Annotated in this window: 111 protein-coding genes and 4 pseudogenes (2 of these 115 cut by a window edge); 43 read left to right on the forward strand and 72 right to left on the reverse strand. The window is 30.8% G+C overall.

Translation table 11 applies throughout. The features are described 5' to 3' along the window. Positions 1-1693, forward strand: the 3' portion of a protein-coding gene (locus tag MOV42_RS00295; RefSeq protein WP_324171825.1) for a TonB-dependent receptor. The gene continues 299 nt to the left of window position 1, outside the view; 1693 of the gene's 1992 nt are visible here — the last part of the coding sequence; the start codon falls outside the window, past its left edge; the stop codon is at positions 1691-1693. 159 nt (positions 1694-1852) lie between these two features. Continuing rightward, positions 1853-2050, forward strand: a pseudogene (locus MOV42_RS00300) (IS256 family transposase); the annotation flags it as partial. A 97-nt stretch (positions 2051-2147) separates the two neighbouring features. On the opposite strand, the gene MOV42_RS00305 reads toward MOV42_RS00300, so the two are convergent. After that, positions 2148-3107, reverse strand: a complete 960-nt coding sequence (locus tag MOV42_RS00305) for an AraC family transcriptional regulator (protein ID WP_324171826.1) — start codon at positions 3105-3107, stop codon at positions 2148-2150. Between the two features lie 115 nt (positions 3108-3222). On the opposite strand from MOV42_RS00305, the gene MOV42_RS00310 reads away from it, so the two are divergent. Beyond that, the gene (locus tag MOV42_RS00310; RefSeq protein WP_324171827.1) at positions 3223-4518 is read left to right on the forward strand and encodes a TonB-dependent receptor; all 1296 of its coding nucleotides are present in this window, start codon (positions 3223-3225) and stop codon (positions 4516-4518) included. Positions 4519-4667: 149 nt separating this feature from the next. Here MOV42_RS00310 and MOV42_RS00315 read toward each other — a convergent pair whose 3' ends face one another. Continuing rightward, entirely contained in the window at positions 4668-5648 is a 981-nt protein-coding gene (locus MOV42_RS00315; protein WP_324170753.1) for an IS5 family transposase, read from the reverse strand. Between the two features lie 81 nt (positions 5649-5729). Here MOV42_RS00315 and MOV42_RS00320 point away from each other — a divergent pair, with 81 nt between their 5' ends. Further along, positions 5730-6446 (forward strand): TonB-dependent receptor, encoded by a 717-nt coding sequence (locus MOV42_RS00320; protein ID WP_324171828.1) that lies wholly within the window; start codon positions 5730-5732, stop codon positions 6444-6446. A gap of 74 nt (positions 6447-6520) precedes the next feature. After that, on the forward strand, positions 6521-7207 hold the full coding sequence (locus tag MOV42_RS00325; RefSeq protein WP_324171829.1) for an IS256 family transposase: 687 nt from the start codon (positions 6521-6523) through the stop codon (positions 7205-7207). 99 nt (positions 7208-7306) lie between these two features. Here MOV42_RS00325 and MOV42_RS00330 read toward each other — a convergent pair whose 3' ends face one another. Continuing rightward, complete coding sequence (locus MOV42_RS00330) at positions 7307-8266, reverse strand: AraC family transcriptional regulator (protein ID WP_324171830.1); 960 nt, start codon at positions 8264-8266, stop codon at positions 7307-7309. Between the two features lie 113 nt (positions 8267-8379). On the opposite strand from MOV42_RS00330, the gene MOV42_RS00335 reads away from it, so the two are divergent. Then, the gene (locus tag MOV42_RS00335; RefSeq protein WP_324171831.1) at positions 8380-10413 is read left to right on the forward strand and encodes a TonB-dependent receptor; all 2034 of its coding nucleotides are present in this window, start codon (positions 8380-8382) and stop codon (positions 10411-10413) included. Positions 10414-10464: 51 nt separating this feature from the next. On the opposite strand, the gene MOV42_RS00340 is transcribed toward MOV42_RS00335, so the two are convergent. Further along, on the reverse strand, positions 10465-11538 hold the full coding sequence (locus MOV42_RS00340) for an SO_0444 family Cu/Zn efflux transporter (protein WP_324171832.1): 1074 nt from the start codon (positions 11536-11538) through the stop codon (positions 10465-10467). A gap of 188 nt (positions 11539-11726) precedes the next feature. On the opposite strand from MOV42_RS00340, the gene MOV42_RS00345 reads away from it, so the two are divergent. After that, positions 11727-12026, forward strand: a complete 300-nt coding sequence (locus MOV42_RS00345) for a metal/formaldehyde-sensitive transcriptional repressor (RefSeq protein ID WP_324171833.1) — start codon at positions 11727-11729, stop codon at positions 12024-12026. 9 nt (positions 12027-12035) lie between these two features. Here the strand turns inward: MOV42_RS00345 and MOV42_RS00350 are convergent, their stop codons facing one another. Further along, the gene (locus tag MOV42_RS00350) at positions 12036-12992 is read right to left on the reverse strand and encodes an AraC family transcriptional regulator (protein WP_324171834.1); all 957 of its coding nucleotides are present in this window, start codon (positions 12990-12992) and stop codon (positions 12036-12038) included. Between the two features lie 113 nt (positions 12993-13105). Here MOV42_RS00350 and MOV42_RS00355 point away from each other — a divergent pair, with 113 nt between their 5' ends. After that, positions 13106-15118, forward strand: coding sequence for a TonB-dependent receptor (locus MOV42_RS00355; RefSeq protein ID WP_324171835.1), 2013 nt, complete (start codon positions 13106-13108; stop codon positions 15116-15118). Positions 15119-15142: 24 nt separating this feature from the next. Here MOV42_RS00355 and MOV42_RS00360 read toward each other — a convergent pair whose 3' ends face one another. Then, complete coding sequence (locus tag MOV42_RS00360) at positions 15143-16126, reverse strand: AraC family transcriptional regulator (protein WP_324171836.1); 984 nt, start codon at positions 16124-16126, stop codon at positions 15143-15145. 129 nt (positions 16127-16255) lie between these two features. On the opposite strand from MOV42_RS00360, the gene MOV42_RS00365 reads away from it, so the two are divergent. Next, complete coding sequence (locus MOV42_RS00365; RefSeq protein ID WP_324171837.1) at positions 16256-18334, forward strand: TonB-dependent receptor; 2079 nt, start codon at positions 16256-16258, stop codon at positions 18332-18334. 41 nt (positions 18335-18375) lie between these two features. Here MOV42_RS00365 and MOV42_RS00370 read toward each other — a convergent pair whose 3' ends face one another. Then, positions 18376-19332, reverse strand: coding sequence for an AraC family transcriptional regulator (locus tag MOV42_RS00370; protein ID WP_324171838.1), 957 nt, complete (start codon positions 19330-19332; stop codon positions 18376-18378). A gap of 113 nt (positions 19333-19445) precedes the next feature. On the opposite strand from MOV42_RS00370, the gene MOV42_RS00375 reads away from it, so the two are divergent. Beyond that, complete coding sequence (locus MOV42_RS00375) at positions 19446-21542, forward strand: TonB-dependent receptor (protein ID WP_324171839.1); 2097 nt, start codon at positions 19446-19448, stop codon at positions 21540-21542. A 15-nt stretch (positions 21543-21557) separates the two neighbouring features. Here the strand turns inward: MOV42_RS00375 and MOV42_RS00380 are convergent, their stop codons facing one another. After that, complete coding sequence (locus tag MOV42_RS00380; RefSeq protein WP_324171840.1) at positions 21558-22511, reverse strand: AraC family transcriptional regulator; 954 nt, start codon at positions 22509-22511, stop codon at positions 21558-21560. Positions 22512-22628: 117 nt separating this feature from the next. Between MOV42_RS00380 and MOV42_RS00385 the strand changes: the two genes are divergently transcribed. After that, a complete protein-coding gene (locus MOV42_RS00385) occupies positions 22629-24659 on the forward strand; it encodes a TonB-dependent receptor (protein WP_324171841.1) in 2031 nt (676 codons plus the stop codon). Between the two features lie 340 nt (positions 24660-24999). On the opposite strand, the gene MOV42_RS00390 is transcribed toward MOV42_RS00385, so the two are convergent. Next, positions 25000-25938 carry an AraC family transcriptional regulator gene (locus MOV42_RS00390; protein ID WP_324171842.1) on the reverse strand — a complete coding sequence of 313 codons (939 nt, stop codon included), beginning with the start codon at positions 25936-25938 and terminating at the stop codon, positions 25000-25002. A gap of 104 nt (positions 25939-26042) precedes the next feature. On the opposite strand from MOV42_RS00390, the gene MOV42_RS00395 reads away from it, so the two are divergent. From MOV42_RS00395 to MOV42_RS00425, 7 genes are all read left to right on the forward strand, one after another. Continuing rightward, positions 26043-28031 (forward strand): TonB-dependent receptor, encoded by a 1989-nt coding sequence (locus MOV42_RS00395; protein ID WP_324171843.1) that lies wholly within the window; start codon positions 26043-26045, stop codon positions 28029-28031. A gap of 287 nt (positions 28032-28318) precedes the next feature. Beyond that, positions 28319-30103, forward strand: a complete 1785-nt coding sequence (locus MOV42_RS00400) for an ABC transporter ATP-binding protein (protein ID WP_324171844.1) — start codon at positions 28319-28321, stop codon at positions 30101-30103. Continuing rightward, positions 30103-31863, forward strand: coding sequence for an ABC transporter ATP-binding protein (locus MOV42_RS00405; RefSeq protein WP_324171845.1), 1761 nt, complete (start codon positions 30103-30105; stop codon positions 31861-31863). The genes MOV42_RS00400 and MOV42_RS00405 overlap by 1 nt, the downstream gene beginning before the upstream one ends. 1 nt (position 31864) lies before the next feature. Then, on the forward strand, positions 31865-33076 hold the full coding sequence (locus MOV42_RS00410) for an MFS transporter (RefSeq protein ID WP_324171846.1): 1212 nt from the start codon (positions 31865-31867) through the stop codon (positions 33074-33076). A gap of 1 nt (position 33077) precedes the next feature. Next, the gene (locus MOV42_RS00415) at positions 33078-34247 is read left to right on the forward strand and encodes an MFS transporter (RefSeq protein ID WP_324171847.1); all 1170 of its coding nucleotides are present in this window, start codon (positions 33078-33080) and stop codon (positions 34245-34247) included. Next, a complete protein-coding gene (locus MOV42_RS00420; RefSeq protein WP_324171848.1) occupies positions 34240-34779 on the forward strand; it encodes a manganese efflux pump MntP family protein in 540 nt (179 codons plus the stop codon). The genes MOV42_RS00415 and MOV42_RS00420 overlap by 8 nt, the downstream gene beginning before the upstream one ends. A gap of 8 nt (positions 34780-34787) precedes the next feature. Continuing rightward, positions 34788-35138 carry a DUF3147 family protein gene (locus MOV42_RS00425; protein WP_324171849.1) on the forward strand — a complete coding sequence of 117 codons (351 nt, stop codon included), beginning with the start codon at positions 34788-34790 and terminating at the stop codon, positions 35136-35138. A 93-nt stretch (positions 35139-35231) separates the two neighbouring features. Here the strand turns inward: MOV42_RS00425 and MOV42_RS00430 are convergent, their stop codons facing one another. Continuing rightward, positions 35232-35675, reverse strand: coding sequence for an adenylyltransferase/cytidyltransferase family protein (locus MOV42_RS00430; protein WP_324171850.1), 444 nt, complete (start codon positions 35673-35675; stop codon positions 35232-35234). A gap of 119 nt (positions 35676-35794) precedes the next feature. Here MOV42_RS00430 and MOV42_RS00435 point away from each other — a divergent pair, with 119 nt between their 5' ends. Further along, complete coding sequence (locus MOV42_RS00435; RefSeq protein ID WP_324171851.1) at positions 35795-36454, forward strand: CDP-alcohol phosphatidyltransferase family protein; 660 nt, start codon at positions 35795-35797, stop codon at positions 36452-36454. Positions 36455-36546: 92 nt separating this feature from the next. On the opposite strand, the gene MOV42_RS00440 is transcribed toward MOV42_RS00435, so the two are convergent. Genes MOV42_RS00440 through MOV42_RS00460 form a run of 5 tightly spaced genes read right to left on the reverse strand, consistent with a single transcriptional unit; the run spans position 36547 to position 42546 of the window. Beyond that, on the reverse strand, positions 36547-36864 hold the full coding sequence (locus MOV42_RS00440) for a PepSY domain-containing protein (protein ID WP_324171852.1): 318 nt from the start codon (positions 36862-36864) through the stop codon (positions 36547-36549). Between the two features lie 2 nt (positions 36865-36866). Continuing rightward, positions 36867-39947 carry a CusA/CzcA family heavy metal efflux RND transporter gene (locus MOV42_RS00445; RefSeq protein WP_324171853.1) on the reverse strand — a complete coding sequence of 1027 codons (3081 nt, stop codon included), beginning with the start codon at positions 39945-39947 and terminating at the stop codon, positions 36867-36869. Between the two features lie 8 nt (positions 39948-39955). Beyond that, complete coding sequence (locus MOV42_RS00450) at positions 39956-41038, reverse strand: efflux RND transporter periplasmic adaptor subunit (protein WP_324171854.1); 1083 nt, start codon at positions 41036-41038, stop codon at positions 39956-39958. Then, positions 41031-42197 carry a TolC family protein gene (locus MOV42_RS00455; protein WP_324171855.1) on the reverse strand — a complete coding sequence of 389 codons (1167 nt, stop codon included), beginning with the start codon at positions 42195-42197 and terminating at the stop codon, positions 41031-41033. Before MOV42_RS00455 ends, MOV42_RS00450 begins: the two co-directional genes overlap by 8 nt. 43 nt (positions 42198-42240) lie before the next feature. Beyond that, complete coding sequence (locus tag MOV42_RS00460) at positions 42241-42546, reverse strand: hypothetical protein (RefSeq protein ID WP_324171856.1); 306 nt, start codon at positions 42544-42546, stop codon at positions 42241-42243. 67 nt (positions 42547-42613) lie between these two features. On the opposite strand from MOV42_RS00460, the gene MOV42_RS00465 reads away from it, so the two are divergent. Then, positions 42614-42808, forward strand: coding sequence for a hypothetical protein (locus tag MOV42_RS00465; protein ID WP_324171857.1), 195 nt, complete (start codon positions 42614-42616; stop codon positions 42806-42808). Positions 42809-42886: 78 nt separating this feature from the next. Beyond that, positions 42887-43351, forward strand: a complete 465-nt coding sequence (locus tag MOV42_RS00470) for a hypothetical protein (protein WP_324171858.1) — start codon at positions 42887-42889, stop codon at positions 43349-43351. 2 nt (positions 43352-43353) lie between these two features. On the opposite strand, the gene MOV42_RS00475 is transcribed toward MOV42_RS00470, so the two are convergent. The 6 genes and pseudogenes from MOV42_RS00475 to MOV42_RS00495 form a co-directional block, all read right to left on the reverse strand. After that, the gene (locus MOV42_RS00475; RefSeq protein WP_324171859.1) at positions 43354-45279 is read right to left on the reverse strand and encodes a LapD/MoxY N-terminal periplasmic domain-containing protein; all 1926 of its coding nucleotides are present in this window, start codon (positions 45277-45279) and stop codon (positions 43354-43356) included. Further along, positions 45276-45920, reverse strand: a complete 645-nt coding sequence (locus MOV42_RS00480; protein ID WP_324171860.1) for a transglutaminase-like cysteine peptidase — start codon at positions 45918-45920, stop codon at positions 45276-45278. The genes MOV42_RS00475 and MOV42_RS00480 overlap by 4 nt, the downstream gene beginning before the upstream one ends. Before the next feature lie 14 nt (positions 45921-45934). Then, entirely contained in the window at positions 45935-47434 is a 1500-nt protein-coding gene (locus tag MOV42_RS00485) for a B12-binding domain-containing radical SAM protein (protein WP_324171861.1), read from the reverse strand. 171 nt (positions 47435-47605) lie between these two features. Beyond that, a complete protein-coding gene (locus MOV42_RS13955) occupies positions 47606-47971 on the reverse strand; it encodes a CZB domain-containing protein (protein ID WP_416385461.1) in 366 nt (121 codons plus the stop codon). A gap of 99 nt (positions 47972-48070) precedes the next feature. Further along, positions 48071-49045 (reverse strand): annotated as a pseudogene (locus tag MOV42_RS00490) (methyl-accepting chemotaxis protein); the annotation flags it as partial. Beyond that, a complete protein-coding gene (locus MOV42_RS00495) occupies positions 49017-49502 on the reverse strand; it encodes a PAS domain-containing protein (protein ID WP_324171863.1) in 486 nt (161 codons plus the stop codon). The gene MOV42_RS00495 and the pseudogene MOV42_RS00490, both read right to left, overlap by 29 nt. Positions 49503-49583: 81 nt before the next feature. Between MOV42_RS00495 and MOV42_RS00500 the strand changes: the two genes are divergently transcribed. After that, positions 49584-50690 (forward strand): MFS transporter, encoded by a 1107-nt coding sequence (locus MOV42_RS00500; RefSeq protein ID WP_324171864.1) that lies wholly within the window; start codon positions 49584-49586, stop codon positions 50688-50690. Here the strand turns inward: MOV42_RS00500 and MOV42_RS00505 are convergent. From MOV42_RS00505 to MOV42_RS00515, 3 genes are read right to left on the reverse strand one after another with little or no spacing between them, the layout of a single operon-like run. Then, positions 50687-51553, reverse strand: coding sequence for a DUF481 domain-containing protein (locus MOV42_RS00505; RefSeq protein WP_324171865.1), 867 nt, complete (start codon positions 51551-51553; stop codon positions 50687-50689). The two genes, MOV42_RS00500 and MOV42_RS00505, sit on opposite strands and share 4 nt — an antisense overlap. A 2-nt stretch (positions 51554-51555) precedes the next feature. Further along, on the reverse strand, positions 51556-52374 hold the full coding sequence (locus MOV42_RS00510) for a mechanosensitive ion channel family protein (RefSeq protein ID WP_324171866.1): 819 nt from the start codon (positions 52372-52374) through the stop codon (positions 51556-51558). Between the two features lie 15 nt (positions 52375-52389). Next, complete coding sequence (locus MOV42_RS00515; protein WP_324171867.1) at positions 52390-52704, reverse strand: DUF309 domain-containing protein; 315 nt, start codon at positions 52702-52704, stop codon at positions 52390-52392. Positions 52705-52795: 91 nt separating this feature from the next. On the opposite strand from MOV42_RS00515, the gene MOV42_RS00520 reads away from it, so the two are divergent. Continuing rightward, positions 52796-55588: an SUV3 C-terminal domain-containing protein gene (locus MOV42_RS00520; RefSeq protein WP_324171868.1), complete on the forward strand. Its 2793-nt coding sequence runs from the start codon at positions 52796-52798 to the stop codon at positions 55586-55588. On the opposite strand, the gene MOV42_RS00525 is transcribed toward MOV42_RS00520, so the two are convergent. The 7 genes and pseudogenes from MOV42_RS00525 to MOV42_RS00550 form a co-directional block, all read right to left on the reverse strand. Beyond that, positions 55585-57174: a methyl-accepting chemotaxis protein gene (locus MOV42_RS00525; protein ID WP_324171869.1), complete on the reverse strand. Its 1590-nt coding sequence runs from the start codon at positions 57172-57174 to the stop codon at positions 55585-55587. The two genes, MOV42_RS00520 and MOV42_RS00525, sit on opposite strands and share 4 nt — an antisense overlap. Positions 57175-57229: 55 nt before the next feature. Beyond that, positions 57230-57682, reverse strand: coding sequence for a CZB domain-containing protein (locus MOV42_RS13960; RefSeq protein WP_416385462.1), 453 nt, complete (start codon positions 57680-57682; stop codon positions 57230-57232). After that, a pseudogene (locus MOV42_RS13965) lies at positions 57659-58348 on the reverse strand (methyl-accepting chemotaxis protein); the annotation flags it as partial. The pseudogene MOV42_RS13965 and the gene MOV42_RS13960, both read right to left, overlap by 24 nt. Before the next feature lie 77 nt (positions 58349-58425). Further along, a complete protein-coding gene (locus tag MOV42_RS00535; RefSeq protein ID WP_324171871.1) occupies positions 58426-58560 on the reverse strand; it encodes a hypothetical protein in 135 nt (44 codons plus the stop codon). Positions 58561-58565: 5 nt separating this feature from the next. After that, positions 58566-59267, reverse strand: a complete 702-nt coding sequence (gene cbiB, locus MOV42_RS00540; RefSeq protein ID WP_324171872.1) for an adenosylcobinamide-phosphate synthase CbiB — start codon at positions 59265-59267, stop codon at positions 58566-58568. After that, the gene (locus MOV42_RS00545; protein ID WP_324171873.1) at positions 59260-60645 is read right to left on the reverse strand and encodes a cobyric acid synthase; all 1386 of its coding nucleotides are present in this window, start codon (positions 60643-60645) and stop codon (positions 59260-59262) included. The genes cbiB and MOV42_RS00545 overlap by 8 nt, the downstream gene beginning before the upstream one ends. After that, the gene (locus MOV42_RS00550) at positions 60646-61626 is read right to left on the reverse strand and encodes a virulence RhuM family protein (protein ID WP_324171874.1); all 981 of its coding nucleotides are present in this window, start codon (positions 61624-61626) and stop codon (positions 60646-60648) included. 130 nt (positions 61627-61756) lie between these two features. Here MOV42_RS00550 and MOV42_RS00555 point away from each other — a divergent pair, with 130 nt between their 5' ends. Further along, on the forward strand, positions 61757-62716 hold the full coding sequence (locus MOV42_RS00555; protein ID WP_324171875.1) for a hypothetical protein: 960 nt from the start codon (positions 61757-61759) through the stop codon (positions 62714-62716). A gap of 6 nt (positions 62717-62722) precedes the next feature. Here the strand turns inward: MOV42_RS00555 and MOV42_RS00560 are convergent, their stop codons facing one another. The 18 genes from MOV42_RS00560 to MOV42_RS00645 form a co-directional block, all read right to left on the reverse strand. Next, a complete protein-coding gene (locus MOV42_RS00560; protein ID WP_324171876.1) occupies positions 62723-63718 on the reverse strand; it encodes an aminotransferase class I/II-fold pyridoxal phosphate-dependent enzyme in 996 nt (331 codons plus the stop codon). After that, on the reverse strand, positions 63715-64509 hold the full coding sequence (locus tag MOV42_RS00565) for a phosphotransferase (RefSeq protein ID WP_324171877.1): 795 nt from the start codon (positions 64507-64509) through the stop codon (positions 63715-63717). The genes MOV42_RS00560 and MOV42_RS00565 overlap by 4 nt, the downstream gene beginning before the upstream one ends. Positions 64510-64512: 3 nt before the next feature. Beyond that, the gene (locus tag MOV42_RS00570) at positions 64513-65499 is read right to left on the reverse strand and encodes an iron ABC transporter permease (RefSeq protein ID WP_324171878.1); all 987 of its coding nucleotides are present in this window, start codon (positions 65497-65499) and stop codon (positions 64513-64515) included. Continuing rightward, positions 65474-66199: an ABC transporter ATP-binding protein gene (locus MOV42_RS00575; protein ID WP_324171879.1), complete on the reverse strand. Its 726-nt coding sequence runs from the start codon at positions 66197-66199 to the stop codon at positions 65474-65476. Before MOV42_RS00575 ends, MOV42_RS00570 begins: the two co-directional genes overlap by 26 nt. Beyond that, positions 66199-66615, reverse strand: a complete 417-nt coding sequence (locus MOV42_RS00580) for a GNAT family N-acetyltransferase (protein ID WP_324171880.1) — start codon at positions 66613-66615, stop codon at positions 66199-66201. The genes MOV42_RS00575 and MOV42_RS00580 overlap by 1 nt, the downstream gene beginning before the upstream one ends. A gap of 97 nt (positions 66616-66712) precedes the next feature. Then, positions 66713-67006 carry a DUF1778 domain-containing protein gene (locus MOV42_RS00585; protein ID WP_324171881.1) on the reverse strand — a complete coding sequence of 98 codons (294 nt, stop codon included), beginning with the start codon at positions 67004-67006 and terminating at the stop codon, positions 66713-66715. A gap of 42 nt (positions 67007-67048) precedes the next feature. Further along, entirely contained in the window at positions 67049-69355 is a 2307-nt protein-coding gene (gene hsdR / locus MOV42_RS00590) for an EcoAI/FtnUII family type I restriction enzme subunit R (RefSeq protein WP_324171882.1), read from the reverse strand. Beyond that, on the reverse strand, positions 69348-70196 hold the full coding sequence (locus tag MOV42_RS00595) for a Bro-N domain-containing protein (RefSeq protein WP_324171883.1): 849 nt from the start codon (positions 70194-70196) through the stop codon (positions 69348-69350). Before MOV42_RS00595 ends, hsdR begins: the two co-directional genes overlap by 8 nt. Further along, complete coding sequence (locus MOV42_RS00600; RefSeq protein ID WP_324171884.1) at positions 70193-71416, reverse strand: restriction endonuclease subunit S; 1224 nt, start codon at positions 71414-71416, stop codon at positions 70193-70195. The genes MOV42_RS00595 and MOV42_RS00600 overlap by 4 nt, the downstream gene beginning before the upstream one ends. After that, the gene (locus tag MOV42_RS00605; RefSeq protein ID WP_324171885.1) at positions 71406-72239 is read right to left on the reverse strand and encodes a BRO family protein; all 834 of its coding nucleotides are present in this window, start codon (positions 72237-72239) and stop codon (positions 71406-71408) included. Before MOV42_RS00605 ends, MOV42_RS00600 begins: the two co-directional genes overlap by 11 nt. After that, the gene (locus MOV42_RS00610) at positions 72236-73687 is read right to left on the reverse strand and encodes an N-6 DNA methylase (RefSeq protein ID WP_324171886.1); all 1452 of its coding nucleotides are present in this window, start codon (positions 73685-73687) and stop codon (positions 72236-72238) included. The genes MOV42_RS00605 and MOV42_RS00610 overlap by 4 nt, the downstream gene beginning before the upstream one ends. Before the next feature lie 3 nt (positions 73688-73690). Then, positions 73691-74257, reverse strand: coding sequence for a histidine phosphatase family protein (locus tag MOV42_RS00615; protein WP_324171887.1), 567 nt, complete (start codon positions 74255-74257; stop codon positions 73691-73693). After that, positions 74254-74976 carry an adenosylcobinamide-GDP ribazoletransferase gene (locus tag MOV42_RS00620; RefSeq protein WP_324171888.1) on the reverse strand — a complete coding sequence of 241 codons (723 nt, stop codon included), beginning with the start codon at positions 74974-74976 and terminating at the stop codon, positions 74254-74256. The genes MOV42_RS00615 and MOV42_RS00620 overlap by 4 nt, the downstream gene beginning before the upstream one ends. Further along, a complete protein-coding gene (locus MOV42_RS00625; RefSeq protein WP_324171889.1) occupies positions 74973-75467 on the reverse strand; it encodes a bifunctional adenosylcobinamide kinase/adenosylcobinamide-phosphate guanylyltransferase in 495 nt (164 codons plus the stop codon). The genes MOV42_RS00620 and MOV42_RS00625 overlap by 4 nt, the downstream gene beginning before the upstream one ends. A gap of 5 nt (positions 75468-75472) precedes the next feature. Beyond that, the gene (locus tag MOV42_RS00630) at positions 75473-76528 is read right to left on the reverse strand and encodes a nicotinate-nucleotide--dimethylbenzimidazole phosphoribosyltransferase (RefSeq protein ID WP_324171890.1); all 1056 of its coding nucleotides are present in this window, start codon (positions 76526-76528) and stop codon (positions 75473-75475) included. Further along, complete coding sequence (locus MOV42_RS00635) at positions 76529-77380, reverse strand: helical backbone metal receptor (RefSeq protein WP_324171891.1); 852 nt, start codon at positions 77378-77380, stop codon at positions 76529-76531. It abuts the gene before it with no gap. A gap of 11 nt (positions 77381-77391) precedes the next feature. Next, on the reverse strand, positions 77392-79305 hold the full coding sequence (locus MOV42_RS00640; RefSeq protein ID WP_324171892.1) for a TonB-dependent receptor plug domain-containing protein: 1914 nt from the start codon (positions 79303-79305) through the stop codon (positions 77392-77394). A 109-nt stretch (positions 79306-79414) separates the two neighbouring features. After that, on the reverse strand, positions 79415-79567 hold the full coding sequence (locus MOV42_RS00645) for a hypothetical protein (RefSeq protein WP_324171893.1): 153 nt from the start codon (positions 79565-79567) through the stop codon (positions 79415-79417). A 58-nt stretch (positions 79568-79625) separates the two neighbouring features. Here MOV42_RS00645 and MOV42_RS00650 point away from each other — a divergent pair, with 58 nt between their 5' ends. From MOV42_RS00650 to MOV42_RS00685, 8 genes are all read left to right on the forward strand, one after another. Then, a complete protein-coding gene (locus MOV42_RS00650) occupies positions 79626-80954 on the forward strand; it encodes an NFACT family protein (protein ID WP_324171894.1) in 1329 nt (442 codons plus the stop codon). 15 nt (positions 80955-80969) lie between these two features. Continuing rightward, positions 80970-81275: a hypothetical protein gene (locus MOV42_RS00655; protein WP_324171895.1), complete on the forward strand. Its 306-nt coding sequence runs from the start codon at positions 80970-80972 to the stop codon at positions 81273-81275. Positions 81276-81321: 46 nt separating this feature from the next. Then, the gene (locus MOV42_RS00660) at positions 81322-82086 is read left to right on the forward strand and encodes a phosphatidate cytidylyltransferase (protein ID WP_324171896.1); all 765 of its coding nucleotides are present in this window, start codon (positions 81322-81324) and stop codon (positions 82084-82086) included. Beyond that, positions 82087-83154: a 1-deoxy-D-xylulose-5-phosphate reductoisomerase gene (gene dxr, locus MOV42_RS00665; protein ID WP_324171897.1), complete on the forward strand. Its 1068-nt coding sequence runs from the start codon at positions 82087-82089 to the stop codon at positions 83152-83154. A 2-nt stretch (positions 83155-83156) separates the two neighbouring features. Next, positions 83157-84158 carry a HAMP domain-containing sensor histidine kinase gene (locus tag MOV42_RS00670; protein WP_324171898.1) on the forward strand — a complete coding sequence of 334 codons (1002 nt, stop codon included), beginning with the start codon at positions 83157-83159 and terminating at the stop codon, positions 84156-84158. Further along, complete coding sequence (gene tsaD, locus MOV42_RS00675) at positions 84148-85125, forward strand: tRNA (adenosine(37)-N6)-threonylcarbamoyltransferase complex transferase subunit TsaD (RefSeq protein WP_324171899.1); 978 nt, start codon at positions 84148-84150, stop codon at positions 85123-85125. Before MOV42_RS00670 ends, tsaD begins: the two co-directional genes overlap by 11 nt. Positions 85126-85269: 144 nt before the next feature. Beyond that, entirely contained in the window at positions 85270-85785 is a 516-nt protein-coding gene (gene tpx, locus MOV42_RS00680; protein WP_324171900.1) for a thiol peroxidase, read from the forward strand. Positions 85786-85938: 153 nt separating this feature from the next. Then, positions 85939-86700, forward strand: coding sequence for a TIGR04219 family outer membrane beta-barrel protein (locus tag MOV42_RS00685; RefSeq protein ID WP_324171901.1), 762 nt, complete (start codon positions 85939-85941; stop codon positions 86698-86700). A 32-nt stretch (positions 86701-86732) separates the two neighbouring features. On the opposite strand, the gene MOV42_RS00690 is transcribed toward MOV42_RS00685, so the two are convergent. The 6 genes and pseudogenes from MOV42_RS00690 to MOV42_RS00715 form a co-directional block, all read right to left on the reverse strand. Then, positions 86733-87542: a UDP-N-acetylmuramate dehydrogenase gene (locus MOV42_RS00690; RefSeq protein WP_324171902.1), complete on the reverse strand. Its 810-nt coding sequence runs from the start codon at positions 87540-87542 to the stop codon at positions 86733-86735. After that, positions 87542-87808, reverse strand: coding sequence for a flagellar biosynthesis protein FliQ (gene fliQ, locus MOV42_RS00695; RefSeq protein ID WP_324171903.1), 267 nt, complete (start codon positions 87806-87808; stop codon positions 87542-87544). The genes MOV42_RS00690 and fliQ overlap by 1 nt, the downstream gene beginning before the upstream one ends. 3 nt (positions 87809-87811) lie before the next feature. Then, complete coding sequence (locus MOV42_RS00700; RefSeq protein ID WP_324171904.1) at positions 87812-88675, reverse strand: menaquinone biosynthesis family protein; 864 nt, start codon at positions 88673-88675, stop codon at positions 87812-87814. A gap of 58 nt (positions 88676-88733) precedes the next feature. Next, positions 88734-89375 carry a M48 family metallopeptidase gene (locus MOV42_RS00705; RefSeq protein WP_324171905.1) on the reverse strand — a complete coding sequence of 214 codons (642 nt, stop codon included), beginning with the start codon at positions 89373-89375 and terminating at the stop codon, positions 88734-88736. A gap of 140 nt (positions 89376-89515) precedes the next feature. Continuing rightward, entirely contained in the window at positions 89516-89959 is a 444-nt protein-coding gene (locus MOV42_RS00710) for a YbjQ family protein (RefSeq protein WP_324171906.1), read from the reverse strand. Then, a pseudogene (locus MOV42_RS00715) lies at positions 89959-90147 on the reverse strand (YbjQ family protein); the annotation flags it as partial. The gene MOV42_RS00710 and the pseudogene MOV42_RS00715, both read right to left, overlap by 1 nt. A gap of 148 nt (positions 90148-90295) precedes the next feature. Between MOV42_RS00715 and recA the strand changes: the two are divergent. The 4 genes from recA to MOV42_RS00735 all read left to right on the forward strand — a co-directional run bounded on the left by recA (position 90296) and on the right by MOV42_RS00735 (position 93633). Then, positions 90296-91333, forward strand: coding sequence for a recombinase RecA (recA, locus tag MOV42_RS00720; RefSeq protein ID WP_324171907.1), 1038 nt, complete (start codon positions 90296-90298; stop codon positions 91331-91333). Positions 91334-91406: 73 nt separating this feature from the next. After that, positions 91407-92672 carry a phosphopyruvate hydratase gene (gene eno, locus MOV42_RS00725; RefSeq protein WP_324171908.1) on the forward strand — a complete coding sequence of 422 codons (1266 nt, stop codon included), beginning with the start codon at positions 91407-91409 and terminating at the stop codon, positions 92670-92672. Between the two features lie 8 nt (positions 92673-92680). Continuing rightward, a complete protein-coding gene (locus MOV42_RS00730) occupies positions 92681-92959 on the forward strand; it encodes a hypothetical protein (protein WP_324171909.1) in 279 nt (92 codons plus the stop codon). Positions 92960-92997: 38 nt separating this feature from the next. Beyond that, a complete protein-coding gene (locus MOV42_RS00735) occupies positions 92998-93633 on the forward strand; it encodes an AMIN domain-containing protein (protein WP_324171910.1) in 636 nt (211 codons plus the stop codon). 34 nt (positions 93634-93667) lie between these two features. Here MOV42_RS00735 and MOV42_RS00740 read toward each other — a convergent pair whose 3' ends face one another. Both MOV42_RS00740 and MOV42_RS00745 read right to left on the reverse strand, forming a co-directional pair. After that, positions 93668-95365 carry a DUF4105 domain-containing protein gene (locus tag MOV42_RS00740; protein ID WP_324171911.1) on the reverse strand — a complete coding sequence of 566 codons (1698 nt, stop codon included), beginning with the start codon at positions 95363-95365 and terminating at the stop codon, positions 93668-93670. 204 nt (positions 95366-95569) lie between these two features. After that, a complete protein-coding gene (locus MOV42_RS00745) occupies positions 95570-96016 on the reverse strand; it encodes a DUF3015 family protein (RefSeq protein WP_324171912.1) in 447 nt (148 codons plus the stop codon). A 135-nt stretch (positions 96017-96151) separates the two neighbouring features. Between MOV42_RS00745 and mgtE the strand changes: the two genes are divergently transcribed. Together mgtE and MOV42_RS00755 are read left to right on the forward strand one after the other, a co-directional pair. Continuing rightward, positions 96152-97480: a magnesium transporter gene (gene mgtE / locus MOV42_RS00750; RefSeq protein WP_324171913.1), complete on the forward strand. Its 1329-nt coding sequence runs from the start codon at positions 96152-96154 to the stop codon at positions 97478-97480. A gap of 14 nt (positions 97481-97494) precedes the next feature. Next, positions 97495-98535 carry a CNNM domain-containing protein gene (locus MOV42_RS00755; protein WP_324171914.1) on the forward strand — a complete coding sequence of 347 codons (1041 nt, stop codon included), beginning with the start codon at positions 97495-97497 and terminating at the stop codon, positions 98533-98535. Between the two features lie 179 nt (positions 98536-98714). Here MOV42_RS00755 and MOV42_RS00760 read toward each other — a convergent pair whose 3' ends face one another. Next, a complete protein-coding gene (locus tag MOV42_RS00760; RefSeq protein ID WP_324171915.1) occupies positions 98715-99890 on the reverse strand; it encodes an NAD(P)/FAD-dependent oxidoreductase in 1176 nt (391 codons plus the stop codon). A gap of 55 nt (positions 99891-99945) precedes the next feature. Further along, complete coding sequence (locus tag MOV42_RS00765) at positions 99946-100809, reverse strand: DMT family transporter (protein ID WP_324171916.1); 864 nt, start codon at positions 100807-100809, stop codon at positions 99946-99948. Between the two features lie 19 nt (positions 100810-100828). Between MOV42_RS00765 and MOV42_RS00770 the strand changes: the two genes are divergently transcribed. From MOV42_RS00770 to MOV42_RS00785, 4 genes are read left to right on the forward strand one after another with little or no spacing between them, the layout of a single operon-like run. Then, positions 100829-101260, forward strand: coding sequence for a hypothetical protein (locus tag MOV42_RS00770; protein WP_324171917.1), 432 nt, complete (start codon positions 100829-100831; stop codon positions 101258-101260). Continuing rightward, entirely contained in the window at positions 101257-102480 is a 1224-nt protein-coding gene (locus tag MOV42_RS00775) for a dicarboxylate/amino acid:cation symporter (RefSeq protein ID WP_324171918.1), read from the forward strand. The genes MOV42_RS00770 and MOV42_RS00775 overlap by 4 nt, the downstream gene beginning before the upstream one ends. A 10-nt stretch (positions 102481-102490) precedes the next feature. Next, positions 102491-103192, forward strand: a complete 702-nt coding sequence (locus tag MOV42_RS00780) for a tetratricopeptide repeat protein (protein WP_324171919.1) — start codon at positions 102491-102493, stop codon at positions 103190-103192. 52 nt (positions 103193-103244) lie between these two features. Continuing rightward, positions 103245-104363 (forward strand): multiheme c-type cytochrome, encoded by a 1119-nt coding sequence (locus MOV42_RS00785; protein ID WP_324171920.1) that lies wholly within the window; start codon positions 103245-103247, stop codon positions 104361-104363. On the opposite strand, the gene MOV42_RS00790 is transcribed toward MOV42_RS00785, so the two are convergent. From MOV42_RS00790 to MOV42_RS00845, 12 genes are all read right to left on the reverse strand, one after another. Then, positions 104353-105051 (reverse strand): response regulator transcription factor, encoded by a 699-nt coding sequence (locus tag MOV42_RS00790; RefSeq protein WP_324171921.1) that lies wholly within the window; start codon positions 105049-105051, stop codon positions 104353-104355. The two genes, MOV42_RS00785 and MOV42_RS00790, sit on opposite strands and share 11 nt — an antisense overlap. Further along, on the reverse strand, positions 105041-106555 hold the full coding sequence (locus MOV42_RS00795; RefSeq protein ID WP_324171922.1) for an ATP-binding protein: 1515 nt from the start codon (positions 106553-106555) through the stop codon (positions 105041-105043). Before MOV42_RS00795 ends, MOV42_RS00790 begins: the two co-directional genes overlap by 11 nt. Next, a complete protein-coding gene (gene cobA / locus MOV42_RS00800) occupies positions 106548-107288 on the reverse strand; it encodes a uroporphyrinogen-III C-methyltransferase (protein ID WP_324171923.1) in 741 nt (246 codons plus the stop codon). The genes MOV42_RS00795 and cobA overlap by 8 nt, the downstream gene beginning before the upstream one ends. Further along, the gene (locus MOV42_RS00805) at positions 107288-108418 is read right to left on the reverse strand and encodes a cytochrome D1 domain-containing protein (RefSeq protein WP_324171924.1); all 1131 of its coding nucleotides are present in this window, start codon (positions 108416-108418) and stop codon (positions 107288-107290) included. The genes cobA and MOV42_RS00805 overlap by 1 nt, the downstream gene beginning before the upstream one ends. A gap of 5 nt (positions 108419-108423) precedes the next feature. Then, positions 108424-109545, reverse strand: coding sequence for a radical SAM/SPASM domain-containing protein (locus MOV42_RS00810; protein WP_324171925.1), 1122 nt, complete (start codon positions 109543-109545; stop codon positions 108424-108426). Then, a complete protein-coding gene (locus MOV42_RS00815) occupies positions 109545-109850 on the reverse strand; it encodes a cytochrome c (protein ID WP_324171926.1) in 306 nt (101 codons plus the stop codon). The genes MOV42_RS00810 and MOV42_RS00815 overlap by 1 nt, the downstream gene beginning before the upstream one ends. A gap of 173 nt (positions 109851-110023) precedes the next feature. Continuing rightward, positions 110024-111664, reverse strand: a complete 1641-nt coding sequence (locus MOV42_RS00820) for a cytochrome D1 domain-containing protein (RefSeq protein WP_324171927.1) — start codon at positions 111662-111664, stop codon at positions 110024-110026. 60 nt (positions 111665-111724) lie between these two features. Next, positions 111725-111877 carry a hypothetical protein gene (locus MOV42_RS00825; RefSeq protein ID WP_321779406.1) on the reverse strand — a complete coding sequence of 51 codons (153 nt, stop codon included), beginning with the start codon at positions 111875-111877 and terminating at the stop codon, positions 111725-111727. Between the two features lie 10 nt (positions 111878-111887). Next, a complete protein-coding gene (locus MOV42_RS00830; RefSeq protein WP_324171928.1) occupies positions 111888-113321 on the reverse strand; it encodes a cbb3-type cytochrome c oxidase subunit I in 1434 nt (477 codons plus the stop codon). Continuing rightward, positions 113311-113793, reverse strand: a complete 483-nt coding sequence (locus MOV42_RS00835; RefSeq protein WP_324171929.1) for a cytochrome c — start codon at positions 113791-113793, stop codon at positions 113311-113313. The genes MOV42_RS00830 and MOV42_RS00835 overlap by 11 nt, the downstream gene beginning before the upstream one ends. A 249-nt stretch (positions 113794-114042) precedes the next feature. Then, complete coding sequence (locus MOV42_RS00840) at positions 114043-114369, reverse strand: hypothetical protein (protein WP_324171930.1); 327 nt, start codon at positions 114367-114369, stop codon at positions 114043-114045. Between the two features lie 159 nt (positions 114370-114528). Next, positions 114529-114717: a hypothetical protein gene (locus tag MOV42_RS00845; RefSeq protein ID WP_324171931.1), complete on the reverse strand. Its 189-nt coding sequence runs from the start codon at positions 114715-114717 to the stop codon at positions 114529-114531. A gap of 138 nt (positions 114718-114855) precedes the next feature. Between MOV42_RS00845 and MOV42_RS00850 the strand changes: the two genes are divergently transcribed. Next, positions 114856-115170, forward strand: coding sequence for a hypothetical protein (locus MOV42_RS00850; protein ID WP_324171932.1), 315 nt, complete (start codon positions 114856-114858; stop codon positions 115168-115170). A 1-nt stretch (position 115171) separates the two neighbouring features. Here MOV42_RS00850 and MOV42_RS00855 read toward each other — a convergent pair whose 3' ends face one another. Further along, on the reverse strand, positions 115172-115343 hold the end of the coding sequence (locus MOV42_RS00855; protein ID WP_324171933.1) for a thioredoxin family protein. 218 nt of this gene lie beyond the right edge of the window; 172 of the gene's 390 nt are visible here — the last part of the coding sequence; the start codon falls outside the window, past its right edge — the gene reads right to left on this strand; the stop codon is at positions 115172-115174.

The following is a 115343-nucleotide window of genomic DNA, read 5'->3' on the forward strand; positions in this document are numbered from 1 at the left end:
TTCAAGTTCAGTTAGCATCTACATTGATGGAATTCCTTTTAGCAGTAGCACAGCTAATGATATGCTTTTAAACAATGTTAAAAGGGTAGAAGTATTAAGAGGACCACAAGGAACACTTTATGGTAAAAATGCAGAAGCTGGTGTAATTAATATTATTACTAATAAACCAAATAATGAGTTTAACAGTGAAATAGGCATAGAGCTTGGACAAGATAATAAAAAAGAATATCTAGCAAGTGTTAGTGGTCCGATTATAAAAGATAAGTTTTATGTTGGTCTTGATATAAAACATTATGAAAAAGATGGTTTTCTTTATAACTCAAATTTAAAAAGAATTGAAAATGATAGAGAAAATAATTTTGCAAAACTTTATCTGCGGATGACTCCAACTGATAATTTGGATGTTAGTTTGATATCTACAATTTTAAAAAGAAATGATGGAACAATTTCTCAAAATAATCTAGGAGTTGTTGATAATAGAGTCACTACTAGTGATTTAATTGGCTATATAAAGAATGTTACAAAAACAGCTGCTTTAAAAGTAGAGTATACTTTTGATAAATATAAGTTAGAATCAGTTACTTCCTACAAAAAATATATTGATAAAAGATTAGGAGACTTTGACTTTACGGCAGGAGTTCCATATACTTTTCATAGTAAACTTGATATACCTTTAACAGACTTATCTCAAGAATTAAAGTTAAGCTATGTAGATGATAGAATTACTTGGATCACTGGTTTATTTGCAGATAAAAGTAAGACTGAGGGTGGTTATGTTCTTGATTCCACTATCCCTAATAAAACTGGTACTTATTTAAGTACCTCGGATGATGATTCTCTTGGAATATTTGCACATGTTGATTATAAATTAACAGATAAACTTTCTGTTTTAGGAGGAATCAGATATGATAAAAGTAACAAAAAGTTTGATAATAAAAAAACTAATATTAAGTTAAGTAACTCTTTTAGTGCAGTATCCCCAAAATTTTCTTTACAATACCAAATAAATCAAGATAAAATGGTTTATGTAACTATTTCAAAAGGTTATAAAAGTGGAGGATTCTATCAATTTGCACCTACTGATAAAATATCTTTTGATGATGAAACTATTTGGAGTTATGAAATAGGCTCAAAGAACTCTTTTTTAGATAATAAGTTAGTATTCAATTTCTCTTTATATTATATGGACATTAAAGATATGCAAGTTATGACGGCAATTGATAATGCAAGTAGTTATATATCAAATGCAGGAGTTGCAAGTTCAAAAGGTATTGAACTGGAATTAAACTATAATATAATTGATGATATTACTCTATTTTCATCTTTTGGATATAACAAAACTATTTTTGGAGAATTCAAGGATTACTTCGGTCAATATAAAGGAAATTATAATCCTTATGCTCCAAAATATAACTATAGTTTGGCAGTACAGTATAGAAATATAAATGGATATTACGCAAGAGCAGATTTAAATGGAGTAGGAGATATGTATTTAAATAGATCTAATAGTCTAAAACAAGATGCATATGAGCTTGTAAACTTAAAACTTGGTTATGAATCAGAGGATTACGATATTTATTTATATGGGAAAAATATATTTAATAAAAAGCATGACACCGAAGGTCTTTATGATTATTATACAGTTGTTTCAGAGCCAAGAGAGGTTGGTATACAGTTAAGTTATAGATTTTAATAAAATAAACTAGAAAGTATTAGGGACTGTTCAAAAATCTGTGTCAATCGGGTAAAATAACAAATACCCAAGGAAACACAGATGAAGATAGAAATAGATGTAGAGCAATTTGCTCGTGATATCGAGGTACCCCTCGAAGGTAGAAGACCGGTAAAAGTATCAGTGCATCGCCAGTTTCGAAGTTTGACTAAAACAAAAGGTGGCTTTCCTAACGATAATAGCTTACTAGAACTACTATTTATGGGTATTCAAAATGCCTCAAAAAAATGGACAATACCTGTAATAAACTGGAGCTTAACTATCTCTCAACTTGCAATTCACTTTGAAGGGCGTTTGGATAAAGCTTTAAACTTATGATACAATTTTAGGAATTACTAGATGCTGACACAGATTATTGAACACTACCGTCGAATGTAATCTTTTTTGTCGCTCGGCTTAGGGATTCATTATAGCATTAATAATAATACTTCCTATTCTTCATAATATCCTTAGGTAATATTTTAAATTTTTTAGTAAAAGCAACTGTGAAATTTGCATTATATTTATATCCTACTTTATTTGCTATCTCCCCAATACTCATATCAGAATCTATTAAAAGTTTTTTTGCTAAGTCTAGTCTATGTTCTATCAAAAGATTGTAAGGCGTGATATTGAATATTTTTTTAAATCCTGATTTTAACTTAAAATCATTTATTCGTACAAGTTTTGCTAACTCTACGATACTAGGAGGATTTTGTATATTTTGCATCAAAATTTCTTTTGCTTTTTTTATGGCATTTATATCATATTCATCAAGTTTTAGATTTGATATATTTAAGGACGAGTTTATTTTTGGATATAAATTTTTAAATTCTAAGAAAAGAAGTTCTAATATTTTTGAGTGTACATACATATCATTTAAATTATTAACAAACGATGATGAAAAAATATCATTTAGTAAAAGTTGAGTATGGAAAGATGTTTTTTTACTACTTAATAATTCATGGCAAATGTTATTTTCTAAAGAGTTTAGAAGTTTGTCTTTTCCATTTGATTCTGGTAGGTTTTTTTTGATAAAGTCTTTTTTAAGGACTAGCCCTATCATATCGATTTTTCCTTTTTGTATGGTTGTTTTACTAATTTCATTTTTCGTTAGTATTATATTTGTATCATTTGTATTATTTTTCAATTTAAAATCAGATATTTGACTGCTGTGTTCACTATGACCTTGTAAGTTGAAGCTAAACATAATGCCATCAACTGAAAAATTTGAATCCATTGAAGTATCATCTTTTAATTCCAAATCAATTTTTACTAAAGATATGTTTTTATCTATTATTTGTTGGTTTACTGTTCCTTCAATTTTAGTTTTTGAATGCAATACACTCTTTGTCTTATTTTCATTAAATTTATGATTTATCTCTTTATAGGACATAAAATACTCCCTTTTTACTTAAAATTACTACTTATATACATAAAATAGCATTGATTTTGATAATTGCTATTAAGTATAATCTACTTCGAATTAATTCTTAATTAAAAGGGAAAATATGAAAAAAAGAAAAATAGTTTTATCATTTATAATATCATTTATTTTAGTAAACAATTCTTTTGCAAATGATATGAAAAGTCTAGATACAGTAACCGTAACAGCACAAAAGATGGAGGAAAATATACAAGATGTACCTGTTTCACTTACAGTTTTTGATGAGTTTGCTATCGAAGATAGAAATATAAAATCTGTTAAAGATATAGCACAATATACACCTAATTTTACTATATTTAATCCAGGTGACTGGGGAACTGTAGCACCTTCTATTCGAGGTCTTTATTCTGATGTTGCGATGACTTCATCAACTGTAAGTATGTATATAGATGGTGTTCCTACTCAAAGTACTATGGGTTACGATGCTGTTTTAGAAGATATAGAAAGAATCGAAGTTTTAAAAGGTCCACAAGGTACTTTATATGGTAAAAATGCAGAAGCTGGAGCTATTAATATCATCACTAAAAAACCTAACAATGAAACAAAAGGAAAAATAGGTTTAGAGTTTGGAAGTGATAATAAAAAAGCATACACATTTAATGCTAGTGGTGCAATCATAAAAGATAAGTTTTATGTAGGAGTATCTGGTAAATTATACGAGAAAGATGGATATATGACAAATAAATATCTTAATACCGACCATAATAATAGAAAAAGTAAATATGGTAAAGTAAATTTAAGATATACCCCTACAGACAACCTTGATATATCTTTTATATCTTCAAAACATAAAAGAGATGATGGAGCATTATCAGTAAACAAAGCAACAGCACAAAATCTAAAAGAGGTAAATAATGATGTGTCAGATTTTGCAAAATTAGAATCAACAGCACACTCTTTAAAGATAGATTATAATTTTGGACAATATAACTTATCTTCAGTAACAGCTTATAAAAAAGACCATGATTTGAGATTTGCTGATTATGATTATAGTACTGTAAAAAGTTACCATAGTCTCATGGATGTAACTTATGAGAATTTATCACAAGAAGTAAAATTAAACTCACAAACAGATACTTTAACTTGGTTAGCAGGAATATATGCAGATAAGAGTGAGTCTAAAGGTGGAACAACAGTAGATTCTATTTATCCATCGATGAGAGCCAGAGGTAATCAAAATACTACAGAGGATAGTTCATTGGGGCTTTTTAGCCATGCAAACTATAAAATAAATGATAAATTATCTATATTAGGAGGGTTACGATATGATATAGATGAAAAGAGTTTAACAGACAAAAAAACAAATACAAAACTAGATATGTCTTATAGTGAAATATCTCCTAAGTTAGCTTTTAATTGAACCCTCTGAACAAGCCAGATGATTCTTCTTTATACTAATATTCTATCATTTTAAAAATTCTCTTTCAATTTTGAAGTGAGTTTCTGTCTTGTTTTTCTATATTTCTACTATTTATTAGCATGTTAGAACCTTATTTTGTTCCTTTTGTATCAGTTCCTAGCCCTTACCAGTGCAGGTGTCCGTCTCAGATTATAACAAGCAGCCAACATAAAAAAGTGTTGTTGATTTTTCTCTATTCCCCGATATCTGGTTTTTCTGAAGTTCATATGTTGTTTTATAAATGCGAATGGTAATTCCACGAGACATCTTATCTTTGAGAATCTTGTATTATTTCTTGATTGTTTAGGTCTTAGTTTCGATTGACCTCTTACTCGTCTTTCAACTATACCAGCAAAAATACCTTTTGCTCTTAGTGCCACTTTTCTTGCCTTTTGCATATAGCCGCTATCTGCGAATATTGCTTTATTTTCATCTTCTGTCAGCTTATCAAACTGTGTACTATCGTGTGTTGATGCAGTTGTAGCTATTACTTTTTTGATGATACCGTTTGTATCAGTTGCTATATGCATCTTTAATCCATGATGTTTACGACCTCTTTTTGAAGTATAGGTTGCATCAGAATCATGGGCTTTATTTGAAATAACTTTACCCTTGTCATCTTTTTTTCTCTTTGGTTCGCTTGAGTGGATGAGAGTAGCGTCTATAAGAGTTCCCTCATTGAGTATAAGTCTTTTAGATTCCATCATCTTTTTTACTTCTTCAAATATATCACCAAGTATCTCTTCTTTGATAAGCTTGTTTCTAAATTTACAAATAGTTGTTTCATCTGGAATAGTATCTTCATCTCTTATATCAAGAAACTTTCTGAAGCTTATACGGTCATGTATAAGCTCTTCGGTCATTGGGTCTGACAATCCATACCAGTTTTGTAAAAAAAGTGAGCCTACTAATATCTTTGATGGAATAGATGGTCTTCCTGTCTTACCTTTGTTGGGTTTGTATACATTTTTCTCTATAAGTATCTTCTCAATAGCTTCAAATGGAATAATCTCTTTCATCTCATTTAAAAACTTCATACTCTTCTTACCACCTTGGTATTTCATGGCATGGTCAAAAAAACTTAGTTGCATATTTATCCCTCAAACTTGGCTTCTTAGTATATTTATTTTAGCTAATTATTGGTTTGAGGGAGGTTAAGTTAAATTGCTTGATTGTTCAGAGGGTTCAATTATAAATTCGATAAGAATATTATGACATACATTACTGTAGCAAAAGGTTATAAAAGTGGTGGTTTTTATATGTTTGCACCTGCTGGAAAACAGTCTTATGATAAAGAAACTTTATGGAACTATGAAATTGGTTTAAAAAGTCAATTTTTAGATAATACCTTAACTTTTAACACCTCCTTATATTACATGAATATATCAGATATGCAAGTTTTAACAGCAATAAATAATCAAGAAGGGTATATCTCAAATGCTGCAACAGCAACTTCAAAAGGGTTTGAACTAGAAGCGAACTATAAAGCAACAGATGAAATAAGTCTGTTTTCAGCTTTTGGGTACAACAGAACAACTTATGACACATTTAGTGATGTAAGTGGAGATTATAAAGGAAACTATGCTTCTTTCGCACCAATATATAACTACAGTATAGGTGCTCAATACAGAGCTACTCAAGGGTACTATGCAAGAGCTGACTTAAGTGGCTACGGAAAAATGTATATTGATAAAGCAAATAAATACGAACAAAAAGCTTATGAAATTGTAAATGCAAAAATAGGTTACGAGCAAACAAATTATGAGATATATCTGTACGCAAAAAATTTATTTGATAAAACACATAATATTGAGGGATACTATAATGACTCATATACTTATCTTTCAGACCCTAGAGAGATAGGCGTGCAGTTGGCTTATAGGTTTTAATCAATGAATCCCTAGGAAGTATAAATCTAACTGTGTAAACCTTAAAAATTAGATTCATTTGATAAACTAATCAAGTGAATTATTTAAAGGATTTACATAAGTTTAATCAACCACGAAGAGTTAAAAAACAATTAGCATCAGGAGAGATAACTTCTCTAGATGATATTGCAAATGAGTTTAAAAATATACTCAAAGAAGTGATACAAATTGCATCCCAAGAAGAGCTAACTCCGCTGTTGACAGCAATAAAAGCCGTTTATCCTAAAGCTGAGATACAAAGATGTATTGTTCATCAAATCAGGAGCTCCCTGAAGTTCGTATCTTGGAAAGATAGAAAGGCAGTTGCTAAAGATCTTAAGTCTGTGTATTCATCCATAAATGAAGAAGATGCTCAATTAGCACTTACAGATTTTAACGATATTTGGGGTAAAAGATATCCTAACATTACTGTTTCTTGGACAAATCACTGGGCTGAACTCTCAACTTTTTTCAAATATCCAGATTCAGTTAGAAAACTAATTTACACTACAAATCCAATAGAATCTATAAATGCAACAATAAAAAGAAAGACTAAATCTAAAGGTTCATTTCCTACTGTAGAATCTGCTTATAAGCTAATGTATCTCGCTACACAAGAGCAACAAAACAAATGGAATATGTCGAGTGTCAGAAATTGGTTTGAGATTTATACCCAAAGGGCAGAACCTCCTCAACTTAGTATATTTTTCAGTGAAATTATGTCAAAATATACTAAGTATTAATGGATAAGAGGTGGGTTTACACAGTTTATTTTACAGTCTCGAATAAATAATTCTAGAGAGTGTGAATTTAAGTTACCACTCCAATATCTATTCTTTTATTTAGTAGTAATACTTTCTACTTTTCATCAAATCACTAGCTTTTATTCCAAACCTCTTAGAAAAAGCAGTGCTAAAATTTTGGGTATGCTTATATCCTATATATTGTGCAATTTCATTTATATTCATATGCTCATTTAAAAGAAGTTTTTTCGCTATATCCAATCTATGATTTAATAAAAAGTTATAAGGAGTGATGCCAAATATCTCTTTAAATCCTTTTTTTAATTTAAATTCATTTAAAGCAACTAATTTTGAGAGTTTTACTATGCTTGGTGGATTTTGCATGTTTTGTAGTAAAATTTCTTTTGCCTTTTTAATTGCATTTATATCAAATTCATCTAGTTTAAAAGTGTTTATATTTAGAGTCGTATCATTTTGTATAAATAAATCATTGAGTTCTAAATACACTAATTCTAAGACTTTTGACTGGATTAAAATATTCTTAAGTTGTCCATCAAAAGGTGATATGAACAAATCATTTAACAATAGTTTTTTTTGAAAATCTATCTTTTTTTTTGAAAGTAATTTAGTGCAAACATCTTTTTCTAAATCATTAAGCAGTTCATCTTTGATTTTTCCATCTGGCATATTTTTGATTAAAAAATCTTTTTTTATCACTAAAGAAATTTTATTTAAAATTCCTTTCATAGATAAGCCCTCACTTATATCATCTTTTGATATAAGCATATTTGAATAATTTTCTTCTAAATTCAGTTTATAATCAGTGATATAGCTCTTATGTTTACTCATACCTTTTAAATTATATCCTAGTATTATTCCATTTATATGTGTATTTGAAGTCAGTTTTATATTATCTTTTATATTAAGATTTGCTTTTATAGTGTAGATACTATTTTCTATAGTATGTTCTTCTATACAACCTTCCATTTCCCCATCTGAAAATGTCATACTATTTGGAACATAGTTATCGAAACCATAAGTTTGTTCGTTAAAAGACATAAAAATTCCTTTTGCAAGAGTATAAATTCCTTTTTTAAGATTATCAGTATTGATTTTGATAATTGTTATTTAGTATACTATAAACTAAATAAACTTCAAATTAAAGGTATAAAATGAAATATAAAATAACACTATCACTTATAACTGCGGTATGTTTATCAAATAATATCTATGCAAAAGATGTACAAAAACTAGATATAGTAACGGTAACAGCTCAAAAAGTAGAAGAAAATGCACAGCGTGTCCCTATATCGTTAACTGTATTTGATGAGTTTGCAATAGAAGATAAAAAAATTGAAACTATTGAAGATATAGCTCAATACACTCCAAATCTAATGATGTTTTCTTATGGTAGAAGTGATGCTATCTCTCCATCACTTAGAGGAGTGAGTTCAAATATCGTAAATCAAGATGTAACAGTTGGAGTTTATATAGATGGTGTACCTATGTTTGATGGTTGGTCTTTAAATGAAACTTTAAACGATATACAAAGAATAGAAGTACTAAAAGGACCACAAGGCACACTCTATGGTAAAAATACAGAAACAGGGGTAATCAATATTATTACAAAACAACCAAATAATGAAACTATATTAAAGTCAACTTTAGAGCTAGGAAATGACAACAAAAGACAAATAAAATTAAATGCAAGCGGTGCAATCATAAAAGATAAACTGTATGGAGGAGTATCAGTAAATCACTATGAAAAAGATGGTTTTTTAAAAGATAAAGTTACAGGTAAAATCTTGGATGATAGACAAAGAGACTCAGGGAAAATAAACCTAAGATATACGCCAACAGATAAACTAGATATTTCGTTTATAAACTCTATTATGAAACTTAATGATGGAGGTGCAAGATGGGGAATGGCAAATCAAACAAGAAATGATATATCAAGTGATGTAGAGAGTTACAATAAGTCTAAAATAATAAATAGTTCCTTGAAAATAAAATACGATATTTCAAATTATAGTTTTTTAGAATCTGTTACAACAAGAAGGTTTTTTCACAATGCTTCACTTGGCGATTGGGATTTTACAAATGATCCAAACAAAAAATATCACTTGACTCTTGATAGTGAAACGACATCTTATTCTCAGGAGTTAAGATACAATCATAATCTTATAAATGATAGATTAAATTTACTTTTAGGTGTTTATACAGATACTGTAGATGAAGATAAATCTCTTTTATTTGAAACTATTCCAGCTTATGGTGGGACTTTACTTAGTCTTTCTACTTTTAATAATAGATCATTAGGAATTTTTGCCCATGCAAAATATGCTCTTACTAATAAATTAAAAGTTTTAGGAGGGATAAGATTTGATAAGGATACAAAAAAGTATAAAGATAGTTCAATATCAATAGATGAAAGCAAAGATTATACAGCTACTTCTCCTAAACTAGGACTGGAATATCAAATAGATAAAGATATTATGACTTTTTTAACCATCTCAAAAGGATATAGAGCAGGAGGATTTAATGAAGCATTAAATACAAGTAAAGATGATATTTTTTATGATAAAGAATCTTTAACATCTTATGAAATAGGAATAAAAAGTTTACTTTTTAACAATAGACTTCTTTTTAATGCAAATATATACTATATGGATATAAAAGATATGCAGGTTACAGAAGTAATATCTCCAAGACTTGAAATAGTAACAAATGCAGGAGAAGCACACTCTCAAGGTTTTGAAATAGAAACACAATATCAGATAAATGATAGTTTAGAAATATTTGCAAATATAGGATATAACATCACTATATTTGACAAATACACAGACAATACTTTTGATATGATGGGAAATCCAATGGGGACAGTAGATTACAAAGGTAAAATCAACCCTTTTGCTCCCAAATATAACTATAGTATCGGTGCTCAGTATAGAGATGCTAGTGGATATTATGCAAGAGTAGATATAAATGGCTATGGGAAAATGTATTTTGATAAAGCAAATGAATATGAAAGAAAAGCTTATACACTAGTAAATACAAAGATAGGTTATGAGCATAATAATTTTGACATTTATTTTTATGCAAAAAATTTATTTGATAAAAAATATGATTCTAAAGGGTTTAATAAATTTTATACTATTTATTCTGATCCTAGAGAAATTGGGGTACAGTTGGTTTATAGGTTTTAATAATCTCGATAAAACTCTAAATCTATTTTAGGGTTTTATCAAATAATATTTCTAATGCTCGTGACTATGATCATGTTTTGGTTTTAAAAATGTATATAGCATCAAAGTAAACATAGTAACTGTACTTACAGTATCAAGCAAAGAAAACTCATTTGCATGACTATGTATATCAAATACTTCTAAATTATAAAAGAAATTATCAAAAACATATCCAAAAAATATACTTAAAACTGAAATAACACCTAAATATATAAAGAGTGATTTTTCTCCAAACATGGAAGCTACCACACCCATAGTCACAGAATTTGTAGCAGGTCCTGCACTTAAAAATACAAATACAGCTCCACTACTCATACCACTTAGTAAAAAGGCTGCAGCAATTGGTAAGGATGCTGTTGCACAAACATACAAAGGTAGACTTATAACTAGAATAGCAATATATGTTAAGAACTGATATTCAAAGAGTGGTTGTAAAAGTTCTTTTGGTAGTAAACTTGTGAAAATACCACCGATTATTAGTCCTATAAAAAGTCCTACATATATATCTTTAAAGAGTACATTAAAAGCATAGTTAAAACTCTCTTTTATACTAAATCTTGAATTTTTTGCATGAGTATCTCCGCTACAACAACTTGTTTCACAAGTATTTTCATCGCTAACTTCACTAGGTTTGTCTACAGAAAAAGTTATAGCTTTTTCTTTTTTTTCATCTTGTTTATCTACATAGTTTTGAAAAATACCTGTAACTATAGCAATAATAATAGCTGTAACAACTCTATAAATAGTGAAAATCCAACCAAAAAAACTGTAAGTAGCCATAATAGAATCAGCACCAGTAATAGGAGTAGCTATTAAAAAACTCTGAACAGCACCTTTACTAGCACCTTCTTTTTGTAAAGATTTGGCAAGAGGAATAACACTACACGAACACACAGGCATAGGTATACCAAATATCGTAGCTTTTATAACTGAACTTATTTTATTTGCTCCTAGTTGCGAACTTATAAAATCATCAGGTATTAGTTGCTTTAATACACCAGCGATTAAAAGACCTATCAAAATATAAAAACTCATTGCATCTGATAAAATCATTATATTGTCAAATATCTTTAATAATATTTCCATTGTTTTCTCCTTAATATACTATAGGGGGGTATAGTATATTATAGAAACTTTAAATCTGCTTAGTCTCAATAAATATAATTTTTTAATCCTTTAAGAATAAAAGATACTCCCTTTATAATAAATCTTGTGTTTATTAAGAAGGTATACTATATACTATACCCCTATATAGTATAATAAAAGGAATCAAAATGGCATATTGTTGTGATGTAGAGAGAAAAAAACTTCAAAATAGAATAAACAGAATTGCAGGGCAAGTAAACTCTTTAAAAAATAAGTTTGCAGATGATGAGTTTAACTTAGATACAGATCCTTATGAAACATTAAGACAACTTACAGCTATCAAAGGTGCTGTAAATGGAATGATAACATCGTATGTAGAACATTATGCAAAAGGTCATATGATAGAAAAAATCAAAAATGGAAATAGTGCAGAAAGCGAAGCCCAAATTGATAATTTATTAGAGATTATAAAGGTGTTTGGTAAATAGATAAATATTTTAGAAACAATACTTCCGATTTTTCATCAAATCCTTAGGTAAAACTCCAAATTTATGAGAAAAAGCTGTACTAAAACTTTGAGTAAATTTATATCCTATATGATGTGAAATTTCATTTATATTCATATCTCCATCAGTTAAAAGTTTTTTTGCATATTCCAATTTATAATTTATAAGTAAGTTGTATGGTGTTATGCCATACAACTGTTTAAAGCCTTTTTTTAGTTTAAAATCGTTTAGTTTTACTAACCTTGAAAGTTCTATTATGCTTGGTGGATTTTGCATATTTTGTATTAAAATATCTTTCGCTTGTTTTATTGCATTTATATCATATTCATCTAATTTTAGAGTATTTATTTTTGATATATTTTGATTTTCAAAAAGTTCTTGAAATTCTAAAAATACTATTTCTAAAACTTTTGACTGTATAAATATATTATTTAATTCACCTTCAAAAGGAGATAAAAATATTTGATTTAAAAGTAGTCGTGTTTGATAGTTTGTTTTTTTGCTAGATAATACCTCATGACAAATATCTTTTTGAAGTGAATTTAATAATTTATCTTTAATTTTACTATTAGGTATATTTTGTGATAAAAAATCGTTTTTTATCACTAGACTAATTTTGTTTACTTTCTCTTTTTGTGCTATAGATTCTGTGATACCATCTTTCATAAGTTGAATATCTGTCATATTATCGGAGGTTGTTAATTTAAGATCAGATATTTTACTTTTGCATTTTATATTCCCTTTTATATTAAAATCCAATATTATTCCATCAATTTTAGCGTTTGATTCTACGATAATATTTTCTTTAAATGCTATATCTGCTTTTACTAAGAAGATACCTTTAATTATCTTTTTTTCTATTATAGAACCTGTAATTTTACCATTAGAAAAAGTCATTACATCTGTTTGATTGTTGCTAAATTCAAAAGACTTATCATTAAAAGACATAAAAACTCCATCTATCTTAATATAAATTACTTATAACAAACTTTTAGTATTGATTTTGATAATTATTATTTAGTATACTATAAACTTATTAAAATTAAAATTAAAGGCGAAAAATGAACAAACAAAATAAAATAGTTTTATCACTAGTAACGGCGTTTATTTTATCAAATAATATTTATGCAAAAGATACTAAAAGCTTTGATACTATAACAGTAACAGCACAAAAAACAGAAGAGAATATACAAAATATTCCTTTATCTATTACTGTATTTGATGAGTATTCTATAGCAGATAAGAATATAAAAACTATCAAAGATATAGCAGCATATACACCAAATTTAGTGTTTTTTGATGGTGGTGGTGTAGGTGTACCAAATCCAACAATAAGAGGGATATCCTCTAATACAAATTTTTCATCTAGTGCCACTATGTTTGTAGATGGTATTCCAGTTACTAGTAGATTTGGATATAAAGAAGTTTTAGAAGATATACAAAGAATAGAAGTATTAAAAGGACCTCAAGGTACGCTTTATGGAAAAGATACTCATGCAGGGGTCATAAATGTTATTACAAACAAACCTACAAATGAAACAAAAGGTAAAATAGGACTTGAATTTGGAAGTGACAATAAGAAAGAATACTCTTTTGGCATAAGTGGAGCTATTGTAAAAGACAAATTTTTTATAGGAATTAGCGGAAGACATTATGAAAAAGATGGATTTATTAAAAATACTAATCCAACAGGTAGCACCGATACAAGAAAAGATAATTTTGGAAAATTATATCTAAGATACACTCCAACAGATAATCTTGAAATTTCATTTATAACTTCTATGTATAAACAAGATGATGGTAGAAAAAAAGACAATGTAGTAAATAATGATACAAGAATAGTTTCTACAAATCTAAAAGAATTTAATAAATCAGAAACTCTATCAAATGCTTTAAAAGTAAAATACAGTATTGGTGACTACACACTAGAATCAATAACTGCCTCAAGACAATACAATGATAAAGCAGCTTGTGATACTGACTATAGTCCAGGTGTATTTTTTGAAATACCAAAAAAAGATGGTGAGTTTAAAAAGATATCACAAGAGTTTAAACTAAGTAAAATAAAAGATAATTATAATTTTGTAAGTGGTGTTTATTTTGATAAAGAAACAAATAACTTAATTGCAAATGCAAATATGTATATTCCTCTAGCAAATCAAACTTTTTATAATATGCCTTATATAAATACAAATGAAGATGGAAAATCAATTGGTATATTTGCCCACTTAAATTATAAATTAAATAATAAATTATCAATCATAGGTGGACTTAGATATGACAAAGATGAAAAGATTTTCAAAGACAAACTAAACGGAGATGATTTAAGTAATGAGTATGGTTCATTATCTCCAAAATTGGCTTTTGAATATAATATTAATAGTTCTTCAATGATATATATTACTGTTGCTAAAGGTTATAAATCTGGTGGTTACCATTCTTTTGCACCTGTAGGATATAATAAAAAATACGATAAAGAAGAACTGATATCTTATGAAATAGGTTCTAAAAATATACTACTAGATAACAAACTTACCTTTAATACAGCAATTTATTATATGGATATCAGTGATATGCAAGTATATAATGACATTAATGCTCAAGGACAATCATATATATCAAATGCTGCAAAAGCATCTTCAAAAGGTATTGAGTTTGACCTTAATTACCAAGCAAGTACGAATATAAATGTATTTGCTGCTATGGGATACAATATAACAAAACTAGAAGACTACAGCGATAGTCAGGGTAATTATTCAGGAAATTATAATCCTCATGCTCCAAAATACAATTATAATTTAGGTGCAAAATATAGAGATGGCAGTGGGTATTTTGGAAAATTTGATATAACTGGATATGGAAAAACATATCTTGATAAAGCCAATAAATATTCAAAAGATGCTTATAATTTAGTAAATACAAAAATAGGATATGAAACTGAAAGTTATGATTTATACTTTTATGCCAATAATTTATTTGATAAAATACATAACGCAAATGGAGAAATAAATGGGCAAGTAGTAACTTATTCTGAACCTAGAGAAATTGGGATTCAGCTGGCTTATAGATTTTAAATTAAGATAAATTTAGAGGAAGTATTAGTAATAATAATATTTCCGATTTTTCATTAAATCTTTAGGTAGTATTCCAAACCTTTGTGCAAAAACTTTTGAGAAACTATGGATATATTTATATCCAATTTTATTTGATACCTCAGTTACATTCATATCACCTATCTGTAAAAGATGTTTAGCTTGTTGCATTCTATATTCATGTAAATATTTATAAGGTGTGGTATCAAAAAGTTTTTTAAATCCTATTTTCAATTTAAACTCATTTAGTTTTACCATTTTTGATAGTTCTATTATGCTAGGTGGATTTTGGATATTATTTAATAAAATATCTTTTGCTAAATAGAGTGCATTTATATCATAATCATCAAATTTAATTTTTCTATTTGTTTGTACAAATTTGTTTGAAAATAAATCATTAAATTCAGTATACAAAATTTCTAAAGTTTTGGAATGTATAAAAATTTTTTCTAAACTTCCTGTAAAATTTGAAAGAAAAATATCATTGGCTATAATGGCGGTTTTATGATTCATTTTTTTATTTTTAAGGAGTAGATTACAATTTTTATTTTCAAGAGATTTAAATATCTTTTCTGTTGTTTTATTTAGAGGTATATTTTGTTTAAGGAACTCTTTTTTTACAATAATATTTATACTTTGTATTGATGAGTCTTTTTTAAAATCTTCTATACCTTCTTCTCTATTTATCAAACCTATAGTTGTAAAGTTATCTTTTGATTCTATATTATAATCTGTAATTAAACTTTTATATTTATGATTTGACTTAAAATTAAAGGTTAATAAAAGACCACCTATATCTGAATTTGTTTGTATTTTTGTATCTTGATTTATAATAATATTATTTTTCATTAAAAATATATCGTCTTGTAATTTGGTTTCTAAAATAGTATTACTCTTATCACTATTTGGAAGTTCAAAGGTATGAGTATGATTAGAGTTTTTATTTTCATACAAAAGCTTATTTAGGTGATGATACTCATTTTTTGACATGATAATCCTTTATTCGTTTAAAAAGATACTCCACTCTTTTGTTTAGCATTGATTTTAATAATTATTATTAAGTATACTTGAAATTATTTAAAAATCAATTAAATAATTTTATTTTATAAGGAAAAAATCATGAAAAAGAAAATAAGTGCATCTCTTGTAGTGAGTTTGGCACTATGTTTATCGGTTGGGCATAGTCTTTTTGCCCAAGATTTAGAAGAGGTGGTTTCAAATCTTGACACCATAACAGTAACAGCAGATAAAAGAGAGGTAGATATACAAAAAATACCTACAAGTTTGACGGTATATTCATGTACTCAGCTTGAAGATTTCAATATCAAAACAGCCGAAGAGTTATTTAGTGTATTACCAAATATTCATTTAGTAAAAGCAGGACCAGCGGCTGATATAGCATCTAGTATTTCTATTAGAGGTATAAGTCAGTTTATGGCAGGTTCTCCCTCTTTTGGTTTTTATATTGATGATGTGTATTATAATGAGTATGATTCAAATCTATTTGATATCCAAAGAATTGAGTTATTAAGAGGACCGCAAGGGACACTTTATGGTCGTAATACTATTGGTGGTGTTTTAAATATTATAACAAAAAAGCCTGACAATGAATGGACTGGTAAAGTAGGAATAGGATATGGGAATTATAATACTTCACAACTTGAAGCTAGTGTTTCTGGTCCTATTATTAAAGATAAGTTACTTCTTCGTTTATCTGCTCAATATGAAAAATCTGATGGCTTTGTAACGAATAAATATAATGGAGATGATAAAATAAATAGCCCAGAAAATATTGATAGTCGTTTATCTCTTAGATATTTACCAACTGGTAGTCTTATGTTTGATTTAGGAGTAGATGCTCTTAGGTATAAAAGTGGCTATGCTGATTATGTACTTTTATCTAAAATAAATTCAAATCCACATGAGGTAGATGTAGATTATGCAGGAAATTCACTAAAAGAAGCCTACGGTGCAAATTTACGAATTCAATATGATGCAAAAGATACAAAACTTATATCAGTTACAGCAGTAAGACAAGATAACAATAAACTAGACCATGATATGGATTTTACTACGGTTGATGGTCAAAGACAATTATATCAAAGAGACTATTTTACTTTAAGTGAAGAGTTGCGTTTAGTTTCTGATAATAACACCCCTTTAGAATGGCTTGTTGGAGCTTATGCTTTAAAAGAGGTACAAGATCATAATCTTGTGTATACATTAGGAAATGATTGGGGTAGTCCTTCTTTTCCTGCTGGACAATATCCAATTACTGGTAAGACCAATACTATAGGTTTGGCTTTATTTGGAGAGTTAAGTTATACCACTATAAATAAATTTAAATTTACTACGGGTATGCGTTATGACAGAGAAAAGCAAGATTTTTACTATGATGCTCTACTAGCAGGAGGAGCAAAAGGGAATACTTCGGCAACATTTAAGGCAATATTACCAAAATTTTCTGCTAGTTTTGTAGGGGATGATAAACATATGCCATATTTGACAATCTCAAAAGGGTACAAAAGTGGTGGTTTTAATCTTCAAAATAATCAAGGTGAAAAATATGATCCTGAATATACATGGAATTATGAGCTTGGTTTAAAATTAAATTGGCTCGATAACCGTCTCTCTTTAAATACTGCTATTTATCATATTGATTGGCAAGATTTACAAGTAAATGCGTCTAATGGAATCGATTTTCTTACAACAAATGCAGGAAAAGCTACAAGCCAGGGAATAGAGTTTGAACTAAATGCAAAACCAAAAGACAATATTGAGATTGTTGCTTCATTTGCATATACAAAATCTAAATATGATGAGTATTATGTAAAAGCAACATCATCTACTGCTTCTTCTAATTTTTCAAATAAATATCTCCCTTTTGTTCCAAATTATACCTCTCATTTAGGAATGACTTATAAATTTATAAATGGATTTTATGTAAATGCTGATTATACCTATACTGGTCATGTTTATATGAATAATACAAATACATTAAAAGAAGATAGTTTTTCTTTGGTAAATGCAAAAGTTGGATTTAAACAAAAAAACTTTGAAGTAAGTATCTGGACAAAAAATTTACTTGATAAAAAATATGCAACTGTTTATACAGATTTTACCGATTCAGGAGGTGGTTTATGGGCTAGAGCTGGTGCTCCTATGACTTTTGGTATACAAACAAAATATAAATTTTAAATCAAATATATAATAGTTTGGGCTATATACCTAAACTATTACTAATAATACTTCCGACTTTTCATTAAATCTTTAGGCAAGACTTTAAACTTTTTAGAAAAAGCAGTACTAAAATTTGCAGTAAATTTATATCCTATATGTTGTGAAATTTCATTTATATTCATATCAGCATCTAAAAGTAATGTTCTAGCTAAAGTTAGTCTATAATCTATAAGAAGATTGTGAGGAGTAGTCCCAAATACTATTTTAAATCCTGACTTTAATTTAAAATCATTTATCGCTACCATTTTAGCAAGTTGCATTATACTTGGTGGATTTTGCATATTTTGTATTAAAATTTCTTTTGCTTTTTTTATAGATTCTATGTCTTGAATACTTAGTTTTAATTTTTTTGTATCTAAAAAACTATTTTGATTTATAAATAACTCTTTAAATTCAAGATAAACTAACTCTAAAACTTTTGATTGAACAAACATATCATTTAATACACCATCAAAAGGGGAATTATTTATATCATTTAATAATAATTGTGTCTGATAGTTCGTTGTTTTATGAGATAATAATTCATTGCAAATATCTTTTTGAAGTGAATTTAATAGTTTATCTTTTATCCTACCATTAGGTATATTTTGAGCTAAAAAATCTTTTTTCAGTATAATATCAATTATACTTATTTCTCCTTTTTTTATTGATGTTTTACTATTTTCATCTTTTGATAATATGATATTTGTAATATTATTTGATGTTTTTATATTTAAATTTGATATATTGCTTTTAAAATCACTTTGACCTTTGAGATTAAAACTCAATACCATTCCATCTATTGTAACACTTGAATCAGATAAGGTATCATCTTGAGATGTTATATTTGTTTTGAGTAAAAATAAATTTTTATTTATCTCTTTTTCCATAATCGTGCCAGATATTTTTTCTTTCATAAATATCATACTATTTGTTTTATCATCGTTAAATTTATACGACATATTATTTAGTGACATAAAAAACTCCATTTTTACAAATAAAAACTACATCTATCAAAGTTTTTCTATTGATTTTGATAATTGATATTGAGTATACTATAAAAGATTAAATTGTAAATTAAAGGGAAAAAATGAAAAAACAGAACAAAATAGTTTTGTCTTTAGCTACGGCACTTATTTTGACAAATAGTGTTTATGCACAAGAGACAACAAATCTAGGTGCAATAACTGTAACGGCAAATAAAGTTGAGGAAAATATAAAAAGTATTCCTCAAAGTATAACGGTGATAAGTGATGTAGAGATAGAACAAAAAGGGATAAAAAGTGTAAAAGATTTAATCAAAGAGATTCCAAATCTTACATCATCTTCTTTCTATTCTGAAACTGTAAATTTTAGAGGTATAAACACCTCCCATTTTACAAATACTAATCCAGTTGTTATTTATATAGATGGGATACCTTATAGTGATATATATGGATTTGATAAAGCAATATCAAATGTTTTAAGAGTTGAAATACTAAGAGGTCCACAAGGTGCAATTTATGGAAAAGATTCTATTGGCGGAGTGATAAATATAGTTACAAAAGAACCAACAAATCAACCAGAGGGTAGTATATCAGCTCAATATGGTACAGATAATTTTCAAGAAACTTCACTAGAATTTTATACACCAATAATAGCTAATAAACTATTTCTAGGATTTAATGGAATCATATCAAAAAGTGATGGATATGCAAAAAATAGCCATCCAAACCAAAGAGATAATGCAAATGAAAATGAAAAACACTTAGCAAATATAAAATTAATATATAACGCAACAGATAATCTTAGTATAAAATTTAGTGCAACTAATGATAAAGACACAAGATATGGGATAGAAGGAGGAATAACTTCTTCCACTAATATCAATGATTTTAAAAGAGAAGATTTTAAAAATGTATCTTATGATGAAGATATATACGCAAAAATCAAATCAAATGCACAAGCTTTAAATATAACTTATGATTTTGATGATATGACATTTACTTCTTTAACAACACATAAGAAATTGGATACAGATATAAATGCTGGATTTGATTATTCAAATAATAGTTTATATGACAATCTATCAGGATTTGAAGAACAAAGAACAAAAAATATATCTCAAGAATTTAGACTATCAAAGAGTAGTGATGGTGTTAGATGGTTGGCTGGATTGTATTATGAAACAAACAAACAAAGCAATGATAAATATGGTGGAACATTCCCAGCTTTTATGATGGGGAATCCATTTGGTACAGGAGTAAATGTACAGTTGAATGCAGTATCTCAAACAGACAGTACAACCCTAGCTACATTTGGACAAGTTGTTATTCCTTTTTCAAATGCCTATGAACTAACTCTTGGAGGAAGGTATCAACAAATCAAAAAAAAGATTGATTTAGATTATTTTATGTTACCTGCAAATACTACAGGTGCAAAAATGTACTCTTTAAATGAAAACAATACTTGGAATACTTTTTTACCTAAAGTTGCCCTCTCTTACAAGGTCAATAATGATTTAACTTCTTATTTTAGTGTAGCAAAAGGATATCTTCCAGGTGGATATAATAAATTTGCTGATAGTGGGGAAGAATCGCAAAATATGTTTGATGCACAAAAATCAATAAATTATGAGTTGGGTATAAGAGGAGATTTATTAGATAAGCAACTTTATATGGCACTAAGTGTTTTTTATATGGATATAAAAGATATACATGTTTTTACTTGGGATATGCAAACAGGGGCTAATTCTGTTTCAAATGCAGGAGAGGCTTCTTCAAAAGGCTTAGAAGTAGAATTAAACTATACTATAAATGATGATTTTAGAGTTGATAGTTCGCTTGGAATCATAGAGGCCAAGTATGACAAATACAAAGGAAAAGATGGCAATAAAATAGAGATGACCCCTTCTCATACCGCAAATATAGGATTGTCTTATTCAAATATCAATGGAATATATGGAAGATTTGATGTAAAAAATCAAGGAAAAATGTACTTTGATGATGCAAATACTATGAAAGAAGATTCATATACTACAGCAAATATAAAAGCTGGATATTTATTGGATGATTGGGATATATATGCTTATGTAAAAAATATAACAGATAAGAGCTATATCACAACAGCAACACAAATGCCTACAGGAAAAGTATTGACATTTGGTGAGGGTAGATTTGTAGGTGTTGGTGCTAGATATAGTTTTTAGTGTTTTAAATTTTTATCAGTAATAATACTTCCGAGTTTTCATTATACTTGTCGGTGTTATTCCATATTTTTTTATAAAAGCAGCACTAAAGCTAGCAGTGTATTTATAGCCTATATCTTGGGCTATTTCGCCTATACTTAGATGAGACTCAATTAATAGTTTTTTTGCATATTCTAATCTATAGTTTAAAAGAAGATTATAAGGTGTAATTTTAAAAATTTCTTTAAATCCTATCTTTAGTTTAAAATCGTTGATTCTAACCATCTTAGCAAGTTGAAGTATGCTTGGGGGATTTTTCATATTTTGTATCAATATATCTTTGGCTTTTTTAATCGCTTCTATATCATAATCATCTAGTTTTATGTTATTTACAATACTTTTTTTGTCATTAGACAAGCTAGTAAATTCAAGAAAAAGGAGTTCTAAAACTTTTGATTGTAGAGAAATATTATTAAGTGGTTCATCAAAAGAGAGTTTATAGATATCATTTAAAATAAGATTCATATATGGATCAGTTTTTTTATGAAACATAAGTTTATCGCAAGATTCTTTTTCAAGAGATGATAAAAACAAATCTTTTATCATATTATCATTTATATTCTTTTCAATAAACTCTTTTTTGACAACAATACCTATTTTATTTGAAATTCCTTTGGAAACAGAAGATATATTATGTTCATTGTTTACAATTGACATATTTGATTCATTGGCAGAAAGTCTTAAATGATGCCCTGAATTGATATTTTTATGTTCACTGTATCCAAAAAGATTATATCCTAGCATCAGACCATTTACATTTGTCGAAGATTCAATTTTGAATTCTTCTTTTACTTCAAGCTTTGATTTTATGATAAATATTTCATTATTCATATTGTGTTCAAGGATAGAACAATCCATATTATTATTTGAAAACTTCATAGTACTAGAATTATTTTCACTAAAATTATACTCCATATCGTTAAAAGACATTTAAAACTCCCTATATATATTCAAAAAATACTTTTATCAATACATCTATGTTGATTTTGATAATTGTTATTGAGTATACTCTAAACTAATTAAATTTTAAATAAAAAGGGTTTATAAATGAATAAAATAGCTTTAAGTTTAGCGGCATCTTTATTACTTACTTCAACAATAGAAGCAAAAGAATTAAGAAAATTAGACACAGTAACAGTAACAGCACAAAAAGTAGAAGAAAATCCTAAAAATGTACCTATTGCAATGAGTATTTTTGATGAATACTCTATAGAAGATAAAAAAATTGACAATATTCAAGATTTGACAAATTATGTTCCTGGATTTTATCTCTTTAATACTTCTGATAATGGTACAGCTGCTCCATCAATGAGAGGGGTTTATTCAGATTTTAGAACTGGGTCTCCTTCTGTTGCTATGTATATAGATGGTATACCTACATTAACGACAACAGGTTATAATACTTATTTGAATGATATTGAAAGAATTGAAGTTTTAAAAGGTCCACAAAGTACTCTTTATGGAAAAAATGCAGAAGCTGGAGTAATAAATATTATTACTAGACAACCTAATAATGAAACTAAAGGTAAATTAGATATTGAACTAGGTGAAGATAATAAGAAACAATTAGGATTGAGTGTCAGTGGAGCAGTTATAGAAGATAAACTATTTATAGGTTTAGCAGGTCAGTATTATGAAAAAGATGGTTTTATAAAAAACACTTATCTTGATAAAGATGTAAATGATAAAAAGCACTATTCAGGACGATTAAATTTAAGATACTTAGTAAATGATGATTTGGAACTTTCGTTAGTTGCGAATAAAGAAATAAGAAGAGATGGGGGAGGAAATTCTTCAACTGTACGGAATCCTAATCCTCATAATATTGCTCTTGATTTAGATGAAACAAATAAAATGGATACTGATTCTATAGGATTTAAAATTAATTATAATATTGATGAAAGTAGCAGTATTGAGGCAGTAACTGCTTACAAAAAAACTTCCCTTACTATGATAGAAGATTTTGACAAAACAGCAGATCCAAGTTATAAGCAACATGCTTTTTTCCCAATAGATAATAAAACTATATCTCAAGAGATAAGATATAATTTAAAAGAAGATAACTATAGCTTACTTCTAGGACTTTATGCAGATAAAAGTAGCGATAGAACACTTAATGAATTTGATACTGCTGGAGGTTTATTTATATATGGAAACCAAAAAGTTGATGGTACAAGCTTAGGTATTTTTACTCATCTGAATTATAAAATTTCAGATAATTTCTCAATACTTGCTGGACTTAGGTATGATAAAGATACAAAAAATTTAGACAATAGAGTTACTTTTGCAAAAGAAGAAAAGTCTTTTACTGAAATTTCACCAAAACTTGCTTTAAAATATAAAGTTACCAAGGATAGCCTTATTTATGCAACTATAGCAAAAGGATATAAACCAGGAGGGTATTATATTTTTGCTCCACAAGGTCAAGAGTATTATGATCAAGAGACACTTATAAGTTATGAATTTGGGTTAAAAAGTTCATTTTTTGAGAATAGATTAAATATAAATACTGCGTTATACTTTATTAGCATATCGGATAAACAAATTGTTGTACCTCTTAGTAATATAGCAAATTATATTAAAAATGCTAAAAGTGCAACTTCAAAAGGATTTGAGCTTGACCTAAGCTATATGATGAATGAATCTTTCAGTATAAACTCCTCTTTTTCTTATAATAAAGCAACGTTTGATGACTTTAAATATACAAGTTTAATCTTTGACAATCAATATAATGTAATAGGTACACAAAATGTAGATAATAGTGGAAAATATATGCCAAATACTCCAAAATACACTTATTCTTTAGGTACACAGTATAGAGGAAATAATGGGATATATGCAAATATAAACTTAAATGGATTTGGAGATTTCTATATAGATGATAGCAATACATATAAAAGAAAAGCTTACATACTTGTTAATGCAAAAATAGGTTATGAAACTAAAGACTATGATATTTATCTTTATGGTAAAAATATTTTTGATAAAGATTATAGTACACAAGAACATTATAATGCAGGTTTTATTCACCTATCAAAACCAAGAGAGATAGGTATTCAGTTGGCTTATAGATTCTAAAGTTGATGACTTAGACCAAGTGTCAACAGCGGAGTTAAAATAGGCAGTATGAAAGCTGCCAAAAAAGTAGTTTTTAGAGTCTTAATATCAGGTTAAAGCATAAATTGAACATTTTTATACGGTTACTATATTTTTGAGTAAGGATTTGAAAAATCTTTAATTTAGCGTTGACAAGTTCAACACATATACGAACTGATGCTTCTATTTTATTCTTTAATTGTTCATATTTACTCATACAAACTTTACAGCATTTTTAGTGTCTGTTTTTTATAGTTTTGCAAGAAGTCTATTTAGTAAATTATAAGAAAAAATTATTTTACACTCTCAAGACTCCCTTTCATCAATAATAGTATTTTCTACTTTTCATTAAATCTTTTGGGCGTACTCCAAATTTTTGTAAAAAAACTTTTGAAAAATTGTGTACAAATTTATACCCTATTTTATTTGCTATTTCGCTTACATTCATCTCACTTGTTTCTAAAAGGTGTTTTGCCTTTAGCATTCTATGTTCATGTATCATTTTGTATGGACTTGTATTGAAAATATTTTTAAATCCAATTTTTAATTTAAAATCATTTAATGCAACTGATCTTGAAAGTTCTTTTATGCTTGGAGGATTTTGAATATTATTTAACATAATTTCTTTAGCTTTATGAATTGCTTCTATATCGTAAGAACTGAATTTTACTTTTCCAATATTTTTTGGAGTATTGGATTCTAATTGTAAATGATTAAATTCATTTAAAAATATTTCTAAAACTTTTGATTGAAGAAATATTTTATTTAAACCTCCGCTATATTGTGAATTAAAAATTTCATTTGCAATTATTTGATTTTGTATACTTGTATTGGATGTTTTTATATTTTTAGCATTTTCATTTTTTTCAAAAAAACTTAATATTTTTTCATATATATCTATATCTAAAAAATTCTTTCTTAAAAATTCTTTTTTGAATATGATATGTAGATTTTGCAAATGTGTACCAGCTTTTATTTCATTAATGCCTTCTTCTGTTTGCATAAGATTTATTGAAGTCATATTTTTGTTTATATCTAAATTAAAATTACTTAGATGACTTTTATGTTTAACTGAACCATTTAGATTAATAGTAATCAATAATCCATCTACTTTTGAAAGTACATTTATATCTCTTGATTCTGTAAATTTAATATTACTTTTTATTAAATAAATATTATCATCAATATTAAATTCTTGAATACTATTATTCAATTCTAATATTTTTTCACTATTTATTACATTATAATTATTACAAGACATAAAATACCTCCTTAATTTATAAAAATACTAATGACAGCTATTTACTCTTTCATTTTAATATTAATTATCATTATAATAAAATAAATATAAATTAAGGATTAATTATGAAAATAGTAAACAAGTTAACTTTATCAACCATAGTTTCGATGTTGGTTTATAGTAACATCTATGCAAATGATATTAAAACTTTGGATAAATTAACAGTAACAGCACAAAAAAAGGCAGAAAACATCCAAGAAGTACCTATATCTATGACACTCCTAGATGAGATAAGTATAGTAGATAACAATATAGAACTTGTAGAAGATATAGCGGCATACACTCCAAATCTAATGTTTTTTTCTTATGGTTCCGATTCTCAGATTAGCCCATCGCTTAGGGGAATATTTTCAGATATGGAGGCTAAAACTGTTCCTATGGCTATATATATTGATGGTGTTCCCATTTTAGATGGGTGGGCTATGAATGAAGAACTTAATAATATAGAAAGAATAGAAGTCCTAAAAGGTCCCCAAGGTACACTATATGGGAAAAATGCTGAAACAGGGGTGATGAATATTCACACTAAACAACCATCAAATATTACACAAGGATCCATAAGTCTTGAAGTGGGAAGTGATAATAAAAGAAAAATAAATTTAAATGTATCAGGTGCCTTGATAGAAAATAAACTATTAATTGGAATATCTGCATCTCATTATGAAAAAGATGGATTTTTAAAAGATAAAAATACTGGGAAAACAATAGATGATAGAAAAAGAAATTCAGTTAGAGTAAATATTATATATAAACCTACTGATAATTTAGAGATATCATTTATAAACTCTATTTTAAAATATGATGATGGTTCTGTTAAAATGAGTTATGTAACACAAGGAAAAAATGATATTTCCCAAAATTTTAAAGGTTACAATAAATCACAAATTGTAAATAATGCTTTAAAAATAAAATATACAATATCTGATAGATCATATATAGAATCAATCACCACTAGAAGAAGTTTTAATTTAAAAGATGGTGATGACTGGGATTTTACAAATAATCCTGTACCTCAATATCATATGATTAGAGATACAAATACTAAATCTTATTCAGAAGAAATTAAATATATAGATAGTTTTTTAAACAATAAATTAGATTTTTTAGCTGGTATTTATATGGATGAAAAAGATGAAAATTTTGATTTTGCTTGGTCTGGCTATCCTATCGAACGAGATTTTAATGATAAGTCACTTGGGTTGTTTACGCATATCAAATATCAAATATCAAATAATTTATCTATTCTAACAGGAATAAGATACGATAAAGAGAATAAAGAATTTACAGATAAGAACAGAAATATAAAAGAAGATAGTACCTATAGTGAGATTTCACCTAAAGTTTCACTTGAATATAACTTTGAAAATAATAAAATGGCTTATTTTACTATAGCAAAAGGTTATCGTGCGGGTGGATTTAATCATAATGCACCAATAGGACATGCAAATTTAATATTTGAAAAAGAAACATTGTGGAATTATGAAGCAGGATATAAAAGTGTAATGTTAGATGATAAATTGACATTTAATACATCAATTTATTATATGGATATAAAAAATATGCAAGTCACATCAGCAATTTCACCTGCCGAAGAATATGTATCAAATGCAGGAGAAGCACATTCGCAAGGTTTAGAGTTGGAAGTAAATTATCAAATAAATGATGAATTAAATATATTTTCATCTTTAGGAGTCAATGAAACTAAATTTGATAAATTTAAAGATTTTAATGGTAATTATAAAGGAAAGACTAATCCATTTGCACCTAAATATAATTATTATATAGGAGCTAAATATAGAGCAAATGCTGGTTATTATGCAAGTGCCAATTTAAACGGCTATGGTAAAATGTACTTCGATAAAGAAAATAAGTATGAGAAAAAAGCATATACACTTGTAAATACAAAAGTAGGATACGAAACAAAAAAGTTTGATATATACATGTATGCAAAAAATTTATTTGATAAAAATCATGACTCTGTTGGTTATCATGATTCATATACAATTTATTCTGAAGAAAGAGAAATAGGCATCCAAGTTACTTATAGGTTTTAAAATTCCATTCCCATATAATTTTTTTTGAGTAGAGTAATTTTATCCCTCTACTCAAAATATTTCAGATATTTTTTATAATAGACTTCTTGCATAACCCATTATTTAACAACGAAACCTCTATAAAAGTTTACTAAACAAAATCTTTTTCGTCTTATAATTATTTATAAATTATGAATAGCAATTTTTAATCCCTTTAAAATAAAAGATAATCCCTTTATAATAAATAAGATATTGATAAAGATTCTTAATATCTATATAATATCTTATTACATTAATTTAGGATAGATATGGAAAAAAAACATAAACAAAAAACAGGTCTATGGGCTATTTTAGTCCCTGTAAATTTTGAGATACGCATAGCGATATTACTCTCTGCTATTGGTGCTATTAGTTTAATAGCTAGTTTGACTCTTCTTTCTTTTACTTTATCTAATATTTTAGAGGAAACTCCTATAAAAATATTTGATATAGAATTTGACCTTTTCAATACTATCATTGCACTTGCTATTATTACAGTCATTGCTTTTGTCACGAGGCTGAGTGCTTTTATTGTTTCTCATCTTGGTGCTTTTAGATTGGAGCAAATTTTAAGAACAGATTTGTCTTTTCATCTTTCAAAAGTGCCTTTAGGATATATAATCACTACAGGTTCTGGTGCTTTAAAAAAAGTGATGCAAGAAGATGTAGCAGCACTTCATGCTTTTGTAGCAGATAGTGTTCCTATGATTGCTAAAAGTATTGTTGCGCCTATAACAACTTTAATCATTTTATTTGTTGTTGATTATCGTTTGGCACTTGCTGGTATTTTTGTTTTAGTTATTGGGGCAAGTATTATGTCAATGGCGATGAAAGATTCCCAAGAATATAGAATTAAATATGAGAAAAGTCAAACAGATATAAACAAAGCCGTTGTAGAATTTGCTCAAGCTATGCCGGTTGTGAGAACATTTGATGATGGAAGTGAATCTTTTAAAAAATATAATGATTCTTTATTTTCTTATAGAAAAAACTTAAATGCTTGGATGGCAAAAACTAACAAAAGTGCTAAATTTGGTACTATTTTACTTACTCCTTTAACAACTTTACTAGCTATTTTATTAACTGGAATCTATCTTCTAAATAATGGCTCATTGGAGTTGTCTTCTTTAATTTTAGCACTCTTTTTAAGTACAGGCATGGCAGATGCTCTTATGCCTGTTATGTGGCTAAGTAATTTTATTAAAAAATCACAAGCTTCAGCTTTAAGAATACAAGAGATTATGGATACAGAAGAGTTGCCATTAGCAATAAGCAATAAAACACCAGATGATATATCTATTCATTTTGAAAATGTATCTTTTTCTTATGATAAAACAGATAAAAAGGCTTTGGAAAATATAAGTTTTGTAGTTCCATCTAAAAGTACAACCGCTATAGTAGGACCAAGTGGAGCTGGAAAAAGTACAGTAGCTAAACTAATCCCTAGATTTTGGGATGTAACGCAAGGAAGTATAAAAATAGGAGATACAGATATAAGAGAGATTTCAAACGATACACTTATGGATATAGTTTCTTTTGTATTTCAAGATACTTTTCTTTTTGCTGATAGTATTTTTAACAATATAAAAATGGCAAATCCAAATGCAAGTGATGAAGATGTAGTAAATGCAGCAAAATCAGCACAAATACATGATTTTATACTTTCACTTCCAAATGGCTACGATACAAAAGCAGGTGAACGAGGTGCAAACCTTTCAGGCGGACAAAAACAAAGAATTACAATAGCTAGAACTATTTTAAGAGATAATCCTATCATCATATTAGATGAAGCGACAGCTTTTGCAGACCCAGAAAATGAAGAAGAGATTATCAAAGCTTTAGCAAATCTTATGAAAGATAAAACAGTTATCGTTATTGCTCATAGACTTTCAACTATCAAAGATGTAGATCAAATCATTGTTATAGATGAAGGTAAGATAAAAGAAATTGGAAAACATCAAGAACTTTTAGATAATAAACAAGTTTATTTCAATCTTTGGAGCAATTATGAAAAAGCACAAGAGTGGAACTTAGAAACAAAGGAGGCATTATAATGAGTCAAGAAGTATCTTCATTTGCACAAAGTTACAAGACAACAATAGAGATTGCTAATAATAAAGCAAGCGCTTTAAAAAAAAGTTATTTATTATATATATTGTCATATATCACTAGAGGTTTAGGATTTGCTTTCTTTTTCCCATTATTGTCAGTTATGTTTAGTGAAAAATTTATTCTAAATGATGCATTTTTTTGGTTTGGGGCTATAGTGATTTCTACTGTAGTATCACTTATTTTTCATTGGTTGGCTTTAGAGTTTAACTATTCTACTGATTTAACAGATGTTACACATAATTTAAGAGTAAAACTAGGTAATAAAATCAAAACTATGCCACTTCAACGATTAAATAAATATCGTACAGGAGAACTTAACTCAATTTTGGCTACAAATGTAGACCAATCAGTTCTGCATATGGGTATAGTTGCAGGTATGGGGCTAGAAGCACTTATCGTACCTATTGTTATAGTTTTAGCAACATTTTTTATCAATGTAAAAATGGCTTTTGCTATGCTTCTTGCATTTCCTTTAGCTGTTCCTATTTACAAATGGAGTCGTGGCAAAATAAAAGTTGAAAAAATAGAAAATGTAAAAGCACATTCTACACTAGAAGCTGATACCATTGAGTATCTACAAGGATTACCAGTATTACGATCGATTAATCAAGTAGGAGTTAATGCCAAAAATTTACAAAAATCTATAGCAAAAGCACGAGAAGTACAAAAAAAAGGAACTTTAGGTGCAACTTTACCGATGGTTGTTATGATTACACTAATAGAGTTTGTATTTTTGATGGTATTGTCTTTGGGTGCTTTATGGATAGCAGATGCTAGTATAAGTATAGCTACACTTGTAGCATTGTTGGTTGTATTGGGAAGATTATCTGAACCTTTAGCAAATTTTTTAGCGATTGCTAGTGTACTAGATACTATGGAGATAGGATTTAAACATATTTTAGGGGTCTTGCGTCAAAAAGATTTAAAAATAAATGAACCTATTTTAACACCTAAAACATTTGATATAAAATTTAATGCGGTTGATTTCAACTATTTAGATTATGATAATAAAGCTATGGATAATGTTTCATTTCATATCAAAGCCAACTCTTTAACTGCAATAGTAGGACCAAGTGGTTCAGGAAAAACAACTATCACAAAACTTATCATGAGATATGATGACCCTAGTTGTGGAAATGTAGAAATAGGTGGAGTTGATATAAAAAATATGACACAAGTTGGGCTTATGTCTTATATATCTGTAGTATTTCAAGATGTATATCTTTTTGATGATACTATTTTAAACAATATCCGTATGGGAAAACCAAGTGCCAGTGATGAAGAGGTACAAATAGCAGCACAAAAAGCATATTGTCATGAGTTTATCACAAGACTACCTCATGGATATGAAACGACTGTAGGAGAAATCGGTGGAAATTTAAGTGGTGGAGAAAAACAAAGAATCTCAATAGCGAGAGCAATTTTAAAAGATGCTCCAATTGTTATATTAGATGAACCAACATCAGCATTAGACACACAAAGTGAAGTAGCAGTTCAAAATGCTTTAGATGAACTAATACAAGATAAAACAGTTATCGTAATAGCACATAGACTTTCTACAATTTCACACGCAAATACAATTTTAGTTATGCAAGATGGAACTATAACAGAGCAAGGAAGTCATAAAGAATTAATAGATAAAAAAGGAAAATATTATGATATGTTCCAAGCTCAACAAAGAATAAAACAGTGGAACCTATAATATGACACAAAAATTAACTAAACAGCATATAGCTTTACTTTTTAGTTTATACATTACGCAATTTGTAGGATTTGCATTTATAACAGAATCGTTAATTGCTATTTTGAGACAAAATGGAACATCATTAGAAAATTTAGGTTTTATATATATGTTGGGTTTATTTTTTGTTTTTAGATTTTTATGGGCTCCTTTTGTAGATAAAATAAAGTTTAAAAGATTGGGTCATTATCGTGGTTGGATTATAATCTTTCAAACTTTTATGGTTTTTGTTTTAATAGCTGTATCATTTTTTGATATATTGACAAATTTTAAAATTATAATTGCATTGAGTGTATTATTCGCATTTTTTGCAGCTTCTCAAGATATAGCTTTAGATGCACTTGTATTTAAAACAGTTCATAAAGATCAAAGGTCTGTAGGTGGTGCTTTAAAAACGGCAGGTGGACTTGTAGGTGGTATATTAGGTGGTGGAGTAGCTTTGATTATTTACTCTTATGTAGGTTGGGAACAGACTATACAAATACTAGCCTTTACAACTTCTATCTCTTTAATCCAACTCTACTTTTATAAAGAACCTTCATCGCAAAATGAAGAAATAGAAGATAAAATAAACTTTAAACAATACATAGATTTTTGGAAACCCTCAGGAAGAAAGAAGTGGTTATTATTATTATTTCTTTATCCTATTACAATTAGTTCTGCTTATGGATTATTAAATCCTATGTTGGTAGATGCAGGGTGGACACTTGATAAAATTGGTTTTGCAGTTCATATTGTAGGATATGGTATAGGACTCATAGCTTCTTTTAGTACATCTTGGGTTATTAATAAATTTGGTAAAAAAATAGTTTTAGTTATATCTGCACTAGGGCAAAGTATAGGAATGCTATTATTACTTTTTATTATAAATGGATATAGTGACAACTTGAGTGTTATGTTAATAGTTGGTTTCATTTTTATGTTTTATATGCCCTCTGCTGTTGTCATGATAACAATAATTATGGATCAAGTATCTTCAAAATCTCCAGCCTCACAGTTTGCAATCCAACATAGTGTTTATATGTTTTCAGGAGTATTATTCGCAGGTTTTGCTATATCTTTATCTGGTGTGTTTGGTTATTCAAGTGTAATAATTGTTTGTTCAATTATTGGATTATTTGCTGTATATTTATCTACCACTATAGATGATAGCATAATACAAGGGGAGTCTTAAAATGAAAGAAATAAAAATTTTAATGCTTGTAAATGTCTTGTGCGTATCAGCAATGATGGCATTTTTAGCAGTAGTTGGCCCAATAATCAGAGCTTTAAATATGCAAGAGTGGCATGCAGGACTGACTGTATCAGTAGGTGGTATTTTATGGGTTTTACTCTCAAGATATTGGGGTAAAAAAAGTGATATAGTTGGTAGAAAACCTATATTACTTATTGGTGTTGCAGGTGTTGCTATATCGTATCTGATAATGGCGATTTTTATTGATTTTGCTGTTGTCACTCCACCTCTTGTAATAATATCTTTAGTAGTGTTAGTATTAACGCGTGGTGCAATAGGTGCTTTTTTCTCAGCGATTACCCCAGTATCAAATGCACTTATTGCAGATCATATTGAAGAATCAAAACGAACTGCTTATATATCAAAACTAGCAGCATCAAGTGGTATCGCTATGGTTTTTGCTCCTAGTATTGGTGGTGCCTTGGCTTCTTATGGTTTGTCAGTTCCATTATACACCTTTGCTGTTTTACCACTTTTAGGTGCTGTTATACTGTACTTTTATCTACCTAGTGAAAAAGTTGTAGTAAAAAAAGACATGCCAGTACCAAAACTTTTTGATATAAGATTAAGACTTCCTATGATTACTGCATTTATTACGATGTTTGGAGTTGTTACAGCTCAAGTTTGTTTAGGATTTTTTGTAATAGATAAGCTTAATGTAGATTTAATTGAAGGTGCAAAGATCACAGGATTTGTACTTTCTTGTATAGGTGTAGCATTTATAGTAGCACAAATTATCATCTCAAAAGTTGATATAAATCCATACAATTTATTGAAGTTTGGTTCACTTGTAGGTTTGCTAGGATATATTATAGTAGTTATGATGACTTCTCAACTAATCTTAACTATTGGTTTTAGTATCACTGCCTTTGGTATGGGTATGCTTTTTCCTGCTTTTCAAGCCTTGGCTGTAAATCTTGTAACCAAACACGAGCAAGGAGCATCATCTGGAACAGTATCAGCAGCACAAGGTATGGGTATTGTTGTAGCTCCTATAGTAAGTACTGCAGTTTATCAGATAAATCCTATTGCGCCATTTATATTGACAGCTTTAGCGTTTGGACTTTTATTTATAATATCATTTCAACATATAAAGAAGCTAAATGCTTGAGGTTTTAATCTTAGCCCTAGCCCTTAGCATGGATGCTTTTGCAGTATCCATAGGACTAGGTGTTAAAAATAAAAAAGATATAAAAGTACTGGCTTTAAAAGCTGGTATATTTTTTGGTATATTTCAAGCTATTATGCCACTTATCGGTTATCTAGGTGGGGTGGGATTAAAAGAGTATATTGGTGAATATGATTCTATTATTGCTTTTGTATTATTAATGATTATTGGACTTAAGATGATATATGAAGCCTTTGGTAAAAATACAGAAGATACACTCACAATCATCTCAAATAAAGTTTTATTAACTCTAGCAATAGCCACAAGTATAGATGCGATGGCTGCTGGATTTACACTACATTTATTTAATCTAAATCCAATCATTAGTTTAATACTCATTGGAATAACTACTTTTATTTTTAGTATCTTAGGTGTTTATATAGGTTCTAAAGGTGGAGGAAAATATGAAAGTAAAGCCGAGATTTTTGGTGGTATTATACTGATACTTATTGGTTTTAAAATTTTGATTTTTTAGGAATAGTTATGGGTTATTATATATTAAAAATATTAATAAGTGCTATTTTAATAGTGATTATTTCAGAAGTATCAAAAAGAAATTCACTATTTGCAGGGATAGTAGCATCTTTACCTCTTGTATCTATTTTGGCTATGATTTGGCTTTATATAGATACTAAAGATGTAGCAAAAGTAAGTGAACTCTCATCTTCAATTTTTTGGTTTGTGATACCATCTTTAGCATTATTTATATCTTTACCAATATTTTTAAAATATGGTTTTAGTTTTTATAGTAGCTTGTTTTTTTCTTCTTTTATTACTATTGGTTGTTATTATTTGATGATTTTAGTTTTGGATTACTTTAGGATAAATATGTAAAGAAATACTTTTTTAAGGGGTACCTCGAAAGCTTTATCCAAGGAATTGATTTGAAATTTTATAAGTGTTGCGCTTTAAACTTAAATTGGTGTTTTATACAATAGTATGTGCCATATATTTACCTTTATGGGATTGAGCGATGACATTTTGTTTTATCTTTGAAGATGAAGTTTGTGGATTATAGCTAACTTGAACAATCTTTTTCCCTTTTGATTTTAAGTATTTTTCTACTGCAATATTATGAGCTTTATCTCCCCAATCCTCTCCAACTACAAAAATATCAGCATCTACCTCTTTACAATTAGTTACATACTCAAGTTTATCATAAGATACAACATCATCTACACATTTTAAAGCCTTAAGCATTCTCATTCGTTGCTCTAAAGGAATAACAGGTACATTTATTTTATATGAAGCTACTACTTCATCAGAAGCTACCCCAACAACAAATTTATCTCCCAATGTTTTACAATATTCTAAGAGGTCTAAATGACCAATATGTAACAAGTCAAAAGTGCCTACTGTATATACAGTCATGATTTAATTTCCTTAGTCAAAAGTATTTTAGATATAATAGCGTTTTTATACTAAAACTATCGTTATATTCAAATGAACAATACCAACGAAAACACCTAAATTACTTACTAGGACTTACAATGTCAGCAGAAAATCACACACATAAAGAATTGCAACAACCCACTATTTTATCTTATGTAAAAGATATACCAAATCTTTTATCACTTTTAGGATTAGCCTGTACGGTATTAGCTATCTATTTCAGTATCACTGGTATTTATGGGGCAGCAATGATTGGTATGGTTTGGGCAGTTGCTTTTGATTGGGCTGATGGCTTAGTCGCAAGAAGATTAAAAGGAAGAACAGCTACAGATGCAAAATTCGGAGGGCAACTTGATGTTGTTATAGATATTGTAAGTTATGGAGTTACCCCTGCTATTTTACTTTTAAGTTATGGAAAATTCGAGCCAATATTTTTAGTTGGAGCATTTATAATGATGACTGCCGCAGCAATAAGGTTAAGTTATTTTAGTACATACGGCTTGGCTGGAGGAACAAAATATACTGGACTTGCTCTTGATAACAATAGTTTGATTTTAGTCTCTGTATTTTTACTAGAGGGCTTTGTGAGCAATGAGACTTTTACAATTATTTTATATATGAGCGGAGTTGGACTTGCAATACTGAATGTATCAGAGATTAAAACACCAAAACTTTCAGGAAATCCTAGAAATGTTTGGCTTTTAGCTATATATACTTTAGGAATAACAGCTATTTATAGTTTAAATCTTTTAAGTTAATAAAATTACTTTTATTATTTAAAACAACTTGTAGATTTATCGGTTATGAAGATTGACACCCATACTAAAGTATGGGCATGTGTTTGGTACTATTATTTGGACTCTTTTTTCATTATAGTGCCGTCTATGGCATTTACTTGAACCTTGTAATCTTTAGTTGTAGCCTTATAAATAAGAAAGTCACCTAAGTGTATAAGTTGAATTTTTTCTACCTCTTGAGTAGTTGCCTTCTTAACTATTTTACGAGCTTCTTTATCTTTGATATTGCTAAGCTTCTTCTTTTTTTGCTCAGTTTTTATTTTAAGATTTGGGTTTTTGTTGTATCCGTGAATAGAGCTATGCTCCATTGGTGTCATAGCTTGAGAAGCAAACGCAAAGATTGGAGCTAGTAGTAATGGTAAATATTTCATGATTAATCCTTTTGATTAGTAGTGTTAGTTGTATGCTCTTTTTTGTAAAAAAGCAGATATGTTGAAGGTAGTATAAGTAATGTTAAAATTGTTGAACTTATAATCCCACCTGTTATAACTATGGATAAAGGGTATTGTATTTCACTTCCTACACCACTGGCATAAAGAAGAGGAAGAATCCCAAACAAAGTTGTAAATGCTGTCATAAGAACTGGTCTAAGTCTAAGTAAAGCAGCATCTTTTACTAAAACCTTTAGGTCTACATTTGGAAACTTAAGGTGTAGTTCATCAATAAAGCTGACTAAAACTATACCGTTTAAAATAGCTATGGCAAAGATGGCTAAAAAACCGATGATTGCTGAGATTGAGAGATAGATGCCACTCACAAAAAGAGCAATAATTCCACCGATGAAACCAAAAGGTACATTTATAAGAATCAATATTGCTTTTGAAATAGAGTTAAATGCAGTATATAAAATTAATATTACTAACAACATAGTTGCAGGAATAATAATAGAAAGTTTATCAGTTGCCTCTTGCATATTTTTAAAATCACCAGCCCAGCCAATATAATAGCCAGAAGGCATAGTTACTTTTTTTTCTATAAGAGCATTAGCTTCTTTTACAAATGAAGCCACATCACGACCTTCAACTTCCATAGATAGAACCATATAACGACTTAAATTTTCACGCTTTATAAATGAAGCGCCATGTTTAAGTGTTATCTTGCATATTTGCTCAAGCGAAACTAAATTTCCATTAACTGAGCGAAGACTTAGATTTTTAAGTGACTCTATATCTTTTTTTGCATCTTTGATTTTAGCAACAATAGGAAATCTTCTAATGCCTTCTATCTTCTGAGTTACTTGCTCTTCACCGATTCCATTTCTGATGATTTGCATAACTTCGTTAACCTTAATTCCATAACGAGCTAGAGCTAAGTAATCAGGTTCTATGTTGATTTGTGCTTGACCTAGTTGTGTTTCAACTTCAGCACGCTCTAAACCATCAACATCACTAATAGTAGCAATGATGGATTTTGATATTGCATCTAGAGTTTTTTGATTTTCACCATATATCTTTATGGCTAATTCGGCTTTTACACCCTCAAGTAGTTCTTCAATTCTCATAGCGATTGGCTGAGTTGGAACAAAAACTATATGTTCAAAAGTGTGTTCCAAGTCTTCATTCATTCTGTTAGTTAAAGCAGGTAAGTCTTCTATGTTATCTTTAAGTGTTAGTAAAACTTCCATGTAGTTGGCTTGAGCAGTTTCACCTTTTTCACTCCTTCCAATCATAGATAAAACTGAACTAACTTCATTTGGATAGTTTTTAAGTATATGCTTCTCAATTTGGGCAGCATTTTCAACAGACTGAGTAAGAGCTGTCCCAGGGATAGCTATAACTCTGTACATGATTGACTCTTCATTTAGCTCTGGCATAAATTCACGACCTACAAACGAGAGTAAAACAGCTAAACTAACAAACAAAATACTAACACTTATAAGAAGCTTTTTTGCGTTAGAAAGTGAGTAAATTAAAAGAGGTGAATATGCTTTTTTTATTTTGTTCATTAAAAAGTTAGAACTAGAACCACTTGGACGAAGTAATAAAAACGATAAAACAGGGACTAAAACAAGTGCTACTAAAAGTGAACCAAGCATTACAAAAACAATGTTTAGTGCCATTGGAGAGTAGAGTTTTCCTGCAAGTCCATCCAAGGATAGTAAAGGAATAAAAATAGCTATGATTATTAAAACAGCAAAGGTTACTGGAGTTGCTACCTCTTTTGCAGATGAAGCAATAACCTCTAGCTTATTCGCATCTTTTTCATCATGGAGTTTCCTAAAGGTATTTTCTACTATAACAATCGTCCCATCCACTATCATGCCAACAGCTATGGCCAAGCCACTAAGACTCATTAAATTAGCAGATAAATTATAATAATCCATAAGTAAAAAAGCAACAAGCAGAGATATAGGAAGGGAAATAATTACAATAAAAGCGGAACGAAGTTCAAACAAAAAAATAAATAGAACAATAGCAACTAAAACTACACCAGTTAAAAGTGCAGAGGTCATTGTATCTACTGCTTTACGAGTTATTTCTGTTCTATCATAAATAGCTTTTATGCTAACACCATCTGGGAGGGTTGAGTTTATTGTTGGTATTTTCTTTTTAATATGCTCAACAACTTTAGCAGCATTTGTTGCAGTTCTTTGAAGAACCATGCCAATTACTGCTTCTTTTGCGTCTATGCTAACCGCTCCAAAACGAGGAGCAAAACCTGTTTGAATATCTGCAACATCACCAATAGTTACAGCCTGTCCTTTGCTAGATTTTATAACTGTATTTCTAATATCGTCTAGTGTTTTGTATAGACCATTTCCACGAATCAGATATTGTTCAGAATTAAATTCTAAGTATTGACCACCTGCTGCTTGGTTTGCACTACGAAGAGCATCTATGATATTAGCGTAAGTAATACCGATATTTTGGAGTTTAGTAGTATCAACAAGTACATCATACTGCTTCTCTTCTCCACCCCAACCAACAACTTCTTCCACCCCTGAGACACTTTTTAAAAGAGGGGTAACAACATAATCTTGCATCTCGCGTAATTGGCTTAATGTATATTCCCCTGTTGTATCCTCTAGTTTATACCAAAAAACTTGACCTAGACCTGTTGTGTTTGGTCCAAGTTGTGGGGAACCCCAACCATTAGGAATATCAACACTTTCAAGTCTCTCATTTACAAGTTGACGCAAAAAATATATGTCCATATCATCTTGAAAAAAGACAGATACATAAGATAAACCAAAAAAAGAGTTTGAGCTTATCATCTTAACTCCAGCCATTCCAGAAAGGGCTGACTCTATAGGGTAAGTAATAAGTTTTTCAATATCTTCAGCTGAATTGCCAGGACTTTCTGTATAAATAACTACCTGTTTTGGTGTGATATCAGGGAAGGCATCTATTGGTATTTCATTGTAAGCTTTGTAACCAAAAGCACTAAGGACTAAGAAAAAAGTAAGCACTAAAAATCTGTACTTTAGAGATGTGTCTATGAGTTTATTTAACATGTTACCTCCTAGTGACCGTGTCCACCAAGAGAAGACTTTAGAAGTAAAGATTTTACATAGTAACTTTTAGCACTAACATATTCTTCATCTAATTTTAAACCTTCAATGGCTGTATATTTTTCATCTTGAGTTATTATTTTTACAACTCTAACTTCATACTCCGCTTCTTCATCTTCATGTTCTTTTGCTTCTTCATGTTCATCGTGTTTCTCTGGAGTGAAAACAACCCATTCATTATTAAAAAAAGATAAAGCAGTCGTTTTAACAGCTACATGTTTTTTACTCTCACTAAAGTACAAAGTAGCATCTGTATATGCATTGATATAAAGCTTTATGTTGGGTGCATCTATGCTCGAAAGGATTACTATGCGTTGAGTCTTTTCATCTACTTTTGGAAGAATTTGAGTTACATAAGAGATGATAGTATCATCACCATTTTGAATAACTATCTTTTGAGAAACCTTTACCTTAGATGCATACTTTAAAGGTAGATATGATTTTAAATAAAAAGCTTGCTCTTTGACTAAAGAGATTATGGGGGTATCTTCTTTTACGCTTGAGTGCAGAGGTTGGAGTATAGATGCCACGATACCATTACTATGTGCGTAAATCATAAAGTTTGATGTTGCTTTATTGAGCTTATCTGTATTTATACCCAATGTTTGAAGTTGAGATTTCAATGCTGTTGATTTGGATAAAAGTTCATTGTTTTTAATGCTTTGAGCATTGATATTTACAAGTGAAGTCATACCTTTTTCATATAAATTTTTTTGAGCAGTATAGTTTTTTTCTTGAGCAACCAATTGCTTTTGTAAAGAGATAAATTCTGCTGTCATTTTGGATAACAGGATAGACTTTATAAGAACTACCTTTTGTCCTTTTTTTACCTTTTGTCCAGCTTTTACAAAATACTTTTGTACTTGTCCACCAACTTGACTCATAATAGATTGAGAAGCATTTGAAAGTTGAATGATTTGCCCATTTAGCTTTATTGATTTTGAAAAAGCCTTAGATATTGTATGTTCTAATGGTATTTCATTGGAGAATAAGTTAAGGACAAGTAGTGTTGAAAGTAAAAAAAGTTTAATCATTATATGCTCCTGTGATATAGTTGTGCCAAATGGCATTTTCATTTAAAGAGGTTTCAATATCGATAAGACTTTCCTCTGTTTTAATAAGCTTATTTTGTATATATTGAAGCTCAAGTAGGTTTACATTAGCTATTTTATAGCCTTGTTCAAACATCTTTAACACTTGAAGTTGAAGTTTTAAAGTGTTTTGATGCTGCTTTTTTAGAGAGTTTAGTAAAACATCTGTTTTATCAAGTTTACTTAACTGTATTTGCAATCTTTTAGTTTTGTTTTGTGCTAAAAGAGAGAATTTCTCTGATTCAAGTTTTGCAATACGCTTTTCTTGAGATTTTGTGTCAAATATAGCTAGAGGTATAGATGCCCCAATCCGAAATATATCTTGGTCAGGCTCATTTTCATACTCCCCAACCAAGTCAATAAATTCTAATTTATTTGAGTTTACCTGCGAGAGAGCAAGAGATTCATTTTGCTGTTGCTTATAATATAACAAGTCAGGATTATTTGAATTTCTTTTTTTTTCTTTTGAGAAGTTGTGGGTAAAATCTATCTCAACTTCTTTAGTACTACCTGCATAATCTAACAAAGAAAAGTAGTTGTTTGTAGCTTCAAGTTTTGTTGTTTGTATCTTTGTTTTTGTCATCTCATGGCTTATGTTTGCTTGGAGTAACTCTCCTTTAGAGATAGTTCCTGCTTTATAGCGTTCTTTTGATATATTATGAATGCGCTTACCTATTTTTAACTCTTCATCTCCAAGTAAAAGATATTTCTTATTATTTGCATAAGTGTTATAAAGCAAAGAAAGATTACAGGTGAATTCTGCATGATTGAGAGTTTTTTTTGTGTTAGCGCTTTGAATCATAGCATCTGAGAGTTTAGTTTTATCGTTGCCAACGCCCCATAATCTTAATGGTTGAGTATAGCTAATTCTATATCCATTATCATCATCGCCATTTTTTGGAGAAAATTTTGAATACTCCACATCGATAGATGGGTTTTCATATCTTGTTAAAGCATCACCTTGTTGCTTTGCCTGAAGTCTGCTTAAATCCGAAGATTTTAAGTAGGTTGAATTTTTTATAGCCTCTTTTAAAAACTCATCAAAACTTTGTCCAAGTAGTGATAAATTTAAAAGAATAATGGCTGATAATATTTTTATCATTTATTTATCCTAAATTATTTTATATCTTAGTATGAAATTTAGGTTAGCAGATAGGGGGTTTTAAAAAATTTTCGCTTGGATGATAGAAGTAAAGTTTAGTATTTGAAGATACTTTTAGAGTTGGGGTATAGTTTATTTTTAGAAAAAAAGTATCTGTTAAGATGTAAGAAGTATGAAAATCACAGTGAAAATCACAATTCTTTTTTAACTCTTCATGAAGATCATGTGAAAACTCAACAATATACTCAACCGTATCAGAATTTGGCTTATCTTTTATGATAAAGCCATGCGAGATTGAAAAACCAAGCACTAATAGCAGTAGTATGTTTATAAGTTTCATTTTTTTCATTAATGCAATTGTAGCTAAAAATGCTACAATAAACTGTTTAATATTTGTAATTTAAGGAGTCTTGTTAATGGGTTGGACATGTCAGCATGATTATAAAGGCGAGTGTAAGCTTGTAAAGAAATTTTGTGTCCCTGGTATGAAAGGATGTACATTAAAAAGTAGTGAATACATCTTTAGCACGGGAAGTTATGAAGATGATAAAGAGGCAGTTGAGAGAAAAAGTCAAGAGATAGATTTTGCTACTCTTGCAAAAAGTAACTGAGTAATTTTTAGTATTTAAAGTCAAACCTAGTTTTTATTGATATAATATAAATAAAATTAAGTGAAAAAGGTTAGAGTTGTGGAGATAACATTACTTATAAAAACAGTTATGGGCTTAATTGTACTTTTGGCTATTTTGATGTTTTTGTTGTTTGTACCATCAACTAAAAAAAGTAAAGAAAAAGCACAAAAGAAGAATACCTCATTTACTTCAGGTTCACCAGTAGTTAAAACAGAAAGTACAAATACAAGTTTAGAATATTTAAGAAGTATTATAAAAAAGAAAAAATCAACAACAGCTGAGTTAAAAAATGCTTTAGAGCTTATTATAAAACATCATGGTATTGTCCATGAGAAATTAGGTGAAAGAGCGCATCCAGATTTTGATATATACATGGATATTTTATTTACAATATGTAGACATCCAAATACTAATAAAGATATCCTCTTAACTTTTGACCGCTCTCTAGCAAAACTAAATCCTGCGTATAAAAAAGAGATAAACGAAGCTATGACAAAAGGCTTAACCTCACGAAGAGTTTAAGCCTATTTCATATCAATCATCTCTGTAGCTTTACCTTGAATGATGTGAATATCTCTTTCTTGAAGTTGCTTTAAAGTGTCCATATCCATGACCCCTGTTGCAATTAGCGATATACCAACTGTATCTGTAATGAGTCTAAATGCCGATAGTGCTTGTTCGCTTTGACTCAAAAAGTAACCTGGTTCACCTTTTATATAGATAGGTCTTAAATCTTGAAGGTAATGATAATCAACACTCTCACCAATAAACTCAAATATACCCATTTCTATATCATACTTTTCAAAAAGAGCTTTGTATCGTTTAACCTCTTTGTTGTTTTGTCTAACTAGTTTATCTGGCATCTCTATGATGAGTTTAAAGCCAAGAGTTTTAGCAAAAGCTTCAAAAAGTTTATTCATTTCTTCATAGGTATCGCTTAATTCTAAATAATCAAAGGGAAGTCTAAGAGAACAAGTTTTACCTCTTAATCTTGCATCTGGAGTTTTAAACATCATATTTAAAATATTTTTATAGATTTTATTGCCTAATCCTGCTTGATTTGCTGGTGCCATAAATTGTCCAAAATAATAAGTTGTATCTTTATCTATATTTAGAGTTAAACTAAGCGTATTATGGTTTATTTTTTTAGTTCTAGCATTGATTGTTTTGTAAGAGACAAAATTAAAACTATTGTTCTGCATAGCTTCATTTATAATCTTTCTCCAAGCTTCTTTACCCATAACTTCGACTGTATCTTCAGCTTTTTGAAGATGAATTTTTGCATCTTTAAATTTTGCTTGTGCTAGTGCATTGTCTGAGTGTGAGAGAAGTTGGCCTATATTCTCTTTGTAGTTATATTTATAAAGACCAAGAGCAAGATAAACATCATCTATATCTAACTCTAAAGATAGTATTCGTTCCCTTGTTACCTTAGATATATTTTCTGCCATATTAATAGCTTCAAGAGCTAAGCAATCGGGAAGTAAAATGGAAAATTCCGTACCATTCATTCTAGCAACAATAGAGTTTTTGTAGTTGCTAGCATGTGAGTTAAATATATTTGAAATCTCAACAAAAAGCTTATCAACATCACGATGACCTATCTGCTCATTTGCGTGAACAACCCCATTAAAAGCTATCATTATATTTATACCACCACGAGAAGTTGCATCTATTTTAAGATATTCTGGGAGTTTATCTATAAAATATTTACGATTTCTAAGTTTTGTTGTTTTATCTATATATTCAAGCTCTTTTTGGCGTTTTAGCTCTTCATTTCCTTTGTCAAACATAGCCTTTACTTTTGATACCATGTTGTTCATACCAAGGACAACATCTTTGAACTCCTTTGTGTAAGGGATAGTAGCTTGAATAATAAATTCATTTCTTATAACAGCTTCTGCTTGTTTTTGAACTTCTTTTAAAGGTTTTAAAATAGCAGCGAGAAGTAAGTTTAAGATAACCAAACCAACAAAAGCGATAATACTAAAAGAGATTATAAGATTTTTTAAAATAGTATATAGTTGTTTATAAGCATAAGTTTCATTACTTTGAATATTTAACATCCCCACTTGACTCCATCCAGCAGAAACATTAGCAGATGCAACTGGTACATCTATGCTAACAATATTTAAAAACCAAGCTGGAATATCAGATAAATCACTCTCAATGCTTCTATCGTAAACTAAAACATTATCAACATCAACAAGAGAAATATAACGATAGTTACCGCTGTCAAAGTTTGCATTTATCATAGTAGACATCATGGAAATATCCCCATTCGCACTTCCAAGAGAAAGGCTTAGGGAGGTTGCTGTATTTTTAGCATCTTCATATAGTCTATCTTGTGCAGATTCATTCGCACTTTGAAAGTTTAGTGTTAAAACCGTTGTTAAAACTATGAGTAAAAATATGGATAGCAGTATCGCTATTTGTTTAAAGAGTGTCATATTTTTTTCCTTTTCATGTTGAGTTTTAGTTCATCCCATTTTTTATGGGCTTTTTTACTTTTTACTTTTTTACCTTTTCCCGTTTTACTAGCTCTGTAAAGACTTTCTCCATTGAAGTTATAAATAGGAGTCAAATCTTTTCTCTTAGAAGCAGGGAAAATCTTATGGTTGTAATTATCTAAAATAAGAGGCTCACTTCTAGGTGTTTTAAAGTATGTAAGAACCATGTGAGCCTCTTTAAACCTAATAGAGCGTACATAAGTGAAAAAAAGTTTTTTAGAGCTAATACCAAGATATCTAAGTGCAAAATATTTACTAATGACATAATCTTCACAATCACCCATATCCTTACCCAAGAACTCCCATGGAGTTGCCCAGTAGTCTTTTTTTCTATACACCTTCATGTCAGATTTATATCTAACTTCATTATAAAATTTATTTACAGCATTTAATTTGGCTAAATCACTTTTCCCCTTAACGGAGTTTAGAGTTTTTTGAAGATAAAAAAATCTTTTTTTAGCAAATACCTTATATTTTTTAGCTATTTTATTTAAGAGAGGTTTCTCTACATAGGGTTTGTCTGCAAATGACGTAGATACAAACACTAATGATAAAAATATAAAAACTTTTAAGATATTCATAAGGCAATTATATCTTAAAGTTGTCTCTTGTTAAAACCAGCACTTCCCATTTTTGCTTTTACATTAAACTCTTGCGAAAAAGGCTTTAAGTAGCTTGGGATTGCTCTTCCTTTTAGCTTCATCATATCTTCAAGCATCTCTTGTGCCACATTCTCTTGGTTTAAGCCTTTAGCATCTACTAAATATTTAAACAAAAGTTCTCCCAATCTCTGAAGTGATATTTTGTATGTTGAATCCGTCTGCTTATACATCCAGATGCTAAAAGTGTAAAAACTCTCATAAACACTGTTTTCTTGCCAAAGTAGTTTTATGCTTCTTTTAAAATTACCACTATTGTAGGTTAAATCCCAAAATCTTGAAAATCTTTTCATAATTTGAATATCTTTAAATGATAATCTTGAATTTTTTAATATATCATAAGGAGGTATATCGCTATAAACCATCTCAAACTCTATATCATGTCGATTTATTTGAGTTCCAGATAGTTTTTTTAAGATGCCTATTTGAATTTCACAACTACTTAAGCTTACTAGTTCATCAAGATTTTCCCCAAAACTCTCTAAACTCTCATCAGGAAGACCAACTATCAAGTCTAGATGCATGTGAGCTTTTGTTTCATGCTCCAAAAAGCTTATATTTTCTTTGATTTTATCAAGTTTTAATTCTCTTGAAATATTATTTGCAATTTGTGGGTTTAGTGTCTGTATGCCTATCTCCAGTTGTAAAGCCCCATCTTCAAATCGTTTTATTTTTTCTTTTATTGAAGAAGGAAAATGGTCAGGTATAACTTCAAAATGCGCAAAGTAAGGGGGTTCTTTTTCTAAAAAGAAGTCTAAGATTTTATTAGCTGTTTTAATGTTGAGGTTAAAAGTTCTATCTATAAACTTAAAATTTCTAGCACCTCTACTCCAAAGTATTTCAAACTCATTTAAAACTTCATCTAAATCAAAAGCTCTAACTCTCTCATCCATTGAAGATAGACAAAACTCACAGGAAAATGGACAGCCTCTTGATACTTCAACATAGATATAGCGGTTTTTTATATCAGAATCTGTGTAGTATTGATAAGGTAAGTTTATATTTTTTAACGAAGGTAGGCTCATCTTCATAATTTTGTTGGCTGGTGGAGTTTTATCTTTTATTTTTTTACATAGTTCATAAAAAGCGATATCTCCTTCACCTTGAATAATGAAGTCTGCTATATCAAAATTTACTCTAAATGGTTCATGTGTAACTTCTGGTCCACCTAAAATTATGGTAGTTCTCGGAGATATTTTTTTTAATATATGTATAAGTTCAAAAATTTCTTTAGCATTCCAAATATAAACACCGATGCCAATAATATCAGGAGAGTTAAAAAGAAGTTTTTCTGCAACAGATTGTAATGCATCGTTGATACTAAATTCTAATATGTTAGCATCTGCTTGTAGTTCTTTTAAGTTTGCATATAAATATCTAAGGGCAATAGATGTATGCGTAAATCTTGAATTTAAGGTAGTTAAAATTATTTTCATAGATGAAGTTTAACATAAAGTTACATGCTTAAGAGTAGAATAGACTAAGTAAAAAGGGGAAGTGACCTAGTCTATTTAAATTTTTTAGGAGTTTTATTCTCTCTCGTGAAAGGGAAAAAACACAATTGAGATTTAAAAGTATATGTTCTTTAAGTAAATACTAAGTAAATATTACTTACAGTTTTGTGTATATTCTTCGAGCATCTCATCAAGTTTTATAAATAGCTCACTAGATGCTTCTTCCATTGCAGATAAGTTAAGATATATTTTATCTGGATTGTCATGCTTTAGTACATTTTTTCCTTCTACATAAGGTAAGTTTTTAAATACTGCTTCATGGACTTTTGCATGTGGCGCGTCCATTCCTTCAAAGGCTTTTGTGTGTCCAAAACGCTCTTGTCCAGCACCTAAGTACCATTTACCCATACGACATGATTTATGGTCAACAAAAACTTTATTTGTTTCAGTGTTTAAGACAGCTGAGTAAGCATTTGATTTAAATAGAATATGGTCAACTTTAACAAGAGTTGTAAACATTCTATTTTGTACATGAATAGCTGTTTGGGATGCGTTTATCGCAAGATTATTTAGTTCTTTAAATGTTTCTTCAAACTCAATTATAACCTTACTAGAATTTTGAGCTATTTCAGAGATGCTATCAGAATTTGTTCTCATATCATTTGTTTCTTGTTGAAGAGTTGATATATTAATTTCTATTTCATTTGTAGCTTTTTGTGTGCGTTCTGCAAGTTTACGAACTTCATCGGCAACAACAGCAAAGCCACGACCATGTTCACCAGCACGAGCCGCTTCTATGGCAGCATTAAGTGCTAGTAAATTTGTTTGGTCTGCTATATCTTTTATGAGATTTACTACATCAGAGATTTCGCTTGATCTTTGTTCAAGAGAAATTATGCCTTCATGTGAAGATGCAATAGAATCAACTAGGGTATTTAATTTTTCGCCAAGCTCAACAACACTATCTAAGCTATTGGCAGATTTTTGTGCTGTTTCTTGTGAAACTTCTGCTATGTTTGCTGACTCTTCTTGTGATCCAATGATATCTGTTTGTATAATTTGTAAGCCTGAACCAATACCACCACCTAAATTTGCAAGTCTGTCGATTAGTTTTCCTTTGATTATTGTTTCATAACCAGCTGCGATAGAAGATATTGTTTCATTTAAATCAAGAGCAGCTTTACGAAAAGTACCATGCAAACCAGAAGAGTAAGTTCGTCTATAAGTTTTACCAATAGCGGCAGAATTTATAGTAGCTTCAGTATCTTTCATAAAAGCCTCAAGTTGGTCTAGCGTATCATTGATAGCCCAAGCACGAGCAGATATAGAAGAGTTGTCATCTGGTATGTTTGTGATGCGATCCTCAAGGATTCCCTGCTCCATATTTTGAAGCACTCTACGCATAGAAGCAAGTAAAATGTCATCAGCAGAACTACTCTTTTTTTTAGGAATTAAGATAGATGCTACTAAAACTGCTAGAATTATTCCTGTTAGAGTAAAATTACTACCAATTAAACTGTAAATGCCAATACCAAAAAGCGCAATAAATAGTAAAATAGTTCCGTTATTCCTGAATAGATATGATAAGTTCATCGTAATCAACTCCTTTTTCTGCCAATATATCTGTTAATATTTTAAATGAAGCATCCACTCCATCACTTTTTTCAACTTCAAGCATCTTTTTATAGAGGGGAATGATAATCTCTAAAGCTTTAGGATTTGGTTTTCGTCTAACAGAGTAATAACCAAGAATGTTACCTTTAGCGTCTAAAGATGGAGTGACATTTGCGTAAACCCAGTAAGCATTGCCATTTTTAGTTTTATTTATTACAAAAGCAAAAACTTCTTCTTTGGTTCTTATTGTGTCCCATAAGTATTTTAAAACAGCCTTTGGCATATCTGGATGGCGGATAATATTGTGAGGTTGTCCTAAAAGTTCAGCCTCTGAATATTCTGCCATTTCCATAAAAATTTTGTTTGTATATGTTATGCGACCTTTAAGGTCAGTTTTAGAAACGATAAAATCATCTTCTCGCATCACTTTTAACATGAAAGTCCCCCTAAAATTTAATAATGATAAGTATATCATATAAAATCTATAAGAATATTCCATAAGTTGGTATAATGCGATATGTCTATACTTCTATCTATATTTTACTTTTTTTATTTTGCAATTATTGGTGTTTATATAATATTTATGCCTAAAGTTTTGGCATTAAGTGGCTACTCAGCTAGTGAAATAGGCATCATTTTTGCGGCAGGACCACTTGTTAGATTTATACTTCCTTTTTTCTTTACAAGGGGTTTAAAGCTTGATTTTAAAACTTTTAAAATTGCTCTTGGTTTTATGTTTTTTAGCAGTATCTCTTTTTATTTTTCACTTGATAATTTCTATAAAATTCTTTTCTCAAATATTGGACTTGGCATAGGTTTAAGCATAGTATTGCCATTTATAGAGCTTATCTCTTTGAGTATTATTGGCAAAGAAAGATATGGAAAAATTCGTCTTTTTGGTTCAGTTGGTTTTGTTCTTGTAGCTCTTGTTTTAGTAAAATTTTTAAGTAGTGCAGAGATAGCATTAAATTATCTTGTGGTTTTAACTTTTTTAACTGTTGTTTTTGCTTTTATGATAGGGAAAAATACAGATGCTAAAGAGAGAAAAATACAAGAAGTAAAAAATGATATTAGCTTATTTAAAGACTACAAACTATGGGTAGGACTTACTCTTATGCAGGTAAGTTTTGGAGCATTCTATAACTTTTTTACAATCTATGAAACTGATTATGGTATTAGTTTAGATATGACTATCTATCTCTGGAGTTTTGGGGTTGTAGTTGAAATAGTTATGCTTTTTTTTCAAGGACGATTTTTAAGAGGAAATCTACTTTTTATTTTACAGTTCACAACTTTCATAACTTCCATAAGATGGTTTTTACTTTTTTTGTTCCCTCAAAACCTAACTATTTTGTTTTTTTCTCAAACCCTGCACGCTTTTAGTTTTGCACTTTTTCATTCTGCTGCAATTAGCTATTTGTATCATCTATATAAACATAAATCATTAGCACAACAGTTTTTTTCAGGAGTCACTTATGGTTTAGGCGGTTTTATTGGAGCTTTATATGCTGGGTATATCTACGAACTATACCCAACATATTTGTTTTTAAGTGCAAGTTTTATTGCACTTATGGCATCTGTGTTTCTTTATCTTTTTTCTAGGAAAAATAAAATTATTTCTTAATAATCTATTACCAAGTTAGCTGTAAAAGTAGTATCTGTATTTTTCTTTCCTGTTGGAGGAGAGTTCACATAGTCAGCTTTATAGCTTATACTAGCAGAAAACATATCTGAAATTTTACTAGATAGTGCAGTTTTTGAATATGCAAAATAAACACTAGAGTCTTTAAACTCTGCTCTATAAGTCAACTCTTGATAAAAGCTTAAGTTTGTTAAGACCTGCCAAGTATAAACACCTTTTGCTCTATATGAGCCATATTTATTAATCATACCTCTTGTTGTGTTGGTAGTAGCGATGTTATTTGCATTTGGATATGTTATGACATTTCCACTTGCATCATAGTTTGTATCTTCTACATTATCTTCTGAGTAAAGTAAACTTCCCCCTAAGTTAAGGTTATGAGCATCTGTTTTGATAGCAAGATATTTTATCCCCGGACCTGTGTATGCTTGATAATCAAAACCAGAAAATTTATCTTGTTTATATCCAATGAGGTAAGTTCCTGAAAGTCTATCTGTAAAAGAGTATCCATATCCTAGTTCAGTAAAAAATTTGTTTTTACTTTCTATATTATTATCTTGGGCATATTGACCATCAAATAAAATGCTAAGTAGATGTTTATCCCAACCCTTTTTAGCTTTAACCTCAAGAATAAAAGTTTTTGTTTTAGTATTTCCATCTGTTTTTATAAAACCTAATTCCGTGTGTGTCATAAGCTTTTCATTTGGTGGAAGTTTAGCTTCTAATTCTTTTACTTTGTCATTTGCTGTTTTTGCCTCGGCTTTTGCAACACTTATATCATCTTGTAGTTGATTTGCCATTATTAATGAATTAACAACTAGCAGACTTAAAACTATTTTTTTCAAATTTAACCTTCTATTTTATTTGTGTGAATATCCATTTGAGGATATGGAATTGAGATTCCTTTTTCATCAAATGTAAGTTTTACTTTTTCTAACATTTCGAAATATACATCCCAATAGTCTTCCGTGTTAACCCATGCACGAAATACAAAGTTTACACTGCTGTCTCCAAGTTCACTAACCGCCACAAAAGGTGTTGGTTCACTTAAAATTCTACTGTCATCAATCATAATTTGCATTAAAGTTTCTTTTGCAAGTTTTAGGTCATCACCATAACCGATGCCAAATACATGATCAACTCTTCTTTGTGTTTTGTTAGAGTAGTTTATAATATTTCCACCAACGATAGAAGAGTTAGGCACTATAATAGTTCGATTATCTAATGGTGCTATGATAGTTGAGAAAAGATTTACATCTTCAACCGTACCAGTAGCTCCTCCAGCTTCAACAAAATCACCAACCTTAAAAGGACGAAAGATGATGATAAGAACAGCCGCCCCAATATTTGCCAAAGAGCCTTGAAGTGCTAAACCGATAGCCAAACCAGCTGCACCAAAAACAGCGATAAAAGAGGTTGTATTGACCCCAAGTGCATTTAAAGAAGCTATAACTACCATAATTAGCAGCAAGAAATATATTAAACTTTCACTAAATTCTATAAGCGTTTGATCTATATTTGCTTTTTGCATTAATCTTTTGCTTAAAGATGTGAGCTTTTTAACTGCCCACTTTCCTATAATAAAGATTAATAAAGCTGCAATAATTTTGAGTCCATATTGACTAACATACATAATAATCATATCTGTGTATTTTGAGATTTCCATCTTGCTTCCTGAGTTTTAATAAGTTGAATTATAACAAAAATTATCGAGATATTTAGATATCTCTTGATACCTATGTAGATAAGAAGAATTTACTTGACAAAGAAGTTGTCTATATTTTAAATAGTTTTTCCAAACTTTTTGACTTGCTTTTTCTTTACCTCTTTTTTTTAACTCTAAGCTAACAGCAGCATTTATAAAACCTTTTAAGAGTTTTATTTCATTGTCATCTTCAAAGCGTCGTGGAAACCAAATGAATTCAAGTACCTCGTGAGCATCATAGTATCGCTCTTCATTAAGACACTTGACAAAATCATCCAAATGCTTATTCAATTCTTTCTCGCATAGTTGTTAAAATCAAACATACTTTATTCTAATGTTTTTTATATTAAAAAGAACTGATTAATTTTAGATACAATTTCACATGGCAAAGAAAAATAAAAAAAGTTCTAAAATAAATCAAAAAATTAGACAGTATTTTGATGATGACCCCTTTGATGTAGGGATTCTACGAGTTAGTTCTCAAACACTTAGTGAGATGTTCGCATCTCTAGGTATCTATGACATAGAACATAATAATGAAGTTCTAGTTAAAACTGCAAGAATGCTATGGAGCGAAGCAGATAGTAGTTTTCGAGGGGAAATTTTAAACTTTTTTGCGAATAATGGGGAGTTTTATAAATCAGACAAACCAAAAGTAATTAATCTTGAGAGAAATGATAAAATAGACCTTTTTTTACAAGAACTAGATGCGAGTGTTGATGAGGCAATTCTTTTAAGAGATGCTTTTAGTGAAATAAGAAGTAAAAAAATTACTATAATTAAGATGGAGTCAAAGCTTCGCCACATAAGATTTGAGCAAAAACGCTTAGGACTTCAAAAGAAGTTAGATGGATTTTTTAACATAGATGATAGTTTTGAGTTCAATGCGTCTATTCACTATGTTTTATATACTCAAAGTTTTCATAAAATTCTTACACTTTGCACAAAACCATATGATGACATATATATCCAAGAAACAGATGATGAAAGCATAGTTGCTAAAATACAAGAAGATAAAAATAATGTAATTAAGACTAAACAAGAGAGTGTTAACTCATTTATAAAAAATCTGCCTACTAAGCATCTATACTTAACACAAAAAGAGATAGTCTCTTCTCTTCGTACTTCCCCTCCAAAAACAAAAACGCAATTTCCTATATTAAAAGAGTCTATACTGCACTCCATTATAGGGACTCACTTAGATATTTTAAATTTAGAATTGCATGATGAAGAACTTTTAATAAGCATTGAGCATAGTTGTTTACTTCCATTATCTACAATAACACATAGTTATATTTTAGAGATTCACATAGAATTAGATTCTATTTTGGAAGATATTTGGCAAGAAAATAAACTTGATTTTACTTCTGTTATCCAAGATGCGAGCAAGCACCAAGAAGAAGATTTTTTATATGCTTTATCTCAGATGATAGCTGAGTGTGAAAATTATGCAACTCTCTTGCATCTAAGTAAAGAACAACTTCATCAAAAAATCTACCCTCTAATGTTGGAGAGATTGGGAACAACTCTAAATCTTAACTCTAAAATAATCAGAAAAACTATAAGAGCATTCGTAAGAGATACACATGATGAGATTATAAAAAAACAGACTCAAGCACTATTAGCTAGAACAATTAGGGATTTTAAAAATTTATTTCCAATCGCAAGAGAGATGAGACGAAAGCTAACTCTTCACATAGGACCAACCAATAGTGGCAAAACTTATGAAGCGATGAAAAGATTAAAACAAGCAGATACAGGTTATTACCTTGCACCTTTAAGACTTTTAGCACTAGAAGGTTATGAAAATTTAAAAGCAACTAGTATAGAAGTTTCACTTATTACAGGAGAAGAGCAACTTTTAAACGAAGATGCTACTCATATAAGTTCAACTATAGAGATGCTAAATTTTGATGTTGATGTTGATGTTTGTGTTATAGATGAAGTTCAGATGATTGATGACCGTGATAGAGGTTGGGCTTGGGCAAATGCTATTATTGGTGCTCCTGCAAAAGAGATTATTATGACTGGTTCCCCAAATGTTAAAGAAGCTATTATTGCTTTGGCGGATTATTTGGGAGAAGAGTTGGAGATAGTGGAGTTCCAAAGAAAAAATCCGTTAACTCTTTTAGAAATTCCAACAAGTCATAAAGATGTAGAAGAAGCGACAGCAATTATAGCCTTTAGTAGAAAAGATGTTTTGAGATTAAAACAAGAGTTCTCACGGGATTTTAGCGTTAGTGTTGTTTATGGTAATCTTTCTCCTGAAGTTAGGCGAGAGGAGGCTAGACGCTTTAGAGAAAAAGAAACCCAAATATTAATAGCTACAGATGCTATAGCTATGGGGATGAACTTACCTATAAAAACTATTCTTTTTTCAAAAGCTGAAAAATTTGATGGTGTGAGTCAGAGAAAACTTTTAGTTTCAGAAGTTTTACAAATCTCTGGTCGTGCTGGTCGTTATGGTTTAAATGAAGAAGGTTTTGTAGGAGCCTTAAGTGTAGACGCCTTACGGGTAGTTAAGAAAAATTTTTTTAAAGATGCAAAAGAAATTTCTATACCTTTTAAGGTTATGGCAAATTTAGAACATATAAAGTTGGTTTCAAATATTTTAGAAGAAAACTCACTTTATGAGATTTTAAAATTTTTCGTTGAAAATATGGAGTTTAATGGTCCTTTTCATGCTTCAAATTTAGATGACATGCTTGAAGCGGCTAAAATTGTTGATGAGTTTGACCTAGATATAGCGACAAAGTATCATCTTTCTTGCGCTCCTTTGACTTTAAAATCTCCATATATTGTGGCAGCTTTTGAGAGTTATATCTTATCACTTGAAAAAGAACTGCCTGTTGGGTATGTTATGCCATCTTTAGTTGGGGAGTTTGCCACAACAACAGATGAGTTACTAAGAGCAGAAGATATGGTAAAAGAAATTTCTCTTTATCTTTGGCTAAGTTATAGATTTAATGATTATTTTTTAGATGAGCAAAAAGCACGAAGATCAAGAGGTATTCTAAACTCTTATATAGAAAATTCTCTACAACAGAGCCATTTTGTACAAAGATGTAGAATCTGTACAGCAGCACTTCCAACAAATTCTAAGTACTCTATTTGTCAGTCATGTTTTAAGAAGAACTATACTCGTAAAGGGTTTAAAAAGCCAAGAAGGTCTTAGCTTTTAAACTCATCAATAGTTGATTGTAATGAGTTGGCAATACCAACAAGTTTTATTAAATCACTTTCAATACTCACAATACCTGTATTGTTCGCAGTAGAAATAACATCTATTTTAGAAATATCTTCAATAATAATTTTAACATTTGAAGATATTTCAATAGTATCTTCTGCTGATTTATTAGCAACTTTTGTTGAACTATCAATAGCATCTGATGTGACAGTGATCTTATTTTCAACTTCATTAGAGATAGTAATTAAATTTTCAATATTATTAGTATTTTCATGCATCTTGTCACTTACATCATTTATAGACTGAACAATTATACTAACACTTGTATCTATTTCAGTAAGACTCTTTTGTGTTCTTTCAGCAAGTTTCCTAACCTCATCGGCAACAACAGCAAAACCTCGTCCATGCTCACCCGCACGGGCAGCTTCTATGGCAGCATTTAATGCAAGAAGGTTAGTTTGTTCTGCTATATCTTTTATAACAGTTAAAACATCTTTAACGCTATCGGCGTCATTTTTTAAACTAAGAAGTTCAGTTGACAATTCATTTTCTATTTCTACAAAAGAGTTAACTTCTCCACTTAGTTGATTTAAAGAAACTTTTGCACTTCCTAGTTCGTCATTAGCATTTTGAATATTTTTTTGAGTTTCTTTTGAGGCTTCCATATTATCTTCTAAAAGTGTTTGTATAGTTAAACTCTTTTCATTTGTTCTTGCAACTATCTCTCTTTCTTGCGCAGTACTCTCTCGTATAACATGACTTGACTGTTCTATCTCAGTTGCAATAGATGAGTTTTGTAAACCTAAAGATTTTACCTCATTAATAGTACCTTGAATCATTTGGATAAAGTTATTTACTTCTATCGCTGCATCACCAAATTCATTTCCTTTATGAAACTCAAGTCTTTTTGTTAAGTCTTTATCTCCTCCAACAAGCTCTGAAATACGGTGTTTAAGAGTAGAAAGAGGTGTAAATATTTCTTTTGTAAAAAAGACACTGGCTCCAATAGCAAAGAAAAAAGCACCAATTATTAAAAATATAATAAGAGTAGTTTGTGTAGATGCTATCTCTTCATCGTTTTGATTTAAAGAGATTACTAGGTCCATCGCACCTAAAATATAACCTTCTTTAACATTATAGTGGCAAGACAGACATTTTGCTTCTGCAGCCATAGGTCGAATCATTCGTATAGTATGATTTCCATTTTTATTTGTTTCTATGATTTTTGTTGTTTTTGAGTTTATAACCTCAACAAGAAGTGCATCTGTTGTGAAAGCTTCATCTGGAGAGTAGACCTCTATAATAGCCTTTGACTTTGCTATCGCAAGACTTTCTATACCGTCTATCTTTTTAGCAGCTTTAAAAGCATCTTGGACTATTGCAGGGTCACCCATCATCATGCTACCTGTCATAGTTTGAAAGATTGACTCGCTAAGCATTTTAAGTGATTTTTGAGTGGTGTGTTCTGATAGTTGTTGCAGAGTTGCTGATAGGTAGTAAGTAATACCAACAAGACCTACGATACTTAATGATATTACAGATGTAATTACTTTAGCTTTAACTGTCTTAAACATGCAAAACTCCTATTAATAATTTAATCGAAGAGTATATCACAAATATGATATAAATTTATTTTTTATGACGAGTGCCTTTTTCTTCTTCTATTAATTTACTTAAGATTGAGATAACTTCAGAAGAAGCTTTTTCGGCATTATTGAAATAAGTCATAATATTTTGAGCGTCTTGTGCGCATGTTCCATTTTCAACACACTCAACAGCTTTTTTGATATTTTCATGTACTTCTTTATGCGGTGTTTGCATTTTAGAAAAGCTTGCGCAAGTACCAAATTTTTCTTTCCCTAAACCTTCAAAGTACCATTTTCCCAAACGACATTCATTGTCGTTTGGAAAATGTCCTTTAACCTCTTCAGAAAATACTGTTTTATATCCATTTGCTTTAAAAATTAGGTGGTCAAGTTTACTCAGAACTGCAAAAGTAGAGTAAGTTACATCTGTTGTTTCTTCTTGAATTTTTGAAGAGTTCATTTGTAGTTTTTGCATTCTGTTTTCAAATTCTATCATTTGTTCGTTTGATTTATTTGATAATTTTTCCATATGTGAAGAGTGTTCATGAACTTCTTGAGTATTTTGTTTTAAAGATGATACTGAGATTTCTACCTCAGAAGTTGCTTTTTGCGTTCTTTCTGCTAGTTTTCTAACTTCATCAGCAACAACAGCAAAACCTCGTCCATGCTCACCCGCACGAGCAGCTTCTATGGCAGCATTTAATGCAAGAAGGTTTGTTTGATCTGAAATATCTTTAATAAGATCAATAACATCTGAGATGCTCTCAACATTGTTGTTAAGAGTTTCTACTTGCTCAAATGTAGCATTGATATGTTCAAGTAAAGATTGAAGAGTTTGAACTAAATTTGAAATATCTGAACTGCTTGTATCTATAAAACCTTCATTGGTATGATTTAAAATATTAATATCGTCTAAAGCGTTTAAGTTAGTATTTAAATCATTTTGAAGTACTGTAAGGTCTGTATCACAAGCATTTGTTAAACCTTTTGTAAGATCTCTTATCAAATCATTCATGGTAGCATCTTCATTATTTGTGTTGCTTTGATTTGTTAAGTTCCTATTTTCTATTATAGAAGCATCTAAAGAATTTTGTAGTTCTAAAATTTTTTCATCTTTGGCTCTTAATTCAGCCTGATATTTGTCGCAGTTTCCAAAAAACATTATTTTACCACCTTGTATTTAAATTATATTTTGAAGTATTGTATTATAAAATAACTTGATATACAATATTTATAACTTTAAAGTATAGACAAAGCTCTTTTTACATCATCTTCTGTTATATCTTGTCTTCCATGACCAAAATTTGTTTTTTTCTTTAATTTACCAAAATAGTAGGTGTCACCACCTAGTTTAATCCCTAAACTAAGAGCCATAGCCGTTATAGGGTGACCAGCATTTGGTGAGTCATGCTTTTTGCCATCTTTATAAAAGGCAAAGACATCTTTTTTTTAGCGACAATCATTATTAATACAGCAGTTAGTCTTGATGGAATGTAGTTGGTAATGTCGTCTAAGTATGCTGCTATTTTTCCATATTTTTCATATTTCATATTTCTGTATCCAACCATGGAGTCCATTGTATTTATAGCCTTATAAATCACAATCCCATCTAAACCAAAAAGAAGTAGATAAAAAAGAGGTGCTATAACTCCATCACTTAAATTTTCAGCGTAAGTTTCAATAGATGCTTTATATATATCACTTTCGCTCATATTTTGTGTATCTCTACTAACTAACATAGAAATGCTTTTCTTTTTGTTTGTACTAACTAAGATTTCTAGGACTGAATCATGTAACATTTTATGTGCTATAAACATAGATGCTAAAATAGATGTAAATCCAATATTTAGAACTATGTTCAAGTTATTTAAAAATGTGCTAATACTTATGGATACAAAACTAACGCAACAAATAACAAATAGAACAAGTAATAAACCTCTAAGTACGCTGTCTTTGTAAAATTTATGTTCAAAAAAACTAATAATAGAGCCAATAATTATGACAGGATGTTTTATAAAACGAAATTCTCCAAAGCGTTTATCAATTAGGTAAGCAAGAAAAGCTATAAAAATATTAATCATATAACTTATTTAAAATAGCATCTATATCTACATATTCATTTATATGAGCTGCAAACTCTTTTATGGCTTTTTGTTTTTGTTTTTTAAAATTATAACCTTTATAGTTTTGGTTTATTTCTTTAAAAAATTTAGCTCGTATTTCATCAGAGTCAAAAAGTCCATGAACAAAAGTAGCATAAAGATTTTTTTTACTTTTAAAAAGTTTTTTTGTAACCCCATTGTGAATCTCATATCCATCAACCTTGCAATCAAATAACTGATAGCTTCCTTTTTTTACAATTTTTTTCTTTTTAAAAGTTACTCTACCTTTTAAACGACCAAGCCCATCAATCTTTTTTTCAGATGATTCTATTTGATTGGGGTCTAAAATCTTTTTAAACATCATCTCATAACCGCCACAGATAGCTACTACTTTTTGTTTTTTGTTTTTTAAAATCTTTTCAAAACCATTGTTGATAAGCCAAAGTAAATCATCAACAACTCTCTTACTTCCTGGTAAAACAAGCATATCACAAGATGAAACCTCACTAACAGATGAGATAAAAGAGAGTTCTATCTCTTCGTCTAAAACTAAAGGCTCAAAATCTGTAAAATTACTAATATGAGGAAGTCTTATAACACCAACTTTTATGATGGCTTTTTTTGTATCTTGAACATAGTTCATAATTGACTCACTATCTTCAAACCCAAGGTTAAAAGGTTTAAATGGCACAACTCCAAAAACAGGAATTTTAAATCTTTTTTCTATGATTTTTACGCCTTTATCAAATAGACTCATATCTCCTTGAAATTTGTTTACAATTACACCTATGACATTTTTTCTAAGTTTTTTTGGTAAAAGATTATAAACACCATATATAGATGCAAAAACTCCACCTCTTTGAATATCAGCAACTAAGATGATTTTTGTTTTAAATTCTTCAGCTACATAAATATTTGAGAGGTCTTTATCCATGAGGTTTAATTCAACTGGACTACCAGCTCCTTCAGCAACTATGCACTCATACTTTTTTTGTAAATTTTTAAAAGCTTTTTTGACATGAGGTTGCAAAGTTTTTATATCTTGGTAGTAAGACCAAACATCTTTATCTCCAACACTTTTCCCATTTACAATTATATGAGCTTTTGATTTTCCACCTGACTTTAAAAGAACTGGATTCATATCTGTTGTAGTTTTAAGTCCTATGGATTCGGCTGCAAAATATTGCGGGATTGCTATCTCTCCACCGCTATCACAAACTTGTGAGTTGTTAGAAACATTTTGAGCCTTAAAGGGAGCGACACTAACTCCTCTGTTGTGAAAAAGATATGTTATAGCAAAGCTAAGAGTTGATTTTCCAGCATCACTGCTTGTTCCGAATATACTTAGAGAGTTCATTTATTTTAACTTTTTAGAAGTTGTGTCAATAGTTTTAATGAAGTCCTTTTCTATGTTTGAAAGGGAATTCTTAGTTTGTTCTTTATACTTTTCATATTCTATGGTTGCTTCTTTCATAGCTTGGTTATGGCTTATAGTTCCTGCGTGAGTTAGTATATCTTTTCCAGTCATTTTCAAAAAGTCATCAATTTTCTCCAACCAATCTTTCATATACATTGGTACTTGATTCATTGCTTGTATCTCTGCAACCTCTAAGTAAGCTGTAACCATGCGGTTAAGTATGTTTAACTCATTTTCATTTAAATAATTTTTTGCTGTCTCTATTTCTTTTTTTAGAGGTTTATCACCTTTAAAAGATACAAGACCCATATTTTCTTTTGAGCTATTTGCTCTTTGGTAAAGTATCTCAGCAGCTGTATTGCCATGTGCAGCCCAGTGCATTTTATTTTGAATAGTTTGAAAAAATAGTATAGATGCTTCATCTTTTGCATCATAGTCTATGCTTGTTGAGTAGATATCAAGAACTTTTCTCCAAAATATTTTCTCACTACTTCGTATATCTCTAATGCGAGATAGTAGCTCTTCAAAGTAAGTCCCACCACCTGCTTCTTTTAGGAGTTCATCATTCATAGTAAAACCTTTTACTATGTACTCTTTAAGTCTTGTGGTAGCCCATTGACGGAACTTAGTACCTTGTGGAGAACGAACTCTATATCCAACTGAAATTATCAAGTCTAGATTGTAAAAATTTGTTGGTTTAGTAGAAAAATCGGAATTTCCGATTTTTCTCAAACTTGATTCTTTTTCAAGTTCTTCGTCTCTGTATATATTTAAAATATGTTCGTTGATAGTCGAGCGACTTTTTTGAAATAGTTCACTCATTTGATATATTGTAAGCCAAACAGTTTCATTTTCTAACCGAGTTTGAATTTTGGTTTGTCCATCTTCACTTTGGTATATTAGTATGTTTGAGTTACTCATTCTTTAATAGCCTTATCTTTAGTTAGTTTTGCATTGTTTTTTCATATATTTTATTGTATCTTTTTTTAAATTAAGTGTCATCTCAATTTTATTCATCTCATTAGTCTATAATCATAAAAAGGAATCAAAAATGAAACTGCTACTTTTCCTAGCCATAATATTTACATTATCCTCATGCACAACCAAAATAAAAGTAAATAAAGAAAAGTCGGATGATAGGAGCAGTTTTTCAGAGGTTTGGAAACAGGTGGAGTCTGATCCTTTAGCAAAACTGCCTCATGGAAGTGTTTCATATTTTAAACTCTTTACATTTAAAGAAGACATTATTCTTCAAGATGCACACAGAACGCTAAATGACCATGCAGATATTTTACCAGCTTTTGAGAAACTTGCTCATCCAAACGGCATCTGCTTTAGAGGCATCTGGGAAATAGAAAAAGAAAATATATATAGCGGTTACTTTAAACAAAATAGCAAGGCTCTCATTATTGCAAGAGCATCTACCGCAACTTCAGATACTTTAAGAGGAAGTAACAGAGCATTTGGATTTGCTGGAAAACTCTTTGCCTCTACAGATGCAAATGAGGTAAATAACGAGAATAGTGCAAACTTTTTTCTCATAGACGACTTGGGAGGAACAGATGCTAAGCATTATAAAGATGTAGCCATGAGTAATGAACCAAATGTAAGTATGAACTTTTCAATGGTAAAAAACCTTCTTTATGCTCTAAAAGTATCTAGTGCTTTTAAAGAAGCAGATACAAATCCTGGCATCAGACAACTATATGAAATATCTCAACTCGGAGAGAAAGCGAGCAAAAATATCGTTACTCCAAAATGGATGAAGATAGAAGCAGCTGATGACAAAAGAGTAGATGCTAAAGATTTCCGCGATGAGCTGAAAATCCAAAAAAATGAAAAATTAGTTTTCAATATCTTTGTAGCAAACAAAATGACAGGTACTAACAAAGGGTGGCAAAACATAGGAACTATAACACTATACAAATCAATAGTGTCTGCATCGTGTGACCAAAGACTGCACTTCCATCATCCAAAATGGCGTTGGGATTTAAACTACGGAGATAAATAACAAAACCTAAAAACTATTCAAAGCCTCTGTTAGTTTGTTGTGAGCGTTAGTGGTTTTAACTGCGAAGCGTAGATGCTCACTTGTTAAAAAATCAAAACTTTCACAAGGTCGTATAAGTATTTTATGATGGAGCAGATGCTCAAATATCTCTTTTGATTTTTTTGATTTTACCAGTATAAAATTTGTATCACTTTTGTAGATTTTATCAAAAAGTTTTGAGCTTTGTAAAATGTCAAAAAGTTCTTTTTTTTGCTTTTTATGAAGCTTTTTAGATTTACGCTCAAACTTCTTATCCATAAGCCTTAAAGTCAAAAACTCAGAGTCAAAAGATGAAATATTCCAAATAGGAATTTCTAGTTGTTCAATATTTCGTTTTTGTGAAAAAATAGCACCTATTCTTACTCCAGCACAAGCATAAAACTTAGAAAATGATTGGATTATATATAGTTTTTTGTAATTATTTATTTGATTTCTCAAAGAATGAAGGTTTTGGAATTCTAAAAATGATTCATCTAAAATAATCGTACATTTTTGCCTCTTCCAAAGGGCAAAAAGCCTAGTTAAGTCATAGTAAGTTGCATCTGGAGTTGATGGATTGACAAACACTACAACAGAGCCTTTCTTTGGCTTTTTATAGAGGTTTTTAAAACGGTTTATTTTTATAACTTTTGCCCTTTTACTAATTGCCTTTTCATACTCACCATATAGCGGAGCGTAGAGGTAGATTCTCTTGGCATCTAAGGATTGTAAAAGAGAATGTATAGCAGTTGTAACACCATTATAAAGAGCGACTTGATTCTTTTTTATTTTGTATTTTTTAGTGATTGTTCTTCTTAGATGCGGGTAAGAGGTGTTAGCATATTTAACTATCATGTTATCAGTTAGTGTTAGGTTTATTTTTTTAGTATAAAGATTTATGTTTGAAGAAAAGTCTATTATCTCATCTGCTTTACACTTTAGTTTATTAGCATATTTATATATGTTAGCACCATGTTTCATCATAACAACTCTTTTGCTTTGTTAGTATTTTTGTATTCATAAACTCTCTTTAGAGCAAAAAAATGAGAGGCATTTTTCATATTTTTTATGAGTATATTTTTATCTATTTTTTTGATTGTTCGTTGATTATATGTTTTTAAAAATATATTTATAGCGTAGTTGTTATCTTGTTTTATGTCAAAACCGATAAGCCCAACTGCCGCGTCAAAAATAAAAGAGCCACAGGAAGAATCTATAAAATCAAAAACTCCGATTTTTCTTCCATCAAAAACAGTATTGTCTTTAAAAATATCTCCATGAATTATGCCATCATTTTTAGGAGTAAAATCTTTTAAAAATTCAAACTTTTTATAGTAAAAGAAATAGTTATTTTTTGCATAGTCTAAAGCTTCTTTTATTTCATTTTTGAAAGTATTTTCTATATTGCATCTGTTTTTTGAACTTATGAGATGCATCTTTGCAAAAAATCTTGCAAGTTCTTGAAGATGATAGGCTTTTATATTCTTTGGCTCATCCCCTTTTAATCTTTCATAAAGATACCACTCATCTTTTTTATCAAGCATTAGCGGAACATTTAATCCAGATGCTTTTAAAGTTTTTAGTAGTTTAGCATCTAGCGTTATCTTTTGTAAAATATCTCTTTCGTATTTTTTTAAAATATATGAATCATTTTTGGTATGAACTATGTAAGTCGTGTCGATGATACCTGAGGTTGTTGGAGTAAGTTTAACAAAGTCATAAGATTCAAAAAGTTTGTTTATGGCATCTAGGCTAATTTTACTCTTTACGCCCATATGCTAGATGCTCTTACTTTTGTTTATAATAAGATATATGAAAAATGGGCCGCCAATAAGAGCCGTCACTATGCCAATAGGAAGTTCACTTTGAGTTTGTAAAGTGCGCGTAATTGTGTCACAAAAAACAAGAAAAAAACCACCAAACAAAGCTGTCTTAGCGATGCGATTGTTAACAGTTACTGGGTATAGTTTTGTAACTATATGCGGGACTATTAGCCCCACAAAACCGATAGGCCCACTAATGCTTACAAGCGTTCCAATAGCAAAAGAAGAAACTATAAGTAAAATCAATGTAATTTTTTTACTGTTTACTCCACGGAGTTTTGCACTTTCATCAGAGATGCTAAGAAGTTGGAGTTCATAACGAAAAAGATAAATAACGAAAAAAAGTATAAGTGAAATTATACCAATGGTGATAGGGTACGTCCAACCAATAACACTAAGTGAACCCATAGTAAAACGAAGTAATATATCATTTTGCATAGTGTTTCCAAGGTAAAACAAAATCATCAAAGCAGAAGTGTAAAAAAGTGAAAGAGTGATGCCTAAAAGTAAGAGTGATTCATAGTGAGAGTTTTGCAAATACTTTGCAAGAGTGATAAGTAAAAGTATAGTAAACATCGCACCTAAAAAACCAAAGATGCTAATAGTGGCGATACCAAAAGCTAAACTTCCAAGACCTAGTTTTATAGCGATTCCAGCACCCAAAACAGCACCACTTGAGATGCCTAGAGTATATGGAGTCATAAGAGCATTTCTAAAAAGTGTTTGAAATAGCAAACCGCTTAAAGCTAAGATGACTCCTGCAAAAAAAGCAAATAAAACTCTTGGAATTCTAAGATTAAAAAATATGGAATTATCTAAGGTACCATTTATAAAAACTTCACTAACCTTTAAATCAAATGCACCTAAAAAAGGAGATATTATAAGAATAAGCAAAAGAAAAAACCAAATAAAATACCTACTCATAACTAACCGCCAAGTCATTAAAGTCAACCTCATAAAGTTCTTTTAAATTTTCTTGATTAAAAAAATCTTTTTTATAGTATATGGCTTTTGAATCTTTGATAAATAAAGTATCTGAGTCTATAAATGAGGCTAGATGCAAATCATGCGTGATGAGAATAACTTGATGATAATCTTTTAAACCTTTGATATGTTGAGCGATAATTTTAGAGTTCTTAGGGTCTAAATTTGCAGTTGGTTCATCAAAGATGATAATTTTACTTTGTTGAGTTAAGGCACAAGCGATTAAAACAAGTTGAGATTCCCCTGAGCTAAGAGAGTTTATAGTATGGTCTTTTAGATGAGAAATATTTAAAAATTTTAAAGTTTCTTTTGTGATTGTTTTATCTTTGTCTGAGTAGTCAAAAAAGTTTTCTTTATGTGCAAAACGACTAAGAAGTACAAACTCTTCAACACTAATATAAGCATCATAAACTTCAAGTTTTGCAGGAATATATGAGATAAGTTTTGCTCTCTCTTTTAAAGACAACTCTTTGATGTCTTTATCATCAATACTCACACTACCCTCATACTTTATGAGATTACAAAGTGCTTTAGCCAAGGTACTTTTCCCAGAACCATTTGCCCCAAGAATACTTAGATGACTCTCAATATTTAAAGATATATCTGTAAGTATAGTTTTATTGTCATATTTGACACTTAGAGAGTCGAGACTAATCATTAACATATAGCATCTCTGATGGTATCAGTGGATATAAACATAGGCATTATATTAGTATCTTTATCAGGTGAGTTTATAGCTTCAAAGCCAAGTTTTTTATACCATCCATGTTTTTTATCTTCAGCATCTAAGTAAAGTCCTTTAGCTCCGACTTCCTCAGAAGCTCTTAAAACGAGCTTAAAACAATGCTTTAAGAGTTTAGAACCATAACCTCTGTTCGCATATTTTTTATCTACTCCAAGCATTATTATCCTAAAAACAGGTACCGAACTTGGTGAAGATTTTAGAGGTATCTCAAAAGTAGATTTTTGAATGCTAAAAGTTGTTATTGTATAAAAACCGATAAATCTTTCTTGGTTATTTAAATCAAGTAAAATATAAGCAGCTGAATAGTCATTTTCAACTTGTTTTTTCATAGATTTTTTTACAAATCTATTTATGAGATCGTGGTTACAATCAAATTGTTTCAACCCATTGTAGGTTTTAGCAAAATCAAATCTTTCGATTATTACATTATCGCTCATTTAAATCATCTAGCTTCATTAAGTTATTCAACTCTCTAGTAGCTTTTGGAGGATGATTAATTATGTTCATAAATTTTTTATACCCATTATTGTTTAACGATAGTGATTCAGATTGTTGTATAACTTCTCTTGCTTTTTGAGTAGCAGCTGAGATGATAAAAGCTGATAAGTCCATTCCTTCTAGCGTTGAAGCTACCTTTAGCATCTCTTTTAACCCAGAGTTTATTTTAGTGTCAAAACGAGAATCCTTGCTAAATCCAATATCTATGTGTGCTGTTTGCATAATCTATCCTTTACGGTTATTGTACGGTTATTATATCATATTTTACGCTATTCTTTGTTTATATAGATGCTGTTGAAATTCTATAAATAATGAGCTTATATTTGCAACATCTCCTAAAATAGCTTTTGCATCTTCTAGTGATTGGTATTTACTTTCTAGTAAAATGGGAAGTTTATCTTGTGAAAGTTCTTCTACACCACTTTGGATATACTTTGATAAAACAAATTCTATAAATTCAGCTTGTTCTTTATTAAGAAGAGCAAATATACTTTTTTTAGCTTCATTTACTCTGTCTTGTCTTGAAATCGGTTTTATATCACTATCAAACACATACTTTAAGACATCAAAAATATCACTGTTATGGGCATCTATGAGCTTTTTAAGAGTGTTTAACTCATCTGCTCCGAAACCTGCTTCATTTAGTTTTTCTAAAAGTACTTTTCTAGTTAATGGCTTACTCCAAATAGTTCTTAGTTCTTCTTCATTTTTAAAAAACTTTGGTAACTCTCCAAAAAGATTTTGCAAAAATTCTTCACTAGAGATTGGCTTTCCATCAGCACCCCAAAAAGAGGTAGAGAGCATATGCTGTATCTCTCTCTCTTTTCCATCGCTTAGTTTTACTTTGATTTTTTTAGGTTTTGGATTTGGCTCTTTTGGCTCACTTGGAGTTTTTGGCTCATTTGGCGAAGTGATTGGCTCTGGTTCTAAAGGTTCTCCATCCCACTCTGGGTCTGAGAACCTTTGATACGCATCTACAAAATCATAAATCGTAAAAAACTCTTTTCCATCAAACAGCCTAGTTCCACGACCAATTATCTGTTTAAACTCTATGATTTGTTTTACTGGACGCATAAGAACAATATTACGAATGTTTCTAGCATCTACACCTGTAGAGAGTTTTTGAGATGTTGTTAATATGGTAGGAATTAGTTTTTCATTATCTTGAAACTCTCGTAAAAATTGTTCGCCTATTTCGCCATCATTGGCAGTAACTCGGACACAATATGATGCATCTGTACTTGTTTTTTTATATTGGTTTACTAAGTCACGGACAGCGGCTGCGTGTTCTTGAGTGGCACAAAAGATGATAGTTTTGTCATTTTCATTTGCCGCGTCCATAAAGATTTTAACTCTTTTTTCTTCTCTTTGTTTTATCTCTATAATCTTGTTGAAATCTTCCTCTTTGTAAAGTTTCCCTTCTTCTATTTCACCTTCTATAATATTATCATCATTGGTATATAAGTAATCATCAAGAGTTGTTTTGATTCGTTTTACTTTAAAAGGTGTTAAAAAACCATCATTTATGCCATCTTTTAAAGAGTAGATATATACAGGTTTACCAAAGTAATCATAAGTATCTACATTATCTTTGCGTTTTGGAGTTGCTGTAAGTCCTAGTTGAACAGCAGGAGAAAAATACTCTAAGATGCTACGCCAATTTCCTTCATCATTTGCTCCACCTCTATGACACTCATCGATGATAATAAAATCAAAATAGTCTTTTGGATATTGCCCAAAATAAGGCTCATTTTTATCGCCACTCATAAACGACTGAAAGATAGTAAAAAAGATACTTCCATTTGTTGGGATTTTGCCACTCTTTTTTATCTCTTTAGGTTTGATGCGAACCATCGCATCTTCACTAAATGCTGAAAAAGAGTTAAAGGCTTGGTCTGCTAGTATATTTCTGTCTGCTAAAAAAAGTATGCGTGGTCGTCTTTGAGCATCTCTTTTTAGGTTCCACCTTGTGTGAAAAAGTTTCCATGCTATTTGAAAGGCTATGGCTGTTTTACCTGTTCCTGTTGCAAGTGTTAAAAGTATGCGGTTTTTGTTTTGAGCGATTGCTTCAAGAGCATTTTTAACTGCTATTTCTTGGTAGTATCTAGGTTGCCATGTTCCACTTTTGTTCTCAAAAGGGATAGATGCGAATTTTTCTCTCCAAAGGTTTTGGTCTGAGTAAGTCTTCTCCCAAAGTTCATCAGGTGTTAAGTAACTTGAAACTAAACTCTCTTTGCCAGTTTTCATGCAGATGCTATAAATCTCTTTACCATTTGTGGAGTAAGTAGTTTCAAGTGAAAGTTTTTGTGCGTAAAGTTTTGCTTGAGCAACACCCTCGCCAACTTCTAACTCACTTGCTTTTGCTTCAACAACAGCAAGTTTAACACCCTTGTAAACTAAAATATAATCAGCTATAAGTGCCTTAGTTCTACCGCCACCCACTTGGATGCGACCATCAGTTATGCGACAAACATTCTCTTCACGAAAAATCTTAGAATCTTGTACAACTCCCCAACCACATTCACGAAGTTTAGGGTCTATAAGTTCAGCTCTTGTTTGGGCTTCATTCATCATCATTGCCTATTTCAAAAAGATTTGTTTTTGGTAGATAGTTCTTTTTTGTACTAACAGATCTGCCTAACTCTTTTTCAGTTTGAGTTCTTGCATTTCCAGCGACTGCTCCACCACGAGAGGCTACTTTTTTACTTTTTTCTAAAGTATCTGGTTTTTCCTCTTTGGAAATTTCAGTAGTTACTCTTTCGCCTAACATAGAAAATATAAGTTCTAAATCATCCATATGGTCACGAAGATTTGCATTTGATTTTTCAGGTAAATTTTTATGAGTTTTGTATTCACTTGGAGTCATGCCAAAAGTGGCTTTAGAGATTTCAGCTGTTAAAATCGCAAAATCTTTATGCTCTTTTATGCCTCTTTCTTTCCACTCATCTGTAAGATTTTGATGAATAGCAATTCCACGAAGTCGTTTGTCTATCCAGTCTTTTGGATAACCTTTTTGTTCATAAAGAGTTTTCATACGCTCTTGTGCTAGTTCAGGGTTTTCTATCTCTTGGATGCGTTCATGTCCAACTTGTGCTAACCACTGCTTAAAAGGTTCAGCTTTTGGTGATGGAATGGACTGGATAATTCTTAGAATACTTTGTGTGTTTGCACAGTCAGTTGTTCTCATTTTTCCATCAGGAGCTTTCAATTTCAACTGTAGACAAACTGTCGACAGTTGAAATTCATCTTCAGAATTGACACGAATTTTCATTTTATACCAATAATCACGAGGATTAGAACTATTTGTTAATACTTGGCAAATATCAATGACTGAATAATACCACTCATCATCTTCCCAAACTCTTCTAATCTCTTTACTTTGAAATATTACTAATTTGTCGTTTTTATTCATGTTAGTTCTCCATTAAAGGCTTTTTGCAAGATGGATTTTTTTAGTTCTTCTAGGTCTCCCAGTTTTTGGGTGTAGATGGATTCTAGTTTTTTTGTTTGTTTTTGAGTGGATTCAATTTTCTTAATAATTCTTAATTGTTTATCTATTGTTGGAAGGTTGTAAATTTTAAATGCTCTAATGTCTTTCATATTTATATGCTCAACAGTTGCACCTTTAGAGTGAGAAAGAAGTTTTTTTTGTACATCTTTAGAAAGAATCAAAAAAGCTAAATATTTAGAAATAAACTTCTCTTTCTTTGGTCTAATTAAAACTGTTCTTTGCCCTAAACATACTTTTATATTTTTTGGAATAACAGCAATGTTACCAGCAGGTGCTTCTCTAGCTAATATTAAATCATCTGCTTGTGGCATTGCTCGTCTTGTCCATTCCTTGTATGTTTCTTCAGATACTTTATTGACTTTATTTAAAAGTAAAATTCCTTGCCCTATATTTGGAGTTCTTATTGATGGATAACCAGTTTCTTGAATTGGTGCTGTTTTGTGCTCACAATCTACAATTAAATCACAAATACTATCTAATGTTTCACTGTTAGAGCCACCATTATTATTTTTAAAAATACCTTGCAAATAAGATTCAAAAAGCTCTTTTGCATTTTGTAAGTTTAACTCTGCATTTGCTTTTGCCTTAGCTATCGCCAAAAAAGCCTCATCTAAAATAGTTACTATTTTTTCTTGTTCTTGGAGTGGAGGAATTGATATTGGAAATTTTCTTACTGTTCCTACATTTAAGTTTCCAACACCTGAACCACTTATACTGTCTTTAGCCAATTTTTTTATATAACTAGAGTTTAAATAATATCTTAAAAAATAATTATTCAATATATTTGTATCAATCTTTATTAAGGTTAAACTTACAAAAATACTAAATTCTATATTATCTTCAATTACTGCTGCTTCACCAAAACTACCGACTCTAGTATAAAGAATATCCCCAATTAAAGGTTTATTTTTCTTTGTTAATTCATTGTGAAAATCTTCTGAAATATATTGATGCTTTTGCCAAATTACTTTTGCATTCTTAACATTTCTTGCAGAAAGAAAAGGAATACCATTGTCTATATAATTAGGTTTTTTGGCTACTCCACAAGTAATTAAAGTACATACATCTTTAAGCCTCCGAATTTCCCACCCCTCTCTCAAGACATTACCCTTAGTTATCATTTTTAGTTTCTTTTTTACTTAAAAGTTTTTTAGAATTACTAGCATTTACAATAGCCTCGCCTGTTTCTTTTTCTATCTCTAGTCTTGCTGATTTGGCAGCATTGCCACCTTTTTTTGCTACTTCTTTGTTTTGTTTTAGACCTTGTGGTTTTTGTACTTTTGAAATCTCTGTTGTTGAAGCTTCTGCTAACATATTTAAAATTAACTCTAAGTTAGACATGTTGTCTCTTAGGTTCTCTTTTTTTAAACCTTTAAAAGCCTTGTATTCTTTAACGCTTTTTCCAGTCCAAGCACGAGTAAGCTCATTTGTTAGTATGCCAAACTCTAAACCCTCCTTTACCCCTCTTTGTTCCCACTCATCAGTTAGCTCTTTTCTAACTTCTATACTCTTTAGTCTTTGGTTTACCCACTCTTTTGAGTAGCCTTTATCTAAGTAGCTTCTCATTGCTCTATCAAAAGCTAACTCAGGGTCTTCTATCTCATCTATTCTCTCGCTTCCAACTTTGGCTAACCACATCTTAAATGGTTCAGCTTTTTTAGATGGAATAGATTGAATTATTCTGAGTATACCCTCCATATCTGATGCTTGAATTTTACGATTTTTCCCATCATTTGCTTGCATAGTAACTAGGGTACATATTGTACCCCAGTTGGAATTTAACTCAGGATTTCGTGTTTTCATTTTTTTTATGTATTGTTTAACATCGGTACTCTCTGATAAAATTTGAACTATATCTTGTACTGAAAAAAACCATTTTTCTTGACTCTCATCCCAATGGCTTCTAACATTTTTTGTTTCAAATATTTGGACTTTATTTTTCACACTAAGCCTTTAATAGTTTTAAGAATATTTTCACTCTCTTTATCTAACTCCGCCATAGCTTTTAAAATCTCTTTTGGTTTTCTTAGAGGTGCTTCTTCTGGAGTATTTGGATTTTTAGCACTCAAATCATAAGTAGTTTTATCTATATCTTTTAGTTTTAAAGTCCAAGAGTTTTCACTATCAGCTTTCGTTTTTTGTAACTCTACAAACTCTGCTAAATCTTTTGCATTTAGAGGGTTTGTTTTTCCTAGGTTTCTATCAAGGTTAAGTGAGTAAAACCAAACTTTTTTTGTGCTAAGACCTTTATCAAAAAAGAGAACGACCGTTTTAACACCTGCACCTGTAAAAGTACCTGCGGGTAAGTCTAAAACTGTATGCAAATTACAAGATGTTAAAAGCTCTTTTCTTAAGGCTATAGATGCATTGTCTGTGTTACTTAAAAAAGTATTTTTTATAACTACACCTGCCTTGCCTCCCGCTCGAAGTATTTTGATGAAATGCTGTAAAAATAGAGATGCAGTTTCTCCCGTTTTTATGGGAAAGTTTTGCTGAACTTCTGCTCTTTCTTTTCCGCCAAAAGGTGGATTTGCTAAAACAACATCATAACGGTCTTTTTCTTGTATGTCTGATAAATTTTCGGCCAAAGTATTTGTATGTATGATGTTTGGAGCTTCAACACCATGGAGTATCATATTCATGATGCCGATAATATAGGCTAGTGACTTTTTTTCTTTTCCATAAAAAGTGTTTTTTTGCAAAGTTGTAATGTCTGAAGTAGATAGTTTTTTACTTTCACTTAGGTATGCAAAAGCCTCAACCAAAAAACCTGCTGAACCTACCGCTCCGTCATAGATAGTATTTCCTATCTTAGGATGTACAACTTTTATGATGGTTTTTATGAGAGGTCGTGGAGTGTAATATTCTCCTCCATTTCGCCCTGCATTTCCCATGTTTTTGATTTTACCTTCATAAAGATGGCTCATCTCATGCTTTTGTATATGTGTTTGAAAACGAAGTTCGTCAATGTGGTTTAGAACTTCACGCAAATTATAACCACTTTGGATTCTGTTTTTTAACTCACTAAATATCTCACCGATTTTGTACTCAATAGTATTGGCACTTGTAGCATTTGCTTTAAACTTTTTAAAGTAAGGAAATAGCTCATTATTTATAAAGTCAGATAAATCATCACCAGTTAAAGCATCATGGTCGATTTTTCCATTTGATAGTTTTGGAGCAGCCCAAGTTTTCCATTGAAACTCAGATTTTATAATATTTGTGTAAGTTGTTCCCATAAGTTCACAAGCTGTTAGTTTGTCTTTTTCTAAATCATCAAGGTACTTTAAAAATAAGACCCAAGAGGTTTGTTCTACATAATCAAGCTCACTTCCACACCCTGCATCTTTGTGGAGAATATCGTCTATATTTTTAAAAGTTTGTTCAAACATATTTTATTTCTTCTTCATAGTTAGTTTATTAGTTTCACTATTATACACTACAAAAGAAGCGTAAGGAATAGAGTAAGAAAAAGCTTCCTCAAGGTTAATGTTTTTTACAATAGAGATAAATGTTTTTATAACACCGCTGTGAGTCATAACTAAAATATTTTTGCTTTGCATAGATGCTAGGGTAGTGAAAAAAAACTTCTCTACCCTTGTTTTAAAATCTTCTATACTCTCTCCATCTAAAGCTTTTATCCATTGTTCAAAATTTTCATATTTTAGTGAGTCTTTTGTGCAAATCTCATCAAAACTAAGTCCTTCATGTTTTCCCCATGATTTCTCTCTTAACTCTTTTGTGTAGGTTATGGCATCTGTACCTATAAATGCTTTTAGTGTTTCTTTTGCACGAAGAAGGTCAGAACAATAGATGTCATCAAAGTTTGAGGCTTTAAAATGTTTGCCTAAGTCTTTGGCATCTGCGTAACCTTTAGTAGATAGTCCAATGTCTAGATGCCCGTTATAACATCCAATGTATTTTTCTTCTACCTCTGCGTGACGAACAATAGTTAAAGTCATAGTCCAACACCAAGTAAGATAGCATTTAGTAAGATGAGTTCTGTAACTTCAATACTAAAACCATAAATATCTCCACTAAAACCACCATATCTTTTTACAAAAAATGTTTTTATAACAAACAAAACTAAAATACTTAAAATAAAAAGCCAAAAATTAAATAGACTTAAAACCATGATATAGATAAAAGCTATGAGAACATGAGAACTATTTAGCTCTTCTTTTGCTAAGGTACCCATGCCATTTTTAGAAATATATGGAAATAAGTAAATAGCTAAAACAGCATTGAAACGAGAGAACATAAGCACTACAGGTAAAAGATAGTAGGCTTCAAAAATAACAAAGGTAGATGCTTTTAATATCAAAAAAGTTACTGTAAAAATCATACCCATTCCACCAGTATGAGGGTCCTTCATGACTTCAAGTGCTTTTTGTTTATGTACAAAAAGTCCATCTATGGTGTCACTTAAACCATCTAGATGCAAGGCTCCTGTTAAGATAACTAAAAGTGTGAAGATGATTATGCCTAGGTGTGAGGCTTCAAAGGAGTTAAAAAGTAAAGAGTGTATTAACCATAAAATAGAGCCAAGCAAAAAACCAACTAGTGGATAAAACATAACACTATAACTGTTGATTCCCTTGTAAAAATCATGAACTTTAAAAAAAGGTAAGCTAGTTAGCATACTAACAGATAGAGCAAAACCTTTTAAAATTTTATTCATTTTATTCTCGTAGAAATTCCAGCGATGGTATGATAAACCTCATCGCAATTTTGAGCTATTAGCTGAGAAAGTATCCCGCTGGCATCTACAAAATCTCTAGCTAATTTATTATCAGCAATGATTCCAGAGCCAACATCATTTAATACAAAAACTATTGTTTTATCTAAGCCCAAAACTCTAAAGAGTTCTTTTTTCATATCTTCAATGTCAAAACCATGATGAAACATATTGTTTATCCACATACTAACACACTCAACTAACACAGAAGTTTTGTTAGCTTTTATGGTTTCGTATATTTTAAGACTTTCTTCAATAGTATTAAACTTATCGCGTCTGTTTTTTTTATGCTCTTTTATCCTCTCTTTCATACCCGCATCTATAAACTCTGTTGTCGCTAGATAGCATGGTTTAGAACTTGAGAGTTTTAAAATATAGTTTTGAGCATTTATGCTTTTACCACTTTTAATCCCACCTATAAAAAGAGCTTTCATCTTTTTTACATTCCGTATATTAAAAGCTCTATAGCCTCTAATAGTTTTTTGTTTGTAACACCATTTGCATTTGCATATCCTAGGCATGCTCCTGCTCCTACACCTTCTTTTGCCTCGCCTTCATCGTATTTTTTTAAAATTGGAATCTCTGTTGTGGCAAATGAAAAAGAGGTAAAAATAGCATGTGGAGTGTAGCTTAGTTTTGAGAGTATATTTTTAATATCAGAGTGCTTATCATTAGTTACCCACGAAGTAGTAGCTAGAGTTATATTGTCACTTTTTACTCTTATAAAAGTGTCTTCTTTTAGTTTGTCTGCCACTAAAAGACAGGCTGCCATTTGTGTTCCACCAGCTAAAACTATATGAAACCTTCTCGAAGCTTCTATAATAAAACCAGCACAAAAGATAAGCATATTATCACTAACAAGTGATAGCTTTTCAAAGTTACTCATGTCATCACTTAAAAGTGCCATGGCTTTGTCTATAGTTTGATTTTTTATATTTTTTGGTACATTTAAAAAACTTGATGAAAAATCATCTCTTAAATCATAACCCAAGGCTAAAGCAGTAGTCGCCGCTGTTGTAGTACCGCTTGGTGTACTTTCTCCAAGTATAAGATAATTTCCTTTTAGTTCATAGTTCTTTCCAGCAAGCATACCTTTTTTGAAAATCTCTTTAGCATCAATGTTGGCTCCAGTAGAAATAGACTCAGATGCACAGATGCCAAAGTTTAAAAGGTTTGTATTTTGAGGTAAAGCTTCTAGACCAAGGTTTAAAACTTCAATCTTTGAAAAAGGAACTAAATTATGCACAGCTCTTGTTATGAGGGCAGGGGTGGGAACACCCGTTGGAGTTTCGGCTAACTCTCCCATAGAGAAAACTTTTTCATTTGTTATAAACTCAGCATCTAGAGTAGGAGTAAGTGAAATTTTCCCAGGAATACCAGCTTGAGTTATGCCCGCAATTTCGCAAGTTTTTGTAACAGCTGCTGCTAATAAAAAATCAGCCTTTCCTTTAGGGAATGAGTCTGTCTTATTGGTAAAAATGTTTAAAGTTTGCAATTAGTTCCTTTTTTTGTAATTGTGATTCATCTCAAAGAAAAGTCTTTTTATTGTTAGGGCTACTCGATGCGAAGGTATATGTAAATAATCTTCATCTACTATGGAAATATTTTTATTTCTTGAAGCATTGGTGGGGATATAATACCAAGCTTTAAGAGCTTTTTTCATATTTACATTTGGTTCCGTCGCATGTGAATGCAAAATAATAATTTGGTCTGGATTTAGAGCTATTATATTTTCATAGTTTAAAACTGGTTGAGAAGTGGAGTTTGAGCTATAAGCATTTTTGTTTCCACTTAGTTTTATGATATCTTCAAAAAATATGTTATGTCCTGCTATGTAAGTTGATGAGCGTAAGTCTTCTCTTAAACCATAAACTATCATAACGCTATGTGGAGCTATATTTTTAGGAACATCTTTTATTTGGGTGTCTATACTTTTGATAAGCTCTTTTGCTTTGTTTGAATTTATTATGGATGCAAGATTAGTTATAGATTGTTTAATGTTTTTAATATTATCTAGGTTTAGCATTAATGTTTTAATTTTATACTTCAAGGGCAGGTTTAAATATTTTAACTTTTCTAAAGTGCTTTGGTTAAATGTTTGACCAATAACTAAGGTAGGTTCAAGTGCTAAAATTCTTTCAATATTTGGACTCTGATAACTTCCAACAATAGGAAGCTTTTGTGCTTGTTTAGGGTAAAGCGAAAAAGAAGAAGTACCCACTAGAGAGTCACCTTTTTCAAGTGCGTAGATAATCTCAGTTATTGAAGGGCTAAGAGAGATGATTCTCTCATTAGCATTTAAAGTGATTGACAAAAATAAGATAATAAAAATAATTTTTATACTCATATCTTAAACCTTTAGTATTTTAATTTAAAACCAACTAAAGCAGTTGTTGCAAAGTTTACAGGGTAGATGCTGTCATTTCTAATCCACATACCGTTTGACTTGTTAAAAATATTATTTATTTTAGCAAAAACTTCCCAAGATTTTTTAGCATAAGTTGCAGAGATATCTGTACTCATATAAGCATCTTGTTTTTGAGAGAAGTTATTGTTGAAATCATTTGCAGCATAAGTCTCTGAACGGTAGATTTGAGTTAGTGCGATAGTGCTAAAATCATCTGGCATAAACCCAATAGTTATTTTTGCATTGTGATCTGAGACACCAGGAAGATGCTTGCCAGCATAATCAAATCCACCCTCTTTTTCTTCATCTATAATGGCTTGAATATAGTTATAGTTAAGTGCTAGACTCCATTTGCTAGATATAAGCCACATATCATATAAATCAAGACCATATTTATGTGACTTGTCTATATTTGTATTTTTATTTGTTGAAGATAAAAGTGGTTGATAGTAGATTTCATTTTGTAAGTCAATGTAATAAGCTGTTACTTTAAGCTTATTCGTCTTTGTAATATAGTTAAACCCAAGATTAAAATTATTTGCTTGAGATGGATTTACATAACCTAAAAATGCTCCTGTGTTCCATTTAAAAAGTCTGTCTAAATCAGCTGACTGATAAGAGTGAGCATAGTTTACAAAGATAGATTTTTGTTTATCAAAAGTGTAGTTATATCCAAGTTCTACGCCATGAAGCGTATCATATTGATTATCTCCTGTTTTACTCTCAAATGAAACTTTTTCATATCTATAACCAGCTTTAATAGAAGAGTTGTTTAAAGCAAAGCTACTCATAATATATCCAGCATTATTTTTTTTTGTTAGGTCATTATTTGGATTTTTTCTATTGTAGTTATAATCATCATATCCAGCAGATATATTTAAAGAGTCATCTTCATAATCAACTTTAATTTTTACAGTATCATATAGATAATGTGCTGGATTATTTGTGCCGTATTGAGATTTTTTGTTTTCTCTTGAACCATCAATATTTACAACAAGTTTATCACTTATGTCATAAACAATTCCAGCACTTAAAGCATCCGTATCATAAAACTGTTGTGTAAAAGCAGACCAAGCATTACTCATTTGCGAAGGGTTTTTATCATACTCCGCTTGAGTTAAGCTTCCAGCGTAGATAACATTTGTTCTAGCACTAGAGATTCCAGCTCTTAACTCTAAATTCTCAATAGGTCTATATGATAGGTTAAAAGTTGCTGTTGAGAGTTGGTTTTTATCTTTATTGCCATTTGTATCAATATCTCTAATCCCATTGTTCTTTTGTGCTTCACCACTTGCTGAGATTGCAAGTTTATTGTCTTTATGACCAATATAAAATGAACCAGATACGGCTCCATAAGTTCCAAGATAAAAAGAAACTTCTTTATCATTGGTTTGTTTTGTAATTATGTTGATAACACCAGCATTAGCTCCATCTCCTCCAATGACAATACCACTAGATTTAATAATCTCTATACGACTAATTGATGTTGGTGAAATCGATGATAGTAACTGAGGCACTCCATCTACATTGTTTAATTTTCTACCATTAACCATGATAACTATATTTTGATAGCCATCTCCACCGTATCCACGCATATCAAGTTTTTGAGAAAAAGGATTTCCATAGCTAGGCGTTGATGTAACAGAAGTTTGTTGGTTTAAAAATTCATATACATTTCTTACATTGGCTTTTTGGATATCTTTTTGTGTATAAACTTCTACTGCATCTGTAGATTTTAACTCATCTGTTTTTATGGCAGTTGAGGTAATGCTAAGTGGATTTAAGATTATTTTTTGTGTGTCCTGTGCGTTAAGTTGGCTTAAAAAAGCTACTAATATTAGAGATAGTTTTATTTTATTTTGCATTATTGAAATTCCTATATACTGATTAAGTATGTGAGTCAATGATTTATTTTGCTCTTTGAGCAAAACTTTAGTGACCACAGCGGTTTAAGCGAAGTGTTCCTTTTACGGACTAATCAATAGGTGGAGAAGTGATTTTTATAGTTAGTGGTTTTCCACTAAGAGTGGCAGTTGATGAGTACATAGCCACGATTTTTTGTTGTGAAACATGGGCTTGTATTGCTGCTAAGGAGAAGTAACTTTTACCAAAACCTTTAGGGCTCATTTCTGTGTCTCTTTGATTTTTTTTGCAAGTATATCAAAAAATCTGATAAAATACTTTTATGAAATTATCCCATTTAAAACAAATTAAAAACTATCTACTTAAATTTAAAAAGATTTCTGCTATCTATCGGGTAAGCGATACCATCATAAAAATAGCTTTTGATAAAGATGACGAGCTTTACTTTGAGATGCAACGCTCAAACTCTAAAATGTTTAGATGCTCCTCTTATGCTCGTTCAAAAGTATATAATGCGCCTTTTGATGTTATCTTGGCAAAACGATTTAACAGAGCAAACATCTTAGGTGTGGAGCTTTTAAATGATGATAAAATCTTAAGATTTACTACCTCCATAGCATCTGCATATAAAGAAGAAACTACACTTTTACAGTTTGAGTTTACTGGCAAATACACGAATGTAATCATCTTAGATGAAAATGAGGTTGTTCTTGAAGCCTTGCGTCATGTTGATTTGTTTTCTTCATTTCGTGAGATTAGAGTTGGACAAAAACTTTTAAATGTTTTACCAGCTCCTTTTGTGGCAAAAGAGTATCCACTTGAAAATGTAGAAATATTTTTATATGATGAGTATGAAAAGGAAGTAAAAAATAGACTAGACTCGCTTAAAAAACAAAAGATTCTTTTTTTAAATAAAAAGCTTAAAAAACTACAAAAACTTTATGATTTGCTTGATGATGAAACAAAACTAAAAAATGAAGTGCAAAAGTGTCAGCACCATGGGAATATAGTTTTAGCAAACATTCACAATATTAAATCTTATCAAAAAACTTTGAACTTAAATGATTATGATGGAACACCTTTGGTAATAGAACTGCATAAAGAGCTTTGGACACCTGCTTTAATGGCATCTTCGCTTTTCTCAAGAAGTAAAAAAGCGAAACAAAAAGTCAAGCATCTACATATTGAAAAAGAATCTTTAAGTTCTAAAATTGAGCATATAAAACTTTTTATACATACAGTTCAAGAGGCAAAAGATGTATCAAAAATACAACTACTTTTTCCTTCTAAAATTCAAGCGAAAAAAATAAAAACAAATGATAGTGTTGAGGTTTTTTGGATAGAAGGCTATAAAGTTCAACTTGGTAAAAATGAAAAAGGTAATATAGAAGTTTTGAAAAATGCAAGAGCAAGAGATATTTGGGTTCACATGAAAGACAGACCATCTGCTCATGTCATCATCACAACCGACAAGCAAAACATCCCAATTAGCATCATAAATGGGGCAGGAAGGTTATGTGTAGATTTTACAACTATTCAAAAAGATAAGTTTTTGGTCGATTATACTCCTAGACGAGAAGTTACTATACAAAGTGGTGCAAATGTACTTTACAACAAGTACAAAACCATAGAGGTAGATACTCGAAAATAAATTAAAGGACATATTATGAGCATTGGTGCAATAGGAAGTGCAATTTTTACAAACCAGATGACAGCAAATGTATCTTCTGTTCAAAATGCTCATAATAGTCGTGTTGACTTTCAAAACATGGTCGCTCAAGCTGCTGTAAATGAAAAAGATGAGAAAGTTTTAAAAGTTCGTCCTGCTGAAGAAAATCATGAAGTTGACCCAGATAGAGAACATGAAAAAAATGAAGCTGATCAAGAAACAGCAAGGGCAGACCATGATGAGAGTGAAGATGAAGAAAAAGAAGAAGAGTTTCCAGTTTATAAACTAGATATTAAAGTGTGATTTGGTATAATCCATAAATTACAAATCATTATATTTAGGAAAGTTCATGAAGTTTTTAGAATCTATAAATGTTAGTAAAGAGAGAGTCGTCACAGGTTTTTCCCTCATTGGTTTGGTTTTACTTATAGGCTTTATAGATAGCTTTTTTATGATGTGGGCATTTCTTGGACTTATTTATCTTTTAGCTTTTAAAGAGGCTCAAAAACTTTTTGAAATAAAAAATGACTCTCTTCTCATTATAGCTCTTGGTGTTTGGCTTATGGCTGGCATCTACCCTTACGGAGATGACCTTTTTGTTTTAGCTTGGGTTGCTTATGCAAGTGCTATTGCTTTTAATAAAAAACTAACTTGGAAAAACTTTTTTCCTTTTATATATCCAACCGCTGGAATGCTCTTTATCTTTACAATGTATCAAGAATACGGAGTTATTTCTCTTCTTTGGCTATTGATAGTAGTCGCACTTACTGATGTTGGTGCTTACGCAGTTGGTAAAAGCATCGGGAAAACTCCGTTTTGTGAAACTTCTCCAAACAAAACTATGGAAGGTGTTGTTGGTGGTATAGTTGTTGCAACTATTGGTGGAATGTTTGTTGGTTTGAGTATAGTAGATTTAAGCGTATCTTTTATCATCTCATTTATGGTTGCAACAAGTTCTATATTTGGAGATTTGTTTGAGAGTAGTTTAAAAAGAAATGCTGGAGTAAAAGATAGTGGTGATATTCTTCCAGGACACGGTGGTATACTTGATAGAATAGATGGCTATCTTTTTGGTTCGATAGTTATGTTAGTTTTACTTCGTGGGCTTGTATAGGTGATACTTTTAGGCTCAACAGGCTCAATAGGTGTAAATACTCTAAAAGTTGCTAAAAAGTTCAATATAAAAGTTGAAGCTTTGGTTTGTGGAAAAAATATTAAACTTCTCAATGAACAGATTTTAGAGTATCAGCCAAAAGTTGTTGTAGTTGCAGATGCAAAAGATATAAAAAATGTAAATCATAAAAATGTTTTTTCAGGTCAAGATGCCATTTTAGAAGTTATAAAAGATGCTCAATCAGAATTAGTCGTTAATGCTCTTGTTGGTTTTTTAGGTCTTCGTCCAACACTTACAGCCATAGATGCAGGTAAAAAAGTTGCACTGGCAAATAAAGAAAGTTTAGTTGCTTGTGGAGCATTTATAGATGTAAGCAAAATTCAACCCATTGATAGTGAACATTTTGGGCTTTGGTACTTGATGCAAGATAGACCAGTCCAAAAGATGATTATTACTGCAAGTGGTGGGGCATTTCGTGACTGGGATATTAAGAAACTTCAAAATGCTTCGTTGGCAGATACACAGAAACATCCCAACTGGTCGATGGGACAAAAGATAACCATAGATAGCGCAACAATGGTAAATAAAATATTTGAACTACTTGAGGCAAGATGGCTTTTTGGTGAAGGTCAATATGATGCTATCATAGAAACAAAATCACTTATTCATGCTCTTATTGATTTTAAAGATGGCTCAACTACGGCTCATTTTGCACATGCAAGTATGCAACTCCCAATAGCGTATGCTCTAGATGAGCAGATGGATGAGCAGATTTTAAAACATGTCAATTTGTTAGAAGTTGGAAATCTTGAATTTAGACAAATAGATAAAAATAGATACCCTATCTGGGAACTTAAAGAAGAACTTTTAAAAAATCCTATAAAAGGTTTAATAGTTAATGCTGCAAATGAAGTTGCAATAGAAAAATTTATAAATAAAGAAATAGGCTTTATGGATATTTCGAAAATGATAATGGATGCATTTGAATCATTTATTCAGATACCTCATAGTGTTGATGATGTCTTTGCTTTAGATAAAGAAGTAAGAGAGTTTATGAAAGGAAAATAAAAATGATTAGTAATATGCTAGATAAGCACTTGCATAAGCTTTCTTTATACCGTCCAAAAAGTATAATTATATTTGGAACAATTTTTGTTGTTCTTAGTTCTATTCCACTTGTTTATATCCTTACAATGCTCTTTGGTGCCCAGTATACGAATATTACATTTATAAAGTCAATAGTTACTCCATTATTGATGGCTCCTGTAACTATAGGTATAATTATAGAGTTATCGGTACATTTAAAATATTTTAAAGATGAGTTGAATAAAGAAATAGAAAAAAATAAAAAGAAAGATGCAATACTTTTTGAACAAGCAAGATTTGCTTTAATGGGTGAAATGTTGGCAAATATTTCACATCAATGGAAACAACCTCTTAACACGATAAGTCTATCGGTTGCTAATGCTAAGCTATCAAGCGGAAATAATCTAGAAAAAAACTTTGATATTATTGAAAGTAATGTGAATTATTTAGCTTCTACGATAGATGATTTCATGTCATTTTTTAATAAAAAAACTTACACGCAAATTCGAGACTTGAAAGATATTTTAAAAGAGGTTAAAAGTATTATTAACATTGAAATAATTAAAAATGATATAACATTAGATATAGAAGTCGATTGTGTTAATAACAAGATTGAACTTTCTTCTTCAATCTCCCAAGTTTTATTAAATCTTTTGAATAATGCTAAAGATGCTTTTGATAAAGATATGCAGGATAAAAGAATAATTTTAAAATTTACTGTTAAGCAAGAATCATTGGAAATTATTTGTTGTGATAGTGCTGGGGGAATTAATCCTGAAATAAAAAATAAAATTTTTGACCCATATTTTACAACTAAACATAAATCTCAAGGAACAGGAATAGGTTTGTATATGTCTAAGCAGATAGTTCAAAAAATCTTTGGAGGTAATATTAATTTTGATTCTGAATCTTCATGTTTTTGTATAAATCTTCCATATTCTAATCAGTGTATGTTGAAAAAAAGGAATATAATAGATGATTCTTAGTATAGAAAGTAGCTGTGATGATAGTGCTATCGCTATCACAGATATCAAAACAAAAAAACTTATTTTTCATAAAAAAATATCTCAGGAGTTAGAACATTCTGTTTATGGCGGTGTTGTCCCTGAACTCGCAGCTAGACTTCACGCTGAAGCTTTACCAAATATTTTGGCAGAGTGTGAGCCTTACTTCAAAAAATTAAAAGCGGTAGCAGTAACTTCAACTCCAGGCTTGGCCGTTACACTTGTTGAAGGCGTAACAATGGCTAAGGCTATTGCTGTTGCTCTTGAACTACCTCTAATTGGAGTAAATCATTTAGTTGGTCATATATACTCTTTGTTTATAGATAAACCAACCCAATTTCCGTTAACTGTGCTTTTAGTTTCAGGTGGACATACTCAAGTGATGCAAGTAAAATCATTAACAGATATAGAGACAGTTGCAAAAAGTATGGACGATAGTTTTGGAGAGAGTTTTGATAAGGTAGCTAAGATGATGGGGTTGGGCTATCCTGGTGGACCACTTATAGAAAAACTAGCAAAGAATGGAGATAGAAAAAAGTTTAACTTCACTATTCCTCTTTCACAATCCCCTCTTATAGCTTTTTCATATTCTGGACTTAAAAATGCAGTTAGATTGGCTATTGAAAAAACATCAGAAGAAGATTATAAAGATATTGCTGCTTCGTTTGAACATATTGCATCTGCTCATCTCACTCAAAAATTAAAAAAATACTTTAAAACAACCGCGCCAAAAACTTTTGCAATTGTTGGTGGAGCTAGTGCAAATCTTTATTTGCGTTCTCAGGTAGAAGAACTTTTAAAACCACACAATGCTAAACTTCTTTTAAGTGAGCTAAAATGGTGTTCTGACAATGCTGCTATGATTGGAAGAGTCGCAGTTGAGATGTATGAAAAGAATTTGTTTAGTGCCATAGATGAGTTAAGTAGTTCCCCTCGTTCAAAACTATAAACTTAGTTAAAACTTAGTCGTAAAGAGTTCTTTTCTAAATAAGAGTAATTTTATCCGATTTAACATATAATTCCCTTGTTTAATTAACAAATTACTTAATGATAATAAAAGTAAAAATAAAACTTAAATACAAGGAACTAAAATATGGCAACAGTAACATTCAAAAATGACATTGTATGTAATTTAGCAGGAACAGAAGTAAATGTAGGTGATATAGCACCAGTGACAACAGTAGTAAACTGTGACCCAATGCTTCAGGATGAGCAAATCGGTGGAAAAGGTAAGGTTCAACTAGTAGTTGCTGTACCATCTTTAGACACTGGTGTTTGCGATGCTGAAACAAGAAGGTTTAACACTGAAGCAGCCGCTTTAGAAGGTGTTGAAGTTATTACCGTTTCTATGGATTTACCTTTTGCATCTGCTAGATGGTGTGGAGCAGCTGGAATCCAAAACTTAAAAGTTTGTTCAGACTTCAGAAACAAAGATTTTGCTAACAACTATGGTGTTCTTTTAGCTGATGGTCCTTTAGCTGGTATTACTGCAAGAGTTATTTTTGTAATCGGTAAAGATGGGAAAGTAACTTATAAGCAAGTTGTTCCAGAGATCACAACTGAGCCTAACTATGAAGAAGCTATTGCTGCTGCAAAAGCTGCACTTTAATTAACACTCCTGACATAACTAAAGACAATTTTCATAAAAGCTACTTTTCTTCCCCCTGAGTAGCTTTTTTTCTTCCACTTTAGAGCTTTTGCTCTAAAGATTTCTTTTAAAACTCTTTGATATAATAATATAAACAATTCAAAGGATATTCTAATGAAAAAAATATTGACAACATTAGTATGTGCAGCTTTCTTATCTTCAAGTATAAGCGCAGATATAATAAAAGTTGAATTAGGTGTTGGTGCTTGGGCGCAGGCTTCAAGTGGAGAACTGAGTTATGCAGATGCTGGCATTAAAGCTACTGATACATCAAAAGAGGATTCTAAAACACAAGCTTACTTGTGGGTTTTACTGAAACATCCCGTTCCTATTTTACCAAATTTAAGACTAGAGTATGTAAACTTAAATAACAATGGCTTAGCAACAGGTTCATTTAAAAATTTCACAGCTCCAACAAACTCTAAAACAACTTTAAGTGTAACAGAGTTTGATATCATTCCTTACTATAATATACTGGATAACACAGCATGGATAACACTAGACGTAGGATTGGACTTAAAGGTAGCAGATATAAAGTATGAGGCAGATGCTGTTGTTGTAGATGTAGTGACTACAGACTATAGTGATTCAGTAGCAGTAGTTATTCCTCTTTTGTATTTAAGAGCAAGAGTTGAGATTCCTAAAACAAATATAGGCTTAGAGAGTGATGTAAAGTATATTTCTTACAGCGGTAACACAATATATGATGCTCGTGCTAAAATTGACTATACTTTTGATATAAAGTTGCCTATTAAACCAGCGATAGAGCTTGGTTATAGAGTACAAAAAATCAAACTTGAAGATGATAGCGCAGGCAATGCTAAAGTTGATTTAAACTTTGCAGGTGTTTATGCGGGTTTAATGCTTCGTTTCTAACTTTTTTTATGAGTGCCTCAATTGCAATTTGATTAGTCGCTTAAAGAGTCACTCATAAAATTTTTATCTAAAATCTTTACTTCACACTTTAACCAAATATTAAATTTTTTATAAACTTTTTTTTGAGCTTCTTTTATGAGAGAGATAGCATCTTCAAATATTCCATTTCCATGATTGACTAAAAAATTTGCATGTTTTGTACTAAACCCCATATCCCCAATTCTTTTGCCCTTTAGTCCAACTTCTTCTATAAGTCTTCCTGCATAATCTCCCTTAGGATTTTTAAAACAACTTCCGGCTGATGAGGTACTTGGTTGATTTAAACGCATCTTTTTAAACATAGCTATTTTCTCTTCATTAAATCCAAAGTTTAGATGAAAGGATGCTTCTAAAATAGGAGAGTTGATATTAGTATATCTATATCCAAAATCTATATCTTTTTTTAGTTTTTTACCATTGCAAGTCTTTATAGAAATAAGTTGATTAAAGATTTCATACTCTTTTAGACCAGCATTCATAAAAACTAAACCACCTAATGTCCCTGGCAGATGAGATACAAATTCAAAATTTGTAATATTGTTTTTTTTACAAAAAGAAGCTATCTTACCAGATGGTGTTGCTCCGCCTATTTTTAAAATAGCATCTTCTATTTTTATATAATCATATATTTTAGAAAGTTTCATCAGTTTTGGAGGGTTGTTACCAAGTAAAATATTATTGCAAGAGCCTATGAGATAATACTCTTTTGTAAAATCATTTACTTCTTCTAAAAGTTTTACATCAAGGCTTTGACCTATTTTTATAGAAGAAAATGTTGAGAAGTTAATTCTCTTGAAGCTCATTACTCTATAAACTCAGTCATCATGTTAAATACATTTGTTGAAAAGTCTGTCATTACATTTAGCATCCAAGGCATTGTTAAAATAATCACAATAACAACACCAATAATCTTAGGAATAAAAGATAGAGTCATCTCATTTATTTGGGTAGTTGCTTGAAAAATACTTACAGCTAAACCTATAAACATACCTGTTAGTAAACCAGGAAGAGCTAAAATAAGGGCTGTTTTAAAAGTTTCAACTCCTAATGCGATTAGTTTTGCTTCCATGATTTATGAGTTCCTAAGTTCTTTATATTCTGTTGGAATCATAAAATCCTGCACATTAATATGTGCATCGTAAAAGCCATGTTTATGCCCTAGTTCAAAAAGTTTATTTATCGCTTTGTATTGAATATCGCTAAGAGTTATAGAATCATCATTTGCATAAAGTTCTAGGTATTTATCTAGTGTTGGAGCATCAATGCGGACTAAATCTCTCTCTATAAGCATTTTAGAGAGTCTATCTTTATGTTCTCGTGCTACTTTTACAGCTTTAGTTAAAGTAGCTTCATATTCTATTGCTTTGTTTAACGGAAGTGAACGGCGAATTGCCATGCCACCAAGAGGAAGAGGTAAATCATCTCCTGCTAACTCTTGCCAAATATCCCATATTTCTCTCTCCACTTCTAGGGCTTCATCATAAGTTAAGATGCTCTCATGTATTAATACACCAGCATTTACAACTCCATCTAAAACTGCTTGTTCTATTTCTAGGAAGTTCATGTATGTTATTCTAGCATCTGGATAAGCTATACGAAAAAGCATAGCATTTGTAGTGTGTTTTCCACTAAGAGCTACTTTGAAGTTTCTTTTTAGTTTAATGCCTTTTTTCTTGATAAGCTTAGGACCATAACCTTCACCAAAACTAACAGCAGTTCTTAGCGGGGCATAGTCTTCTTTTATGTGTGGATAAAGTGCAAAACTAATAGCAACTATGTCATAAGTTCCATTTATAGCATCTTCGTTTAAAGTCTGAATATCTTTAGCAACATTATAAAATAAAGTATTTTCCATATCTACCCAACCAAATTTTATGGCATAGTACATAAAGATATCATCCGCGTCAGGAGAGTGGGCAATTAAAGTTTTTTTCATAAAAACATTTTAGCGAAAAATGGATAAACATGCCCTAAAGTATATGCGAGTTCTTTTTTTAAAAGGATGTTTTTTTACCATTTGAATGATAAGATTTAGTTTTTATATAGTTGTTTATATCTTGAATGCGTTCTACTCTTTGAGGGTGCGAGGAGAATAGTGTTAGACTATTGTTTACATCACTAATATGATGAAAAAAATCAGTAGCTCCATTAGTATGACCGTAGTAGCACTCCATCAAATCAACAGCATACAAATCAGCTTCACTTTCCTGATGTTGAGAGAATTGACTTTCACTAAACGAGATAGAACTGCTTAATAGTTCATTAAGATCAGAAATACCAATAAAGCTTGAGATAAGGATACTTACAAAAGAGCGTCCAATACCTTCAAGATGGTCTCGATTGTTAAAATGTCCTATTTCGTGAGCAATAACAAAAAAGAGTTCATTTTCTGATTTTGCATTATCTATAATAGCTTGGTTAATTACAATAAATCCAGCAGGCAGAGCAAATGCATTTACTTCTTTTGAACTTGATAAATAGATTTTAAAATCATATTGTGAGTTAGTACATTTTTTACTTTTATTTGCTAATAATTGGATAAATATTTCATCTTTTGAGGAGTTATTTGAGTCTAAAATATTAAGATTAAGATATGAAAAAAGTTTTTGTTCTTGTTTTATAGATATTTTCTGCACACCATATTGAACTAAATAACCAGAACTGAAATAGAGAATGATTATAAAAGAAGATATCCCAGTAATCATCCAAATTAAGTCAGATATAACCGAGGTCTTGGTTATATTTACACTATTATCTGGAAGCTTGGTATTAAAGCTCAATATTTTAGTGCTGTGCCATATGCAAAAACTTCTACACTCCCGATACTACCTCTTCTAGAATTTTTTGAGATGGAGCTTGTTTCAATTCTAACATTGATAATCTCATTGGCATTATTTGAATTTTGTTTCATTCTTAAAATAGCTTCTCTTCGTGCTCTGTCTAATAATGATTCGTACACACTGATATTACCACCAAAAATATTTCTTAGTCCAGCAATAAATCTCTTAAAGTAATCTATGGAGATAACAACATTACCAGCAACAAGGTAACTATCAGTGATAAGTTTATTTTCTACTAAAGGTTTTTTTAAAACAATTACAGGAAGATGAGCATACTCTTTTTCACGCTTATTAATAGATGTATAATGTTTCTTTTCAAGGTACGAACCTATAAAATATCCTAATAGTATTGGAATTATAATTAATGCTATATCAATCATTATTTAACACTTACGGCTGTTCCATAAACATAAAGCTCTGCAGCACCTGCAGCTACAGATGATGTAGAAAATCGTACATTTACAATAGCATTTGCTCCCAAAGATTTTGCTTGAGATTGCATTCTTTGCATAGCTTCTTCTCTAGATTCACCTAAGAGTTCAGTGTAACCTTTTAGTTCACCACCAAAATTATTTTTAAAAAACTATTGATATAAAATATTTATGTAAAGAAAAGTTCAAGTAAATAAGGATAAAATATGACAAATTGCAATACTTTTAAATAAAAATATAAAAATTATATACAATTACTTAAAATTTAAAACAAGTGAGCCACAAATGGACGCAAATAAACAAAAAGCATTAGACTTAGCAATGAAGCAGATTGATAAAGCATTTGGTAAGGGTGCATTAATGCGCCTTGGTGATAAAGATATTCAGCCAATGCAATCAATAAGTACAGGTTCTATAGGGCTTGATTTGGCGCTTGGTATTGGTGGAATTCCTCAGGGTCGTGTTGTAGAAATTTATGGACCTGAGAGTTCTGGTAAAACAACTTTGGCACTTCAAATAACAGCAGAGTGTCAAAAGGCAGGTGGAGTATGTGCGTTTATAGATGCAGAACACGCTCTTGATGTAGTATATGCTAAAAATCTTGGTGTTGATGTTGAAAATCTACTCGTTTCTCAACCTGATTATGGTGAACAAGCTCTTGATATTGTTGAGACTATTGCTAGAAGTGGGGCAATTGACTTAATCGTTATTGATTCAGTTGCTGCTCTTACTCCTAAAGTTGAGCTAGAGGGAGAGATGAGTGATCAGCAAGTTGGTCTTCAAGCTCGTCTTATGTCAAAGGCACTGCGTAAGTTAACTTCTGTTCTTAGTAAAATGAATTGTACAGTAATTTTTATAAATCAACTTCGTATGAAAATTGGTATGATGGGATATGGTTCTCCTGAAACTACAACAGGTGGAAATGCACTTAAGTTTTACGCATCTGTTCGTATAGATGTTAGAAGAATCGCATCATTGAAACAAGGTGAGAGTCAGATTGGTAACCGTGTTAAAGCAAAAGTTATAAAAAATAAAGTAGCACCACCATTTCGTCAGGCAGAATTTGACATAATGTTTGGAGAAGGCATCTCAAAAGAAGGAGAGCTAGTTGACTATGGTGTTAAGTTAGATATCGTTGACAAAAGTGGAGCTTGGTTCTCTTATGAGGAGACAAAACTTGGTCAAGGGCGTGAAAATGTCAAGGCTAAGTTTAAAGAAGATCCAAAATTAGCAGCTGAAATAGAAGAAAAAATAAAAGTGGCGATGGGCATAAGTAATGTTATGGTTATGGACACAAGTGAGATAAATGACTCAGATGCTTAAGTGGTTTAATAAACTTACTCTTAACTTATTTTAGATAAAATGGCAACAATAAATAAAGCATAAAGGTAGATAGATGTTTATTGATAGCGTTAGTGCGATTGAAGTAATGGATTCTCGTGGAAACCCAACAGTTAAAGCAACAGTAGAGTTAAGTGATGGAACGATTGAAAGTGCGATAGTTCCTTCTGGAGCAAGTACAGGTAAGCGTGAAGCATTAGAACTTCGTGATGGCGGCAATCGCTACATGGGTAAAGGTGTTTTAAAAGCAGTTTCTCATGTTAACAATGAACTCTCAGATGCACTTATCGGACAATCTCCTTTTAACCAAGCGATGATAGATGCTCTTATGAAAGAAGTAGATGGCACAGAAAACTATGGAAATTTAGGAGCAAATTCTGTTCTTGGTGTTTCTATGGCTGTTGCGCGCGCGGCTGCTAAAAGTTTAGGTATGCCACTTTATCGTTATCTCGGTGGTGCAAATGCTATGACTATTCCTACTCCAATGTTAAACATCATAAATGGTGGTTCACATGCTGATAACTCTGTTGACTTTCAAGAGTATATGATTGTTCCTGTTGGTTTTACTGATTTTGCAGAAGGTTTACGCGCATCTGCTGAAGTTTACCACAGTCTAAAAGCTATACTAAAAGCTAACAAACACAATACAGCTTTAGGAGATGAGGGCGGATTTGCTCCAGATTTATCTTCAAATGAAGAGCCAATTCAAGTTATTTTAGAAGCAATTAAAAAAGCTGGATATAAAGCAGGGGAAGAAATTGCAATTGCTCTTGATGTAGCGGCATCTGAACTTGTTGTAGATGGTGGATATAGACTTGACTCGGAAAATCGTACAGTAAGTTCTGCTGAGTTAGTAGATTATTATGCTGATTTGTGCGCTAAATACCCAATAGTTTCTATCGAAGATGGTCTAAGTGAAGATGATTGGGATGGATTTAAGCTAATGACAGAGAAGCTTGGCGATAAAATTCAAATAGTTGGAGATGATCTTTTTGTTACAAATGTAAATATTTTAAATGAAGGTATCAACAAAGAGATAGCAAATTCAATCCTTATAAAACCAAACCAAATTGGTTCAGTAAGTGAAACTATGCTAACAGTTCGTTTAGCTCAAAGAAATGGTTATACTTGTGTTATGAGTCATCGTTCTGGTGAGAGTGAAGATGCTTTTATTGCTGACTTTGCAGTTGCTCTTAATTGTGGTCAAATTAAAACAGGTTCAACTGCTCGTGGTGAGAGAACTGCTAAATACAACCGTATTTTAGAGATAGAAAATGAAATTATGTATGGCGAGTATTTAGGGTCAAGAATTTTTAACTAAGTTTTATTATGCAAAATGAAGAACTTTTTGAAGATATAGATAGTTCTCAAAGTACAACTGAAAAGTATTTTGGACTTTCTTTAGCGAAGTTTTTGTTCTTATTTTTAATAGTTATAGCAGTTGGCGTTTATATAGGAATTTTACTTTATGGAACAAACTCCTTAGAAGTTTTGTTTGAACTTCAAGATTATGAGAACTATCTTCAAAGTGAAGTTTACAGACTTAAAGATGAAAATGCTGAGCTTCAAAGAGAGTATTTTGAACTCAAAGAAATTTCTGCACAATAACTTGATATAATAGTTAATAAATAAATTTAGGGGTAGATTTGATTAAATTTTTGTTTGTTTCATCATTGCTACTTTTTTCATTAGAAGCTAGAGAAAATCCATTTTTCCCATCAAAGGGAGAAAAGGATATATCATATACTTCAAACAATGTAAAAAAATTTCCCCCTTTAAAGCGTTCATCTATTACTCTTCCTTCAACAGCGAGAATTATTAAAAAAGTAACAATAGAGTATGAAAATTTAGATGCATCTACTCAATCAAAAAGTATATCGTTAGATAATAGTGTTGATTGGCATTTACCTATATTTATATCTCAAAGCTATGAGCAACCGGCTGTAGTAGCATCAAAAAAAATAAAAAATAAAAAAATAAAATATAAAAAAATAGCATCTATAAAATATGCGACATTATTTTCATTCAATAAAACTCTAAAAATATTAACGAAAGATAAGGTTATTAGAAATTTTTTATTGCCAGTGCCACATAGAATAGTAATAGATTTTAAAAGAGATACAAGTTTGAAAAGTTACTCTAAAGAGAACAAAAAAGGAATTTTTTGTAAGATTAGAGTTGGTAATCATGAAGGTTACTATAGAGTAGTTATAGAATTAGATGGAAAATATAGGTATAAGATGAGTAAAGTATCGGATGGGTATATTTTTAATTTAAGGTAGGAAAAAATAACGAAGGCATATATAAATCTAAAGACTAAAAATAGTAAGAAATAAATGCTTGATATGTCTCTTCATCTTTTTTTTTCTTTAGTTGATATCTTTCTTTGTAGTCATATTTAAATTTTAACTGAATATTTTGAGAAAGTCTAAAACTTTGTGTTATTTTTACTAAGTTTTGGGAGTTCCCTGTATCGTAGAGTCTTTTAGTTAGTTGGATATTTGTACTCATATACTTATATTTATCAAAAACAAACCCAACACTTCCTCCAACAGCCGAAGTAAATTTATCTCCATAGTAAAAAAGTGGATCAACCATTAAATAAGTATAGGCGAATTTATTTCCCCAGCTATAACCTGCACCTAAAGTAGCAATAAAGTTTGTCTTATCATCAAGATAATTTTTATCCCAACCAAACTTCGTTCTCCAAGAAAAATTATGAAAAAACTCGCTTCTTTGAGCAAGAGATACTATTGAAATAAGAGTAGCATTTTCAACTTCTATTTTTTTATCATTGTAAGAAAGTAAAATATCAATAAATTCTATTTGTGTGCCTCTTAAAAAGCCGTAATTACTATCTTCTAAGCTATGATAGACTGGTCTAAGTCCTAAAAAACTAATAGTTTCCTTGTCTCTAAGTCCAACTCCTGCTGTTACTCTTGCTCCTCTGTGACTATTTATAGGGTTAGGCGGAATATCAATGGATAGATTTTTCCCTTTTCCAAGAGAGGCTCTTGCTTTAGTTATATTGTGAAATAATTCTAGATATATCTTTTTTTGCATATCATTTTTAGTAAAAGAGTATTCTAAAAATTCTATAGATGATTCCAAGATGTACATTTTTTGCTGAGTTGATATAGAGTTGTCCTCTAGTATACTTTTAATGCTTATTTCAGAGCTAACTAATTTTCTTGGTAAGGGTAAGTTTTTGGCTTTGAGAAGAGATTCATATTTTAGCAATATCGTTCTTTTTGAAGCTCTATAATGATCTTCTTTAATTAAGTTTTCACTTAAAGCAGCATGTACAGTTTCAAGAGGTATAACATGATATGTGAAATATTTTCTCAAATTTACAGAAGGTCTTGCTATCTCAATAAACCATAACATATTGTATGAACAATTTTCTGTAAAGAAGTAATAGTTTGAGTGTGTTCCATTAAGCTCCCAAATGTGTTTAACCATCCTTAGGATTTCTTCTTCATTTAGGTTTAAATCATACTCCCAGATATCCCTTTGTTCTGTATCTCTATACTCTTTTAGTTTATCGTAATATGGAAGAAGTGAATATCGACCATAGTAACCACCAAAGAGACCTTTAATAGCAAAAACAACACCGTTCTCGGTATCAGCATTTGCATTTGCAGCATAGTTTATTGCATAAGATAAAAGTTTAGACTTGTAAGCTGAGTTGATTCGTAAAAAAGTATGTCCAAACATAGAGGCAGGTGAATTAATATGAGCTGATGGAAAGACCAATGTTGCAGATTTTGGATTTAATCTTTTTAGAATTTTATCATATTCTTTACATTGAACCTCTGGAAATATTTCTATGTTTAACTGTTTTTTAAGCCATGCTTTTCTAGCGGGAAATCTACAAGCAGTAGAGTTGTCATCAAATTTTTTTTCATTTAAAAGAGCTTCTAGTGTAGCATCTAACTCATCTTTGGCATTAGTTTTTCCTCTTCTTGATAAAAAAAATCTACTATCATCTATTTCACTAATTCCATTATCCATATGAAGTAGTAGATGCCAGTATCTTTGGCTTGAGAGGTTTAAATCATCAGCTTTATTTTTATAGAACTCAACAGAAGCCTGAGTTAAACTGATAGCAAAAATGAGGATAAAAAGTATTTTTTTAAAAATAAGATATTCCTAGGATGATGAGTGAATGTTTAGTGAAAGATTAAACGAAAAAGCTCGTTTAATCTTTGGTTATACTTATAAAGAAGTAGTAGAGATATTGTCAAGTACATCAGACATTTCAACACTTTTTGAAGTGTAGATGCTGTTGTAGTTTGATTGAAGAGAAGCTGAAAATGTAGATGTATCTTCAACTTGTAAAAGCTCAGCTAATGTGTCAATAGATTCACCATGACCAACAGCGATTTCTTTTGCAAGAACATCCATATTTGAAGCAACAAATTCTTGTGCTCTTTCATTCATAACGAATTTAGTTTTACTACAACCAGAAGTTCCAGAAGTAATACCAAAAGTTTGGTTACCAGAAGTACCATTTGTTGTAGCTTGAAGAGCTAACATAATCGCTGAAGAATCATTTTTGATAATCATAGAACCAAGTCCACAACCAGTTTGAGAGTTAACACCTGCCATTGCTGATGTACTAAGAGCTAAAACAGCTACTACGCTTACTAATATTTTTTTCATGTAATACCTTTAAATTTTAAGATAGAAAGATTCTAAGCAATTTATACTTCAATATAGATTAAAGTATAAATAAATTTAAATTTATATTTTCTAACAGTTTATTCAGTTTTCCAGTATTGGGTATAATTTCAAACTATGAATAGACTAGAAGAATATTTAAATGCTCATGATTTAAGTGAGATTCATCCATCAGATATTGCCAAAATTTTAAAACAGCTAGATGATAGCGAGTTTGCTAATGCTTTAAAACTTGTACCAAAAGACCTTGTGGGTGATGTTGCTCTTAGTCTTCCTGATAGATATTTTGATGATGTTGTAGAAAATCTTAGTGTTGATGAACTTTCTCACGCAGTAACCGAACTTGAATCAGATGATCAAACTGACTTTATGCAAGAGCTTGAAGAGCTTGATGAGAGCAAAGCATCTCAGGTCTTTGAAACACTAGATGAAGATGACAAGCAAGAAATAACAAAACTTAAAACTTATAGTGAAGATGAAGCTGGTGCTTATATGCAGTTTGAGGTTTTTACTGCTTTAAAGAATGAAAAAGTTCAAGATGTTATAAGACGCTTTGCAATTTTAAGAAAGGCAAATGAGCTTGAGAATGTTCAAAACCTTTTTATTACAAATGAGGACAATAAATTAAGATTTACCATCGGTTTAGATGAGCTTCTTATTTTTGACTTTTCAAAAACAATTAATGAAAACATTGAATTAAGCCAAGAAAATTTTGATCCAAAGACTGCAATTGATACAGATGATATTAAAGATATAGTTCAACATTTTGAGGAGTATGACCTCTCTGTTTTACCCATTGTTAATACTTATGGCGTATTGCTTGGTCGTATAACTTCTGATGATATTTATGACATTATCCAAGATGAAGCAACTGAACAAATGTACAATCTTGCTGGTGTTGATGATGATGCAGAAGATGATGATGGTATTTTTAAAGCAGGTCGAAAACGCGCTACTTGGTTGTCTTTAAATCTTTTAACAGCAATCGCCGCTTCTTTAGTAATAGCTATGTTTACAGATGCTTTGCAGAGTATGGTTGCTTTAGCAGTTTTAATGCCAATAGTAGCATCTATGGGTGGTAATGCAGGAACTCAAAGTTTGACTGTTGTTGTTAGACAATTGGCTTTAGGTGAGATTTCTCAAGGTGATGCAAAGAGAATTATTAAAAAAGAAGTATCTATCTCTCTCATAAATGGTTTTATCTTCGCTATAATTATGGCTATTGTATCTGCGCTTTGGTTTGATATGCCCCTTCTTGGAGTAGTAATTGCCTTAAGTATGGTTATAAACCTTTTTGTAGCAGGTTTTTTTGGTGCTACAATACCACTTTTTTTAAAGAAAATGGATATTGATCCTGCTATTGGTAGCACTGTTATTTTAACTACCGTAACCGATGTAGTAGGTTTTTTTAGCTTTCTTGGTCTGGCTACATATATTTTACTATAAGGAATTTGTAAAACTTGGATTTATTAATACTATTTTTTGTACTTTCGGTGAGCGTATCATTTATATGCTCTATTTTAGAGTCAGTACTTTTGTCAGTAAACATGTCGTATATCGCTGTTTTAGAAAAAGAACAACCGACAGTTGGAAAACTTCTAAAACTTCATAAAGAAAACATAAACAAATCAATCGCTTCTATTTTAATTTTAAACACTATCGCAAATACTTTAGGCGCAGCAGCAGTTGGTGCTCAAGCATCTATACTATTTGGAAATGACGCAGTAATTTATGTTTCTATTGTTTTAACTTTTGCGATTTTATTTTTATCAGAAATTATTCCAAAAACTATTGGAGCGATTTACTGGAAAAAATTAGCACCGATGTCTGCTTACACTATTAGATTTTTTATCTGGATAACTTACCCTATAATTCTTTCAACACTTTTTGTAACAAACAAAATCTCTAAAGGCAATGATGACGCAAACTCTTTAACAAAAGAAGAACTTTTAGAAAGTATGCTAATCAGCGAAGATGAAGGTGTAATAGATGAAAAAGAATCAGATGTAATAGAAAATATTTTAAATCTTGCCAATATAAAAGTTGGAGAAATTTTAACACCAAGAAGTGTTGTTTTTGCTCTTAATGAGGCTCTAACGATTAAAGAGATTGTAGAAACAAAAGAGGATATATTTAAATTTTCTCGTATTCCAGTTTATCGTGAATCCATAGAAGAAGTTGTCGGAATTGTTATGACAAAAAGAATTTTTCAACAAGCCTTGCAAGATAACAGTGTTACACTTGGAAGTATAAAAAGAAATATATTTTCCATAAATGAAAATGTACCTGTTTCAAAGGCACTTGATTTGTTCATTGATAAAAAAGACCACATGTTTTTAATAACTGATAATTATGACCAAACAGAAGGAATTTTAACACTAGAAGATTGTGTTGAAACTATATTAGGTGTTGAAATTGTAGATGAGAGTGACTCTACTGTTGATATGAGAGAACTTGCAAAAATGAAGATGAAAGCAAAGAGAAAAACGAAAGAAAAGTAACCCTCGTACCAGGAAAGGGGGTAAGTAGTACGAGATTGCTTTGAATTTTAAGGGTTTGTGACTGAAAGAAATTTATACTTCATTTGGACATTAAGTCCTATATTTCTCTTTCTTGTGTGTATTATAATGGCATAAAGTGTAGAAAAAGTGTGAGGAAAAAGAAATTCCACACACTTTTTCTACATTCCTGGTATTCTTGGTATTTTTCCTAATTTAGAATATCTACAATAACTTCCCCACCCTTTTTTAAGCCAGTGACCAATGATTGGAAGAGGAATCATAAAGGATTTCTTTGCATCTCTGTAAACAAAGGCTGCTCCATCTCCACTATCCATAACACATAGAATGTTTAAGTGTTCTTGGTAGCCTTTAAACTTATTTACTCCCTTATCTCTTTGCTTGATGTTATGAGCCACATTTTTAGCCATCACCTCTGCAATATGACCTTGTTTCGCTCTCCATTCATCTCCCTCAAGAGCCGTAATATCGCCTATGGCATATATATTATCAGCTTCACTGTGAGTAACTTGGCAGTAGTCATCAATGCTTATAAATCCAGCTTCATTTGTTGGAAAGTCAGAGTTTTGAATAACTTCATGCCCATTTCCAGCAGGGATAAACATAGTAAAATCAGAGTAAAGTTTTGAATCATCTTCAAAAATAATTCCATCTTTTTCAAATGATTTTATTTTTTTACCAAAATGTTGTTTTATATTTAGTTTAGTAAAAAATTTCTCTAGCATCTCTAAAGATTTAGCGCCCATTCTCTTCCCTGGCTGTGCCATTGGAGCAAAAAAGGTTAGTTCATAATTATCTCTAATACCTTTTTTCTTTAAAAGATGATGAACATTAAAAAGTAATTCAAAAGCGGGACCACCACGAACAGCTGAATTATCTCTTGGATTTCCTCCAAAACCAAAACAAATTTTCCCACTTCCTTTAGTTATTATTTCATCTATTTTAGCTCTAATATCTAAAGAAGTTTCTGGAGCACCACAGATAGAAAGAGTATGCTCTAAGCCTTTGTGATGAAGCTTTGAAGAACCCATTGCAAGGACAACGTAGTCAAAACCTTTTAGTTCTTCACCACTTAAAAAAGTATAATTGTTTGCTTTAGCATCTATGTTTGAGAGTTTATCTATGATGAGTTTAAAACCATGAACATCTTTTAGTTCGTTTAAATCAACGCAAACATCTGTAAATTCACTCTCTCTTGTTGGAACCCATATAGAGGTAGGGTAGATATAAAAATAATCTCTATCGCTTACTAAAGTTACATCATAGTTCTCTTTTTTCAAAAAGATGGCAGCTTCAAGCCCAGCAAAACCACCACCAATGATTAAAATAGTTTTCATAATTACACCTTATAAATATAATAAATATTTTACATCAATAGATGTTAAAAGCCTATTAATATTTTTTATTTATGAGAATAACAGCAAATAAACTTAATGTTCCACCTAGAATAATGTGCATCTGAATAACTTCATCTAAAATAAGCCAAGCACTAAAAAGAGAAAAAATAGGCACTAAAAACATAAATGAACTTGTTTTTTGGCTTCCAAGTTTTCCAGATGCTATGAAAAATATAGTGGTTGCCACGCTTTGTCCAAGAACAGCCAAGTAAATTAAAGAGATCCAAAATCTACTTCCTTGCTCAAATACAACCATCAAATCTACATCTTTTGCGTAAATAAATGAAGCAGTAGTCGCAACTAAAGCTATATAAAAACTATAATGGATGGGATGAACATGTTTGTGAGAATGTTGAGCAAGTATAGTAACTCCTGCCCAAGAGATAGCACAGAGTAAGAAGTAGATGTTAGAACCATTTAAAAAGAGGCTTAGGTCATTTAACTCTAACATTATTACTCCACCAACTAAGCCAAGGAAAAGTCCGCCGTATTGATATGAAGAGAGTTTTGTTTTAAAAATAAGTGCAACTAAGATAAAAGTCATAACTGGAGCAAGGGTTGTAATGATAACACTTCCTGCTCCTGCTAGTCCATACTTTACGCCATAAAATGAAAAAACCATAAAAGCAATGTTTAAAACAGAACTAGATGCAACAAACTTAGCTCCAGATACATTAAGAATAAGCGGTTTTTTTAAAAATAAAAGTATAGGGATAAATGCAAGGCTCATAATAAAAAAACGCCAGAAAACTATAACTTCTATGGATAAGTCGCTAGTGATAATTTTTAACGCACTCCAGCCACCACCCCAAAAAAACATTGCTAAGATAAGAAGGTAAGTAAAGTGTATATTTTTCATAATTTTGATATTATACCAAATGAGTTACGATAAGTGGTTTAATGCTCACGCACAAAAGCATAAAAAAATAGTAGAAAAATTACAGAAATCAAACTTATCTGATAATGAGATAGTAGAATATTTTTATTTTGATAATATGGTTAAAAAAGAAATTGATTTTTGTCCACTTTACAAAGATAATAAAAAGTGCCATGATATTGATGAGCTTAACTGTTATCTATGTGCTTGTCCAAATTTTAGATTTAATGATGAGGGAATTAGCGTTTATAATGAGTTTAAAATACTTAGTAAATGTGACATAAATAATGGTGAAAAGTTTATGGGCAAAGATGTGATTCATCAAGACTGCTCAACTTGTACAGTACCTCACCACAAAACTTATGCAATTAAAAATTTTTCTCTTGATTGGAAACAAATGATGAAAAATGTAAGGGTTAAAAGTAAACTATGATACAAAAAATAAAAAAATACTCAACGACAAACACTTTAGTTATTTTAGGAATAATCTTAGGTATTTTATTTGGAAGTTTTTTACCAGAACTAGCATTGCAACAACAAGTTATAGGACAAGTTTTTATAAGTTTTTTAAAGATGCTTGTAGTGCCTCTTGTATTTTCTAGCATCTATGTAGCTATTATGGGTTTGGGGAGTTTAGATGAGCTTAAAACTATAGGTTTAAGGACTATTTCTCTTTATATTTTAACAACTGCTTTAGCTGTTTTACTTGCTATTGTTGTTATGAATATTTTTCCTATTGGTGTACCTGTATCTGTTGAAGGCTTAGAGTTTGAAAAAGCTTCTCAAATAGCAGAATTTTCACTAAAAAGTATGATACTTAGTTTTATTCCTGTAAATATTTTCAACTCCCTTGCAAATGGCTCAATGATGCAAATAATTGTTTTTAGTATTTTGTTTGCCATAGCATCTTTGCACCTAAAAGAACACAGACAAGTTTTAATGCTTGACTTTTTTACAGGTGTAACAAATGCTATGCTAACAATGGCAGAATGGATTATTAAGCTTACTCCTATCGGTGTTTTTTCTCTTATATCTTATGTTATAGCAGACCAAGGGATAGAAGTTATTTTAGGACTTTGGAAGTATATGTTAATGGTAATTGGTGTTTTACTTATTCACGCAATTTTTACTCTGCCTCTTATTTTAGCGTTCTTTGGACGCACAAATCCTTACAAATATTTAAGTGCTATCCGTGAAGCTCCAATTATGGCATTTTCTACTGCTTCAAGTGCTGCTACTCTTCCCGTGTCTATGCGTATTGTTGAAGAAGTCGGTGGAGTTGATGAGAAAAATGCTTCTTTTGTCTTACCTCTTGGTGCAACAGTTTCCATGGATGGAACAGCTGCTTATTTAACCATAGCAGTTCTTTATATATCGCACTTAGCAGGAGTTGATTTAAGTTTTATGGATCAAATACTTTTGGGTATTACGGTTGTTGCACTTAGTGTTGGAGTGGCGGCACTTCCAAGTGCTTCTTTAGTTATGATGGTTGTGATTTTAAATCAAATTGGACTTCCTGTTGAGTATATAGCTATTATTGTAGCAGTTGATAGAATCTTAGATATGGCTAGAACATCTTTAAATGTAACATCTGATTTGGTAGTTGTAAAGATTATAGACCAAATGCAAAAACGAAATAAATCTACAACTTAAAAGGAAAAAAATGTTTAAACTTATTATGTCATTATTTATACTCAACATGACTCTTTTAGCTGACACTAAACAAGCTCTAGATGCATTTAAAAAACAAGACCATGCTTTAGCTTTTAAGCTATATGAAAAAAGTGCAAAAGCTGATGATTCTACTGCTCAGAATGCTCTTAGTTATTTGTATTTCAATGGTTATGGGACTAAAAAGAGTGTGAAAAATGGACTTATTTGGTTGAAAAAATCTGCTAATAATAAAAATGCAGTTGCTCAATACGATTTGGGAATGATGTATTTAACAGGACATAATACTAAACAAGATTCATTATCAGCATTTAAGTGGTTAGAAAAATCATCTAATATGGGAAATCTAAATGCACAGTATAACTTAGCTCTAATGCATTATAGAGGAGATTCCACAGATATAAATGTAACAAAATCTGCTCAACTTTTAGAAAGTTCTGCTCTTGGCGGGAATGAAGAAGCAAAGAAAAATATTGGTCGTATCTATATGCAACTTTTAAAGTTTGACAAAGCTGCGGAGTGGTTAGAGAAAAATGCAAAAGATGGAGATGAGGGAGCTTATTATTTTTTAGCAGAAATTTATTGTGAGCAAGATAAGTTTAAAAAAGCAAAAAAATGGGCAAAAAAAGCCATTGACTCTGGAAATGCAGATGCTGAGTTATTATGGATGAAATATAATCTAGAAAAATATTAATTATAAGTAAATTTCGATATAATATTTTAAATTTTGTATCGGAGGTCATTTTATGAAATTTATCTTTTCCTTTTTAGTAATTGCTAGTATTGGACTAAATGCTAGCAACTACCCATCTTCAAAGTCCTGTAATGAGTGTCATGAAAATATATATCGTGAACATGTGTCATCTATGCATCATAAGTCCTCAATCTTTAAAGACGAGGTTCATAAAAAAGTTAAAAATGCTGTAAATCAAGATAAGTATTCATGTGCAATATGCCATATGCCTGCTACTAAAAACCTTCGAGCTGTAATGAGTGGCAAGGAACAGCCAAACCCTAACAGTTATAGACAAACAGATGGAGTATCTTGTTTTTACTGTCATCAAATCAGTAAGATTTATGATTCAAAAGCACATAAAATTAATTTTTCAAACTATAATGGAGAAAAAAAACCAACTGTTTTTGGAAACTTAAAAAAACCATATGAAAGTAATGAACATAATTCACAGAGTAATGAGATATATAAAAATTCCCAAGTTTGCATGGGTTGTCACTCTCATAAAGAAAATAAACTCGGGTTTGAGGTATGCAACACTAAAAACCAGTATGACAAGACAAGTGACTGTATCGGCTGTCATATGCCATCTACATCAGGAACAATAGAAAAAGAAGATAAAGGAATGCGAGAAAAGTATGTATCTCATAATTTCTTAGGTATTCATTCTTTAGAAATGGTTAAAAAAGCTGTTAAATTAGAGTTGTCTTATGAAGCAGAAGTATTGACACTTATAATTAATAATAAAATGGGGCACTCAATTATTACGCATCCAATGAGATTAAAATTTGTAAAAACTGTTATAAAAAGAGATTCAAAAGTTATTTGGAGTAACTTTGAGAAAAATCCAATTGAAGATAAAGAGGCATCATTTATTATAGTTTTTAAAGATGCAAAAGGAAATATATCCTTGCCAAGTAAAGCAATTGCTTATAAATTAAATAGAAATTTAAAAGCTCAAAGCTCAAAGGTTGTAAATTATAAAGTACCAAAATTACAGCGAGGTGATGAAGTGATTAGTACATGGATAAGTTATATAATAAGTCCAAAAATAGCAAAAAAACTTCAAATTACTACCAAAAATATTATTAAACCTTATATTGGCGTAAAAGAATCTCTATTTATTTATTGATGGGGGTGATTTTATAACCGGCACCATATTCATTTTGGATTAAATTTTGTGGTAGTTTAACTCTTAGGCGTTTTATAAAAGAAGTTATAGAGTATTCTGAAAAGTCTTTATTATTTTGGTCTTTATAGAGGTACTCAAAAATTTCTTTAGCAGTAAATATTTGATTTGTTTTTGAACAGAGTAGTTGAAAAAGTAGTAATTCTTTTTCTTTTAAATATATTTGCTCATCATTCTGAAATAAAGTTCGGCTTACTTTATCCCAATATACATTACTATTTAGATAAATTCTTTTTTTAGAAATTCTTAGCTTTTGTGTGAGTTCAAATAAAATATCCTTTAAATTTTGTGAGTTTATTGGTTTAATAAGATATTTTACGAGTCTAAGTTCTACAGCTTTGAGAAGTTTATCTCTATCAGAATGTGCACTCATTATAATGATGTTGGTTTCATTGTCTGATTCTCTGATTTGTTGAACCATACTTAGTCCATCTAAGTTAGGCATATTTATGTCGCTTATAATAATATCAGGCTTTTTTTGAAGATAAATTTCATAAGCTTCTTTACCGCATTTTGCAATAAAAATATTTTTAAAAAAAAGTTCTAGATACTCTTTTAGATACTCTCTTAATTCTGATTCATCTTCAGCAATTAAGATTGAAATATCATTAATTATATTGTTAGTCTTCACACTTTATCCTTATTGTAAATGTTGCACCATTATTATTATTGTTTGTTGCATCTATTGAGCCATGCATATTATCTTCAATAATCATCTTTGCAATATGAAGACCTAAGCCTGTTCCCATTGCTTGGTGCTTTGTTGTAAAGTAAGGATTGAAAATTTTTGAAATAATATCCTCTTGTATACCACCAGCATTATCGCTTATGGCTAAAATAGCATCTGTGTCATCTCTTAGTATTGATATGTCTATTTGTATCCCACAGAGCTCTCTAGAGTTTTTTATATCATCAATATTTGTAAGTATAGAGATTATCACTTGTACAAACTCATTCATAAGTCCATAGATGCTTAGTGTTTTATCTCCATTAATATTTATAATTATTTTTTCATCTTTTTTTGTATAGTTCGTTAGTTCAAGGGCTTTTTCTAGTGCTTCATAAATATAAAAAAAAGACTTGTCTTTATCAGGTTTATAGTAGTTCATAAAATCTTCAATAGTATCTGACATATAAATAATTCGTTTTTCCATCTTTTGCAGTTTATCTGAGATTTCATCTTTAGTTAAAGCATCTGAAGAATTTTTTTCTTTAAGTATTGCTAAGATTGTATTGACAATAGCAAGAGGTTGTCGCCATTGATGAGCAATGTTTCCTATCATCTCACCCATTTCAGCTCTTTTTGCTTGTTCAAAAATTTTCCTATCTTGTTCTTGTATAGTTTTTTCTTGAATTTTCAGTTCGTTGATAGTGTCTAATAGTTCTAAGTTATATTTTTCTTCAATATATAAACCGCAATCAAGATTTTTCATATCTTTTATAAGATTTAAAATGTAAGGTTTTTCTATGATTGAGCCATGTTGAGGGGCAATAAGTTCTATATCTAAGTTTTGTATTTTATTGAGTGCATAGTTAAAAATATCTTTACTTGGCATATACTCTTCGTGAAATTGTTTAGCTTTTTCAAAGTAGCTCTCATCAGCATAAAATTCCCAGCTTTCTTCTATGCCACCAAAAATATCTCCAGAAAAAAGAGTCTTGGTATTTGGCTCATAACTCACAAAAGCACCTGGAGAATGACAGTATGGAGTAGTTAAAAAGTCTAGTCTATATCCATTTAAAGTTATGAGTTTATTATCATGTTTATCCACTTCATAGTAAGATGAACTTACAAGATAGTGTTTGATTAAAACAGACATTCTTGAGTGTGTTACGATTTGAAGGTCATCTCTATTTATAAGTTTTTCTATTTCAGGAACTGCCGCTGCTAAATCAGGGTCTTGATGATGTAAAACTATATATTTAATTGAACTGATATCTATAATTGTTTTGATTTTTCTAACAGTTTCTTCAAACTCTAACATTGAACCTGGATCAATAAGTATGGACTCGTTAGCATTTTTAATTAAGTAAGGATGGCATTGAAAAGGGTCATTTTCAAGATACATACCAATCCAGTAGATATCTTTTGCTATTTCAATAGCATCTTTAAAGTCTAGATGCTCTTTAGACATTTCCCTCAAACCATTTAAGTTGTTCTCTAAGCTCAACTACTCGCCCAACAACGATGAGTGCTGGAGTAGGAATATCTTTAGCTTTTTGGACAATATTCTCTAATGTTCCAACTACAACGATTTGCTCTTTTGTAGTTCCTTTAGAAATGACGGCAACAGGGAAGTCACTAGACTTTCCAATTTCTATAAGTTTTTTAGAAATTTTAGGTAGGTTATGTAGCCCCATTAAAAAGATAATAGTATCATCAGTTTTAAATGTTTCCCATGGAATTTGAGATACTTTTTTATTTGGTGATTCATGTCCTGTAACTACTCTAAAGCTTACGGCAATTCCTCTATGCGTAACAGGAATCCCAGCATAAGCAGGAGCAGAAATAGCAGAAGTTATACCTGGAATTATTTCAAACTTTACATCTCTTTGTAAAAGATAAAGTGCTTCTTCCCCTCCACGACCAAATACAAAAGGGTCACCACCTTTTAAACGGACAACATTTTTATATTTTAAAGAATTTTGATAAATTACTTCATTTATATCATCTTGTGGAACTATGTGACGACCATCTTCTTTGCCAACATAGACAAACTCACAGCCATTTTTTGCTTCTTCTAAAATGTCAGGATTTGCTAAACGGTCGTATATGATAACATCAGCTTCTTTTATAACCCTAAGTGCTTTGAGTGTTAGTAGCTCTATATCTCCTGGACCTGCTCCTGTTAAGTAAACTTTACTCATTAGTCTTTCCCTTCGTATATAAATATACCAGATGGTTTTTTAATATTGAACATTTCTCTGCTTAATCGCCAACTATTTGTATCTATAACAGCAACTTTATTAGCATCGTTAACTGATACATAAAGATTTGGTCTAACATTTGACCATCTAACATGTAAAACTTTACCATTAAACTCAAAGCGTTTTATGATTTTTAATGTTGCTGTATCAATGATTTGAATAACAGGAAATTTCTTACCACTAAAAGTGACTGCTAGATATTTTTTATCTGGAGAAAGAGCTGTAAAAACTGGTAAACCCTCAGTTGTTATATTTCTTACAAATTTAAAGTCAGGTGTATAAACTAAAACCTTATTATTTCCAACTGCAGGGATAAATACATATCCAGCGCCAATACTCCAAAAACCAAAATGAGGTACTTTTAAAACAGGTTTTCTATCTTCAAGAAGGATTTTGATTTTAGAGTATTTCATTGTGTCTAAATTTACAACACCAAAGAATGGACTTTGAAAAAAACCAGTTATAAAGTTATTGTCTTTTATCATGGCATCAAAAGGCATAATCCCAACATCTTCAAACTCTTTATGAATAACAAATTTAGGAAGACCTTTGCCAAAGTTTGTATCTCTTAAAACAGTTATTTTGTCATTGTCCATTTGCGAAAAAATCAAGTAATCTTTATAAGTTTTAATACCAACATTTTTTGAGCCTGTTTGGAATGATTGTAAAGGATTTAAATCACGGTCTAAAATATCTACACTTTTTTTAGCGTAGTTTGCAACAGCAAGAAAATTCTTTGTTATAGTAAAGCCAATAGCACTATCACTAGTCTTTAACTCTTTTACAATAAGCTCTTTTTCGGGGTCAAATTTTACTACCCAGCCATCTCTACTTATAACATAGCCATCTTTGCCTTCAAACTTTACAACACCATGATTCATATTGTGCATACCAGTCAGATGACCTCTTGCTAAACCTTTTTCTATGATTGCTAAAGATTCACTCTCTCTTTCAACAACAAATATCTTTTCGTTTGTATTTAGCATAGCTGCTATTGGGTTTAAGCCTTTTGCATCTATACTGATAAAAGCCAAGGCTGTAATTATTGTACTAAATAATATTTTCTTCATTACTGTTAATCCCTCTTTCTTTCTAATTCACTTAAATAACAAGATGGGTCTTCACTCCACAAATCTCCAGTTATTGCGTAAGCTCTTGCTCTTGAGCCACCATTACAAATATCTAGTTGTTCACAACTTTGACAAATTCCACTAATCTGTTTTCTAGGGTGTATTCTAAGCTTATCCAACAACTCACCTTTTTGCCAAATATCACCAAAATTTTCTTCTATAATATTTCCAACAGTTAGTGGAAAAAATGGGTCAGGTCTTACATCGCCTTCGCTATTTATATTAAGTAGTTTTCTACCAGCAGAATTGCCACCCCAAACTACAAGCCTCTTTCTCATAGTTTCTTTTAGCTGGGGGTATCTAGATGCAAATTCATTTAAAAATAAAACAGCATCCATCTCCATATTTCCAGTAACAATCTCAATGTCTCGACCTGTTTCGTAATACTCAAACGCTTTTTTAAGTATAAACTCAACTGCCTTTCTTCTTTGCTCTTTAGAAAGATCCATTTTTAAGTTGTCTAATCCTCGCCCCGAATAGACAAGGTGTGAGATATAAATTTTCGGGATATTTTCTTTTTCTGCTAAATCAAAAATATATTCTAGAGAATCAATAGTGTCTTTTGTCATAGTAAAGCGAATACCTACTTTAGCTCCCGTGGCATTTGCTAACTGAACAGCTTTAAGTGTTTCAACAAATGCACCTTTTAGTCCACGAAAATAATCATGAGTAGGCTCATCTCCATCGATGCTTATTCCAACATAGTTAAAAGTATCTACTATTCGTTGCACATTTCTTTTTGTAAAGTAAAGACCATTACTTGAAAGATAAGTGATGATGCCATTTTCTTTGCAGTAGTCAGCTATTTCAAACAAATCTTTTCTCGTTAGTGGCTCTCCACCTGAAAATATGATAAACTTAACACCGTTTGCTTTCATTTGTAAAATAGTTTTTTTGATTTGCACTGTTGTAAGAGTGTCAACTTCATCTAAAGTTGATTTTGAGTAACAGTGAAGACAAGACAAGTTACAGCGGTTAGTAAAGTTCCAAATAGCTATGCTACCATCTAAAACTCTCTCTTTTTTATTTTCAACTACGGAAGATATAAGATTTGATAATCTAAACATTATTTACCTTTATATGAGAGGATATAATCACTAATAGCATTTATCTCTTTATCGTTTAATTTGAGCTGTGTCATAACAGTTCTTTTGTAGCCAAAAGCTTTATACATTGCTTTTGGTTCTATAATGTAAGCTTGAATTTCTTCTTTTGTGCGTTTATTTGCAATTTTGTTAAAAGGAGGGCCAAAGGCTACTGCAGTTTGGTGATGACAACCCCAGCAGTAAGTTTCAAAGACTTCTTTACCATCTAAATCGTTGGACTGAAGTGAGAAACAGAGTGTTAAAAGTAATAAGTATATTTTTTTCATTTAGACCTCTATTTTTAATGCATTATTTTAGCAAAAAAAAACTTGTTATAAAGCTTTATAAATCAAGAAAAATAAAATTTAAAATTAATTTAAAATTTGAAGATTTAAGGCAGAGGGTTTAAAGTTGAAAATTATAAAATTTTCCCCAAAAGGGGAAAATAATTTAGATGCGATTAAGCACCTGGAATTGTTTGTCTGTGTTCGATAGAATAAGTAAAAGTAGGAGTTGTTAAACCTTTGATATATTTAACAAATTTACCTGTCTTAGCTTCATATATACCGATACGACCAGCATTCCACTCAGAAATCATAGTCCAGTGACCGTGATTAGCTGGTTCAGCGTGTAAAATTCTTGGAATTACAGCTTTACCTTTAGCGTCTTTAACAGTTGGAACATTCCATTTGTAAAGAACTTTGTGAGTAACAGGGTCTGTAACAGTACCTTTTTTAGTACCAACAGTAATGATTCTATCTAACTCTAAAGTTTGCTTATTAATTAAGTGAACTTTGTTCCAGTTAGAAGATCCACCAAGAACATTATCAGCCCATAAGAATGGAGTGTGCTCAGAAGTACCGATGAATAATCCACCACCACCTGTAGGAATTTGACGGATAACATCAAAGTTATCATCCCAGATAGTAACTTGACCAAGATTCATGTTAACAGTAGCACCAAGTTGTTGTCCTAGACCTTCGTTAAAGAAAGAAGAACCTTGACCTGGATGTGGCTTAGCAGATGGACCAGTATAAATTTTTGTAACTAAAGTTTTAGTTTTAAAATCTACAACACCGATAACATCAGAACCTTGAGAAGCGATAAATAAATATCTACCAATCTCTTTACCTTCATTTAAGAAACCATCGTGAAGGATATTACCAATGTTTGGAATATCACCAACAATTGGAAAATTTGGCTTAGAGTAATCTATGATATAAACATGACCAGCATCTTTAAGTGCAAATGCAATGTAAGGACCATACGGTGTATCAAAAATACCAGCAACACGAGAAGACTCGATACTACCTTCATTGTTAATAACACTTGAAGTTGGATAAACTTTTAATGGCTCAAGAGTCATAGCATCCATAAGAATTGCTCCACCTGGAACATAGTTTCCTGCCATTAGGTATTTACCATCTGGAGAAACTGCAAGACCACGAGAGTCAGAACCAACTTGGATTTGAGCAATTTTTTGTTGACCCGGAGTGTTAAGGTCGAACATTGTTACTAGACCTGAACGAGAGATAGAGTAAGCATAACGAGGTTGACGCTTGTTAGTTACTGTAACATGTACAGCAAAACCAGCAGGGTGCTTAGATAAAATTTTACCAGAAGTACCATCAACAAATGCAACTCTTTCAGCATCTCTTTCTGTTACGAAACAGATATCAGTATTTTTCTTAACATCTACAGCATGTGGATATTTTTTGAAAAATGCCATTCTGTCATTTAAAGGTTTCCAGCCTTTTTTAACAGCGTCCATTGTAAGAACAGCCATTTTTTTACCTTTAAAATGTTGAAGATAATCAACCATTTTATCAGCATCGTCTTTAGTGAATTTTTCTTTGAATTCTGGCATTGCAGTGCCAGGAATACCATTTAAAATTGCTTCTGATAGTGTGTAAGCATTTTTCTTAGAAATAACTGCAGGGCGTAAATCAGAACCAACACCACCTTCGTGATTTGGACCGTGACAACCTTGACACTCTTTCTCAAAAACTTTTTCTACATCCATCTTCGATGTACTAGCAAATAAACCTGAACTAACTACTGCTAAAGCAGCAACTGACATAACTAATTTGTTTAATCTCATTTTATTCTTCCTTTAAATTAAGATATGGCGGCCACAATGTGGCCCGCCGACTAGATGGTTTTAACTTTCACTCTCTAAACGAGCTTTCTCCTGTTTATAAATCCAAATCATTGGAAGTATAATAACAGTATGAAGAAAGATAGTAAGAGTCAAAGGACCTTGATTTAACATACCAAAAAAACTTGGTACTACATCTGTAAAAGGTTCAAACATTTATATCTCCTTATTTTGTGTGTATTGGATTTTTGCCAATACTTAAGAAATCTTTAGCTAAGAATAAGAAACCTGTAAAGGTAACAAGTCCCATAACTAATCTCCAATCCATTGCTTGTGCAAACCACATACCGCTTTGTCCGTCAAAATAACCTGCCCATGTAGCACCCATTTGAGCACGAGAAACAAGAACTTGAACATAACCAGCAATAGTAAGTGCAACAGTCATACCCATAACACCACCAACTATTAAGCTAAGTGCAATAATAGAAGACTTTGTACTTTTCATAACTTTAATACCGTTTGTACCTTGTATAGCAAGATACATCATACCGATAAGAATAGTTGCGTAAGCACCAAAGAACGCAAGGTGTCCGTGAGCTGATGTAAACTGTGTACCGTGTGTATAAAGGTTTACTTGTGGTAATGTGTGGAAGAATCCCCAAACACCAGCACCTAAAAAGTTACCAAAAGCATTCATCCAAAACCATACAAAAGCAGGTTGGTTGTTTACTACTGATACATTGCTACCGCTAGCAGCTTGTTTACCTTGTTGTTTACCCCAGTCATACATAACATGGATGAACATAGCAACAAGTGGTAGAGGCTCTAGCGCACTAAATAATGCTCCAATTTCCCACCAGTACTCAGGTGTACCAATCCAGAAATAGTGATGTCCAATTCCAAGAATACCTGAACCAAATAGCATTGCTACTTCAATCCATAACCACATTTCAACAACTTTACGGCTAGCTCCAATCATAGTGATAAGACCATAAGCAGCAATCGCACCAACGAAAACTTCCCAAGTAGCCTCAACCCATAAGTGAATTACCCACCACCACCAGTACTGATCAACAGAGATATTGTCTGTAAAGAACATACCTGCTAAATATAAACCAGCAAAAGCAATCATGTCTGCCATAAGAACTGTAACGATACCTGAACGGTTACCTTTCATTCCTGTTAAGAAAAGATTAGCAACAAATCCAAGAGCAACTACAACTATACCGAAGTCAGCCCAACGAGGAGCTTCAATATACTCACGACCCTCATGAATAAACCAAATTGACATTTCATCAGCAGGTCCAACCTGAACAAATAGATATACAAGGATAACAACAACGATAGCTGCTACAAATACCCAGTATAATAATTTACCAACTTTGATACCGATAGTTTCAATTCCAGTTTCATCAGGTAACAACCAATAAACTGAACCAAACATTGCAAAAACCATCCATACAACTAGTGCATTGATGTGTAACATTCTAGCAACTGAAAAGTCAAGTAGCTCAAATAAGAAACCTGGCATTACATACTGAATCGCTGCAACTAGACCAAATAATAATTGTGCTCCAAAAAGGATAAAAGCAAAGGTAAAGTACCATGTCGCTAATTGCTTAGACTCACTTCCTACACCTGTTAAAAATTTACTTGCCATGAACTGCTCCTTTGATTTTTCCGAAGTTTCTTGGGAAACCATTAGTATCAATTGATGACATATGCTTCAAGAAAGCAACCAAACCTTTAGCCTCTTTCTCTGTAATACCAAGATCTGGCATCATACGAGCATGAGTAGGGTAAGTTGATGGATGTTGTAAAAACTCCGCCATTGCTTCTTCTTTAGTATCTTTACCAGTCATTGCCTGCATTGACCCTTCTGGTCCCCATGCTGGATCTAACCAAGCTTTTGTTAAGTCTGGAGCATAATATGCACCATTTCCAAGAAGTGTATGACAGTTCATACAGTTTTTAGTTTGAGAACCTAGTTTACCTAAGTGAAGTAAAGCGCCTGCTTCTTCCTCAGACCAGTCATCTCTTCCGAAAAACTTTTCTTTTTCTTGAAATAAAGACATTCCTTTTCCGTCGTTACCACCAATGATTGGCACTTCGTGCCCACGTGATGTGCTCATTTCGTAAGTGATTTTATAGTTGATAACCGTAGGTCCTGGAACCCTTTTAGTTACGCCATTTTTTAAATCTTCATCAGTACCCATTGCTATTTGACCCGCTGTGTCAAATGTTAGCCAAATAAGTAATACTGCTGCAAATCCTGTGATCCATGCTGCTGAACGTTGCCAGAAACGGTTGTCACTCCATACAGATACTTTAGCCACTGTAACCTCCTAAAATTTTTTGTTGATATATATATATGCTGTATATCAATGTTCATTTTCTTCGTGAACTTGATGTTGCATATAGTAGACTGCATGAGGAAGAAGAAATAATCCTATCCCTGCAACTACTAAAGCTTTCGCTGTAAATTCACCTACCATCATTAAACTTCCCATTATATATAAACAATAGGCAGTTAGCATCCAAAATATATATGCAATAGGCATAGTCCATTTTTTCAGTAAATTAACTTTTACAGCGGTATATATACCAACATAGAAACCTCCAAATACCATAACAAGTGCAGAAGATACAAAAATAGGTAAAAAGTCATCTAAAGGGATATCTTGTCTCATAACAACTTCTTCTATCATTTTGCATCTCCATTTGTAATATAATATAGTTCTTCAGAATCAAATAGTATTTTATTCCTATTTGGATTAAAATAAGTTGACTTATATCAATTTTTTTGATTAATTTAAAATTTAAGTAAAATTTTATATTTCATGTAACATTATGAAACAATTGAAAGATTATAGATAAAATAAAAGAGAAGATAATGTAAGTGTAAAAACAATAGTTGTAATGATTATAACTTTTCGTTTTGTACTTTCTTCAATGGCATATTTTTTTTCGAGAAAGTCGCCTAGTTTAAGACCAGGATAGATACTAAAGAGTAACATAGGAAGAGTCATAACAAGTATAGTTACTAAGTCTTGCATGTTAGATTACCTTCTAAATTTATGAGATTTTAACTTGATTCACATCAATTCTATTTAAGAATTCTTATTATATCATTGATTTACTAAATTTTTTTGTAAAATTTATATTTTATTAAGAAAATAAAAAAAGGAAGTAAAATGAAAAAAATCTTATCTATAACCTTAATATCTGCTTTTGCTCTTTTGTTCTCAACAGGCTGTGGTAAAACTCTTGATGTAAAAAAGTATAACAGCAAAAAAATAGAACATGCAATTATAAAAGCTGCTGAAACAACAGGTTGGAGAATGACAGAATTTAAAAATAACGAAATTTTAGCTGAAAAAACTGAAGATGAAAAAACAGTTTCAACATCAATAAAATATTCTAGAGGTAAGATAGCATTTGATGAAAATGTAAATACATCAGACCTTCAAGATGCTATTGCAGAAGAACTTAACAAAACTTCTCACTAACTCACTTACAGCTTTTCAGATGGATCTTTAGTCTATCTGGAGTTATCCCTCCTCTAATTGGTTCACAAATAAATAATTCCTTATTGTCTAAAAAAAATAGCGATGGATATGTAAAAGTATAAAGCATCTCAATAGGATAACTTGCTTTTTGATTTTTTGTAACTATGACAGAT

The organism is Sulfurimonas sp., from assembly GCF_029027405.1.
Taxonomy (GTDB): Bacteria; Campylobacterota; Campylobacteria; order Campylobacterales; family Sulfurimonadaceae; genus Sulfurimonas.

What these genes read in the sequence shown, in the direction of transcription:
- MOV42_RS00305 (WP_324171826.1), bottom strand. Translation starts at nt 3,107, where the DNA reads ATGTCCTATAAAGAGATAAATCATAAATTTAATGAAAATAAGACAAAG.
- MOV42_RS00310 (WP_324171827.1), top strand. Translation starts at nt 3,223, where the DNA reads ATGAAAAAAAGAAAAATAGTTTTATCATTTATAATATCATTTATTTTA.
- MOV42_RS00315 (WP_324170753.1), bottom strand. Translation starts at nt 5,648, where the DNA reads ATGCAACTAAGTTTTTTTGACCATGCCATGAAATACCAAGGTGGTAAG.
- MOV42_RS00330 (WP_324171830.1), bottom strand. Translation starts at nt 8,266, where the DNA reads ATGTCTTTTAACGAACAAACTTATGGTTTCGATAACTATGTTCCAAAT.
- MOV42_RS00335 (WP_324171831.1), top strand. Translation starts at nt 8,380, where the DNA reads ATGAAATATAAAATAACACTATCACTTATAACTGCGGTATGTTTATCA.
- MOV42_RS00340 (WP_324171832.1), bottom strand. Translation starts at nt 11,538, where the DNA reads ATGGAAATATTATTAAAGATATTTGACAATATAATGATTTTATCAGAT.
- MOV42_RS00345 (WP_324171833.1), top strand. Translation starts at nt 11,727, where the DNA reads ATGGCATATTGTTGTGATGTAGAGAGAAAAAAACTTCAAAATAGAATA.
- MOV42_RS00350 (WP_324171834.1), bottom strand. Translation starts at nt 12,992, where the DNA reads ATGTCTTTTAATGATAAGTCTTTTGAATTTAGCAACAATCAAACAGAT.
- MOV42_RS00355 (WP_324171835.1), top strand. Translation starts at nt 13,106, where the DNA reads ATGAACAAACAAAATAAAATAGTTTTATCACTAGTAACGGCGTTTATT.
- MOV42_RS00360 (WP_324171836.1), bottom strand. Translation starts at nt 16,126, where the DNA reads ATGTCAAAAAATGAGTATCATCACCTAAATAAGCTTTTGTATGAAAAT.
- MOV42_RS00365 (WP_324171837.1), top strand. Translation starts at nt 16,256, where the DNA reads ATGAAAAAGAAAATAAGTGCATCTCTTGTAGTGAGTTTGGCACTATGT.
- MOV42_RS00370 (WP_324171838.1), bottom strand. Translation starts at nt 19,332, where the DNA reads ATGTCACTAAATAATATGTCGTATAAATTTAACGATGATAAAACAAAT.
- MOV42_RS00375 (WP_324171839.1), top strand. Translation starts at nt 19,446, where the DNA reads ATGAAAAAACAGAACAAAATAGTTTTGTCTTTAGCTACGGCACTTATT.
- MOV42_RS00380 (WP_324171840.1), bottom strand. Translation starts at nt 22,511, where the DNA reads ATGTCTTTTAACGATATGGAGTATAATTTTAGTGAAAATAATTCTAGT.
- MOV42_RS00385 (WP_324171841.1), top strand. Translation starts at nt 22,629, where the DNA reads ATGAATAAAATAGCTTTAAGTTTAGCGGCATCTTTATTACTTACTTCA.
- MOV42_RS00390 (WP_324171842.1), bottom strand. Translation starts at nt 25,938, where the DNA reads ATGTCTTGTAATAATTATAATGTAATAAATAGTGAAAAAATATTAGAA.
- MOV42_RS00395 (WP_324171843.1), top strand. Translation starts at nt 26,043, where the DNA reads ATGAAAATAGTAAACAAGTTAACTTTATCAACCATAGTTTCGATGTTG.
- MOV42_RS00400 (WP_324171844.1), top strand. Translation starts at nt 28,319, where the DNA reads ATGGAAAAAAAACATAAACAAAAAACAGGTCTATGGGCTATTTTAGTC.
- MOV42_RS00405 (WP_324171845.1), top strand. Translation starts at nt 30,103, where the DNA reads ATGAGTCAAGAAGTATCTTCATTTGCACAAAGTTACAAGACAACAATA.
- MOV42_RS00410 (WP_324171846.1), top strand. Translation starts at nt 31,865, where the DNA reads ATGACACAAAAATTAACTAAACAGCATATAGCTTTACTTTTTAGTTTA.
- MOV42_RS00415 (WP_324171847.1), top strand. Translation starts at nt 33,078, where the DNA reads ATGAAAGAAATAAAAATTTTAATGCTTGTAAATGTCTTGTGCGTATCA.
- MOV42_RS00420 (WP_324171848.1), top strand. Translation starts at nt 34,240, where the DNA reads ATGCTTGAGGTTTTAATCTTAGCCCTAGCCCTTAGCATGGATGCTTTT.
- MOV42_RS00425 (WP_324171849.1), top strand. Translation starts at nt 34,788, where the DNA reads ATGGGTTATTATATATTAAAAATATTAATAAGTGCTATTTTAATAGTG.
- MOV42_RS00430 (WP_324171850.1), bottom strand. Translation starts at nt 35,675, where the DNA reads ATGACTGTATATACAGTAGGCACTTTTGACTTGTTACATATTGGTCAT.
- MOV42_RS00435 (WP_324171851.1), top strand. Translation starts at nt 35,795, where the DNA reads ATGTCAGCAGAAAATCACACACATAAAGAATTGCAACAACCCACTATT.
- MOV42_RS00440 (WP_324171852.1), bottom strand. Translation starts at nt 36,864, where the DNA reads ATGAAATATTTACCATTACTACTAGCTCCAATCTTTGCGTTTGCTTCT.
- MOV42_RS00445 (WP_324171853.1), bottom strand. Translation starts at nt 39,947, where the DNA reads ATGTTAAATAAACTCATAGACACATCTCTAAAGTACAGATTTTTAGTG.
- MOV42_RS00450 (WP_324171854.1), bottom strand. Translation starts at nt 41,038, where the DNA reads ATGATTAAACTTTTTTTACTTTCAACACTACTTGTCCTTAACTTATTC.
- MOV42_RS00455 (WP_324171855.1), bottom strand. Translation starts at nt 42,197, where the DNA reads ATGATAAAAATATTATCAGCCATTATTCTTTTAAATTTATCACTACTT.
- MOV42_RS00460 (WP_324171856.1), bottom strand. Translation starts at nt 42,546, where the DNA reads ATGAAAAAAATGAAACTTATAAACATACTACTGCTATTAGTGCTTGGT.
- MOV42_RS00465 (WP_324171857.1), top strand. Translation starts at nt 42,614, where the DNA reads ATGGGTTGGACATGTCAGCATGATTATAAAGGCGAGTGTAAGCTTGTA.
- MOV42_RS00475 (WP_324171859.1), bottom strand. Translation starts at nt 45,279, where the DNA reads ATGACACTCTTTAAACAAATAGCGATACTGCTATCCATATTTTTACTC.
- MOV42_RS00480 (WP_324171860.1), bottom strand. Translation starts at nt 45,920, where the DNA reads ATGAATATCTTAAAAGTTTTTATATTTTTATCATTAGTGTTTGTATCT.
- MOV42_RS00485 (WP_324171861.1), bottom strand. Translation starts at nt 47,434, where the DNA reads ATGAAAATAATTTTAACTACCTTAAATTCAAGATTTACGCATACATCT.
- MOV42_RS13955 (WP_416385461.1), bottom strand. Translation starts at nt 47,971, where the DNA reads ATGTTTACAACTCTTGTTAAAGTTGACCATATTCTATTTAAATCAAAT.
- MOV42_RS00495 (WP_324171863.1), bottom strand. Translation starts at nt 49,502, where the DNA reads ATGTTAAAAGTGATGCGAGAAGATGATTTTATCGTTTCTAAAACTGAC.
- MOV42_RS00500 (WP_324171864.1), top strand. Translation starts at nt 49,584, where the DNA reads ATGTCTATACTTCTATCTATATTTTACTTTTTTTATTTTGCAATTATT.
- MOV42_RS00510 (WP_324171866.1), bottom strand. Translation starts at nt 52,374, where the DNA reads ATGGAAATCTCAAAATACACAGATATGATTATTATGTATGTTAGTCAA.
- MOV42_RS00520 (WP_324171868.1), top strand. Translation starts at nt 52,796, where the DNA reads ATGGCAAAGAAAAATAAAAAAAGTTCTAAAATAAATCAAAAAATTAGA.
- MOV42_RS00525 (WP_324171869.1), bottom strand. Translation starts at nt 57,174, where the DNA reads ATGTTTAAGACAGTTAAAGCTAAAGTAATTACATCTGTAATATCATTA.
- MOV42_RS13960 (WP_416385462.1), bottom strand. Translation starts at nt 57,682, where the DNA reads ATGATAGAATTTGAAAACAGAATGCAAAAACTACAAATGAACTCTTCA.
- MOV42_RS00535 (WP_324171871.1), bottom strand. Translation starts at nt 58,560, where the DNA reads ATGGCTCTTAGTTTAGGGATTAAACTAGGTGGTGACACCTACTATTTT.
- cbiB (WP_324171872.1), bottom strand. Translation starts at nt 59,267, where the DNA reads ATGATTAATATTTTTATAGCTTTTCTTGCTTACCTAATTGATAAACGC.
- MOV42_RS00545 (WP_324171873.1), bottom strand. Translation starts at nt 60,645, where the DNA reads ATGAACTCTCTAAGTATATTCGGAACAAGCAGTGATGCTGGAAAATCA.
- MOV42_RS00550 (WP_324171874.1), bottom strand. Translation starts at nt 61,626, where the DNA reads ATGAGTAACTCAAACATACTAATATACCAAAGTGAAGATGGACAAACC.
- MOV42_RS00555 (WP_324171875.1), top strand. Translation starts at nt 61,757, where the DNA reads ATGAAACTGCTACTTTTCCTAGCCATAATATTTACATTATCCTCATGC.
- MOV42_RS00560 (WP_324171876.1), bottom strand. Translation starts at nt 63,718, where the DNA reads ATGATGAAACATGGTGCTAACATATATAAATATGCTAATAAACTAAAG.
- MOV42_RS00565 (WP_324171877.1), bottom strand. Translation starts at nt 64,509, where the DNA reads ATGGGCGTAAAGAGTAAAATTAGCCTAGATGCCATAAACAAACTTTTT.
- MOV42_RS00570 (WP_324171878.1), bottom strand. Translation starts at nt 65,499, where the DNA reads ATGACTTGGCGGTTAGTTATGAGTAGGTATTTTATTTGGTTTTTTCTT.
- MOV42_RS00575 (WP_324171879.1), bottom strand. Translation starts at nt 66,199, where the DNA reads ATGATTAGTCTCGACTCTCTAAGTGTCAAATATGACAATAAAACTATA.
- MOV42_RS00580 (WP_324171880.1), bottom strand. Translation starts at nt 66,615, where the DNA reads ATGAAAAAACAAGTTGAAAATGACTATTCAGCTGCTTATATTTTACTT.
- MOV42_RS00585 (WP_324171881.1), bottom strand. Translation starts at nt 67,006, where the DNA reads ATGCAAACAGCACACATAGATATTGGATTTAGCAAGGATTCTCGTTTT.
- hsdR (WP_324171882.1), bottom strand. Translation starts at nt 69,355, where the DNA reads ATGAATGAAGCCCAAACAAGAGCTGAACTTATAGACCCTAAACTTCGT.
- MOV42_RS00595 (WP_324171883.1), bottom strand. Translation starts at nt 70,196, where the DNA reads ATGAATAAAAACGACAAATTAGTAATATTTCAAAGTAAAGAGATTAGA.
- MOV42_RS00600 (WP_324171884.1), bottom strand. Translation starts at nt 71,416, where the DNA reads ATGATAACTAAGGGTAATGTCTTGAGAGAGGGGTGGGAAATTCGGAGG.
- MOV42_RS00610 (WP_324171886.1), bottom strand. Translation starts at nt 73,687, where the DNA reads ATGTTTGAACAAACTTTTAAAAATATAGACGATATTCTCCACAAAGAT.
- MOV42_RS00615 (WP_324171887.1), bottom strand. Translation starts at nt 74,257, where the DNA reads ATGACTTTAACTATTGTTCGTCACGCAGAGGTAGAAGAAAAATACATT.
- MOV42_RS00620 (WP_324171888.1), bottom strand. Translation starts at nt 74,976, where the DNA reads ATGAATAAAATTTTAAAAGGTTTTGCTCTATCTGTTAGTATGCTAACT.
- MOV42_RS00625 (WP_324171889.1), bottom strand. Translation starts at nt 75,467, where the DNA reads ATGAAAGCTCTTTTTATAGGTGGGATTAAAAGTGGTAAAAGCATAAAT.
- MOV42_RS00635 (WP_324171891.1), bottom strand. Translation starts at nt 77,380, where the DNA reads ATGAGTATAAAAATTATTTTTATTATCTTATTTTTGTCAATCACTTTA.
- MOV42_RS00640 (WP_324171892.1), bottom strand. Translation starts at nt 79,305, where the DNA reads ATGCAAAATAAAATAAAACTATCTCTAATATTAGTAGCTTTTTTAAGC.
- MOV42_RS00645 (WP_324171893.1), bottom strand. Translation starts at nt 79,567, where the DNA reads ATGAGCCCTAAAGGTTTTGGTAAAAGTTACTTCTCCTTAGCAGCAATA.
- MOV42_RS00650 (WP_324171894.1), top strand. Translation starts at nt 79,626, where the DNA reads ATGAAATTATCCCATTTAAAACAAATTAAAAACTATCTACTTAAATTT.
- MOV42_RS00655 (WP_324171895.1), top strand. Translation starts at nt 80,970, where the DNA reads ATGAGCATTGGTGCAATAGGAAGTGCAATTTTTACAAACCAGATGACA.
- MOV42_RS00660 (WP_324171896.1), top strand. Translation starts at nt 81,322, where the DNA reads ATGAAGTTTTTAGAATCTATAAATGTTAGTAAAGAGAGAGTCGTCACA.
- MOV42_RS00670 (WP_324171898.1), top strand. Translation starts at nt 83,157, where the DNA reads ATGATTAGTAATATGCTAGATAAGCACTTGCATAAGCTTTCTTTATAC.
- tsaD (WP_324171899.1), top strand. Translation starts at nt 84,148, where the DNA reads ATGATTCTTAGTATAGAAAGTAGCTGTGATGATAGTGCTATCGCTATC.
- tpx (WP_324171900.1), top strand. Translation starts at nt 85,270, where the DNA reads ATGGCAACAGTAACATTCAAAAATGACATTGTATGTAATTTAGCAGGA.
- MOV42_RS00685 (WP_324171901.1), top strand. Translation starts at nt 85,939, where the DNA reads ATGAAAAAAATATTGACAACATTAGTATGTGCAGCTTTCTTATCTTCA.
- MOV42_RS00690 (WP_324171902.1), bottom strand. Translation starts at nt 87,542, where the DNA reads ATGAGCTTCAAGAGAATTAACTTCTCAACATTTTCTTCTATAAAAATA.
- fliQ (WP_324171903.1), bottom strand. Translation starts at nt 87,808, where the DNA reads ATGGAAGCAAAACTAATCGCATTAGGAGTTGAAACTTTTAAAACAGCC.
- MOV42_RS00700 (WP_324171904.1), bottom strand. Translation starts at nt 88,675, where the DNA reads ATGAAAAAAACTTTAATTGCCCACTCTCCTGACGCGGATGATATCTTT.
- MOV42_RS00710 (WP_324171906.1), bottom strand. Translation starts at nt 89,959, where the DNA reads ATGATTGATATAGCATTAATTATAATTCCAATACTATTAGGATATTTT.
- recA (WP_324171907.1), top strand. Translation starts at nt 90,296, where the DNA reads ATGGACGCAAATAAACAAAAAGCATTAGACTTAGCAATGAAGCAGATT.
- eno (WP_324171908.1), top strand. Translation starts at nt 91,407, where the DNA reads ATGTTTATTGATAGCGTTAGTGCGATTGAAGTAATGGATTCTCGTGGA.
- MOV42_RS00730 (WP_324171909.1), top strand. Translation starts at nt 92,681, where the DNA reads ATGCAAAATGAAGAACTTTTTGAAGATATAGATAGTTCTCAAAGTACA.
- MOV42_RS00740 (WP_324171911.1), bottom strand. Translation starts at nt 95,365, where the DNA reads ATGGATAATGGAATTAGTGAAATAGATGATAGTAGATTTTTTTTATCA.
- MOV42_RS00745 (WP_324171912.1), bottom strand. Translation starts at nt 96,016, where the DNA reads ATGAAAAAAATATTAGTAAGCGTAGTAGCTGTTTTAGCTCTTAGTACA.
- mgtE (WP_324171913.1), top strand. Translation starts at nt 96,152, where the DNA reads ATGAATAGACTAGAAGAATATTTAAATGCTCATGATTTAAGTGAGATT.
- MOV42_RS00760 (WP_324171915.1), bottom strand. Translation starts at nt 99,890, where the DNA reads ATGAAAACTATTTTAATCATTGGTGGTGGTTTTGCTGGGCTTGAAGCT.
- MOV42_RS00765 (WP_324171916.1), bottom strand. Translation starts at nt 100,809, where the DNA reads ATGAAAAATATACACTTTACTTACCTTCTTATCTTAGCAATGTTTTTT.
- MOV42_RS00770 (WP_324171917.1), top strand. Translation starts at nt 100,829, where the DNA reads ATGAGTTACGATAAGTGGTTTAATGCTCACGCACAAAAGCATAAAAAA.
- MOV42_RS00775 (WP_324171918.1), top strand. Translation starts at nt 101,257, where the DNA reads ATGATACAAAAAATAAAAAAATACTCAACGACAAACACTTTAGTTATT.
- MOV42_RS00780 (WP_324171919.1), top strand. Translation starts at nt 102,491, where the DNA reads ATGTTTAAACTTATTATGTCATTATTTATACTCAACATGACTCTTTTA.
- MOV42_RS00785 (WP_324171920.1), top strand. Translation starts at nt 103,245, where the DNA reads ATGAAATTTATCTTTTCCTTTTTAGTAATTGCTAGTATTGGACTAAAT.
- MOV42_RS00795 (WP_324171922.1), bottom strand. Translation starts at nt 106,555, where the DNA reads ATGTCTAAAGAGCATCTAGACTTTAAAGATGCTATTGAAATAGCAAAA.
- cobA (WP_324171923.1), bottom strand. Translation starts at nt 107,288, where the DNA reads ATGAGTAAAGTTTACTTAACAGGAGCAGGTCCAGGAGATATAGAGCTA.
- MOV42_RS00805 (WP_324171924.1), bottom strand. Translation starts at nt 108,418, where the DNA reads ATGAAGAAAATATTATTTAGTACAATAATTACAGCCTTGGCTTTTATC.
- MOV42_RS00810 (WP_324171925.1), bottom strand. Translation starts at nt 109,545, where the DNA reads ATGTTTAGATTATCAAATCTTATATCTTCCGTAGTTGAAAATAAAAAA.
- MOV42_RS00815 (WP_324171926.1), bottom strand. Translation starts at nt 109,850, where the DNA reads ATGAAAAAAATATACTTATTACTTTTAACACTCTGTTTCTCACTTCAG.
- MOV42_RS00820 (WP_324171927.1), bottom strand. Translation starts at nt 111,664, where the DNA reads ATGAGATTAAACAAATTAGTTATGTCAGTTGCTGCTTTAGCAGTAGTT.
- MOV42_RS00825 (WP_321779406.1), bottom strand. Translation starts at nt 111,877, where the DNA reads ATGTTTGAACCTTTTACAGATGTAGTACCAAGTTTTTTTGGTATGTTA.
- MOV42_RS00830 (WP_324171928.1), bottom strand. Translation starts at nt 113,321, where the DNA reads ATGGCAAGTAAATTTTTAACAGGTGTAGGAAGTGAGTCTAAGCAATTA.
- MOV42_RS00835 (WP_324171929.1), bottom strand. Translation starts at nt 113,793, where the DNA reads ATGAGCACATCACGTGGGCACGAAGTGCCAATCATTGGTGGTAACGAC.
- MOV42_RS00840 (WP_324171930.1), bottom strand. Translation starts at nt 114,369, where the DNA reads ATGATAGAAGAAGTTGTTATGAGACAAGATATCCCTTTAGATGACTTT.
- MOV42_RS00845 (WP_324171931.1), bottom strand. Translation starts at nt 114,717, where the DNA reads ATGCAAGACTTAGTAACTATACTTGTTATGACTCTTCCTATGTTACTC.
- MOV42_RS00850 (WP_324171932.1), top strand. Translation starts at nt 114,856, where the DNA reads ATGAAAAAAATCTTATCTATAACCTTAATATCTGCTTTTGCTCTTTTG.